At 45.5% G+C, this 115,343-nt stretch carries 93 protein-coding genes and 1 tRNA gene (1 of these 94 running past the window's edge); 32 read left to right on the top strand and 62 right to left on the bottom strand.

All coding sequences use genetic code 11. The features are described from left to right. The 3 genes from QUB68_RS00825 to QUB68_RS00815 form a co-directional block, all read right to left on the bottom strand. A protein-coding gene (locus QUB68_RS00825; RefSeq protein ID WP_332988477.1) for an NAD(P)/FAD-dependent oxidoreductase crosses the window boundary here: on the bottom strand, positions 1-1,049 show its 5' portion. The gene continues 658 nt to the left of window position 1, outside the view; the window shows 1,049 of its 1,707 coding nt (coding positions 1-1,049); the start codon lies at positions 1,047-1,049; the stop codon falls past the left edge of the window. A gap of 269 nt (positions 1,050-1,318) precedes the next feature. Beyond that, positions 1,319-1,567 carry a hypothetical protein gene (locus QUB68_RS00820; protein WP_332988475.1) on the bottom strand — a complete coding sequence of 83 codons (249 nt, stop codon included), beginning with the start codon at positions 1,565-1,567 and terminating at the stop codon, positions 1,319-1,321. An 84-nt stretch (positions 1,568-1,651) separates the two neighbouring features. Further along, positions 1,652-2,395 (bottom strand): hypothetical protein, encoded by a 744-nt coding sequence (locus QUB68_RS00815; RefSeq protein WP_332988473.1) that lies wholly within the window; start codon positions 2,393-2,395, stop codon positions 1,652-1,654. A gap of 674 nt (positions 2,396-3,069) precedes the next feature. Here QUB68_RS00815 and QUB68_RS00810 point away from each other — a divergent pair. Further along, a complete protein-coding gene (locus tag QUB68_RS00810) occupies positions 3,070-9,093 on the top strand; it encodes a trifunctional serine/threonine-protein kinase/ATP-binding protein/sensor histidine kinase (protein WP_332988471.1) in 6,024 nt (2,007 codons plus the stop codon). Between the two features lie 62 nt (positions 9,094-9,155). Here QUB68_RS00810 and QUB68_RS00805 read toward each other — a convergent pair whose 3' ends face one another. The 3 genes from QUB68_RS00805 to QUB68_RS00795 form a co-directional block, all read right to left on the bottom strand. Beyond that, on the bottom strand, positions 9,156-10,361 hold the full coding sequence (locus QUB68_RS00805; RefSeq protein WP_332988469.1) for a glycosyltransferase family 2 protein: 1,206 nt from the start codon (positions 10,359-10,361) through the stop codon (positions 9,156-9,158). 515 nt (positions 10,362-10,876) lie between these two features. Further along, positions 10,877-12,508: a polysaccharide biosynthesis protein gene (locus QUB68_RS00800; protein WP_332988467.1), complete on the bottom strand. Its 1,632-nt coding sequence runs from the start codon at positions 12,506-12,508 to the stop codon at positions 10,877-10,879. 682 nt (positions 12,509-13,190) lie between these two features. Beyond that, positions 13,191-14,471, bottom strand: a complete 1,281-nt coding sequence (locus QUB68_RS00795; RefSeq protein ID WP_332988465.1) for a type IV pilus twitching motility protein PilT — start codon at positions 14,469-14,471, stop codon at positions 13,191-13,193. A 147-nt stretch (positions 14,472-14,618) separates the two neighbouring features. On the opposite strand from QUB68_RS00795, the gene QUB68_RS00790 reads away from it, so the two are divergent. Further along, positions 14,619-15,788: a DUF58 domain-containing protein gene (locus QUB68_RS00790; RefSeq protein WP_332988464.1), complete on the top strand. Its 1,170-nt coding sequence runs from the start codon at positions 14,619-14,621 to the stop codon at positions 15,786-15,788. 373 nt (positions 15,789-16,161) lie between these two features. Here the strand turns inward: QUB68_RS00790 and minE are convergent, their stop codons facing one another. The 3 genes from minE to minC form a co-directional block, all read right to left on the bottom strand. Further along, the gene (gene minE / locus QUB68_RS00785; RefSeq protein WP_332988462.1) at positions 16,162-16,545 is read right to left on the bottom strand and encodes a cell division topological specificity factor MinE; all 384 of its coding nucleotides are present in this window, start codon (positions 16,543-16,545) and stop codon (positions 16,162-16,164) included. 115 nt (positions 16,546-16,660) lie between these two features. Beyond that, positions 16,661-17,467, bottom strand: a complete 807-nt coding sequence (gene minD / locus QUB68_RS00780; protein WP_332988460.1) for a septum site-determining protein MinD — start codon at positions 17,465-17,467, stop codon at positions 16,661-16,663. A gap of 409 nt (positions 17,468-17,876) precedes the next feature. Further along, complete coding sequence (minC, locus tag QUB68_RS00775) at positions 17,877-18,680, bottom strand: septum site-determining protein MinC (protein WP_332988458.1); 804 nt, start codon at positions 18,678-18,680, stop codon at positions 17,877-17,879. 408 nt (positions 18,681-19,088) lie between these two features. Here minC and QUB68_RS00770 point away from each other — a divergent pair, with 408 nt between their 5' ends. Continuing rightward, the gene (locus QUB68_RS00770; RefSeq protein WP_332988456.1) at positions 19,089-20,024 is read left to right on the top strand and encodes an ADP-ribosylglycohydrolase family protein; all 936 of its coding nucleotides are present in this window, start codon (positions 19,089-19,091) and stop codon (positions 20,022-20,024) included. Positions 20,025-20,196: 172 nt separating this feature from the next. Here the strand turns inward: QUB68_RS00770 and QUB68_RS00765 are convergent, their stop codons facing one another. The 3 genes from QUB68_RS00765 to QUB68_RS00755 all read right to left on the bottom strand — a co-directional run bounded on the left by QUB68_RS00765 (position 20,197) and on the right by QUB68_RS00755 (position 23,140). Continuing rightward, the gene (locus QUB68_RS00765) at positions 20,197-20,877 is read right to left on the bottom strand and encodes a response regulator transcription factor (RefSeq protein WP_332988454.1); all 681 of its coding nucleotides are present in this window, start codon (positions 20,875-20,877) and stop codon (positions 20,197-20,199) included. Continuing rightward, positions 20,874-22,328, bottom strand: a complete 1,455-nt coding sequence (locus tag QUB68_RS00760; protein WP_332988453.1) for a sensor histidine kinase — start codon at positions 22,326-22,328, stop codon at positions 20,874-20,876. The genes QUB68_RS00765 and QUB68_RS00760 overlap by 4 nt, the downstream gene beginning before the upstream one ends. A 200-nt stretch (positions 22,329-22,528) precedes the next feature. Continuing rightward, complete coding sequence (locus QUB68_RS00755; RefSeq protein WP_332988451.1) at positions 22,529-23,140, bottom strand: cupin; 612 nt, start codon at positions 23,138-23,140, stop codon at positions 22,529-22,531. Positions 23,141-23,433: 293 nt separating this feature from the next. Here QUB68_RS00755 and QUB68_RS00750 point away from each other — a divergent pair, with 293 nt between their 5' ends. The 4 genes from QUB68_RS00750 (at position 23,434) to QUB68_RS00735 (ending at position 29,391) form a co-directional block, all read left to right on the top strand. After that, positions 23,434-24,213 carry a YHS domain-containing (seleno)protein gene (locus tag QUB68_RS00750; RefSeq protein ID WP_332988450.1) on the top strand — a complete coding sequence of 260 codons (780 nt, stop codon included), beginning with the start codon at positions 23,434-23,436 and terminating at the stop codon, positions 24,211-24,213. Between the two features lie 136 nt (positions 24,214-24,349). After that, positions 24,350-26,623 (top strand): glycosyltransferase, encoded by a 2,274-nt coding sequence (locus QUB68_RS00745; protein WP_332988448.1) that lies wholly within the window; start codon positions 24,350-24,352, stop codon positions 26,621-26,623. A 32-nt stretch (positions 26,624-26,655) separates the two neighbouring features. Beyond that, on the top strand, positions 26,656-27,357 hold the full coding sequence (locus QUB68_RS00740) for a DUF4079 domain-containing protein (RefSeq protein WP_332988446.1): 702 nt from the start codon (positions 26,656-26,658) through the stop codon (positions 27,355-27,357). A 291-nt stretch (positions 27,358-27,648) separates the two neighbouring features. Beyond that, a complete protein-coding gene (locus tag QUB68_RS00735; protein WP_332988444.1) occupies positions 27,649-29,391 on the top strand; it encodes an NAD(P)H-quinone oxidoreductase subunit 4 in 1,743 nt (580 codons plus the stop codon). A gap of 232 nt (positions 29,392-29,623) precedes the next feature. Here the strand turns inward: QUB68_RS00735 and QUB68_RS00730 are convergent, their stop codons facing one another. From QUB68_RS00730 to QUB68_RS00715, 4 genes are all read right to left on the bottom strand, one after another. Next, positions 29,624-31,267, bottom strand: a complete 1,644-nt coding sequence (locus tag QUB68_RS00730; protein ID WP_332988443.1) for an NB-ARC domain-containing protein — start codon at positions 31,265-31,267, stop codon at positions 29,624-29,626. 195 nt (positions 31,268-31,462) lie between these two features. Then, a complete protein-coding gene (locus QUB68_RS00725; RefSeq protein ID WP_332988441.1) occupies positions 31,463-33,439 on the bottom strand; it encodes an ABC transporter ATP-binding protein/permease in 1,977 nt (658 codons plus the stop codon). Between the two features lie 434 nt (positions 33,440-33,873). After that, the gene (locus QUB68_RS00720; RefSeq protein ID WP_332988439.1) at positions 33,874-34,731 is read right to left on the bottom strand and encodes a DUF1361 domain-containing protein; all 858 of its coding nucleotides are present in this window, start codon (positions 34,729-34,731) and stop codon (positions 33,874-33,876) included. A gap of 114 nt (positions 34,732-34,845) precedes the next feature. After that, complete coding sequence (locus tag QUB68_RS00715) at positions 34,846-39,144, bottom strand: PAS domain S-box protein (RefSeq protein WP_332988437.1); 4,299 nt, start codon at positions 39,142-39,144, stop codon at positions 34,846-34,848. Between the two features lie 117 nt (positions 39,145-39,261). On the opposite strand from QUB68_RS00715, the gene QUB68_RS00710 reads away from it, so the two are divergent. Continuing rightward, positions 39,262-39,456, top strand: a complete 195-nt coding sequence (locus tag QUB68_RS00710; protein WP_332988435.1) for a hypothetical protein — start codon at positions 39,262-39,264, stop codon at positions 39,454-39,456. Between the two features lie 253 nt (positions 39,457-39,709). Here the strand turns inward: QUB68_RS00710 and QUB68_RS00705 are convergent, their stop codons facing one another. Continuing rightward, positions 39,710-41,161, bottom strand: a complete 1,452-nt coding sequence (locus QUB68_RS00705; RefSeq protein ID WP_332988433.1) for a hypothetical protein — start codon at positions 41,159-41,161, stop codon at positions 39,710-39,712. A gap of 634 nt (positions 41,162-41,795) precedes the next feature. Between QUB68_RS00705 and QUB68_RS00700 the strand changes: the two genes are divergently transcribed. Together QUB68_RS00700 and QUB68_RS00695 are read left to right on the top strand one after the other, a co-directional pair. Next, complete coding sequence (locus tag QUB68_RS00700; RefSeq protein ID WP_332988431.1) at positions 41,796-43,298, top strand: GUN4 domain-containing protein; 1,503 nt, start codon at positions 41,796-41,798, stop codon at positions 43,296-43,298. A 457-nt stretch (positions 43,299-43,755) separates the two neighbouring features. Then, positions 43,756-43,968 (top strand): hypothetical protein, encoded by a 213-nt coding sequence (locus tag QUB68_RS00695; RefSeq protein WP_332988429.1) that lies wholly within the window; start codon positions 43,756-43,758, stop codon positions 43,966-43,968. 124 nt (positions 43,969-44,092) lie between these two features. Here the strand turns inward: QUB68_RS00695 and QUB68_RS00690 are convergent, their stop codons facing one another. Further along, positions 44,093-44,620 (bottom strand): P-loop NTPase family protein, encoded by a 528-nt coding sequence (locus tag QUB68_RS00690; protein ID WP_332988428.1) that lies wholly within the window; start codon positions 44,618-44,620, stop codon positions 44,093-44,095. A gap of 356 nt (positions 44,621-44,976) precedes the next feature. Between QUB68_RS00690 and QUB68_RS00685 the strand changes: the two genes are divergently transcribed. Beyond that, the gene (locus QUB68_RS00685) at positions 44,977-45,537 is read left to right on the top strand and encodes an adenylate kinase family protein (RefSeq protein ID WP_332988427.1); all 561 of its coding nucleotides are present in this window, start codon (positions 44,977-44,979) and stop codon (positions 45,535-45,537) included. A gap of 127 nt (positions 45,538-45,664) precedes the next feature. Continuing rightward, complete coding sequence (gene rph, locus QUB68_RS00680) at positions 45,665-46,378, top strand: ribonuclease PH (RefSeq protein WP_332988426.1); 714 nt, start codon at positions 45,665-45,667, stop codon at positions 46,376-46,378. An 18-nt stretch (positions 46,379-46,396) separates the two neighbouring features. On the opposite strand, the gene QUB68_RS00675 is transcribed toward rph, so the two are convergent. Both QUB68_RS00675 and QUB68_RS00670 read right to left on the bottom strand, forming a co-directional pair. Then, entirely contained in the window at positions 46,397-46,651 is a 255-nt protein-coding gene (locus tag QUB68_RS00675) for a type II toxin-antitoxin system RelN family antitoxin (RefSeq protein WP_332988424.1), read from the bottom strand. 91 nt (positions 46,652-46,742) lie between these two features. Beyond that, a complete protein-coding gene (locus QUB68_RS00670) occupies positions 46,743-47,303 on the bottom strand; it encodes a Uma2 family endonuclease (RefSeq protein ID WP_332988422.1) in 561 nt (186 codons plus the stop codon). A 138-nt stretch (positions 47,304-47,441) separates the two neighbouring features. On the opposite strand from QUB68_RS00670, the gene QUB68_RS00665 reads away from it, so the two are divergent. Beyond that, positions 47,442-48,002, top strand: a complete 561-nt coding sequence (locus QUB68_RS00665) for a Uma2 family endonuclease (RefSeq protein ID WP_332988420.1) — start codon at positions 47,442-47,444, stop codon at positions 48,000-48,002. Positions 48,003-48,140: 138 nt separating this feature from the next. On the opposite strand, the gene QUB68_RS00660 is transcribed toward QUB68_RS00665, so the two are convergent. Both QUB68_RS00660 and QUB68_RS00655 read right to left on the bottom strand, forming a co-directional pair. Then, a complete protein-coding gene (locus QUB68_RS00660; RefSeq protein WP_332988418.1) occupies positions 48,141-53,654 on the bottom strand; it encodes an ATP-binding sensor histidine kinase in 5,514 nt (1,837 codons plus the stop codon). A gap of 485 nt (positions 53,655-54,139) precedes the next feature. Next, positions 54,140-54,601 (bottom strand): KTSC domain-containing protein, encoded by a 462-nt coding sequence (locus tag QUB68_RS00655; RefSeq protein WP_332988417.1) that lies wholly within the window; start codon positions 54,599-54,601, stop codon positions 54,140-54,142. A gap of 433 nt (positions 54,602-55,034) precedes the next feature. On the opposite strand from QUB68_RS00655, the gene bchB reads away from it, so the two are divergent. The 4 genes from bchB (at position 55,035) to QUB68_RS00635 (ending at position 57,643) form a co-directional block, all read left to right on the top strand. Further along, on the top strand, positions 55,035-56,558 hold the full coding sequence (gene bchB / locus QUB68_RS00650) for a ferredoxin:protochlorophyllide reductase (ATP-dependent) subunit B (protein ID WP_332988416.1): 1,524 nt from the start codon (positions 55,035-55,037) through the stop codon (positions 56,556-56,558). A 60-nt stretch (positions 56,559-56,618) separates the two neighbouring features. After that, complete coding sequence (locus tag QUB68_RS00645) at positions 56,619-56,957, top strand: hypothetical protein (protein ID WP_332988414.1); 339 nt, start codon at positions 56,619-56,621, stop codon at positions 56,955-56,957. Beyond that, the gene (locus QUB68_RS00640) at positions 56,942-57,421 is read left to right on the top strand and encodes a DUF2188 domain-containing protein (RefSeq protein ID WP_332988412.1); all 480 of its coding nucleotides are present in this window, start codon (positions 56,942-56,944) and stop codon (positions 57,419-57,421) included. Before QUB68_RS00645 ends, QUB68_RS00640 begins: the two co-directional genes overlap by 16 nt. An 84-nt stretch (positions 57,422-57,505) precedes the next feature. Further along, on the top strand, positions 57,506-57,643 hold the full coding sequence (locus tag QUB68_RS00635) for a hypothetical protein (protein ID WP_332988410.1): 138 nt from the start codon (positions 57,506-57,508) through the stop codon (positions 57,641-57,643). Between the two features lie 218 nt (positions 57,644-57,861). Here QUB68_RS00635 and QUB68_RS00630 read toward each other — a convergent pair whose 3' ends face one another. The 4 genes from QUB68_RS00630 to QUB68_RS00615 all read right to left on the bottom strand — a co-directional run bounded on the left by QUB68_RS00630 (position 57,862) and on the right by QUB68_RS00615 (position 59,509). Then, positions 57,862-58,245, bottom strand: coding sequence for a DUF5615 family PIN-like protein (locus QUB68_RS00630; RefSeq protein ID WP_332988408.1), 384 nt, complete (start codon positions 58,243-58,245; stop codon positions 57,862-57,864). Continuing rightward, positions 58,242-58,502, bottom strand: coding sequence for a DUF433 domain-containing protein (locus QUB68_RS00625; RefSeq protein WP_242723171.1), 261 nt, complete (start codon positions 58,500-58,502; stop codon positions 58,242-58,244). Before QUB68_RS00625 ends, QUB68_RS00630 begins: the two co-directional genes overlap by 4 nt. Further along, positions 58,499-58,801, bottom strand: a complete 303-nt coding sequence (locus tag QUB68_RS00620; protein ID WP_332988406.1) for a hypothetical protein — start codon at positions 58,799-58,801, stop codon at positions 58,499-58,501. The genes QUB68_RS00625 and QUB68_RS00620 overlap by 4 nt, the downstream gene beginning before the upstream one ends. 90 nt (positions 58,802-58,891) lie before the next feature. After that, positions 58,892-59,509, bottom strand: coding sequence for a Uma2 family endonuclease (locus QUB68_RS00615; RefSeq protein WP_332988404.1), 618 nt, complete (start codon positions 59,507-59,509; stop codon positions 58,892-58,894). 185 nt (positions 59,510-59,694) lie between these two features. Between QUB68_RS00615 and QUB68_RS00610 the strand changes: the two genes are divergently transcribed. Further along, positions 59,695-59,976, top strand: a complete 282-nt coding sequence (locus tag QUB68_RS00610) for a type II toxin-antitoxin system TacA family antitoxin (protein WP_332988403.1) — start codon at positions 59,695-59,697, stop codon at positions 59,974-59,976. 3 nt (positions 59,977-59,979) lie between these two features. Beyond that, positions 59,980-60,486, top strand: coding sequence for a GNAT family N-acetyltransferase (locus tag QUB68_RS00605; RefSeq protein ID WP_332988401.1), 507 nt, complete (start codon positions 59,980-59,982; stop codon positions 60,484-60,486). 375 nt (positions 60,487-60,861) lie between these two features. Here the strand turns inward: QUB68_RS00605 and QUB68_RS00600 are convergent, their stop codons facing one another. Continuing rightward, complete coding sequence (locus QUB68_RS00600) at positions 60,862-64,938, bottom strand: HEAT repeat domain-containing protein (protein ID WP_332988399.1); 4,077 nt, start codon at positions 64,936-64,938, stop codon at positions 60,862-60,864. A gap of 336 nt (positions 64,939-65,274) precedes the next feature. Between QUB68_RS00600 and QUB68_RS00595 the strand changes: the two genes are divergently transcribed. Next, positions 65,275-65,592: a hypothetical protein gene (locus QUB68_RS00595; RefSeq protein ID WP_332988397.1), complete on the top strand. Its 318-nt coding sequence runs from the start codon at positions 65,275-65,277 to the stop codon at positions 65,590-65,592. 16 nt (positions 65,593-65,608) lie between these two features. Here the strand turns inward: QUB68_RS00595 and QUB68_RS00590 are convergent, their stop codons facing one another. Further along, positions 65,609-65,866, bottom strand: a complete 258-nt coding sequence (locus tag QUB68_RS00590; RefSeq protein ID WP_332988395.1) for a hypothetical protein — start codon at positions 65,864-65,866, stop codon at positions 65,609-65,611. A 198-nt stretch (positions 65,867-66,064) separates the two neighbouring features. Between QUB68_RS00590 and QUB68_RS00585 the strand changes: the two genes are divergently transcribed. Next, positions 66,065-67,487, top strand: a protein-coding gene (locus tag QUB68_RS00585; RefSeq protein ID WP_332988393.1) for an IS5 family transposase whose coding sequence is annotated in 2 segments (ribosomal slippage) — positions 66,065-66,661 and positions 66,663-67,487 — 1,422 coding nt in all. Because the reading frame shifts where the segments join, the coding sequence is not laid out codon by codon here. A gap of 115 nt (positions 67,488-67,602) precedes the next feature. Here QUB68_RS00585 and QUB68_RS00580 read toward each other — a convergent pair. Beyond that, positions 67,603-67,980, bottom strand: coding sequence for a Mo-dependent nitrogenase C-terminal domain-containing protein (locus tag QUB68_RS00580; RefSeq protein WP_332988391.1), 378 nt, complete (start codon positions 67,978-67,980; stop codon positions 67,603-67,605). A 483-nt stretch (positions 67,981-68,463) separates the two neighbouring features. Between QUB68_RS00580 and QUB68_RS00575 the strand changes: the two genes are divergently transcribed. After that, on the top strand, positions 68,464-69,054 hold the full coding sequence (locus QUB68_RS00575) for a rhomboid family intramembrane serine protease (RefSeq protein ID WP_332988389.1): 591 nt from the start codon (positions 68,464-68,466) through the stop codon (positions 69,052-69,054). A gap of 129 nt (positions 69,055-69,183) precedes the next feature. Here the strand turns inward: QUB68_RS00575 and QUB68_RS00570 are convergent, their stop codons facing one another. Then, positions 69,184-72,036 (bottom strand): PAS domain S-box protein, encoded by a 2,853-nt coding sequence (locus QUB68_RS00570; protein WP_332988386.1) that lies wholly within the window; start codon positions 72,034-72,036, stop codon positions 69,184-69,186. 87 nt (positions 72,037-72,123) lie between these two features. On the opposite strand from QUB68_RS00570, the gene QUB68_RS00565 reads away from it, so the two are divergent. The 3 genes from QUB68_RS00565 to QUB68_RS00555 all read left to right on the top strand — a co-directional run bounded on the left by QUB68_RS00565 (position 72,124) and on the right by QUB68_RS00555 (position 73,270). After that, positions 72,124-72,294: a hypothetical protein gene (locus QUB68_RS00565; protein WP_332988384.1), complete on the top strand. Its 171-nt coding sequence runs from the start codon at positions 72,124-72,126 to the stop codon at positions 72,292-72,294. A 181-nt stretch (positions 72,295-72,475) separates the two neighbouring features. Next, complete coding sequence (locus tag QUB68_RS00560; RefSeq protein WP_332988382.1) at positions 72,476-72,859, top strand: hypothetical protein; 384 nt, start codon at positions 72,476-72,478, stop codon at positions 72,857-72,859. A gap of 222 nt (positions 72,860-73,081) precedes the next feature. Continuing rightward, positions 73,082-73,270, top strand: coding sequence for a DUF2949 domain-containing protein (locus QUB68_RS00555; RefSeq protein WP_332988380.1), 189 nt, complete (start codon positions 73,082-73,084; stop codon positions 73,268-73,270). Between the two features lie 187 nt (positions 73,271-73,457). Here the strand turns inward: QUB68_RS00555 and QUB68_RS00550 are convergent. The 7 genes from QUB68_RS00550 to QUB68_RS00520 all read right to left on the bottom strand — a co-directional run bounded on the left by QUB68_RS00550 (position 73,458) and on the right by QUB68_RS00520 (position 77,887). Continuing rightward, a tRNA-Met gene (locus tag QUB68_RS00550) sits at positions 73,458-73,534 on the bottom strand. 120 nt (positions 73,535-73,654) lie between these two features. Continuing rightward, positions 73,655-74,608, bottom strand: a complete 954-nt coding sequence (locus QUB68_RS00545) for an asparaginase (protein ID WP_332988379.1) — start codon at positions 74,606-74,608, stop codon at positions 73,655-73,657. Positions 74,609-74,795: 187 nt separating this feature from the next. After that, entirely contained in the window at positions 74,796-75,296 is a 501-nt protein-coding gene (locus tag QUB68_RS00540; RefSeq protein WP_332988376.1) for a CGLD27 family protein, read from the bottom strand. A 1-nt stretch (position 75,297) separates the two neighbouring features. Further along, complete coding sequence (gene rsfS / locus QUB68_RS00535; protein ID WP_332988375.1) at positions 75,298-75,723, bottom strand: ribosome silencing factor; 426 nt, start codon at positions 75,721-75,723, stop codon at positions 75,298-75,300. Positions 75,724-75,860: 137 nt separating this feature from the next. Next, complete coding sequence (gene yqeK, locus QUB68_RS00530) at positions 75,861-76,493, bottom strand: bis(5'-nucleosyl)-tetraphosphatase (symmetrical) YqeK (RefSeq protein WP_332988373.1); 633 nt, start codon at positions 76,491-76,493, stop codon at positions 75,861-75,863. A 106-nt stretch (positions 76,494-76,599) separates the two neighbouring features. Further along, the gene (locus QUB68_RS00525; RefSeq protein ID WP_332988371.1) at positions 76,600-76,761 is read right to left on the bottom strand and encodes a hypothetical protein; all 162 of its coding nucleotides are present in this window, start codon (positions 76,759-76,761) and stop codon (positions 76,600-76,602) included. 91 nt (positions 76,762-76,852) lie between these two features. Continuing rightward, complete coding sequence (locus QUB68_RS00520) at positions 76,853-77,887, bottom strand: serine/threonine-protein kinase (protein ID WP_332988369.1); 1,035 nt, start codon at positions 77,885-77,887, stop codon at positions 76,853-76,855. Between the two features lie 120 nt (positions 77,888-78,007). Between QUB68_RS00520 and QUB68_RS00515 the strand changes: the two genes are divergently transcribed. After that, the gene (locus QUB68_RS00515; protein WP_332988366.1) at positions 78,008-78,688 is read left to right on the top strand and encodes a COP23 domain-containing protein; all 681 of its coding nucleotides are present in this window, start codon (positions 78,008-78,010) and stop codon (positions 78,686-78,688) included. A gap of 455 nt (positions 78,689-79,143) precedes the next feature. Next, positions 79,144-80,166 (top strand): S1 family peptidase, encoded by a 1,023-nt coding sequence (locus QUB68_RS00510; protein WP_332989201.1) that lies wholly within the window; start codon positions 79,144-79,146, stop codon positions 80,164-80,166. A gap of 69 nt (positions 80,167-80,235) precedes the next feature. On the opposite strand, the gene QUB68_RS00505 is transcribed toward QUB68_RS00510, so the two are convergent. From QUB68_RS00505 to QUB68_RS00455, 11 genes are all read right to left on the bottom strand, one after another. Further along, positions 80,236-81,060, bottom strand: a complete 825-nt coding sequence (locus QUB68_RS00505) for a S1 family peptidase (RefSeq protein ID WP_332988364.1) — start codon at positions 81,058-81,060, stop codon at positions 80,236-80,238. 292 nt (positions 81,061-81,352) lie between these two features. Then, the gene (locus QUB68_RS00500) at positions 81,353-82,102 is read right to left on the bottom strand and encodes a Uma2 family endonuclease (RefSeq protein ID WP_332988362.1); all 750 of its coding nucleotides are present in this window, start codon (positions 82,100-82,102) and stop codon (positions 81,353-81,355) included. Between the two features lie 187 nt (positions 82,103-82,289). Next, a complete protein-coding gene (locus tag QUB68_RS00495) occupies positions 82,290-82,643 on the bottom strand; it encodes a XisI protein (RefSeq protein WP_332988360.1) in 354 nt (117 codons plus the stop codon). After that, entirely contained in the window at positions 82,631-83,047 is a 417-nt protein-coding gene (locus QUB68_RS00490; RefSeq protein WP_332988358.1) for a XisH family protein, read from the bottom strand. Before QUB68_RS00490 ends, QUB68_RS00495 begins: the two co-directional genes overlap by 13 nt. A gap of 38 nt (positions 83,048-83,085) precedes the next feature. Continuing rightward, positions 83,086-84,354 (bottom strand): WcaI family glycosyltransferase, encoded by a 1,269-nt coding sequence (locus tag QUB68_RS00485; protein WP_332988355.1) that lies wholly within the window; start codon positions 84,352-84,354, stop codon positions 83,086-83,088. Positions 84,355-84,520: 166 nt separating this feature from the next. Beyond that, the gene (locus QUB68_RS00480) at positions 84,521-84,958 is read right to left on the bottom strand and encodes an ATP-binding protein (protein ID WP_332988353.1); all 438 of its coding nucleotides are present in this window, start codon (positions 84,956-84,958) and stop codon (positions 84,521-84,523) included. A 666-nt stretch (positions 84,959-85,624) separates the two neighbouring features. Then, positions 85,625-86,623 (bottom strand): sugar transferase, encoded by a 999-nt coding sequence (locus QUB68_RS00475; RefSeq protein WP_332988351.1) that lies wholly within the window; start codon positions 86,621-86,623, stop codon positions 85,625-85,627. A gap of 356 nt (positions 86,624-86,979) precedes the next feature. Then, positions 86,980-87,648 carry a DUF3318 domain-containing protein gene (locus QUB68_RS00470; protein WP_332988349.1) on the bottom strand — a complete coding sequence of 223 codons (669 nt, stop codon included), beginning with the start codon at positions 87,646-87,648 and terminating at the stop codon, positions 86,980-86,982. A gap of 160 nt (positions 87,649-87,808) precedes the next feature. Beyond that, a complete protein-coding gene (locus QUB68_RS00465) occupies positions 87,809-89,449 on the bottom strand; it encodes a DUF2079 domain-containing protein (protein ID WP_332988347.1) in 1,641 nt (546 codons plus the stop codon). Continuing rightward, positions 89,446-90,252 (bottom strand): polysaccharide deacetylase family protein, encoded by an 807-nt coding sequence (locus QUB68_RS00460; protein WP_332988345.1) that lies wholly within the window; start codon positions 90,250-90,252, stop codon positions 89,446-89,448. The genes QUB68_RS00465 and QUB68_RS00460 overlap by 4 nt, the downstream gene beginning before the upstream one ends. Continuing rightward, a complete protein-coding gene (locus QUB68_RS00455; RefSeq protein WP_332988343.1) occupies positions 90,245-90,973 on the bottom strand; it encodes a glycosyltransferase in 729 nt (242 codons plus the stop codon). Before QUB68_RS00455 ends, QUB68_RS00460 begins: the two co-directional genes overlap by 8 nt. Positions 90,974-91,258: 285 nt before the next feature. Between QUB68_RS00455 and QUB68_RS00450 the strand changes: the two genes are divergently transcribed. Continuing rightward, positions 91,259-92,185, top strand: a complete 927-nt coding sequence (locus QUB68_RS00450; protein WP_332988341.1) for a polysaccharide deacetylase family protein — start codon at positions 91,259-91,261, stop codon at positions 92,183-92,185. A gap of 43 nt (positions 92,186-92,228) precedes the next feature. Continuing rightward, positions 92,229-93,707, top strand: coding sequence for a DUF5009 domain-containing protein (locus tag QUB68_RS00445; protein WP_332988339.1), 1,479 nt, complete (start codon positions 92,229-92,231; stop codon positions 93,705-93,707). A gap of 5 nt (positions 93,708-93,712) precedes the next feature. Here the strand turns inward: QUB68_RS00445 and QUB68_RS00440 are convergent, their stop codons facing one another. The 7 genes from QUB68_RS00440 to QUB68_RS00410 form a co-directional block, all read right to left on the bottom strand. Then, complete coding sequence (locus QUB68_RS00440; protein WP_332988337.1) at positions 93,713-94,342, bottom strand: retropepsin-like domain-containing protein; 630 nt, start codon at positions 94,340-94,342, stop codon at positions 93,713-93,715. A 56-nt stretch (positions 94,343-94,398) separates the two neighbouring features. Further along, the gene (locus QUB68_RS00435) at positions 94,399-95,457 is read right to left on the bottom strand and encodes a hypothetical protein (protein WP_332988335.1); all 1,059 of its coding nucleotides are present in this window, start codon (positions 95,455-95,457) and stop codon (positions 94,399-94,401) included. A 219-nt stretch (positions 95,458-95,676) separates the two neighbouring features. Further along, on the bottom strand, positions 95,677-96,225 hold the full coding sequence (locus QUB68_RS00430; protein ID WP_332988332.1) for a hypothetical protein: 549 nt from the start codon (positions 96,223-96,225) through the stop codon (positions 95,677-95,679). 16 nt (positions 96,226-96,241) lie between these two features. Continuing rightward, positions 96,242-97,441, bottom strand: a complete 1,200-nt coding sequence (locus QUB68_RS00425; RefSeq protein ID WP_332988330.1) for an XRE family transcriptional regulator — start codon at positions 97,439-97,441, stop codon at positions 96,242-96,244. 16 nt (positions 97,442-97,457) lie between these two features. Continuing rightward, positions 97,458-98,909, bottom strand: coding sequence for a 7-cyano-7-deazaguanine synthase (locus tag QUB68_RS00420; RefSeq protein WP_332988329.1), 1,452 nt, complete (start codon positions 98,907-98,909; stop codon positions 97,458-97,460). Next, the gene (locus QUB68_RS00415; protein WP_332988327.1) at positions 98,906-99,535 is read right to left on the bottom strand and encodes a hypothetical protein; all 630 of its coding nucleotides are present in this window, start codon (positions 99,533-99,535) and stop codon (positions 98,906-98,908) included. The genes QUB68_RS00420 and QUB68_RS00415 overlap by 4 nt, the downstream gene beginning before the upstream one ends. A 364-nt stretch (positions 99,536-99,899) precedes the next feature. Then, positions 99,900-101,309, bottom strand: coding sequence for a ferredoxin:protochlorophyllide reductase (ATP-dependent) subunit N (locus QUB68_RS00410; RefSeq protein ID WP_332988325.1), 1,410 nt, complete (start codon positions 101,307-101,309; stop codon positions 99,900-99,902). Positions 101,310-101,670: 361 nt separating this feature from the next. Here QUB68_RS00410 and QUB68_RS00405 point away from each other — a divergent pair, with 361 nt between their 5' ends. Continuing rightward, positions 101,671-101,799 (top strand): hypothetical protein, encoded by a 129-nt coding sequence (locus QUB68_RS00405; protein ID WP_332988323.1) that lies wholly within the window; start codon positions 101,671-101,673, stop codon positions 101,797-101,799. Here the strand turns inward: QUB68_RS00405 and QUB68_RS00400 are convergent. From QUB68_RS00400 to QUB68_RS00390, 3 genes are all read right to left on the bottom strand, one after another. Beyond that, the gene (locus QUB68_RS00400; protein ID WP_332988320.1) at positions 101,792-103,249 is read right to left on the bottom strand and encodes a DUF5331 domain-containing protein; all 1,458 of its coding nucleotides are present in this window, start codon (positions 103,247-103,249) and stop codon (positions 101,792-101,794) included. The two genes, QUB68_RS00405 and QUB68_RS00400, sit on opposite strands and share 8 nt — an antisense overlap. 34 nt (positions 103,250-103,283) lie before the next feature. Beyond that, positions 103,284-104,150, bottom strand: coding sequence for a ferredoxin:protochlorophyllide reductase (ATP-dependent) iron-sulfur ATP-binding protein (gene bchL, locus QUB68_RS00395; protein WP_332988317.1), 867 nt, complete (start codon positions 104,148-104,150; stop codon positions 103,284-103,286). Positions 104,151-105,112: 962 nt separating this feature from the next. Next, entirely contained in the window at positions 105,113-107,278 is a 2,166-nt protein-coding gene (locus QUB68_RS00390; protein ID WP_332988315.1) for a CBS domain-containing protein, read from the bottom strand. A gap of 150 nt (positions 107,279-107,428) precedes the next feature. On the opposite strand from QUB68_RS00390, the gene QUB68_RS00385 reads away from it, so the two are divergent. Beyond that, the gene (locus tag QUB68_RS00385) at positions 107,429-109,987 is read left to right on the top strand and encodes a PhoD-like phosphatase (RefSeq protein WP_332988313.1); all 2,559 of its coding nucleotides are present in this window, start codon (positions 107,429-107,431) and stop codon (positions 109,985-109,987) included. Positions 109,988-110,350: 363 nt separating this feature from the next. Here the strand turns inward: QUB68_RS00385 and QUB68_RS00380 are convergent, their stop codons facing one another. Then, positions 110,351-110,929: a transposase gene (locus QUB68_RS00380; RefSeq protein ID WP_332988312.1), complete on the bottom strand. Its 579-nt coding sequence runs from the start codon at positions 110,927-110,929 to the stop codon at positions 110,351-110,353. Positions 110,930-110,978: 49 nt separating this feature from the next. Here QUB68_RS00380 and QUB68_RS00375 point away from each other — a divergent pair, with 49 nt between their 5' ends. Next, the gene (locus QUB68_RS00375; protein ID WP_332988310.1) at positions 110,979-111,200 is read left to right on the top strand and encodes a hypothetical protein; all 222 of its coding nucleotides are present in this window, start codon (positions 110,979-110,981) and stop codon (positions 111,198-111,200) included. A 37-nt stretch (positions 111,201-111,237) separates the two neighbouring features. On the opposite strand, the gene QUB68_RS00370 is transcribed toward QUB68_RS00375, so the two are convergent. Genes QUB68_RS00370 through QUB68_RS00360 form a run of 3 tightly spaced genes read right to left on the bottom strand, consistent with a single transcriptional unit; the run spans position 111,238 to position 114,829 of the window. Then, positions 111,238-111,444, bottom strand: coding sequence for a hypothetical protein (locus tag QUB68_RS00370; protein WP_332988309.1), 207 nt, complete (start codon positions 111,442-111,444; stop codon positions 111,238-111,240). A gap of 12 nt (positions 111,445-111,456) precedes the next feature. Beyond that, positions 111,457-112,791 (bottom strand): beta-propeller domain-containing protein, encoded by a 1,335-nt coding sequence (locus QUB68_RS00365; protein ID WP_332988307.1) that lies wholly within the window; start codon positions 112,789-112,791, stop codon positions 111,457-111,459. Continuing rightward, positions 112,784-114,829 carry an ATP-binding protein gene (locus QUB68_RS00360; protein WP_332988305.1) on the bottom strand — a complete coding sequence of 682 codons (2,046 nt, stop codon included), beginning with the start codon at positions 114,827-114,829 and terminating at the stop codon, positions 112,784-112,786. The genes QUB68_RS00365 and QUB68_RS00360 overlap by 8 nt, the downstream gene beginning before the upstream one ends. Positions 114,830-115,343: the final 514 nt, after the last annotated feature.

Here is a 115,343-nt window from a genome sequence, read left to right as displayed (position 1 = left end):
GATTTAAGCCAATTACCATCGTATTTCTGCTGCTCTTCCTCTAATGCCAAAATCGTGTAAGCCAATTCACGGGCACCAGTATGAGCTAAAGTCATGCCCGCCGATAAAATCGGGTCAGCAAAACCAGCAGTTTCACCCACCAAAAACCAATTTTCTCCTACTGTTTTATCGACCAAAAATGACCAATCTTTGGTAGTTTCAATCTTTCCCGTGCTGGTAGCATTAGCGATTAACTTGTTGATGCGAGGTTCACTATTGAGCGCTTCGGTATAGATATCCTCTGGTCGCTTTTTCAGTGACTTATAATGTTCCGCAGGGCAAACGAAGCCGATACTGGTGCGAGTTGGGCCCAAGGGAATGAACCACAGCCACCCGTGACTCAAACTCAGTACCTGTATCCGGGTGCCGCCAACGCCGATTGTCTCTGCCCATTCAGCGTTTGTCCAGTAGTCCCAGATAGCGATATTTTGCAGCCGCGTCGGGCTGTGTGTCTCGACTCCTAATGCTCGCCGCAGCACGCCAATGTGGCCGGAGGCATCGATGTAGTAGCGGGCGGTTATTTGTTCTTGCGATCGCACGTGCAAAGCCGTAATCCGATCGCCCACCACATCTACCTTAACAACCGCAGTCTCTTCTCTGACTAAGCATCCCATTTCTTCGGCGTGGCGCAGCAAGATTTCATCATATTTTGCGCGATCGACTTGGAAAGCAGTTTGCCGTCTCTGTCCCTCAAATTTAGCAGGCCGCTGTTCATCTTTAAACAATTCCGGCTTAACGAAATTAAAATCCCAAGGCTGTAGATCATTTCCCCAGCGATAGATTCCACCAATTTTAATCGGGAAGTTGGCAGCTTCTACTTTATCCCAACATCCCATTTCCTCAAGCACATCACTAATTTGAGGCAATTGACTTTCCCCAACGTGATCGCGAGGGAATTTTTCTTTCTCTAGGATTAGCACGCTTAGATTGGGATTGTACTTCTTGAGCAGAGTACCAGCAGTGCTTCCAGCGGGGCCGCCGCCGACAATAACAACGTCGTAATGGCTCATAGGAAATAAAGGTAGTAGATGCTAATTTTGGACATTGACGAAACATCGGGCGATCGCGAAACACCCTATTTCTAGAAAATTGCGATCGCCGCTCTTTCCGTAGAAAGACTTGGAATGTACCTAACTAAAATCAAAGATGGATACTCAAAGATTAATCCCGAAGGTTCAATCAGAACATGAAGCGATGTCCGATGAAAAGAACTCTTTCGCGATCGACTAATTATTCAGCCTCGGGAATGAACGAGGCTGAACTTTATTTGCAGCAGATTTTATCCGACTGCTAGTTTCTCCTGTTCAGGTATTTGAGAAGTGTGGGAAATCTCCAAATTCTCAGTCCAAGTGTGAGCAATCTCTAAATTCTCAGTCCAAGTATGAGCAATATCCAGATTCTCAGTCCAAGTGTGAGCTATATCCAGATTCTCAGTCCAAGTGTGAGCTATATCCAGATTCTCAGTCCAAGTGTTAATAGTCGGTTCTGGCTCATTGATTACAGTTGAATTGCTGTTGAATTCTGACATAATGTCTATCCTTCTCAGTAATGAATTTGATCTGATTATAAGACTTGTCTGGCTATCAAAATTGAAAACTTTACATCTCGTAAGCTACGCAACTTTTAAAGGTTGCAAAATCTCACGGCTTTGGACAAAAGAATGCTCAAAGCTATGGGTTTTTGCATAAACCAGAAGAGCATCCGTCAGTTCCGTGAAAACTTCAAACAAGTGCTCAACCATCTTAAAAACCTCTTGACGAGTCTCCTCTGTCAGTTGTGTGTTTTTAATCAATTGATACACTTCAGGTGTCCATATAATATGAGCTATTTCCACTTCCAAATGAAACCTGCCAAAATAACGAAACTCTTTTTGGGTAATTGTTCGTAATTCTTGAGCAATAGGTGCCGCCGTTGAGAAGAATACATTACCCGTTGCTTCTATCACTTCCAGGATTGCCAACTTAGTGATAGGACTAGCTCCAAAAGCGTATCGAAAAATGTGATGTGTTACCCACCGCGAAGGTTTTGTTTCTTCATTCCAGAGAAAATTCAAAGCATCATTGAACTTGACCGCTTTGTTAATACCCAGTGTTTCCAAATCTTCCATAAACCACAACCAGTGATGATCGTCTTCATAAGTATGAGTGTTAACTATTACTTGAAGAGGATCGTTGGTGGGTTCTTCTCGGAAGACATATTTGTTAAATTCGCCAAAACTCATTGCGAAAGGAGCAATGCAGGGAGCGAAAGCTAGGCGTTGTCTTGGGTCTATACTTTGGTCTCGCATAAACTCAAATAGCCCAGATTCAGCAAATTCTTGCTTCTTCTTTTCAATCAATGCTAGGACTTTTTCCATTATGATGCACCTGATTATGGAAAAATGCTACCAAGTTCATCATTATGTAAGTGTGATTTCAATCACAAGGTCTTGTGTTCTCAATCATATCGAATCGTGTTCTCGATCGCCAAAACCAGTGCTTGAGAGCGTGCTGTTTGCCGAGCTGAACTATATGGAGACCCACAGAAAACTCAATTAGGACGCTTGACCCAAAAACCCCGGAACAGCCAACAATCCTCTGACTCGCTACCAAATAGCGCGATCGCCACCGGATTTTTGGTCTTTGAGGCGTAGATCCTGTCAATCAAGGTAGAAAATCTAGATTTAATGATGCTTCAGACCTAAAGTGTGAAACTTTGTTACAAAAATTTATACAGTAAATGTCAATGCGTCTGCCATGTGTGCGATCGACATCACCGACTTTGTTAGAATAATATGATGTTCAACGGGGTGAGGTGTCAGACGGTACATGATTGAGCCGGAGTTCAAACCAGATGTTCTGCTGTCCGCCCGTCCAGAGGATCTAAACCTTTATGCATCTCCCCCTCTTAAAAACAACCGAGTAATTACTTATATCGGAAAGTATAAAAATTTATAATGATTCCAGCGGTACTTACGTACAGCCCGATCGCGCCCTTGTCAAAATCAAGCGCAATTTTAGCCGCCTAACACTTAGTCACAGAATAAAAGCAATGAATGCACTTCCCGGTTACGAAATCACAGAAGTTCTTCAACTTGGTGTGAAGTCCATTATTTATCGTGGTGTCAGAGAGTCAGATAGAGCCTCCGTCATCATTAAAACACTCCGTACCGAATATCCAACAATAGAAGAAATTACCCGCTTGAGACATGAATACAAAATCAGCTCCAATCTCAAACTCGAAGGAATTATCAAACCCTATACTTTAGAAAAATATAAAAACAGTTTCGCTCTCATATTAGAAGATTGCGGCGGTCAATCTCTCCGACACCATCTAGCAGGTAACAATATCAAGAGTGCGGAGTTTTTGAGACTCGCTATTCAAATAGCTCAAACTCTCGGAGAAGTCCATCAAAATCAGATAATTCACAAAGATATCAAACCCTCAAATATTATCATTACCCCGGATTTTAAACAAGTAAAAATCACCGACTTTAGCATGGCGACGCGCCTATCTAGAGAGGTTCATCAAAATAGCAATACTACTCTACTAGAAGGCACTCTAGCCTATATATCACCCGAACAAACTGGCCGGATGAACCGCGACCTTGACTACCGAACTGACTTGTACTCTCTCGGCATCACGTTTTATGAAATGCTGATAGGAGAGTTGCCCTTTAATTCAACCGACCCCCTAGAATTAATTCACAGCCACATTGCGGTGACACCAGTTCCTCCCCATCAGCGAAACAACCAAGTCCCGCAGATGGTTTCAACCATTGTCATGAAACTATTAGCTAAGAACGCAGAAGACCGATATCAAAGTGCCTTTGGAGTAAAAGCCGACCTAGAAAATTGTCTGACTCAGCTTCAAACTACGGGCAAAATAGAAAAATTTATTCCAGGGACGCTTGACAAATCAGGTCAATTTTTGATTCCCCAAAAACTCTACGGCCGCACACAAGAAGTCGCTGATTTGATGGCATCATTCCAGCGAGTCAGCTTTGGGAAAACAGAGATGGTGTTGGTTAGCGGTTACTCAGGCATCGGTAAAACCTCAGTTGTCAGTGAAATTCACAAACCAATTGTCAAGCAGCGGGGTTATTTTATTGCTGGCAAGTTTGACCAATTTAAGCGGGATATTCCTTATGCTGCAATGACTCAAGCGTTTGAGTCATTAATGCAGCAATTATTAACAAAAAGCTCACCAGAGTTGGCAATTTGGAAAGAAAATCTCTTGTCGCGGCTAGGTCAAAACGGTGCAATTATTATTGATGTCGTTCCTTCTGTCGAACTAATCATTGGTTCGCAGCCTGCTGTTCCCCAATTGGGGCCGACTGAATCTCAAAATCGACTTTTTCGGGTGTTTAAAGAATTCCTGAATGTGTTTGCCCAAGCCGAACACCCCCTAGTTCTATTTCTGGATGATTTGCAGTGGGCTGATTTAGCTTCCTTAAAATTGATTCAGGAACTGGTAACAGACTTGGATACCAGATATTTTTTGCTGATAGGAGCCTATCGAGATAATGAAGTCAATTCGACTCATCCGTTGGTGCAAACTGTAGAAAAAATTCAACAGACGGGTGCAGCGGTGCATAACATTATCCTCCCATGTTTAGAGTTTAACAGCGTCATGCAGCTAGTGCGCGATACTTTGGGCAATGAAACCGAAAAATTAAACTCCCTGGCAGAGTTGATTTTTAGTAAGACGGGCGGAAATCCATTTTTTATAACTCAACTGCTGTCAACTATTCACTCAGAAAAGCTGCTAGCATTTAATTTCACTGTTGGTGCGTGGGAGTGGGACATCAGGGAAATTGAAACCGCTGGCATTGCAGATTACAGTGTCGTTGAATTAGTTGCTCGGAATCTTCAAAAACTGCCGGAGGAGACGCAGCAAGTCTTAAAATTAGCAGCTTGTATCGGCAACCGTTTTTGTTTAGAAAATTTGGCAATTGTCAGGGGAAAATCTGGTTCGGAAACGGCTGCTGATTTATGGGATGCGCTTCAAGCTGGTTTAATTCTGCCAATGAGCGATGCTTACAAAATTCCGTTGGTTGAGGAAAGCGACTCCGGGCGACAATCCGATGGGGATGAAGTTGCCAGTCGCGCTCAATCTCCAATATCTTACAGGTTTTTGCACGATCGCGTACAGCAAGCCACCTACTCTCTCATCCCCGACTCCCAGAAAAAACAAACCCACCTAAAAATCGGCTCCCTGCTGCTAAATTCAACCCCGCCATCGGAGATAGCAGAAAATATCTTTGATATTGTCAACCAACTCAATATCGGGGTGGAATTCATCACAAATCAGTCCCAGCGAGATGAACTAGCTAACTTTAATCTCATAGCTGGTAAGAAAGCTAAGAGTTCTGCCGCCTATGAAGCCGCACTCAAGTATTTTAATTCAGGTATAGGACTTTTGCCCGAACAAGCTTGGCAGAGTCACTACGATTTAATCATGGAACTCCATATCGAAGCGCTGGAATTGTCCTATATAAATACCGATTTTGAGCGAGCGTTCCAGCTATCAGAGGTAATTATATCTCGCGCTAAACATTTGCTAGAAAAAGTCAAAGTTTATGAACTAAAAGTGATTTTTCACTTTAATCAAAATCAAGCTCAAGATTCGATAGATATCGCTCTCGAAGCTTTGAATTTGCTGGGAATTTTCATCCCTAAAAAGCCACAAAAACTAAATATTATCCTAGATTTATTTCTCACAAAATTAGCTTTAAGAAACAAGCAGATTGAGGATTTATTGGAACTGCCACCAATGACTGACCCTAATAAAATTGCAGCTATACGGATTTTGACGAATATGACTCCGGCTGCTTTTGTAGTAGCACCTGATATGTACCCACTGATCGCGTTTAAAATGGTGATTCTTTCTCTTAAGTACGGTAATGCGCCGCTGTCTAGTTTCGCCTATGCAAATTATGGTGGGATTCACTGTGGAGTGTTAGGTGATATGAATGCTGGATACCGATACGGTCAACTAGCTCAGGCAGTGTTAGAGCGATCGCACGCCAACTTGCACAACTGTCAAATCTCACTAATCTTTAATGGTTTTATTCGCCACTGGTCCGAGCACGTCAGAGCAAGTCTTATAGGTTTAGTTGAGGGAATCCAGAGTGGACTAGAAACGGGAGATGTCAGCAATGCTTGTTATTGTGCTAGTTTTTACAGCAATTATATATTTTGGAGCGGCGAACCTCTGGACTCCGTGGCGAGCAAGCAGAGTCAATATATTCAAATGTTGGTGAAGTACAAGAATGAATTTATGATTTATCAATCCAGAGTTGGGGCGCAAGTGGTCTTAAATTTGCAATGTGAAACAGCTAATCCTTGCCTATTAGCTGGCGAAATATTTAATGAAGAAACTATGTTACCAGCTTTAATAGATAGTAAAAATAATCTGGTAATATTTGTAGTGTATTTGTATAAGTCATGGCTGCATTATTTGTTTAAAGACTATGCCAATGCTGCTAAAAATGCGATGACTGCCTCAAATTACTCTGACGCTGTGATGAACATGATGTATGTTCCAGTCCACAATTTTTACTATTCTCTAGCACTTTTAGCTTTATATCCCACAGCTTCAAAAAGCGAACAGAAACAATATCTCAAAAAAGTTGCTTCGCTTCAGAAAAAAATGAAGCATTGGGCTGTTAATTGCCCGGAAAATTATCAACACAAATATGACTTGGTAGAGGCCCAGAAAGCGCGAGTATTGGGAGAATATGAAAAAGCTGCTCAGTATTATGACCGAGCGGTGAAAGGAGCATCGGAGAATGAATACATCCACGAAGAAGCGCTAGCAAATGAACTAGCGGCAGAATTTTATTGGGCTAACGGTCGAAATAAAGTGGCTCAGACTTATCTGATAGATGCTTACTACGGCTATATTCACTGGGGAGCAACCGCCAAGGTTAAACATTTGGAGTCGGAGTATCCCCTGGTTTTTCCCGCTGCATCGGCTGCGAAATCGAGAGCGGATGAGATGATTGTTAGCACTAATTCTTCTAGCACGACAAGCAGCAGTCACAGCAGTTTATTAGATTTGACAACTGTTGTGAAAGCGTCTCAAGCGCTAGCTAGCGAAATTGTACTGGATAAGTTGTTAGAAAAGTTAATGAAAATCGCGATCGAGAATGCTGGGGCGCAAAAAGGTTTTCTCCTGATGCCCAAGGAAGGAAAATTGCTGATTCAAGCAGCGGCATCGGTGGAGTCTTCGGACGTTGCTGTTGAGCAATGCCCGAGAGTAGATCCGGCAGATGTTTTGCCAATAACGGTGATTAATTATGTTGAAAGAACGCGCTCGGAGGTGGTTTTAAGCGATGCCGCTAATCAAGGTCTATTTACACTTGACTATTATATTAAAAAGCATCAAGTGAAATCGGCGCTTTGTACTCCTATTCTGAATCAAAGCAAACTCGTAGGCATCCTTTATCTGGAAAATAATTTAACTAATGAAGCGTTTTCTCCAACTAGGTTGGAGGTTTTGAAAATCCTTTCTTCCCAAGCGGCTATTTCTCTAGAAAATGCGGTACTTGTTGCTAATTTGTCGGCTGCTAAGGAAGAGTTGGAGGATTATTCGCGGACGCTGGAGATGAGAGTTGAAGAGCGCACGCAGGAATTAAAGACTAAAGAAGCTAAGCTGCAAGAAGCTCAAAAACTGGCGCACCTCGGCAACTGGGAATTTGATTTGAAGATGGATCGACTCGCTTGGTCTGAGGAAGTATTCCGAATTTTTGGTCTTGACCCTGAACTACCAGAACCGACTTTTTTAGAACACAGGAAGCAAATTCATCCAGATGACCTACAGTTGTGGTTGGAGCGAGTAGAGAAGATTATTCAGTTAGGAAAACCTTGTGAGTTTGAATTGAGAATTTTGCGTTCTGATGGAGCGGTCAGATATATTTTTGTGAAGGCGCAAGCTATTTCTAATGCTGGTCATGTGATTAAGTTATTTGGGACTGTTCAGGAGATTACGGAGCGCAAGTTAGCGGAGGATGCTTTGCGACTGTCGGAGGGGCAATTGAGAGAGAAAGCGGCGCAGTTGGAGGTTACTTTGGGCGAATTGCGTTCTACGCAGACTCAATTGATTCAAACTGAAAAGATGTCTTCTTTGGGGCAGTTGGTGGCGGGGGTTGCACACGAAATTAATAATCCGATTAATTTCATCTACGGTAATGTCGTCCACACTAGCGAATATAGCTCGGATCTGCTGCGGTTGATCGAGCTTTACCAGCAGTCTTACCCTAATCCTACTCCTGAGATTGTGGCTGAAACTGAGGATATTGACCTCGGTTTTATTCAAGAAGATTTGCCCAAAATGCTGCAATCTATGCAGGTTGGGGTCGATCGCGTCCGCAATATTGTGTTGTCGCTGCGGAATTTCTCACGGCTTGATGAAGCGGACATGAAACCAGTTGACATTCACTCCGGGATTGATTCGACTCTGCTAATTTTGCAGCACAGGTTGAAAAAGGATGATGTCGGACATGGCATTGAGGTGGTTAAGGAGTACGGTGAACTGCCGAAGGTAAGTTGTTATGCTTCTGGGTTAAATCAGGTGTTTATGAATGTTTTGAGCAATGCGATCGATGCAGTGGAGTTAGGGGTTGGGATTGAGGAGAAAACGGCTCGACTGGAAAATCCTTTATCTCCAATCTTTGAGCGAAAGATTGTGATTCGGACTGAGGTGTGCGATCGCGATTTTGTGAAAATTTCTATTGCTAACAACGGCCCTGGTATGACTGAGGAAGTGCGAACTAGGGTATTTGACCCTTTCTTTACTACCAAAGCTGTGGGTAAAGGCACGGGTTTGGGATTGAGTATCAGTTATCAGATTGTAGTCGAGAAACACGGCGGGAAACTAATGTGCATTTCGGCACCGAATCAAGGGGCGGAGTTTGCGATCGAAATTCCGGTGCAGCCAAAGAATACCGGGCGAATGGAATTCGCGTCTATACAAACAAAACCCACTCCAAGCGGGTTGAAGATGAAAAGGGAGAATACCGGGCGAATGGAATTCGCGTCTATACAAACAAAACCCGCCGACGCGGGTTGAAGAGAATTTTGATCGCTCATAAAAACCGGGTTGATTGGGTTGCAAGTGCATCCAGAGATGTTTTAAACATCGCGTTCTGTACGAACCCATTTGGTTTGCCGCTTCAGGAGAAAACCCAGATACAAAGGGATTTTCCACAGGATGTAAAAAGGTACGGATAAAAGAGTTGCACCGGAAATGTCGGCACGCCCGAATTTTGCCCAAGCGCTGACTATTGAAACTAAAATTAGCAGTCCTTGTACTGCTAATAAGATGGCTGGAATCGCGGATGTTCCGATGATTGCTGCTAGTATGGAGGCTGCAAAAGCGGCTAGCCAAATAGCGACTAAAAGTGATAGGGGAGGGACGGATAAGTCGAGGGCGATCGCCATTAAGTCAAAACGTTGTTGCTCGACAGAAGCTGTCGCCAGCCTGGGAGTTTGAGTTAGCAATGTCTGTATGTGTCCGTGTTCCCATCTGGTTCTTTGAGTTTTAGCTACTTGCTGCTGCTGCGGCAAACACCCGGTGACTCTAGCTTCGGGGCAGAATACGGTTGGATGTCCGGCGATCGCCAAATCCAAACTCATTTGCATATCTTCAACGATATTGCTGCTGGCTAAGGGAATATCTCGAATGATTAACCAGGGAAAAGCCATGCCCGTACCTGTTAGCAATGATGGGAATCCTAACTGTTTTAATCCGCTGGGCCGCACTAAGTTTTTAACTAGAAATGCTAAGGCAGAAATGGAGTCTTTTGGGGTAGGATTAGGTGGCTGTTCCATTAAATATGTTGCTTGCACCGGTCTTTGTTCGGCGATCGCCACGCGGGCTAATTTCTCGATCGCGTCTGGCTGACAGATGCAGTCTGCGTCTACCATAATCACTACTTCTGGGGGGTCTGAGGCGATCGACTGCAAGCCAAAATCCAGTGCGTATCCCTTCCCCTTGCGTTCTGTGTCGTGGCGCTCGATCGCACTTGCACCGCAGTTGCGGGCGATTTCTGCCGTGGCGTCGGTGCAGTTGTCAGCAATCACTAACAGGCGGTCTTGAGGTGTTAGCTGCGGCAATATGGTGGAGATGGTGGCGCCAATTCCTGCTGCTTCGTTGTAGGCGGGAATTAACACTGCTATTTTGGGGCGGGGCTCTTGAGTTTCGGCTGTGGGGCGGAGGCTGGACAAGAAGGCTGCACTGCATTCTAGGAATAGAACTGCAACGGGAATTAGCAGGATCAGGGCGATCGTCAAGAGTACAACATCAACAAATAGGAACGCTAGCTGATTTATTTGCACAATTCTAGTACCTTAATTTAATTTAATTGGCTGCGGTCATTGAGTTTTTTCAATAATATTGCACCTTGATCAAGTCAGGGAGCAATGCTATCTTAGGAACGAAAATTTAATAACTTAAACACCTTCCACAGTCCTTTCTCTTATTAATCTGCGAGGTAAAAGGAGGCAGAGCCTCCGGATCTGCGTTATCAGGCAGAGCCTGGTAACAAGCAACAAGCAAATTGCTTAAGTTATTTAATTGCCATTCCTAAGCTATCCGATCGTGTCTGTTCAAATAACCGTTATCCGGTTCGTAGTGAGGAATAAAGTCTTCACTACAAACCAACTTGATTGCAGTCGTTCGCTCGAACATGATATCATATCATCTCGATTCTTACAATGTTAAGTAAATCACTTAATTAAATCTCAAACACGCCCAGACTTGAGAAACCCGGTATCTCAAAGAAACCGGGTTTCGGGGCGTTCTGCTTTCGATGGACGAAAGACAACGCAGCAATCTCTAAACTATTTTCAAGCTAGGCCGCATCGAGGACAGGAACAGGTTCAGGTTTTTTTTGGGTAAACTGTGCGGGCAGTGCAACTTCTCTGAGATATCTCGATATCGATCGCAAATATCCCACTTCTGCTTGCAGAGAATCCAGAGCAGACAGATTCTCAACTAAATCCTCAAATTCATCAGCAGTAATTCCAGCGCTGTGCAAGACTTCTTGATTGAGCCGCCCGTACATTCCTTGCAGGAGGAGTTCGATAATCTCGCTGTAGTTAGCTATTTCCGCTCCGTAACCTTCCAACTTCTTCGGATTGATTCCCCACTGCAAAATTTTCAACAAGTCTTGGGGGGAACTCCACGCAAAAGAGGAAGCAATCACTTCTTTTTCTGCTGCGACAAGAGCGTGCTTGATTTGTACTTCCGGGAAATCTGGATCGCCGATTAAGCTTTCCAGGTTCGACACTTGTTTCTCTAACACGCACAAAGAAAAAGGAGCTAATTCTACAGTCACCATGTCGCCAGCATCGTCAACAATTCTAAAGGGATCTTCCAGAACATTAATCAGGAGGTGAATGTCTGTAGGTTTGCTCCAGTCAAACTGTCCGAGGAAAAACGGTTCTTCGTATCCCGGTAAAAGTCCTTGAAAGTAAATCGGCAGATTTTTGCCTGACTCAAGAATTTTATAAAGTGCTACTTCCAAGGTTTCTGTCGGCCAACCGAGATTTCTCACGGCGACAAATTTTAGTTTTCCTGGAACGGACACAACCAGCGCGTTCAGCAATAAATGTACGGCTTCGACAAGATTTTGAGCGGTTACGTAGCGGTGGGGAGCGTGAACGTTGACAGTTTTACTTTGCTCTACTTTTTTGGACATTTGCTCGCAGAACAAGCTATTTTCCAACATATGAGTAAAGCGAACCATCCCGTAGGTGACATCTCCTTCTTGAGCTGCTTTGGAAAATTGCCATTCGGCAAATTTTTTCGAGGCTGCGTAAACTTCGGTTGTAAAATATCGAGATGTTTTGCCTGTGGAGGAGAAGATGCAGTGTTCCACGCCGTATTCTTCGGAGAGTTGGATGACGTGTTTGCATCCTAACAGGCTGGTTGTAACTGTTTCTCGGATTTGGATTTCAGCTAGTCCTGGTTGGCGTTGGGCTGCTAGGTGAAAAACGATGTCTGGTTTTTCTATTTCAAATATGTGTTTCAGCGCCTGGAAGTTGCGAATATCGGCGGCGTAGAAAGTTACTGCGCCTTCTCTGTTAAAGTGCGGGAGAGTTTCTTGGGGGTTTTGACATCGGGCTTTGTCTGCGGAAATGATGTTAGTTGCGCCTAATTCCAGGAGTTTTTCGATTAAGAAACTGCCGACACAGCCTTCGCCGCCGGTGATCAGGATGGTTTTTCCTTTGATTTTGCGACTGACTACGGGGGCGTAGAGGTGAATGGTACGATCGCGCACGTCGCTAAACGGTTCGCTTTCTAGTTGTCCGTCGGCTTGATAGGCTGCAATTAGCTGTGCGGTGAGAGTTTGTAATGTCGCTAGGATTTCGGGATCTTGCGGTTCGGGGGAACCTGGGGGAACTAGCTGCTGGATGCGATCGATTATTTCGGCTTTACTTCCAGTTTCAAACACTTCTGAGGGGTTAAATGCACTTTTCACTTTGTTGGCTCCTGTAAATTCTAGAAATATCGTTGCTTAGCGGCGAGTTTTTAAACAGATTTTCGAGGGACAGAATCTTTAAAAGTCTACTTGGTTTTAGGATTTTTTAGACTGAAAGCCACTTGATCGGAAAGATACGCCATCGACTCTCCTAGTAAATTACTTGTATTAAGCCTACTTGTAGTTTTATTAAGCGCTTGTTTAACCTGCTTACTTTGGCGATCGGCAAATCCGCAACTTTCTCAGTCAAAAATTTGTCACTACAACTATAAACTTAAGTTGCTAGCTGTTGGCAATACTCCGCACCGATCTTTATTATTTCTTTGCAATCGCCTGGCAGTTTTCACGCATTTTTAAAGTTAATGTAAAGTAGCGCTGACCTTAAAAAAACTTAACAATATACTTGACATTGATTGTCTTGCCTCGCATTACTTGGGTTAAATGTATTTATAGCTACTAATTTTATACTTTTTAAGTAAATATACGCATACAAATGCCCAGGCTTGCGGTCTGCCGAAAATATTGCTACTGATACCAGTTAAAAAAATAATCCAACTTTAGGTTAACTCCAAACCCATACACAATCAGTCATTTCCAATTTTTTTCTGTAAAACCTCAAATCTAAAATTGTATTGATTGATGGGGTAGTGCTGCGGTGCCTACCCCTGTATTTGTGCTGCTACTAGGCGCGAACCCTGCGTTCTTTTTTGCTGCCTTCAAAGTCGCGGGCCGACCCAACATCGTAGCCTCCCGTCCGCAAACGGCGGTCTAAATCGCTGGCTTCGGGAGAAGTTTTTGCAGCTTCTTCGATCGTCACTCTACCTTCAAGCACTAATTTGTAAAGATCCTGGTTGATAATTTGCATTCCCTCATAAGTATCAGTTTCCATCAAGCGGAAAGCTTCATCATCAGCACCTTTCATCAAGTAATCGTGCATGGCTGGCGTATTCACTAAAATATCGTGAACTGCGACGCGGCGGTTGTCAACAGTTGGTAGCAAAAGTTGGGCAACTACCGCTACTAAAGAATCGCAAATTTGCATCCGCATTGCCTGTTGTTCCTCGGGTGGGTAGAGGTTCAACAATCGGTTAATAGCATTGATGGCGCTACGAGTGTGGAGGGTTCCTAATACTAAGTGGCCTGTTTGAGCTGCTTGCAATGCTGTATTGATGGTAACGCGATCGCGCATTTCCCCGATCAGAATTACATCTGGGTCTTCCCGCAAAACAGCCCGCAAAGCCTGCTGAAACTCGTGGGTGTGCAAGCCGACTTCCCGCTGGCTAACTAAGCATTTTTTAGAAGGGTGAATGAATTCGATCGGGTCTTCAATTGTAACTACGTGCTTCTGTTCCATCTGGTTGAGATGGTCGATCATCGCGGCTACTGTTGTTGATTTTCCCGAACCGGTAGGCCCCGTAACCAGTATTAACCCCTGCGATCGCAGAATAATACTTTTGAGAACGTCGGGCAACCTTAAGGAGTCGATAGTCGGTATTTCTAAACTGATCAAACGCAATACTATGGCGCCGCCGCTGAGGGAATCAAAACAGTTTAGCCGACACCGCACGAAGCCTGGGTAAAAAATTGCTGAATCTAATTCTTTGGTAGTTGCAAACTGTGTTCGCTGTTCGGGGGTGAGAATTTCGGCTAAGTAATGTTCAAAAATTTCTGGCGTTACTTTGGGGTGGCTGGTTGCTACTTGCATCACGCCCCGAATCCGAAATCGAGGTACTTGGCCGACTCGGATGTGAATGTCGGAAGCCGAGGCGCTATGGGCATCTCTGACCATTTGTTCGATCGTACTGCTGGGAGTCTCAACAGGCCGCTGCTGCTTGGCTGCGGGGGGCGCAGAGGGCGCGGGTGCAGGAGGCGCGGGTGTTACGCCCAAGGGCGGCGGCGGCGGCGGTGTGCGGCGGGCTTGAGCCTCTGGTCGAACGGGTGTAGGGTTGTTTAATGGGTTCATTTTTTGGTCTCCAGTCAGTGTAGATTTATTGCGAAAAAATGCCCGATTTGTAATTTAATCGCTCGCTTGCTAATTAGGTGCTAAATGCTGAGAATATTTTACAATTAGGCTTGATGGGCGATCGAGTAATTAACAATTTCAACTCCAATGAACATCAGTCAAAAAATTGCCGACTGGCTCGAAAATCGCGCGATCGCCCCCGCCTATGCGGGTTGGCTGCTCTCGGGGATGACGGTGTTCTTTTTTGGGTCGGCAACTAATACCATGTCAGGGTGGCTGTACGCGCTCAGCGGTGGCACTTTGGCGCTGTTGGGAGTAGCGGCGGTTTTGCCTGCGAAGTCGCTCCGTGCCTTGGAAGTTCGCCGCCGCCCGATCGCACCGGTAAGTGCGGGCGATCGAATTACTGTAGAACTAGAAATCGAAAATCGCGCCCCCGAACCTAAAACTTTGTTGCAAGTGGTAGACCTGTTGCCGTTTGTCTTGGGATCGCCGATCGTCAGCGCGATCGAGGTTATAGAGCCGTCAAGTATATACAGGAATACATACTACTTGGAAGTCCGGCAGCGCGGCGTCTATCGCTGGCAAGAGGTGGACTTGAGGACGGCGGCGCCTTTAGGGTTGTTTTGGTGTCGGCGCAGCCGTCCGGCGAAAGCGGTGGCCGTTGTCTACCCGCAGGTTTTGCCGTTGAGCATTTGCCCTTTGATCGATCGCATCGGCCAAGAAGACAGCCCGCAATTGTACGATCGCAGCCGATCGCAAACTGCTACCGAAGGCCTCACGCGCAACCTGAGACCTTACCGCCACGGAGACCCGACCCGGCTGATTCACTGGCGCACCAGCGCCCGCTACGGAGAACTGCGGGTGAGAGAGTTAGAAGTTGCCGCCGGCGGTCAAGAAATCATTATTGCTCTCGACAGCGCTGCTTCGTGGCAACCAGAGGAATTTGAACGAGCGGTGACAGTAGCTGCGTCTCTTTACTTCTATGCTAGCAAGCGCCTGTTAAACGTCAAACTGTGGACGGCCCGAAGCGGACTTGTCTCGGGGAACCGGGTAGTTTTGGAAACTTTAGCGGCAGTGAATTATGGGGAAGATGCGATCGATAGTCGAGCGAAACTGCCGATAATTTGGCTGACTCAAAACTCTGCAAGTTTAAGCACTCTTACTCAAGGTAGTCGTTGGGTACTCTGGCCGATTGCCGCTGGGGAAACAGGCGAAAGATTGTTACTAAAACACGATTTACCTGGTTTGCAAATTCGCTCAGATAGACCTTTAGAACTTCAGTTACAAGATGCTCTGGAAAGAGCGATTAGTTATTAAGATTAAGTGGATGAGTTTTCCGGTATCATATCAAGTTCGGTAACAGCAGAATTGTGCCAGTGCTGTCCCCGAAGAGCGAGTTATCTCCTCTCGCTCTTCGGGGACAGCACTGCACTGGTAAATTAGACCTCTTGCAAAAGTCCTTTTAATTAAATTTTTGGACGTTGCTCTGAGCATCGTCCCAACTATTTTTGCAAGAGGTCTAATGATGATTCTGATGCAAACGGAAACGAGAGTACAAGCTTTTCCCAATTTAAATAACACATTTGGGGTGGACAATCTTAGCCAGCCCCACAAGATTTTAATTGTAGAGAGATAGTTTAATTTAAATGTCGATCGCACTCATTGTCTGAAATTAAAATGTCAATCCCGGTTAATCCGTAGTGTCGGGAAAAGTTTCGACTACATACTCCGGTACATACTCAGCAATTTTCTCAGGTCGATTCTCTGGCAATTTCTCGGGTAATTTATAGGGCAAATTCTCCGGTGGATGTTCGGCTCTGACTCGCCGGATCGGGAGATTTGCAATCAATGCTGTCGCCCGCTGATCGCTAGCGAGCGAAAACTCCGACTCAGTAGTATCGATTTCCACATAGCGAGACACCACCTCTAGAATTTCTCGGCGCATCGACTCAACCATTTCTGGGCTGAGCTCTGAGCGATCGTGGGCTAGAACCAGTTTGAGGCGACGTTTTACATCGTCGCGGCTGTTGTCAGGGGTGCGCGGAAAAAGTCGTTCGAGAAGTGTGTATAGCATGGGTATGGCTGTTTTGTCAAGGGTTGGGCATAGAAAAAATCACTGGGGAAAATTTCGGGTAGTTTTTGTGATGCAGTGGCTGCTGTTAAAGGCCGATCGCCAATATTGCAGCACATCACATAATTTTAGTATTTAAGAACTTGCGGAGGCGAGTGAAAAAGTTTTCTCGACGGGGATTGAGATCTAAAAATTCAACCTTTTCGCCTTCTAAGCGGCGGGCAATATTGTCGAAGGCAGTTCCAGCTAAAGAGGCCGTTTCCGACAAGACTAATGGTTCGCCTCGGTTGGTGGAAACGATGACGCGCTCGTCGTCGGGAACAACGCCTAACAGCGGAATGGCGAGGATTTCCCGCACGTCTTGCACCGACATCATATCATTTGCCAGCACCATTGCAGGTCTGATCCGGTTGACAATTAGCTGGATTTTCTTGACGTTGTTGGCTTCCAGCAGCCCGATGACTCGATCGGCATCACGAACAGCAGCGATTTCTGGAGTCGTGACAATGATACCTTCTTGCGCCGGGGCGATCGCATTTTGAAAACCCTGTTCAATTCCAGCCGGAGAGTCGATCAAAATATAGTCATATTTTGGTACCAACATCCCGACAAGCTGCTTCATTTGCTCGGCGCTGATGGCATCCTTCATGCGAGTTTGCGCCGCCGGTAACAGCACCAAACGCGGCTGGCGCTTGTCTTTCACCAAAGCTTGCTCTAACCGGCACTCTCCGGCGAGAACTTCTAATGCCGTGTAAACAATCCGGTTTTCTAAGCCCAGCAGCAAGTCTAAATTTCTAAGGCCGAAATCGGCATCAATTACGGCAACATTGCGCCCCCGCTTAGCTAAAGCCATGCCGAGATTAGCTGTGGATGTGGTTTTTCCCACTCCGCCTTTCCCTGATGTAACAACAATAATGCGAGCCATAAGCGATTTTAGATTTATTGGTCAGTAGTCAGTTGTCAGTTGTCAGTTGTCAGTTGTCAGTTGTCAGTTGTCATTAGTTATTGGTCATTAGTTATTGGGAATTAATCTTATTATTTGTCGTTCGTTGGCATTTATTTTTTGAGAATTTGGCAGCAATCTGTTATTCATTGAATCAACTCAACACTCAAAACTCATAACTCTCATTGTTCTACGAATTCTCTCTGAATTTGCACTGAATTTTTAAATTTTCCTTGACTAACTGATTTAGCCAAAACCTAAATTATCAAGCGCCGACTTAAAGAGAAATAGTATTACTAATGACTAATGACCAATGACTAATGACCAATGACCAATGACCAATGACTAATGACCAATGACCAATGACCAATGACCAATGACTACTGACCAATTACCCATTACCGCCGATTAACTGCGATTTGTCAAAATCAGAGGCTCTACCGATCCGAATCCCCTGAGGCGTCACATAGGCGACTTCCGGGAAAAACTGAGCCGGTGAGGTTTCTGGGCCTCTGGCAACGTACTTAGCAATCCTAATCACCATCGGTTCCATCTGCAAGGTCATAATCACGCTGTTGGTGTTGCCGCCGGCACCAGCGTGCACTACGCCCCGCAAACGGCCCCAAACTAGGATATCGCCTCCGGCGATGACTGAGCCACCGGGATTTACGTCTCCCAAAAGTACGATCGTCCCTGGATGACGAATTTCTACGCCCGATCGCACTGTCATCTGCAAATATAAAGGTTCCGCCAGCGATTGCGGTTTTTGGGCAGTGGATTTATTCAGGGAAGAAACCGGAGGCTGCTGTTCTACACAATAGCCGGCAGTAGCTGCGGCAACGGCGGTTTGGCGGCGGCTGGTGTGGACTCGTTTGAGTTGCAGTTCCACTTCGGAGAGGGCATCGGCGATTTCTTGCAGTTGGCGGATATCTAAAAGTCGATCGCTCCCCATCAATTGTACTTCTGCATTTGGCTGCCAAAAGCGTTCTCCAGCATTCAGCCTAACTTTTAGCTGTTGCCAAAGTTCAGTCCAAGTCGATGCCGTACCAGTTGCGGCTTCGTTGTTGGTTTCTGGGGGAAGTAGCAACAATAGCTGTCCATCTTCAGTCTTGAGTCGGACTTGCAGCTCTAAGCTGACTTCGGGTGTTGATTGAGGGGCGGGAGCAGCAGCGGCTGCGGAGGCATCGGGTGTCATGGGACGGTTCGATCTCGGGTAGGGACAGGTTAACATCAATATTAGCTTGAGTCGTCTTTTGCCTCAGCCTTTGAGGCGAAAACTCTGGTTTTTTTATTTTTAACCGCAAGTATGGCAATTCTATTTCATTTTTGAACAAGATTTTTTTAATTCACCGCAGAGGGCGCAGAGTACACATAGAAAGAGAATCAAGAGACGAATAAAGTAGGTGTAAAATGCGTATTTTACCGCTATAATTAGTACATCTAACCACGTTTGTCTGAGTTATCTAATAATTAATTTACCAGAAATAGTTGCTTTAAAGCCTCTCCCTGATCGGGATAAATTAAAATCAGACGATTCATTACTCCAATCCTGTTCCTTCCAGATAAATTGCTGTCAACTGTCAACTGTCAGCTAAAAATTACCATGCAGCAAATAGAACGTTATCGCGGCAGTCTCATCGGTTTAGCAGTTGGCGACGCTTTGGGAACAACTTTAGAGTTTTGTCGCCCCGGAACCTTTGAGCCGATTAAAGATATGGTTGGCGGCGGCCCTTTTCGCCTGCAACCGGGACAGTGGACTGATGATACTTCGATGGCACTTTGTTTAGCTGAAAGTTTGATTGAGAGAAAAGGTTTCGATCCAGTCCATCAGTTAGAAACTTATTTGCGGTGGTGGCGAGACGGACATTTGAGCAGTACGGGCAAGTGTTTTGATATTGGCAATACGGTGCAACAAGCACTTTGGCATTTTAAAGATACAAAAAAGCCTTACTGCGGTTCTACTGATTCTTGGGCTGCTGGAAATGGTTCGATTATGCGTTTGGCTCCCGTCCCTTTGTTTTATGCGAACAATCCTTTAGAAGTAATAGAAAAATCTGGACAAAGTTCTCGAACTACTCATGGTGCTGCTACTTGCGTCGATGCTTGCCGCTATTTTGGTACTTTAATTGCGGGGGCTGTGAATGGAGTTAGTAAAGAACTTTTGCTGTCGGAAAGATATTGTGCGATCGCCAAATATTGGGCCGCGCACCCCCTGGTAGCAGAAATTGATGAAATTGCGGCGGGTTCTTTTAAACGGCGACAACCTCCTGAAATTAAGGGTACTGGTTACGTGGTTAAGTCTTTGGAGGCGGCACTTTGGGCATTTTACAACAGTTCTTCTTTTGCCGAAGGGTGTTTGTTGGCTGTGAATTTGGGCGACGATGCGGATACAACTGGTGCGGTTTACGGACAGTTGGCGGGAGCTTTTTACGGCGAATCTGCTATACCGGAAAAATGGCGATCGCAATTAGCCGATTTTACTCTAATTGCATCTTTCGCCGAACAACTCTTGACTGTAGGCTTAAGCACGAGTGACTAGAAACCGAGTTTTTATGCAACACTAGCCGTAGCCGTAGGGTGCGTCGCGATCGAAAATCCCCGCATAAAAATCGACAATCTCACAGATCCGCACCTGACCAAATAATTATGTAAATAAGCATAGTTTTCTCTTTTGAAAAACACAAACTTTGTCGTTTTTTTTATAAACAATATTACTTGGGTTCTCGCAACACGTAGCCAACTCCTCGAACCGTATGCAACAAGCGTTTTGAGTTACTTGCTTCTAACTTAATCCGCAAAGCCCGAATATACACTTCAATAATATTTGACTCGCCCATAAAATCGTAGCCCCAGACTTTTTCTAAGATGCGATCGCGCGTAATGACTTGACGGGGATTCCGCAGCAAAAATTCCAACAAATCAAACTCTTTAGCAGTCAGTTCAATTAGTTGATTTCCTCGATAAACTTCACGAGTTAAACCGTTCAAAATTAAGTCTTCAAATTCTAATTGATCCGGGTCATTTGGTTGAGTTCGGCGCAGGCGTGCTTTCACCCTCGCCAGGAGCTCTTCCATACTGAAAGGCTTAGTTACATAATCATCCGCCCCAGCATTTAATCCCGTTACGCGATCGGGTACTTCATCCTTTGCGGTTAACATAATGATTGGTACTTGCACGCCAGTCGATCGCAACCTCAAACAAATATCCAATCCAGAGATGCCCGGAAGCATCCAATCTAAAATCAATAAATCCGGTTCAGCCGTGCGGGCGAGGGTTAATCCATCCAATCCATTGGGAGCGACAGTGACGTGATATCCTTCTAAAGTAAGTTCAGATTCGATGAACTTTGCTAGTTTAGGGTCATCTTCAACAAGGAGAATGCGATCGCTCATAGCTGCGGATTCCAGATAGGTAAGGTGATAGTAAAAATACTACCTTCTCCCGGTTTAGAGCGGATCGTGATACGTCCTTCCATACCTTCGATCAGGCTTTTGGCGATCGCCAATCCCAGCCCTGTACCGTCTCTAGAGCGAGTCATAGACTCATCCACCCGGTAAAACCGCTCAAAAATCCGGTTTTGATGGGGCAGAGAAATCCCAATTCCGCGATCGCGCACATGAATCATCACCTGCTGTTCCTTCTTTTCTAAGACTAACTCAACGGGTTGTTCTGGAGCCGAATACTTAATTGCATTATCGACTAAGTTAATTAACACTTGTTGTAAACGATCCTGATCCGCACAGGCGACAACATCCTCATAAGTAGACACCAAAATAACTTTCCGATTGCTAACTTTTTGACTCATTTCAGCCACCTCAGCTACCAGAGTATTCAGAATCACCGGATGCAAACGAAAGTGCAAATTGCCGCTATCAGCCCGTGCCAAATCAAGCAAATCTTCTAACATCCGAATCGTCCGTTCAGTTTCACCAACCGCTGTTTCCAGTGCTTGCTGCTGATAATCACTTAAATTAGTGCTGCGTCGCAGCAAACTTTGTAAATAACCAACTACCACCGTCAGGGGAGTGCGTAATTCATGGGAAACATTACCGACAAATTGGCGTTGTTGCTCCCAGGAACCGGATAATCTAAACAACATCTCATTAAAGGTTTGTGCAAGTCCTAAAATCTCATCAGGAGCCTGATGCAGTTGGAGTTTTGCTCCCTGCAAATTATCAGCCGACAAAGTGCTAGCTACCTTACTCATCTGTTCCAGAGGGCGTAGAGCGTGACGAATGCGACTGGCGATCGCCACCATCAACACTAAGATTACCACAATACAGACAACAATTAAACTCCGAATCCCATCATTTAATTGACGTTGCTCATCAGTGATATCTTGAGAGAAATATACCGTACCCAGCAATTCATTTTTAATCCGTAGAGTCGTGCTACAGATCACCAAATAGCGATCGTCCACCTGAACAAAAGTCGGCTCAGCAGGTACTTCCGTCAAAGAAATCATCTTCGTAATCTTAGAAGATTGCATATCCATATCAGGTGAATTTACCAAAAGCATCCCATCATTTCGCTTCACCCACACCATGATTCCTCCTGTAGAAGCTTTATGAACGCTTCGGGTTAAGCCAATTTCTAGTGAACCCATTTCACTATAAAGCTCAACCTGTTCGGGAAAACGCATTCCAATATATTCCAGCGTTTGTTTGTGGGCACCGACTAGATTTTGCGACCTTTGCCAGCCAGCCCAAAATGCCACACTGCTAAGTCCTAAAATCGACAGCACTAGCAATTCCATAGTCAGGCGAAACTGAAGCGAAGAAGTGGAAATTCGCTTACCACTGAGATGGTTGACGACTGCTCTAAATTGGGGAAATTGCTTCATTTTTTTAAGTATTAGTGATAGTAATTAAGTATGAAAATTAGACCAATTCCAACTAGAGCAATCAAAAGTAGCAAAGGTGGGATGGGCATCTTGCCCGTCCTCCAAAGGTGGGATGGGCATCTTGCCCGTCCTCCAAAGGTGGTTTATTTGGTATGAGTGAGTCCAGAAATGTAGATAAAAATATCCATCAGAATGCTCGCTTAAAAGTTTTCCGCAGTACCTTGAATCTGGTTAAACTCAAAGCGTCGAGCATAATCTGCTTCACCATAAAGATTAAAACTAATTGTTGGTTCATCTCCGAGGGCTTCCACATGATGAATCGCATCAGGCATCAAGCACAAAACGTCACCCGGTGCAAGCAAAATATCGCCCACTGTTTGAATTTTATCGGGAAACTTCGGAATTGGCGATCGCCTCCACAAAGTATTTTTCTCCTCTCCACCCAGTAGCGCCACCACTCCCCAACTCGCATGATTGTGAATGGGAGAAACTGTACCCGGAGCCCAAGCCACCAACTGCACCGTCAGAGGAAAAAATGGTTCATCATAAAGTGTTTGTACCGCCCAACCAGTCTCAGAGTCAGGCTCAAGCAGAGCCATTTCCAACCAGGAAGAACTATCTAACAACCTGCGAACAAGGGGACAAATTGCTTGGAGTCGTAAAGAATCATCACTAATTTGCTCTAATACATCTTCCAAGTCAGTTAAAAAGCGGTAAAGTCGGTAAGGATGAGTCAAATCTTCAATTTGATTGGTAGCCTCACAAACCTGGTACTGTCCATCATCCGTCACTAACAAGTCTTTTCCTGTCATAAATTTGACACTAAGGATCGGGGTTGATCTCCACTCTATAAGATATTCCTGCTAACTAGATGATGCGTTCCTAATTCCCAGATGAATTTTTGCTGAAGAAACCGACCGATCGGGCATTCAGAGTTTTATCTCCCATCCATCTCTTCCTCATCTAGCGCTCATATTCTTGAGTGTTAATGTAAATAACCTCAAATCTTGAGGACAACAAAAAGCCGCAGACTTGCCAGAGAGTAAGAACTCTCAAGCAAATATCTGGTCTGAAACTACTAACTATTCATCGGGAAATTAAACACATGAAAGTAAAATACATTACCACGATCGCCATTGCCACCATTCTAGGTTTGGTAACAGCTAATGTTAGCTACGCCAATCTCAAGGCTTCAACAAACTCAAACTCTACAACCGTTTCATCCAAGATTGCAGAAGCCAATCCTTGTGCTGGCAAAGCCAATCCTTGTGCTGGCAAAGCCAATCCTTGCGCTGGCAAAGCCAATCCTTGCGCTGGTAAAAATCCTTGCGCTGGTAAAAATCCTTGCGCTGGTAAAAACCCTTGCGCTGGTAAAAACCCTTGCGCTGGTAAAGCCAATCCTTGCGCTGGTAAAAATCCTTGTGCTGGTAAAGCCAATCCTTGCGCGGGTAAAGCCAATCCTTGTGCAGGAAAAAGCAGCACAACAACTGTTCATCCTAAGTATTATACCGAGAAAGGCGTAGCCCTCGATGGTCAGGATATTGTAGCCTATTTCACCCAAAGCAAATTAGTGATGGGAGTTAGCCAATTTAAACAGAATTGGGGTGGAACAACTTGGATATTTGCTAGTGCAGCAAACCGCGATTTGTTTGCTAAAAATCCTGAAAAGTATGCTCCTCAATACGGTGGATATTGCGCCCAAGCTGCGAGTGAAGGCAATCTTGTTGCCACCCAGCCTGATGCCTGGAAAATTGTTGATGGGAAGCTTTATCTCAACTACGACAAGAAGGTACAAGCACAGTGGATAGGTGATATTCCCGGTCACATTGCTTTAGCAAACAAGAATTGGCCAGCTATTCTGAATAACAAAGAACTGTTTCGTTAAATTCAAATAGAACTTAGGTCAGGGGGGACACCCCACAAGCAATTTGATCTCTGGTGGCACAGGCATCTTGCCTGTGGCTGCGAGAAGGGCCGGCGGGACACCCCACACCCATTCATAAATTATCCTCAACAAAAATATGACTTCATGGCTGAATTCTTTGGGCTGGCGTCGTCGAGAGAGTACCCGCAGCAACCGAATACCGATCGCCACCCTCGTCATGTTAGGTTCAGTTATCGTAACCGGTGGACTGGTTGCTGCTTGGTTTGCTGGTAACGGCACTCTAAATCATCTATTTGCCCAACTCCAAGCAATGCAGAATCATCCTCCCATGTGGCTGGAAGTGCCGATGGTAATGGGGGAGTCTTTGCTCACACCTACGATCGCTCTGCTGGCGATTTCTTGGCTGATTATGCGGGTTTCGCCCGTACCCCGAACCTGGTCGCGGGTGGTAGTTGTGGGAATTTTGTTGGTGTTGGTGACTCGTTATCTGCTGTGGCGATCGCTCACCACCTTAAATGTATCCGATCCCTTAGATGGAGTCTTTAGCATTGGGTTGTTTCTGCTAGAACTTTTCCTCTTGCTGACCAACATCCTTCAGTTATTTTTGATGTTGCTGGTCAAGGATCGCCGTTCCGAAGCGAATCGGTTGGCGATCGATGTCGTTGAGGGTAGATTCACGCCAGCGGTTGATGTTTTGATTCCCACTTACAATGAGCCTGCCTATATTCTCAAACGCACGGTAATTGGTTGTCAAGCCCTCGACTATGCCAACAAAAAAATCTATCTCCTCGATGATACGCGCCGTGAAGAAATCCGGCAACTTGCAGAAGAATTAGGGTGTGAATACCGCACTAGAGCTAATAATTACCATGCGAAAGCAGGAAATCTGAATCATGCCTTAACTTATACTCAAGGAGAGTTCATTGTTGTATTTGATGCTGACTTTATCCCTACCAAAAACTTTCTGATTCGCACCGTTGGTTTTTTCCAAGATCCCGGAGTTGCCTTGGTTCAAACGCCTCAAAGTTATTACAATGCCGATCCGATCGCCCGTAACTTAGGTTTGGATAACGTGATCGCGCCGGAAGAAGAGGTTTTCTACCGCCAAATTGAACCGCTCAAAGATGGTGCCGGCAGTGTAGTTTGTTCTGGAACCTCGTTTGTGGTGAGACGCAGCGCCTTAGAAAATGCCGGAGGATTTGTCACCGAATCCCTCAGTGAAGACTATTTCACAGGCATTAAACTCTCTGCTAAAGGCTATCGCTTAGTGTATCTCAATGAAAAACTTAGCGCTGGTTTGGCGGCCGAAAATATTTCTGCTTACGCCACTCAACGCCTACGCTGGGCGCGGGGAACTTTACAAGCTTTTTTTATTGATTCCAATCCCCTGACTATCCCCGGATTAAACCTCCTCCAGCGACTCGCGCATTTAGAAGGACTCCTGAATTGGTTTGGTAGCATTCCGCGTATCGGCTTTCTGTTGATGCCTTTAGCTTATTCGTTTTTGGGCGTGATTCCCATCCGAGCCACTGTTCCAGAAATGTTGTACTTCTTTCTGCCCTATTATTTAGTGCAGTTGACGGTTTTCTCCTGGTTGAATCATCGATCGCGATCGGCATTACTCTCTGATATTTATTCACTGGTACTAGCATTCCCGCTAGTTTTGACGGTCTTTCAGGTGATGCTTTCTCCCTTCTCCAAAGGATTTAATGTCACAGCCAAAGGTACTGTGAGCGATCGCTTTTCCTTCAACTGGAAGTTAGCGCTACCGTTGCTGCTATTATTTATTCCCAATGCCATCAGCCTGTGGCACGTTCTGGGCACCTGTTTGATTCAATTTCAGATGCACGCCTCAGAACCGGAAATCATCCACCAGCTCAAAGGGTTGGGGATTGGTTGGATTTGGAGCGCCTACAACCTTTTAATTATCAGCATTACGCTGTTAATATTGTTAGACGCTCCTAAATCCGATCGGTATGAATGGTTTGACTTGCGTCGATTGGTACGGCTAGTGATCGACGGACAAATTATGTGGGGCGTGACTACTTTCATTTCTGAAGTGGGGGTTCATTTAGAGATAACTCAAGCTGGATTCCCTTCACTTATTCCAGGAGAAACCTTCCCAGTTACGCTGAAAATTTTGGAAGAAAATTTGAGGCTACAAGGACAGATAACTCGCGTTGATTTTAGTCAGGAATTTCCCTCGGTACATATCCGCTTTGATGAATTGGCTTTGCCGCAACATCGATGTCTGGTGGAAATGTTGTTTTGTCGTCCGAATCAATGGAAACGCTCTTGCGCTCCTGGTGAGTTAAAGTCTCTGTTCCTGTTATTTGGGATTTTATTGAAGCCTCGGGTTTTGTTCGATCGCGATCGGGCGATTGATTTCGTGAAAATCTCAAAAGTTTAGTGCGATCGACTTTAAAAACAAAAAGGTGCTTTATGGAATTTAAAGATTTTATGGCTTTGCTGCATCCCGTTGTAGCTGTAGCGATCGTTTTTCCGATGCTGGGTATTGTGCTGAATATGGCTTGGCAAACCATGCAGCGCCGCCAGCAAATTGCATCTGGGGATAAGAGCAAAATTCCCCCTGTAGTCGGCTCAGAACACGTCAAAGCAGGTAAAATTCTGTCTGGATCTGTGGTAGGAGTGACGCTGTTGGGTCTAGGCTACGCGATTTTTGAGCATATTTTGAGCAAGGATGTTTGGAGCAAAAACTCATTTCAAGTCATTTTCATTGTGCTGATGTTTGTGGCCACTATTGCCTCTTTGGTCATGTTGTATCGATCGACACCGGCGTTATGGCGTGGCATATTTGCGACTTTGACTGGTGCTGGTTTGGTGATTCTTGGCGCTCAAGATGGCGTTTATCGTCGCACCGATGAATGGTATTGGTCTCACTACTACATTGGGATCACCGCTGCGCTACTGATGGTTTTCTCCCTTGCCATTATTCAAGACATTTACAAAGATCGATCGAATCGCTGGCGCACTGTCCATGTCATCTTGAACTCGATCGCTGTGCTGCTGTTTCTGGGACAGGGAATGACCGGAACCCGCGATTTATTAGAAATTCCTCTGAGTTGGCAGAAACCCTACATTTATAGCTGTGACTTCGCCAATAAGACTTGCCCCAAACCCTGAGTCACAGTGCCTGCCATAAAAACTCGTGCTACAGAACAATCATTAGGGGGAGTACGCGGAACAGGTGCGTCGCTCTCAGATCGCCATGCAAGGGATTAAAGAATGGCGACGCGCCCTACAGAGACTGTTCCATCATTTTCAGCAAGCTGCATAAATACGTACTAAGTATCTTGACATTTTGGGAAATCTATGAGTTATATTTTCTTGCCATTGATCTCAAAAAATATTTACAAATCTTAATTTTTCATTAAACTGGGTATTATAATCGTGGTAAGTTCCAACTAAGTATTTATGCTCAATATCTTGATAGCGGATCAATTTCCTTGGCTAACCGCAATTGTCATCCTACCCCTCATCGCTGCCCTCGCCATCCCTTTTTTGCCCGATACAGACGGCAAAACCGTGCGCTGGTATGCCCTAGGCGTAGGCATTACAGACTTTGTATTAATGTGCTGGGTGTTTTGGACACACTACGATCCAAGCATCTCTACTTTCCAAATTGTCGAGAAATATTCCTGGATACCTTCTTTAGGCCTCAACTGGTCTGTTTCCGTTGACGGGCTGTCAGTTCCGCTGGTGTTGTTGGCGGGATTGGTGACGACGCTATCTATTTTTGCTGCATGGGAGGTCGATCGCAAGCCGCGATTGTTCTACTTCCTGATGCTGGTGATGTACTCGGCACAAATCGGAGTATTTGTCGCCCAAGACATCATGCTGCTGTTCATTGTCTGGGAACTAGAACTAATTCCGGTGTACCTGCTAATCTCGATTTGGGGCGGACAAAACCGCCGCTACGCAGCTACCAAATTCTTGATTTACACCGCCGGCGCTTCTATCTTTATTCTCATCGCTGCCTTAGCAATGGGATTCTACGGCGGAGGAAACGTTACCTTCGACATGGTAGAACTGGGTTTGAAAGACTACCCGCTAGGTTTAGAACTCTGGCTGTATGCGGGATTGTTGATTGCCTTCGGCGTGAAACTCGCTATTTTCCCCTTTCACACATGGCTGCCTGACGCCCACGGCGAAGCATCTTCTCCGGTGTCGATGATTCTGGCTGGCGTATTGCTGAAAATGGGCGGATACGGACTGATTCGCCTGAATTTAGAACTTCTTCCCAAAGCACACGTTTACTTTGCACCGATTATGGCGGTGCTCGGCGTGGTTAACATTATCTACGGCGCGCTGAATTCCTTCGGCCAAACGAACATGAAGCGCCGCCTCGCGAATTCGTCGATTTCTCACATGGGATTCGTGTTGTTGGGTATTGCTTCCTTCACGGATTTGGGAATCAACGGGGCGCTGCTGCAAATGATTTCCCACGGTTTGATCGCCTCAGTCTTGTTTTTCCTGGCTGGCGTTACCTACGATCGCACGCATACAATGATCATGGACGAGATGGGCGAGATTGGGAAAGTCATGCCGAAAGTGTTTGCCTTGTTTACCGCAGGCGCGATGGCATCTTTGGCACTCCCGGGAATGAGCGGTTTTGCTAGCGAACTATCAGTGTTTGTGGGCGTCGCAACTAGCGATATGTACAGCACTTCTTTCCGCGCCGTGACAGTGTTCCTGGCGGCAGTGGGACTGATTTTGACGCCGATTTATTTGCTCTCGATGCTGCGACAGTTATTTTACAACTGCGGAACATTGGCTGCTTGCGACATCGAAGATCTAAATTTGCTGAATCAGAGAAATAATCTGGATGCAGCGGTTTGTTTCGGTAATAGTTGCATTTTGCCTGGTGATGCAGTGTTTATGGATGCTAAACCTCGGGAAGTGGCGATCGCATTTTGCTTCTTGATACCGATTGTCGGCATTGGTTTCTATCCCAACATGGCGATGCAAGTTTACGACGCGAAGACTGTGGCGGTAAACGCAATAGTCCGCGAATCTTACACCCAAATCGTTCAAAAAAATCCTCAGATTTATGCGAAGGGATTTTTGACGCCCAAGATTGCACAAGCTCAAACAGCGCCTGCTTTGGGCAAAATTACAGGCTCTGAATCTGCCTCGGTTTTGGGTATTGTCAAGTAATTTTATCCGATTCTGTTTTCGTTGAAAATTGGACGATCGCTTTTGTTAAAGGGCGATCGCTTTTTTGTTAAGGAAGAAGGCAGAAAAAATAAGCAATTAAGGATCGCTTGTGGGGTGGGCGTCTCGCCCGCCCCTTTTTGACGGGCGAGACGCCCATCCCACAAAAAAAATTAAAATTGCAGTTTATTTAATTCTCATTCCTAAGAATGTCCTCACCTTCTTGGCAATAACATTAGCGCTGAATTTCTGCAATAATCTGCGCTAGATTTTCCCTAGCATATCCCACCTCAAGCATCGATTTATCCTGTAAATCAGAGGCAACTTTCGTCAGGATATTTAGCGGTTCTTCCGAACCTGTTGTTTTCAGGAACAACAATTGCAGCCGATTTTTAACTACTTCTAAAATTGAGCGAGTTCTAGTTTCTTTACTTTCTTTATTTTCAGCTATAATCTGGCTAAAATTGTGAGTTTTTAGCAGTCGCATTCTTTCTATTCCTTGCGTCTTAACTGTCTCCAAAACCTCCGATCGCATCTGATCGACCAATCTGTCGCTCACATACTGCACAATCAAAGGCTGAAGCAGAAAAACCGTTTCCCCGCCCTCACTGATTTTGTCAATCAGCGAGCGACGGCTCAAAGAATCGAGATTTTTTAGCAAATCGGACAGCGACGAATTGACCAACATCTGCTCTCGCAAAGTCGTCAGGGAAATCGGACTTTGAGCAATAGCCATCCAGTAGGCAATCTCTTGTTCAGCACTTGACATTCGATCGAACTGCTGCGCGAGCAAATTGCTGATATGTTCTTCAATAAATAACGCCGTCGCTTCCAAAAACTTGCAAACATTCCCCTCGAAAAACTCGTGAATCGTTGTCGCCACAATCTTCAAAGCTAACAGATTGCCTCCGTACCGCGCTAACAAGATTTCCCATTCTCGATCGTGGGCGGACAAGCCTTTTTCTTGGAAAATCTCCCGGGCAATTTCCTCGGAAATAGCAGGTTTTAAAGACCGCACTTTTTCTCCAGCCAGCAAACTCAGTTCCGTAGGCTCTTCTGAACTAACTAGCACCAAACAGCTATTGTGATTCACCTCACAGAGCCGCACAATTAAATCTCGATATCCTTCGCAGCCTTCGCGGTAGTGTCCTGCTAGTTCTTCGGGTTTGAGAATTGCTTCCAAATCGTCTAAAATTAGCAGACAGCGCTGCTGGCGCAGATATTCGACTAAGCGCGAAATTTTGCCGTTAAGGTCGATCCTCTTCGAGGGCTCCGCTAACGGCATATCCGGCTTTTGTTGGTGAGAAAAAAGTGGAATTAAACTCGCTAGGAAGTCGGATGGTGTTGGTGCCGATCGCAGCGATCGCCAAATCACAAAATCAAACTCATTCTGTAGCTGTTTTCCCAACTGCACCGACAGAGTTGTTTTGCCGCTACCAGTCAAACCCAGCACCGATACGACGCGACAATTATCCGATACAATCCACTGCTTTAAAGTAGTTAATTCTTCAGTCCGCCCGTAAAAAACCGAGACATCGGGTGCTTGGCCCCAATCTTCTTGTCGGCGCCCGTTAGCCATTTTGAATACAGAACCTTTACCTCGACTAAAATCGCTCGATCCCTGCTCAGTGTGGTATGAAAACAGCAACTGATGTCTCAATTCCGACAACTTTCCAGGGCCGTTCCCCGCAATCTGAAACTTTTTGTAAACTTCGCCTAGTCTTTTGCGAACGGCGATGTCGCTAATGCCAAGCTTGGTTGCGATGTTAGCCGTAGATTGACCGTCGAGAGCCATAAACACAGTCTCTAACTCGGCATCTGTGACACCGCGCTGTTTGGCGATCGTTTGCACAAAGTTTTGAGGAATCGGAGTAGTCAAGGTAGGAATCTCGCCTGTACTAAAAATCTATCTTCTATTATATTATGTGAGTTCTCGCTGGCGAACAATTGAATCTGTAAAATAGGTTTGATCGTTCGGACTTCAGTCCTCTGAGTTTTTATGAGGACTGAAGTCCGAACGATCAAACCAGATATGGGTTATTTTACCAGACACGATCTCATCTTTAGCAGCCCTCTATAAACCAAACACGATCGCGCTTTCGCGGTATTCTTCGGCAGAAAGCAGCCGCCAACTCCCATCGCCCAAAAGTTCCAAAACCTGCTGGTGATATTTCAACAAACTCAAGCGGTGTCCGACACTCACAAATGTAGTTTTAGTGGCTTGCAACTGCTCGTATAAATGTTGCTCGTTCTTCAAATCCAAAGCACTTGTCGCCTCATCCAAAATAGCATATCGCGGTTCCGTCAGCAACAATCTCGCAAAAGCTAAACGCTGCTGTTCTCCCAGCGACAAAATCTCAGCCCAATCTAAATCCGCATCAAAACCGCCCAATCTGTCCGGCAAATCTGCTAAGTTTACTGATGCCAAAACCCGACGCAATTTAATCTCATCAACATCGCTGCTGGTGTTGGGATAGAGAAGTTGCGATCGCAAACTACCCAAAATCATATAAGGACGCTGCGGCAAAAACAGCATTTCTCCGAGTTCCGGCCGCGCCAAACGGCCGGTTCCAGAGTCCCACAAACCCGCAATTGCCCGCAGCAAAGAACTTTTCCCAGCACCGCTTTGACCGACAATTAACAGTCCTTCCCCCGGCGACACCGCCACCGACAAATCCCTAATCAAAGTCTTTTCATGCTGCGGAGTATCTAAAGTAACGTGTTCCAGCATCAACTCAGAATCAACTACGACATCTATCGCAGTTCCTGGTGCACGAGATACCGCTCTTTCTGCTTCCAAAGTATCTGTAAATACAGTCAAACGATTGATACTAGCTGCAAAAGAACTCAGCGGTTCAATACGACTGACAATCACAGAAAAAGCTCGTAAAACCTGACTGAAAGCGAAACCGGCTTGACTGATATCTCCAAACTGAATTGTACCGCTTTGGTCGGCAAAGTAAGCTGGAGCCAGAAACAAAGCCGGAATAATCACAACAGCATATCCGTATCCAGTTGTGAAATAATCCAAGTTTCGCTGCCAGCCAATTAGCAAATTAAAATTGCGGAATACTTCCACGAAGCGCTGCTTTATTTGCATCGATTCTCGCTCTTCCCCCCGATAAAAGGCAATAGATTCAGCATTGTCGCGAATGTGAACCAGTCCGTAGCGGAAATTAGCTTCTTTTTTAAGTTGCTCGAAATTCAGAGGCACTAATCTTTGACCAAAAATCAGAGTGGCGACCGTGCCCAAAATAGCATATACAATCAGGAAAATTGAAAGTTGTTTCGAGATAGACCACAGGATACCAGTGAAAGATATAATATCAACTATTGAACCCAGGATCACCAGCATAAATGTCAAACTTGTCTGGGTAAACGATTTGACATCTTCAGAAATTCTTTGGTCGGGATTGTCGATTTCCTTGTGTGAATTTATTTCGTAATAAGCCCGATTCTGAAAATATTTATCGAGGAACTTATTTGTCATCCATTCCCGCCAGTAGAGACCCAATTTATCTTGGGTGTAGCGGTAAATTACCACAATGGGAGTGCCGACTACAAAGACGCCCGCATAGACAAAAAGATACTTCCAATAATTGAGCTGGTCTTTTTTTGCTAGTGCTGTGTTGAAAAAGTTGCTGACGTAACTAATTATTACATTCAAGCCGCTGACAGACAGGGACAATAACAGCAATAGAGCCAATAATGCCCACGACTGCCAATGCGGTCTCAATTTGCCTTTGACTAATAAAAAAATGCTGAAAGGAATAATTAGCATCAAGGCAATAATGAGCATTGTCGGGGAATTAATAATTCCTTGCAACAAACTAACTAACCCAGCAGCAATATTATTGACAAAAGCTGGAAAAAGAGCTTGACCTAGCAAACAGACAGCGCTCACAGCCACAAACATCGCAGCGAACAGAAATATCAACAACAGCGCCACTAATCCCAGAAAAACCCTGCCTCCCCCAGGCTCTAAAGGATAAAAGTAAGGTTGGGCGATCGCAATAAATCTCTTCCATAACTGACGGTCAAATCGATTCATCTTTGCTGTTTACAAAACTACTTCGACTGTTCTAACATATCAAGTTTTATTCCCCATTGCCACAGTAGACAAGAGTGCAAAAGTCCTTTTAATCAAATTTTCGGACGCTGCTCAGAGCAACGTCCCACAAGAAAAAAAAAATGTGGGACGTTGCTCTGAGCAGCGTCCTAATTATTTTTGCAATTCAAGTCTAGTAATCTATTCGAGAGTTGAGCGAAGAAGTTGTTCTCATATCATGTCCAAAAAGAACGATCGCAATTAAATTGGTTGGTAGTGAGGACTTCAGTCCTCATGAAAATTAGAGGACTGAAGTCCGAACGATCAACCAGATATGGGTTATTTTACCGGACATGATATCACCCACAGAGGAATACTTGTTTTCCGATTTAAATTGTGGAGAGCCAAAAAGTTTGTACGTTAGTTGTGGAGCAAGTCTAAAATCTCAAATCTAGGGGATCGGAAGCAGTCGCGCTTTCGCCCGACAACTCCGACTGCGATTGGCTGCTGTAAAACCGCTGGCTAATCCCTAAAATTACTTGTTTCATTACCCAATACAAACAGGCAATTACCGCAAAAGTTGCAGCCATTACGACCACCGGACGCTTACCAATCAAATCGTTCATTACAGTGTTAACCAACTGATCGGGGTTAGTCAGAATGTCCCAAGTGTTGAAGCGGATAAATCGCCCTAAATAAATGCCGATCGCCGAAAGTGCGTGTATGGTTATCTCCGTTGCCAGGATAAATTTACTCCAACCCTGTTGCTTCAAATAGTAACCCAAATTCATCACCGACAGCACGTAAGCTCCAAACCCGAGCAGCATAAACGCCAGATACTGCGGGATCAAAGCCAGAGTCACAGTCCAAACCGAATTCCCCTCTTTAATCTGGCGGATCAGGTGAATGATATCAGTTAAAACGTAGGGTGCATTCGGCAAAAAAGCAATAAACCAGAAAAAACCGCCCCACCAGCGGAGAGAGCGAACTCCGCGCTGCCGCAGTACCCAGATGTCTAAAGCCATCAGTGCCAGTGTAATCGCGATCGCCCCCAAAACGTAAGTTTTGCCCACATCTTGCACTATGTGCTTCAGATAGGCAAAAACAGGGCGCGTACTGGACAAAAAAGTAGCGCCCAGGAGAAAGCCCGTACCCCACAGCAGCCAGCGCGATCGAGGTTTGCGGAACAGCCAAAAACTCAGGCCCAGGGGTACTAAACCTAAAAACAAATTCCAAGACATCCAGCGGACATTGTGTCCCATTGCTCCCAGCGCTTCCAGGATTAATCCCATCATGTCAGTTTTTATCCAGTTAAAGGTTGATGCAGCACCGCTTCCCTAGCAGCTTGGATCTATCTTAGGTTAACTTGTAGGGTGCGTCAGGTAGCGGCTGCTGGCTGATGCACGCTGCTACTGATAGTTTTTGCCGATCGGAATTTCGATCGCAAAAGTGGTTCCGCACCCGACTTGCGAAATACACCCAATCTTGCCCTTGTGCTTTTCTACCACAATCGAGTGCGCGATCGACATTCCCAAGCCGGTACCTTTACCCACAGCTTTTGTCGTAAAAAACGGGTTAAAAATGCGATCGACTATTTCCTGCGGAATTCCCGTACCGCTGTCGGAAATTTTCACCATCACAGTGCTGTGCGCGGTGACACCAGTCCAAATAGTAATCTGGCCAGGATTTGTCTTTGAGCCCGGAACCGATAACTTGTGATATCGTTCTTCAATAGCATCAATTCCATTAGCAATAATATTCATAAACACCTGATTCAGTTGGCTGGCATAGCACTCAACGGGCGGCAGTTTCCCGAACTCCTTAATCACTGCAATTTCCGGGCGGCTGTCGTGACTCTTCAAGCGGTGTTGCAAAATCAACAAAGTGCTGTCAATTCCCGCGTGAATATCGACTGGCTTCATTGCCGCTTCGTCCAGCCGCGAGAAATTTCTCAGGGACAACACAATTTGCCGGATGCGATCGGTTCCTACCTGCATCGAACCCACAATTTTGATTAAATCCTCAGCCATGAAATCCAAATCAATCTCTTCAATGCGATCGAGAATTTTTGGATTAGGTTCGGGATACTCATCTTCGTAAAGACTCACCAAATCTAGCAACTGTTTTGTATACTGCTTGAGATAATCAATATTAGCGTGAATAAAGTTAACGGGATTATTAACTTCGTGAGCAATCCCAGCAACCAACTGCCCCAAAGAAGACATTTTTTCAGTTTGAATAAGTTGAGTTTGAGTAGAGCGCAATGACCGCAGCGCCGACTCTAACTCTCGGGATTTTTCTCTTTCTCGCGCCTCGCTTTGTCGCAGAGCTTCATCTGCTTGTTTGCGAGTCGTAATATCCTGGGCAAATCCAATTATCACCTTGGGCTGACCCTCAGCATTCCTGCTAAAAATTGTATCCCGACTTTGCAGCCAAAACCATTGGCTGTCTGCCGCCAGCATCCTGTACTCAATTTCCCTAATTTCGCCATCTTCTCTTGCTGCAAAGCTCGCGTGATGTTCCACAACTTTTGACAAATCTTCGGGGTTCATTAACTGAGCTATCAGTGACGCACCCATGGCTGTAATGTCGTCGAAGCTATAGCCCAAAATCGTGCCAACAGAACAATTAGCATAGACATTTCGCTGTTCTTCCAAGTCGTAGAGATACAAAATACCGGGAGTAGCATCGGCAATTTTTTGAATAAACTGCTGGCTGTCTTGCAAAGCTAATTCAGCTTGTTTGCGATCCGTCACATCAATGCCAATGCCGTCCCAAAGAATATCGCCGTTTTCTTTAGCTTCAGGACGCGAAATTATCTGAAACCAGCGCATCTTGCCGGAAGGCAGCACCAGCCGTCCTTCCCAATGCCAAGGTTGCAAACTTTGCGCTGAAATAGCAACAGATTCGTTATAATTTTGACGGTCTTCGGGATGAATTAAATCTATTACCAAAGCCGCATTTTGCAAAACCGCTTCTGGTTCTAACTCCAGCATTTCTAGGCAAGCAGGACTCATGTAAGGGAAACTGAAAGAGCCATCTGCACGCAACAAACATTGATAAATCATTCCCGGCAAATTAGCCGAGAGGTTTTGGAATTTTGCCTCGCTTTCCCGCAGTGCTGACTCGGCTTCTTTGCGCTCCGTAATGTCAGTAATTGAACCAACAATGCGGACTGCTTTTCCAGATTCGTCCCACAAAGCTTGTCCCCGACTGAGTATCCATTTGTAGGCGCTGTTGTAGCACCACAAGCGGTATTCGATGATGTAATGCGGCGTTTTTTTGTTTAAATGGTCTTGGAGTTCTTGCATTACTGCGGCTGAATCTTCGGGATGGGTGGCGCGGCTCCATCGGTCAAAGCCTTGGAGATTTTGGACGTGTTTATATCCGGTAATTTCCAGAAATCGCTCGGACAGAAAGAGTTCCCCTGTTTGCAAATTCCAGTCCCAAATACCGTCATTATTGCCTTTGAGTGCTAGCTGCCACCGTTCTTCTGTTTGCTTCAATTGGGCAGTTCTTTGTTCGACTCTATTTTCTAGTTCTTGATTGAGCTGTTTGAGACTTTCTTCTGCTTGTTTGCGCTCGATCGCAATTCCTGCTAAATTCCTCACCGCTTCGATCAATTGCAGCTCGAAATCTTGGGGAGTGCGCGGTTGGGTGTAATACATTGCAAAAGTTCCCAAAACTTGACCTTGAGATGAGAGAATAGGAGTAGACAAGCAAGCTCTCAGCCCAACACTCAAGGCTAAATCTCGATAATTTTTCCACAAAGGATCGCTGGCAATATCTGTAACGAGCACCTGTTCGCCGCGATAGACAGCAGTGCCGCAGGAACCGACATTCGGGCCGATTGCTACGCCGTGAATAGCAGCATTGTAACTTTCTGGCAAACTCGGCGCGGCTCCGTGCAGCAGGTGTTGACCGTCTTTATCTAACAGCAAAATCGAACCCATGACATCTTTAGATTGCTGTTCGATCAGTTTAAGTAAAGTATTTAAAGTATCGCCCAGAGGAGCGCCGTTAGCAATAATTTCTAAAATTTGTTTTTGACCAGTCAACCAATTTTCTGCTTGCTTGCGCTGCGTAATGTCGCGGGCTATCCAAATGACAGTATTTTCCTGCATTGGCGAAATGTTAGCCACAAACCAAATATCTTTGTTGTCAATTGGCAGGCTGTATTCTAGTGAATGTGTCTGCTTTGTGCTGGCGGTGAGTTGAATTTGACTGAGAAAAAAATCTGCTAATTCTAGCGGCATGATTTCGTGCAGAGTTTTGCCTATAAGTGCCGCCGGCGGTTTGTACAAAAGTTCGGGATTTGTGGGCGCAATTTTCAGGTAGCGTCCCTCCGTATCAATTACGAAAATTACGTCGTTCATGGCCGCAAACAAAGCCCGCAATTCTGCTTCAGAAGCTTGCAGGGAGATTTCAGCTTTTTTACGTTGCGTAGCTGCCGCCACGGCATCGCTAATGTCTGTACCGACGCACAACAGCCCGATCGATCGTCCTTTGGCATCGAGCAAAGGTTGGTTTCTCCACGCTACCCAGACTTTTTCCCCATTGTGGCGAATGTTTTCATCTTCGTGTTTGAAGTATTTTTCCGGCTGTGCCAAACAGTCTCGCATCATGATGGTTAAGTCATTTTCCGACAAATTGGCCGGATCTACAATTATGCCGATCGCACTTTTGCCAATAATTTCCGCTTCTAAATACCCAAAAAAAGTTTCCGCAAACTCGTTAAAAAAAGTAATCCTGCCTTCACTGTCTAACTGCACAATAATGCTGTTAGCATTCTCAACCAATTGCCGATACTTAGCTTCGCTGGCTCGCAATTTCGCAGGGCCGTACACCCAGCTAAACGCCACCGCCCCGCTGAAAACAGCCAGCAAGCCACCACCAAAAAGCAACCATCCCCGCAGCGGTGAATTCTCGGGCCATTCTCCCACCGGAATTGCTGCCAACTGCCAGGAACCGTTGGGCAAAGTCACTTCCAGCAGCACCGGATTCTTCTGAAAAATCGCCTTGTCGCCAAAAAATACCTCCCCGATCGCTCCCTTCCCATCTTTGCCCCTCAGAGCGTATTGCAGCTTAGCTGAGGGGTCGTTGAGTCCCGCTTCCTGTAAGAGATCGTGTTGGTCGATCAGAACCCCTATCAAGCCCCAAAAAACCCCTGTTTCGGGTTCTGCGCCGGGGGGTGTGAGAAAAATGGGCGATCGACCGATGAACCCCACATTCCCCGCCAATAATTGCACGGGCCCAGCAAGCAAAGTTTTTCTGGTGTTGATGACATCTTCGACTATTTGCCGCTGTTTGGGTACCGTTGTCAAGTCAACCCCGATCGCCTTTTCATTTCCCAGCAGCGGGTAAATGTAAGCGATCGTCGTGCCTTTAACTAAACTGATGTTGCGAATGCCGGTTTGGTCTGCCACCAGAATTCTCGCCGTCGCTGCAAACTCGGCTTCGGTGATGTTTGGGTTGTGGGAAATGTCAGCCACCAAACCGCGCATCAAAAACAGCCGGGAATTCAAAGAGCCTTCCAGCTTAGAACGCACTGTGGTGAGCCGATCGAGCGTGCTAGCGCGGTTGTACTGCCAAAATCGCCCTTGTTCCGATCGCTCTAAAATACCAACTCCGGCCAATATGGCTAATGATGCCGAAATTGCTGCTAAATACGGTGAAATTAGAAGTTTGTTAATTTTAAAGTATTTCATTTGCCAGCAGTTCAGGTCTATTTTTAAGTCTTTAGATACATTTAGTTTAGTTCCCTTTCTCTAGGCAGATGCAAAATTTCCTGTTTACTGGAAATTTCGTAAGCCAGCCTGACTTTTTTGTATTATTTAACACCCGCTACCGAGAGTCGGCGCGATTTTTTGGTGCGATCGGCTATACTGCCCCTAAGTTTTATCAATCCTCAGCGACTAAAAGAATGCTATCAACAAGCAGCAGCGAACAAAGGACAACAGCGCCCAGAGCTGGATTTGAGTAGTTGTTCTGCCCCATTGCTGTTGCGGGCGATCGGTTGATTGCCGAAAAATATTATGCAAATTGCTGAGGCAATTGATGCCGCTAGCATTGGGGATAAATTTACAGTTCTGTGGATCTACTTTTTTGAGCTGTAGAAAACATACACCTGTCAGGAAAAGAGGCAGAGGGAGACAATTGCTTAATTACCAATTCCCAATTCACGCTTGAGTGTCAATCCCTCCACATCCATCAGTTAAATTCGTTACATCTGTTAAATAATCCGTTGCCGAACTTGCTGCAATATCCGTCACCTTAACGCGGGGCTATCCGTTGCAGTTCTTTCGCTTGTTCTAAAATTTTCTCGAAGTCTTCTTCGCTCAACCGCTGGATGTAGTTGATTTTGAACTCTTCTAGGAAGTCGCACAGCAGCAGTTGTATTTCTTGCCAGGTTTGCTGCTGTTGCAGTTCTGCTCCTAAAGCTTGCCCGAAATGTTGGACTAACTGGCTTGAGAGTTTAGTGCCTACGGGGTCTTCGCTGGCGATTTTAAAGGCTTCGTAGGCATCTTGGGGGCCGAGGGTGACTAATTTGGATAGTTCTGCAACTAATTGCTCTGCTAGCTGTGCGGGCAGGTTTCCCAGTCCGGGTACTTGCTTCCATCCTTGATAGAGAGGGGATTGTTTGAGAAATAATTCTATATTGTAGCGGAGCAAGGCTTCTAGGTCGGGCTGGAGTTGGGGCAGGACTTTGTAGACGGTGATTTGGACTAGGTGGGTGGCGATCGCTTCTATTTCATTGATATTGTTGATGTCTAGATAGCGCTGTTTGTGGGATTGAAATAGTTGACGAGCTAGTTCGCCTGTGGTAATTGATTGTTGCATCTGGTTGATGAGTTGAATTACTACTACTTCGGTCAATTCTTGGGCGAAGTTGGCGACGAAACCCCGGCTGATTTGGGTGCGTATCGGTTGGAGGTCGGGCATTTTGGCTTGGTGGATGCGAATTGTGACGGGTAATACTCGCAACAGGCGCCAGAATGGGAGGAACAGGAAGATGTCGTACCACCGCCAGAGCATGGCTGCTCGCCAACTGACGCTGCGGTGGCGGCGGCTGATCGAGTAGGTGCGGGCGAGAAATTCGATCGCGAATATCGCCATAAATGGCAGGTCGATTTGCCAAAAGTTGTCGGTAAATTCGCCGTTTTCTCCGATCGTGCGGTAATAGTTGATGGCGATTAACGGCTTGATTTTGGCGTCAAACCAGTTGATTTCTTGTTGCCAGCCTTGTTTGTTTAAATACTCAGGGCTCCAGAATGTTTTGAATGATTGTTTGGCGGATTGTTGCGGATTCGGGGTGCGATCGCGCAGCCGGTCTTTAATTTTTTCTAGGCTACCGCTTTTTGATGCTACTCGAAACGGATCTTCGTCGATCATGTTCGTGCTCAGATTGTTTATTTCCTGCAATTTTGCTGCTACTTGGGGAGAAGCCAAGCCTGTTTGTGCTACTTGATTTTTTAATTGTTCTAAGGTTTCTAGATATTTCTGGGTGTCTCGGTGGGGTGTAATTCCTTTAAATTGATCGTATACTTGGGTGATAACTGGTAGTTTGCGAAAGTAGAAATCTCGCCAGGGGATGTAACTGATATCGAACAATACTAGGCTGAGATTTCCTAGGGCGACCAGTGCCATAAACCGCTCGAACCAGGGAATTTTTGGTGATTGTTTGCGGGAGTTGGAAGTTTGAGAGGGCAGTAATTTTGGTGTCACTGGCAGTTCCTAATTAAGTACACGGATCGCAAGAAATGTAACTGGTAATAGCTGAAAAAAGGAAATAGCTTAAACTGGCTAATTGTCGCCAGCGCGATCGGATTGCGTTCGAGCAAGCTATTATTTATTTTAACGCGGGGAAAGTTGGAGAGTTTTGGATTGTCGATCGGGCCTGGTTGGGGAAAAATTTATACTAGAAAAATATTAAGGTCTATTCCCTAGGGGATAGCTTCGCCCCGCGTACTTGACAGCAGCCGCAGCTCCCGTTAGTCTGATTCTCTCTGGCAATAAAATTATATCTCAGGCGGAATCATAAGTTTATTTTCGGTGTTGTAGAGCTCACTGGTGGGTAATAAATTACTATTTTTGTTGAATCGGCTGGCTATTTGACCGCTAAATTAAATGTATTGCGTCGATCGCAGTTTCAGGCTAGATTTGGACTTCGAGTTTGAGGTCAAAGCCTGAAGAGGGTTATACTTGCTCAGGGGCAGTCTGGCGAGAGCGCCCCCGAGCGCTCCTGATAGCTGCCACCTCCGTCAGGTTCGAGATCTCGCCTCCACAAAAACCAACTTGCGATCGGACTCTTGAATAAAATGACACCCTGAGTATAATTTTGTTCGCATTTTTTTAATATATGACATACTGCCTTAATCTCGATTGCCCAAAAGACAAGCGTCAGAACCCACCAGGCACCAAGTATTGTCTTAACTGTGGTTCTAAGCTGCTTCTCAAAGACCTTTATGCAGCAACTGAGCCGCTGCGCGACGGAGGATTTGGCAGGACTTTTAGGGCTGTCAATCATGGAAAATTTGAGGAATTGTGCGTTATCAAACAGTTGTCGCCGCCGCAGGAGTTTCAGCGGAAACCCGCTCACTTTAAAAAGTATGTCCGACTGTTTGAACAAGAGGCTAGGCGGCTTTACGAACTGAAACACCCGCAAATTCCTCAGTTAATTTCTTATTTTGAGGAAGATGGGCGCTTGTATTTGGTGCAAGAGTTTATTGATGGCAATAATTTAAAGGATGAGTTGGAAAAGTACGGTGCTTATAGCGAAACAAAAACTAGGGAACTGCTGTTAGATCTGTTGCCGTTGCTGAATTTTGTTCACGAACGTAATGTGATTCACCGCGATATTAAGCCTGAGAATGTGATCCGCCGCAATCGCGATCGCAAGTTGGTATTAATAGATTTTGGGGTGTCCAAACAGGTAGTAGCTGAGGCTCCGACCAAAACAGGAACTAAGTTGGGAACTCCCGGCTATGCGGCTCTAGAACAGCGTCACGGTAGGGCTGTTCCGGCTAGCGACCTTTACAGTCTGGGGGTGACTTGCATTCGCTTGCTGACTTCTGTTATGCCTTATTTGGATATCTACGGGGACATTCACGATGACCTTTACGACCCGCTAGAAGGTCGCTGGCTTTGGAGGGAGGCTTTGCCGAAAGGCACAAAGATTAGCCAGGATTTAGGTGGGATTTTGGATAAGTTGATTCAGGAATATGTCAAAGACCGCTACAAGTCTTCTCTGGAAGTTTTGGAGTTTCTAAAACCTGCTGTTGTCATCTCACCAGCGCCAGAAAAGTTGCAGCAGCAGGCAACTGTTCTTAGTCCTTCTATGCCCACTCAACCAGTGAGTCAGGAGCCGCTAGTTTCTGTAAATTTAGAGTCGGAAAAAGGGATTGATTATTCTCATTTGGAAAGGCTGCTGGCTGCTAAAAATTGGCGGGGTGCTGATGAGGAAACTTCTGTGAAAATGCTGGAGGTGATGGAGCAAATTTCAAGGGGTTATTTGAGCGAGGAAGATATTAGGAAGTTTCCCACTAAAGATTTGCAAACTATCGACCAACTTTGGGTTAAGCACAGTCACCGTAGGTTCGGTTTTTCGGTGCAAAAGGGTTTGTGGGTAAAGTCGGGGGGAAAGCCTGGTGTTTATGATGCTACAGTTTGGGAGAAGTTTGGCGATCGAGTCGGCTGGCGAGTTAACGGTCAGTGGGTATACTATTCTGAACTAAATTTTACTTCTAAGGCTTTGCCTGGACATTTGCCGGGAGGGACTGTTTTTGGGTGGGAAGGTGGGGTTTTGTGCGGTGTTTTGGGTTTGGGTGGGATCTGGTTTCTGCTGTCGCGCCGAGATTTGTAGGAAGTTCGGCAACGGATTTTATAACGGATTTAGCGGATTTAACGGATTTAAGGGATGGATTTTGAGGTGCGAGGGAAGAAAGCCAGGAATGGAAGAAGGCGCTAAGGGGAAGAATTGGGAAATCATGGCAAAGCTGGTAATTATTTAAAGAGTTAACAAATTTTTAATTCATTTTTCAAGAAGCTGTCCTGCATGGGAATTACATATTTTAATCAATGGGGCAAAAGCATCAAATTCTCTCGCCGCCTTCGTTTCTTCCCTGGACTTACCTACAGGTGCTCGATCTAGGTAGCTACTGAGTACAGTTTGGCGATATGTTCTGTAGAAATTAGGTAGAAAAATAACAGAAAATCAGATCTAATCCCAAACCATTTTTTTTGTGATATGTTTTGAGAGAAGGGCAAGTTTACAAAGCTACAGACCAGTCCTGATCCGTAGAAAAGTATCAGGACGGGCTTTGGCTGCAATTTACCAAGGATATATATCTACTATGTTGCAAGAAAAACGTCTCAAGCCGTGGACTATAGTTCGATCGCTTCCGAATTTAGAAAAGGTGATTGTGGGTCAGTTTCGCAGTTGGTCTGATGCAGACGGTCACTTAAAAATTCTCAAACGGATGGTTCCGACTGACCGCTTGAGTGTTGTGTTCGATCCCGTAGTTCCAGCGTAATTTCGCTGCTAAATCGATCGGCGTGCGATCGCGTGAACTCAGCGGTCGCGACTTTTTTTTAGATAAAAATTTACATAAAAATTGCGATCGCCCGCGCGGACGATCGCAATTTTTATGATTGTCCTTAACTGCGTCGAATTTCCGTAACTTGGTCGGCAACATCCAAAATTGCTGTCGGCATAGAAGGCCCAGTCAAAATAATATCCAAATCGTGCGGTTTGCTCTCAATCAATGCCAGCACTTCTGCTTCGGGAATCAAGCCTAAATTCACCGCTAAACTCAACTCGTCGAGAATAACTAAGGCATAACTGCCGGAAAGCACCGCATTTTGAACGTACTCCCACAATTGTGCGATCGATCGCGTCTCCAGCTCATCTAAATCCGCCTTGTCAATGCAGCGGGGCAAATCGCACCGCACCCAATCTAAATTCTGCCCCAGCCGCACCGGATGCTGATGCCCTTGATTGATTCCCCCTTTGAGGAACTGTACCGCCAACACCGGAGCTCCCTGTCCAGCAATTCGGAGCGCCTGAGCCATGACACTGGTAAAAAAGCAGCGGTGCGGGCCTGTAAAAACTTGCACCAGCCCTTCAACTGTGTAGGGCAAGCTGTGGGTTAAATTAAGTTTAGGGGTTTGTAACTGAGCAATCATAGGGCAATATTTAATTAGTAAGTAAGTCTTGAGTGCGGCTCCGACCTTGGCGCGGATGAAGCCTGCTTAACAATATATAGTGTACTGGGCCGATCGCACATCCGATCGAACGCTAGATACACAAATTGTCAAAAGCTCGCGGCAGTGGCATTCGCAGTCGTTTGTTAAATTTTTGAACTAAATTAGCACTTACGCAGAAACCTGTTTTTTTTTACCAAAATACGGCGGGGAGTGCGACAGTTATGCAGTTAGAGGGTGAAAAACCCGGTTGATCAGAACCTTGCTGTGTCCAGGACTGTCAATAAAAGGTACAGATCGCGTAAAATTTGAATGTCGCGGCACTAGGAGCAGAGACTGTGAGATTAGTGATTCTGGGAGGGCCGGGAGCGGGAAAGGGAACGCAGGCAGAACAACTGTGCAACAATTTGAGCATTCCTTTACTGGCATTAGGGGATATTCTCCGCGCCCAAATCGCAGGTGAGACAGACTTGGGCAAGTTGGCGGTGTCTTATGTGGAATCCGGGGAGCTAGTTCCCGATGAAATTTTGATTAAATTTATCGGCCGTCGGCTGCTACTATGGGATGTCTTTAATGGCTGGCTGTTGGAGGGATATCCGCGAACGGCTTTTCAAGCTGAGGAATTGGATTTTTTATTAGAGGATTTGGCGCAGGAGCTAGATTGGGCAGTTTGGTTGAAAGTGCCTACTGAGGTATTGCTGAGGCGATCGCTCGATCGCGCGCGAGAGGACGACGAGCCAGCAATTTTACAGCGTCGGCTCGATTTGTTCGAGGAACGCACTATTCCTCTTTTAGATTATTACGAACGCCGCCACAAATTGTTAACTATCAACGGCGATCAATCCCCCGAACAAGTCCAGCAGGATCTTCTCAAACTTCTCGAAGCTAATAGTCATTAGTCATTAGTCATTAGTCATTAGTCATTAGGAAGATTAATTACCAATTACCAATCACCAATCACCAATTACCAATTACCAATTACCAATTACCAATTACCAATTACCAATTACCAATTACCTAAATATTATGTCTTTCCAGCGTCCTGACGGCAGAAAATCAAATCAACTTCGTCCGATTAGTTTCGATCGCGAATTCAACAAATTTGCTAGCGGTTCCGTGCTAGCCAAAAGTGGCGATACTCAGGTACTTTGCAGCGTTACAATCAAGCCGGGAGTGCCGAGATTTCTGGAGAATACCGGACAAGGCTGGCTGACGGCGGAGTACCGAATGTTACCCGGATCTACGCCGCAGCGACAAGAGCGGGAATTTATGAAATTATCGGGACGCACTCAAGAGATTCAGCGGTTGATCGGACGCAGTTTGCGATCGTGCTTGGATATGAAACTGTTGGGAGAACGCACGATACTTGTCGATGCGGATGTTTTGCAAGCAGACGCGGGAACTCGCACAACTTCAATTACTGGCGGGTTTGTGGCTGTGGCTGACGCTTTGAACAAGTTAGTACAAAAAGGTGAATTAGAGCGATCGCCCATTATTCGTCAAGTGGCGGCCGTGTCTGTCGGACTTTTGGAAGGCGAGCCGTTTTTAGATTTAAATTATCTGGAAGATGTGGCGGCTGAAATTGATTGTAATGTGGTAATGAATGGAGATTTGAACATCATAGAAATTCAGGGAACTGCGGAAGAAGGAAGTTTTAGTCGCCCTCAGTTAAATCAAATTTTGGATTTGGCAGAAACAGGCATTCAGCAATTGTTGGAGGCTCAGCGGCAAGCTCTTTAAGTCTGTACGAAAAGCATTTTATTCGACATCTATTCCTTCCCACATTTCCGAAATTGGTCGGGTTTTCCCTGCTTTTGCTTCTTGTAATGCTCTCCTGAGACTTGCTTTCACTTCGGCAATAGGAGTATCATCAGGATCGATTTCGACTTCCTCTGCTACTTCAGAAAAAAGTACAATCACTCGCACGCGGCTAGGCGGGAATTCTGCGATCGCGCGATCGAGAAATAATTGACCTTTCTCATCTATGGTTCCCAATACTTCAACAGCTTTCATCTGTTTCTCCTCAAGGTGTTTTTTGTCAATTAGATCATAATTCATGAGCGTCAAACAAACTTGATATTTGAGTGCGATCGCTTACCCAATCTCAACTAAAACTCAACCACCTAAAAATAGTTTCAACGGTCAATTCTAACTCGATGCCCTTGAGGATTGGCAACTGAGTTGCACCTGTGTACAATTCCACTTTCTGCCCTGGGAATATAGCTAAAACACTTTCTTCTTCAGGATCGAGCAACCACCCCAATTCAGTACCATTTCGGGAACAATGCAGTAATTTACTCAACACTTTTGTTTGGCTTTGTTCCGGGGACAGAATTTCAATCGACCAGTCTGGATGAATTTCAAAGCGGTTAGCAATTCTTCCAGATCGCAAAAAGGGAATTCTTTCCCATCGGAATACAGTCACATCAGGGACAATTCCTGCACCGCCAAAAGTGCAGCGTAACTCTGGAAATGCACAAGCAATTTTCTGTACTTTAGCTATCTGGTTGATGACAGTGCAGAGTTCACCCTGTAATGTGCTATGTTCACCTTGAGGCATAGATTTTTGAATGATTTGTCCATTGATAAATTCTGAGGCGGGCTTGGTTTCTGGAAGTTTCAGGAAATCTTCTAAGGTGGGCTTAGGTTTAATGAGTGTATTCATACCATTTTAGATTTTTAATTTTAAATTGGGATAGTATTATTGTAGGCGATCGCTTAATATTCTCAATACTTCAACAGTATCCAAAAAAACCAATCTTCCTGTTATCCTAGAAACATACTTCATTCCCCGATCGCACTTATGGTTGCCTTACCCGATCGCCAATTGATGAGCGCAGCAGAATACCTGACTTGGGAACCCACCCAAGAGGAACGCTACGAGTATTGGGATGGCGAAGTCGTCGCCATCAGCGGTGGAACCCGCAATCACAATCGAATTACCTTCAACTTCTTCAAGCTATTAGACGATCGGCTTAATCTGCCCTACGAAATTTACATCTTAGCCGTGAAACTACGGGTAGAACCAGGGCGAAAGTATTTTTATCCTGATGTTGTCGTAACTTGCGACGATCGCGATAACGATCCGCAATTGGTACAATTTCCTTGCTTGATTGTCGAAGTTTTGTCACCTTCAACAGAAGCCCTAGATCGCGGCACAAAATTTGCTAAATATCGCCAATTTTCAACGCTGCAAGAGTATGTTTTGGTGCAAGTTGAACAGCCCGGAGTAGAGATGTTTCGGCGCAATCAACAAGGGCTATGGGTGCTGTCAGAATATGGTTTGGGCGATGCTTTGCGACTTGAATCGGTAGATGTCGAAATTGCGATCGGCGATTTATACCGCCAAGTACAGTTTTCTTAGTCTCTTAAGCTGTTCTGCATTTAAAAATTGTGTATAAAATAATTAACCTCTTGTGGGATGGGCTTCTAGCCCGTCCCGTTTGTGTGGATTGTATGTGTAAAAACGAATTATATTCGCCTTATATTCGCCTTTCTTTCTTTACAAAACTTGCCGTGGGGCGATCGGTATTTCAATAATAAACTCACTTCCCTCTCCCGGTGCCGAAACACAAGTCAAATTTCCGCCGTGGGAACTAACAACAATCGAGTGAGAAATCGACAATCCCAAACCAGTTCCCGAACCCACCGGTTTAGTTGTAAAAAACGGATCGAATATTTTGTGCAGCACCTCAGTGTTCATCCCCGGGCCGCTGTCAGCAATTTTAATTATCGCTGAATTCCTGTCTGTCACCTCTGTAGAAATTGCAATAGCAGGCTGTTTTTGAGAGCTTTCCGGGCAATCTCTTGCCAATAGCAGCGCATCGATCGCATTTGTCAAAATATTCATAAATACCTGATTCAACTGCGACGCATAACAAGTAATTAACGGCAGCTTGCTGTAATTTTTAATCACCTCAATACCCAAACGCCCGCCCTCTTTCCTCAGGCGCGGTTGCAGCAGCATCACCGTACTGTCGATGCCTTCATGGATATCAACCGACTTCATTTGCGCTTCGTCGAGGCGCGAGAAATTCCGCAAGCTCAGCACAATATCCCGGATTCTTTCTGCTCCCACTTTCATGGAATCCAGCAATTTTTGCAAATCGCCGATCAAAAATTCCAGTTCAATTGTTTCAATTTCATCGATAATTTCATCGGCAGGTTCAGGATAGTGCTGCTGGTAAAGCTCAATCAATTTCAGCAAATCTTTAACGTATTCGCTAGCCGGATTGAGATTGCCGTAGATGAAACTTACAGGATTATTAATTTCGTGAGCCACCCCAGCAACCATTTGCCCCAAGCTCGACATTTTTTCCGTTTGGATTAATTGAGCTTGAGTTAGTTTTAGCTCGCGCAAAGTTTGCTCTAAACGTTCGTTCTTTTCATTCAACTCCTGCGTCCGCTCTTGCACTTTCTGCTCCACCGAATTGTAAAGCAGAGCATTATCCAAAGAAATAGCAACTTGGGAAGAAAGCAGCCTTAAAACTTCCAATCTGTGGGCATTAAACGCCCCGACAGTTAAGTTGTTTTCTAAATAAAGAATGCCGATTAGTTTGCCTTGATTGACTATGGGCGTACACAAAAGAGATTTGAGCTGGTGTCTTGCTACGTAAGGATCTGCCGTAAATCGCCCCTCAGCCGCCGCATTGCTCAACACCACATCCGAGCGAGTCCTTTCCACAAAATTAATCACCGTCACAGGTAAATCCTGACATTCTTCAACAGGCGTAAATTGCAGCACCGCTACATCTTCAGCAACTATTGACGCTTTCGCTGAAATCAACAGTTTTCCATCTCTCAGCAAGATTAAAAAACCGGATTGTGCGCCCGCATTTTCCAGCGATATCCTCATCAAAGAAGCCAGCAGCTTGTCTAGAACAATTTCGCTGGAAATCGCTAGGGACGCTTTCATTACAGTTGCTAAATCCAGCACTCTCGCATCGCTGCCAGTAGAAGTATGTATAGTTGTGGTAGTTTGATTGTTTTGGAAACTTCCGTTGAGCGGCGTCACTTCCCGCAACTGCGGATACTTCTGTTCTAAATCTTGAACTTTTCGGACTGCTCCCCAGCGCAAGTAGCACGAGTGAGCTTCGCGCAAGTGAATTTTGGCATATTGATATTTGCCTTTACTCAACCAAAACTTGGCTGCTAGTTCATTAGCCAGCGCTTCATTTTGGACAAACTCATTATCTTGAGCTAAATTTATAGAAAAATCGTACAACTCTACAGCTTCTGAATCTTTCTTGCAAATTCTGGCTATTTCTGCTTGTACTAAAAGGTACTTGTGCAGAAAATTTTCGGCACAGTTGTCTGCCCAAATTTTCATCTGTTTTTGATTGGCTTCTAACTTTTCCAAGTATTGCTTTTGCTTCTCTTCTGAAACATTTGGAAAAACAGCCGCTAAAACTAGAGAAAAGAAAAAGTTCCATTCGGTAGCGGGTATTGCTCCGGTAATAAAAGATAGCTGCTTTTCTACTTCCAAAGCTAGTTGCAGCGCTTCGTTGAAGTTGCCGTACCAGTACATTACCTGGCATTTGCGAATCTGATAAAGACAGAGCGAGTACAAATTTTGATGCTCTTGACAGTTTTGTACGTATTCAGCTTCGGTGATATCTTCGCTTTCAAATACAAACTTTTCAACAGTGAGTTGGCTCAAATTGCGTAGGATTAAGTCTACCCCTAATAATGTATCGGTTACGAGCTGATTTTTGGTTTTTTGGCTGAACTGCAAATACCTGCTCGTGTCGGCTAAAATTTGCGAAATTTCTTTACCTTGAAAAAAGTAATTAGCTATGCGGTTGGACAGAATATAACCCGCATATTCTAAATCTCCTGATTCTAAAGCTGCTTGATATCCTTCATTGCTGATCGCGTGTGCTTCTTTGATGTGATTAAACCAGTAATGAAAAATACTAACCAGTGACGAACAAGCTCTGCACTTCAAGCCGATATTTCCCGATTTTTCGCTCAAATTCAGCGACAGTATGGCAAATTGATAAGCTGCTTTGTAATCTCCCGAAACAGCGTTTAAGAACATACCGTAGCCCGCGTAGCAGAGAGATGCTTCGGGCACTAAACCGTAGGTGAGAGAAAGATTGACTCCTTTTAAAACGCTGACTTTCCACAAGTCGGGATTGTTGAGGTAAGCAGATGTTAACAAGTTTGTGATTAATTTGACAGCAACTTTTTTGTCGGGTACTGTCATTTCGGGAGCGTCAATCAGCGAAGCTATTTCTCTACCTGCTAAAAAGTTTGTGGCTGCTGCAAATTCTTCGGAGATGACTGTTTGCAGCCCGTCTAGCGGCAAGTCAATTCCCAACAAGTTCAAGGCTTGGATTCCGGCTTTGACGGCTTCTTCGTACTTCGCCCGCAGGGTGTACTGCACGATCAGCAGGTTGTAAATTTCTACTTTTTCTAAGGGCGATCGCGCTTTTTGCAAAGTTATGTTGATAAATTCTTCTGAATGCTCGAAATAACCGTTTAAATACTCAACATTTGCCCGCTCCATGTGCAGGGCAAAGGCTAAGTCGTAGTGGAAATCCCAAATATCAGCGCTCAAACCGTCCATGCCTGCGGTTAAATACTGCAAGGCAGCAACATAAGCAGTGGCATCTTTGGCTCTGCGGGCGGCGTCTAAATTCAGCGTTGCCAGTTCAATTAATTCTCGCTCGTCTCGAATTAGCGATCGCGCGACATTCAAGTGATCGACTAATTCAAAAATTCTGTCAGCGCGATACTCAGCCGGAGTGTTTTCCAGGATTTGCCGGCCGATTTTCAGGTGAACGTCTTTTTTTTGCGAGTCGTCGATCAGAGCGTAAGCTGCTTGTTGCACGCGATCGTGCAAAAATTTGTAATTCAGAATCAACAGCGGAAACATCACGTAATCTAATGACTTGCTTTCCAATTCCGAAGTAGGCAGAATCAGTCCCGACTTAATCGCCGGCAGCAACTGCGAAAAAGTTTCCGAGGCTTCTTTTTCATTAATTAAAGACAGAGTATTTAAGTCAAATTCGTTGCCCAAACAAGCCACCAAACGCAAAATTTGCTGCGTAGGACTCGGCAGTTTTCTCAACTTCTGCACCATCAAATCTACTACATTGTCAGTGATGGCGCACTGCTCGATTTGATTCATATCCCAATGCCAGCCGCCCTTGCTCCCCGACTGCGGCGGGTGAAAAACCAGCAAGTTTTCCTGATACAATGTTTGCAGGAATTGATTAACAAAAAAAGGATTGCCGTCTGTTTTGCTGACAACCAGTTCAGCTAAGGGTTTGACAGATTCGCGATCGCTGTGCAAAGTCTCCGCAATCAAATGAGTGATGTTGTCCACCCCCAGCGGCGACAAAGAAATCTCATTAATGATAGCTTCTTGATTTCGCAGCGTCTCCACAGTCATCATCAAAGGATGAGTGGGACTGACTTCATTATCCCGATAAGCGCCAATCAAAAACAGATATTGCGTAGCTTCATCTGTCATCATCAACTCGATCAATTTGAGAGTAGCAGAATCTGCCCACTGCAAATCGTCGAGAAAAATCACCAGCGGATGTTCTGGCTGGCAAAACACGCGAATGAAATTTTGAAAGACTAAATTAAAGCGGTTGAGAGATTCCGTCGGCCCCAATTCAGCCACAGGAGACTGAGCTCCGACAATCAGTTCAACTTCGGGAATTACATCAATAATAATTTGCCCGTTTTGACCGAAAGAATTACGGAGTTTTTCGCGCCAAACTGCTAATTCAGCTTCGCTTTCAGTTAAAAGTTGCCGCACCAATTCTGAAAAGGCGCTAACAACGGCAGAGTAAGGAATAGTCCGCTTGTACTGGTCGAATTTTCCCCAAATAAAATAGCCGCGCCTGCGGGTAATAGGTTTGTCTAAATTCTTCACCATTGCCGATTTGCCAATGCCGGAATAACCAGCAATCAGCATCATCTCGCTGCGGGATTTATGCTGTCCTCTCGTCAGCACTGACAGGGAACTTTCTTTTCTCGGTGTGAGTTCTTTCTTGATTACAGAAATTTGGGAATGTTCGAGGCGGTAGGAGCGATTGCTTGTGGCTGCTACCCGTTCAAATGCCGCTAAAAGAGTGTCAAATTCTCGCTGTCTGCCGTAAAGTTTTTGAGGGATTTGAAATTTGTCGGAAATATCTTGGCTGCCTAGAGCAAATTCGGAAATAAACCCAGATGTTTGCAACTGAAACAGACAGGATTCCAAATCTGCTTTCAGTCCCCAAGCACTTTGATAGCGATCCTCTGCGGCTTTTCCTAGTAATTTCATCACAATGTCGGAAATAGCTTGAGGAATTTCTGGTGCAATTTCACACAGAGGTACCGGCTGTTTGGCGATGTGACAGTGAACTAGCTCCATCGGATCGGTAGTGGTAAAAGGGAGCTGTCCTGCTAGCACTTCATAGAAGGTGACGCCGAGGGAATAAAAGTCCGTGCGGTAATCGATTACCCGGCTCATTCTCCCGGTTTGTTCCGGCGACATATAGGCTAAAGTGCCTTCTAAAAAATTGGGATTTTTATTGGGAACATTTTCCTGGCTTGATGCAGTTGAAATGCTAAAATCTATGAGTTTAACTTGTCCTGTAGCCGGATTAAAAACTATATTAGAGGGGTTAATATCTTTATGAATTACATTTTTGGCGTGAATTTCACCTAAAGTTTCAGCAACTTTGATGGCAGTAGTCAAAAATCCTAAAGTGGTGAATTTTTGAGAATTCATAAAGATTTTTAAAGATTCGCCTCCAAAATCTTCTAAAATCATTGCCAGACTATTTCTAACCTGCTGCAACTTGTATACTTTAACTACTCCATCCAGGAGGTTTAAGTTAGCAGTAATATCATATTCGCGCTTGTATCTATTCAGTTCTTCGGGAGTCGGATAGTCTTCTTTGATAATTTTGATAATAACAGGTTGGTTGTCTTGCTCGTTGCGACCGCGGTAAACAAGGGAAGTGCTGCTTTCATAAATGAGAGCGAGAACTGCAACGCCGGGAATTGCCATCATAGTTGGGTTCTCTCAAATTAGGTGTGCTTGGTCAATGTTATAGGACTTAATACGCGCGGCGGGCTATAAACCCGGTTTCTTTGTTGTTAGTCGTTGACAAACCGCAGATTTTTTCGTATGAACCGGGTTTGTTTTGGTAAATCCTATATTATCCTTCATTATCGCTCAAGACCTATCTTTTGGGATGTGTGGCAAGACATAGTGTATCCAGCCAAGAGCTGCTGCTGACTTCGGGCGCTGGGGCTTTCGTCACCTCAGCATTTAGGTAAAGAAAAGCACAAATACAGGATTTGTGCAAGGATTTGGTGACACGATCGATCGCACCACGGACAAAAAACAATCTCAGCTTTTAGAGACCGGGCGGTTGAAACCGCGTCTACACAAACTCTCACGCGCATTGCCAAGGGTTGAAGAACGGGCGTTTAAAATTAGGTTGTTTTCTTTACACCGCGCACCATCCGGACTTGGTGTTTGTAGACGCGGTTTCAACCGTACGTCCTATCTATTGGGTCATCTACGCGCTGGCTCGAATAATAACCTTTAATCTCAGAGTTAAAAAATCGGCCTGTAGAATCAGCATCTTGCAGAGATTCCCAAATTTCCGGTTCTACGTCGCTGTATTGATAGACAGACCCGCTGCTAAATTCTATTTGCAAAACTCGATCCTCTTCATTGTATCCGATCGCGCTAGCCATTTCCGAATCTACCGGCATCATCGCCATGGGTTCGCCGCAGGGAGCAATTTCTTGTGATTCAATGCCGGCACTGAGTTCGGTTGAATCTGTATTCGCGATGAAATCAACCATTTGCAGGCCGTGCATTGCAGCTTCGGGAGCCGCAATTTCGATAAATTCGAGGCATTCCCCGCGATCGATTAAAAGTCCTAACTGGCCGTTTGAGTGACCGACTGCCAATACGTTGCTCAAGTCAATTTTCGATAGTTTCATGGGATTTGTCAAGGATTAATTTCACATCAATATCTCCCCCAAAAAAGCCAGTTTTGCTGTGGAGGCAATATTGGATTAATTAATAGTATATTCTGAGTTGGCTAAAACGTCAACAAATGTAGGTTTGTGAAAATCCTGCCAGCAATCTAGGTGTAAGGTACATCGAGGACACCCTACATTGATAAATTTTGCTGCTTTCTTAACGAAACTTGACAATACATTAAGAATTATTGCCATAAAACAAAGGTAAATTTGTTTTAATTGCGAGTCAAATCCTAGCAGCAAAAGCGTTTGAGCATCTCCCAAATCTGTAAATCCTCAGAAAGTTACTATTTCTAAAGGATTCATCCGGTGAGAAGATTGGAAACAACCTTAAAATTTATCAGTAATTGCCCGATCGGGCAAATCTCAACCAGCACCAGGAAAAATACCTATGAAATTGGCTTATTGGATGTACGCAGGGCCGGCCCACATCGGCACTCTGCGCGTTGCGACTTCCTTCAAAAACGTCCATGCAATCATGCACGCACCGATTGGAGACGACTACTTCAACGTCATGCGCTCCATGCTGGAGAGGGAACGGGATTTCACCCCAGTAACTACCAGCGTCGTTGACAGACACGTACTGGCGCGGGGTTCGCAGGAACGGGTGGTGGATAATATCACCCGCAAAGACAGAGAAGAACACCCTGATTTAATCGTCTTGACTCCGACTTGCACCTCCAGCATTCTACAAGAAGACTTGGAAAACTTCGTGGAGCGAGCTCAATTGGATGCGAAAGGCGATGTATTGCTAGCCGATGTCAACCATTACCGGGTAAATGAACTGCAAGCTGCCGATCGCACTTTAGATCAAATCGTCCAATTTTACATCAACAAAGCCCGCAAAAAAGGCGATTTAGAAACAAAAAGCGAAAAACCATCTGTCAACATCATCGGTATGTCTACGCTGGGTTTCCACAACCAGCATGATTGTACTGAGTTGAAGCGTTTGATGGCAGATTTGGGAATTGAAGTCAACGAAGTTATTCCCGAAGGTGCTTCGGTTCATAACTTGAAAAGACTGCCGCGCGCTTGGTTTAACTTGGTTCCTTATCGGGAATTAGGGATGATGACGGCGAGCTATTTGGAGCAAGAATTTGGCACTCCTTGCGTGGATATTACGCCGATGGGTGTGGTGGAAACTGCGCGCTGTATTCGCAAGATTCAGCAAGTTTTGAATGCTCAAGGTGCGGATGTTAATTATGAAGAGTTTATTGACCAACAAACGCGGTTTGTGTCTCAGGCTGCTTGGTTCTCAAGGTCGATCGACTGCCAAAACTTAACTGGCAAAAAAGCGGTCGTATTTGGCGATAATACGCACGCTGCGGCGATGACGAAGATTTTGGCTCGCGAGATGGGAATCCACGTTGTGTGGGCTGGAACCTACTGCAAACACGATGCTGATTGGTTCCGGGAACAGGTGAGCGAGTATTGTGATGAGGTGATTATAACTGAGGATCACGGGCAAATCGGGGATGCGATCGCCAAAGCCGAACCTTCGGCGATTTTCGGCACGCAGATGGAACGCCATGTGGGTAAAAGGCTTGATATTCCGTGTGGTGTGATTGCTGCGCCGATTCATATTCAGAATTTCCCGATCGGCTACAAGCCATTTTTGGGTTATGAAGGCACGAATCAGTGCGTAGATTTGGTCTACAATTCCTTTACTTTGGGAATGGAAGACCACTTGCTGGAAATCTTCGGCGGCCACGATACTAAGGAAGTAATTACCAAGGGTATTTCGGCTGATTCTGATATGAATTGGACGAAAGACGGACAAGCTGAGTTGAATAAAATCCCTGGTTTTGTGCGGGGTAAGGTGAAGCGAAATACTGAGAAGTTTGCTCGCGAGCGCGGTATTGCTTTAATTAATGCCGAGGTGCTGTACGCGGCCAAGGAATCTGTCGGCGCGTAGTTAGTTTGGTGAGGGCGTCTGTTGTGGATGCCCTTGCTTATTTAGCAAATTTAAGATAAAATGACACAGGATAGTAATCTACTTTGGACTGGTTATTCATTCAATAATGTTCCAATACGCCTCACTAGAGAGCGGTGGCAGCATATCTTGAAAGAACACCCTGAAATGCAATCTCAGTATGGGCGGGTTTTAGAAACTTTAGAGAACCCCGATCTGATTCAAGTAGATGACGTTACAGGCGGCTTACTTGCCCTGCGCTTCTATCCCTTGATTCCCGAAAGTAGGAGATTTGTGATAGTGGTGTATCTCGAAATAAATAATTATGATGGATTTATCACAACAGCTTACCTCAGAAGACAGCCATCATCAAATAAGCGAATAATATGGACACAACAGTAAAAATTCTCGAAGATTCCACAACTATTACAGGTTTCTACGATCAGGAAGCGGATGTTCTCTATCTCTCGCTGGGAGAACCGCGAGAGGCTGTAGCTGTGGATATTAGCGATGGAGTTATCGCCCGTTACAATGAGGATAGTGAAACAATTGTCGGTATTACTTTAATTGGGTTGCGGCAGCGGGTATTGAAGGAATTAAATCAAAAACTGCACGTAGTACCTCATGCAAATGGGTGGGCGGTGAGTGAGGAAAATGTAGAGTCAAGTGAGAAAGTGTTTGCTACTCAGGAAGCAGCGTTTAAATATGCAGTGGGTTCTGCAAAAGCTCGATGGCTTGAGGTAGTAATTTATGGTGAAAATGGGGAAGTTGAGGAAGTGATTAATCCCGCGATAGATGCGCTGTTACAGCGTAGAAATCTGGGCGAGTCTGAGTCGGGGAAACGTGAATGTTTGGAAAGTGTTTAGATGCAGGGAGTTAAAAGTGCGATCGCCAGTCAGAAAAATCGCTATAATATCAGATGAGCCAATCTTGCTCCCATGAGAAAAATCATGTCAACCCCTACCCAAGTCCCCCAAACAACCACCATTGAGATCACAATCAATCAGGAACAAAAAGAATTAATCTGCCTCGCCTGCGAAAAGGTCGGCAGAGCCTCCGAATCTGCGTTACCAGGCTCTTCCTGGTAACGAGTATAATCATTTAGGATTGCTATAGAGTTTATCGCATTGACCGAGATATTATCGCAGCCTTACCTTTACTTGGAAACCCATTAATTGCATATTTCGCAGAAATGTTGGAAAAGGCAGTGCTACCTAAACAGCGTCGGTCAAAAGGTTTAGCTGTACGGATGTATCCAATAAAAAGTTTATTTTTGAATAAATTTCTCCATTATTTCTGCCCGCCTTTAGTCAGATTCATCTTCCGATATTGCTTGATATTCCAAAAGCTGTTCCCCTCGGATAATCCACAATTTACCTGCAACTTCTGCGGCATCCAATCCGCGAATTAATATTTCTACTGCCGCTTGCAAATCTTGCGGTTTCGATTGAGAAGGCAGACGCAGTAACACAATCCCAGAATAATCAGAAGGATTGTAGCGGAGGCGATTGCCAAACCCCCTATCCAAAGTCACCAAACATCTATCTTCCCTCCGACATATATCAATTAATAATTCATCCGGTGTGGAACTCAAATTTTGTTCCCGTACAGTCGCAACATCATGGCCAGCCAAACGTAACATCGAAACAACGCGGATGCTGCCCAAATTTTCATCAAGTTTTAACTTCACTTTAAAACTACCTTTTTTTCCCCCAGAGGAATTTCGACATAATAATCTCTTGCCAACTCAGCCCCATAAGCAATGCAAGCCAAAACATCTTCTCGTTCAATTCCCGGATATTCCTCAAGCAATTCTTCCAAAGTCATGCCGCTAGCGAGAAAGTCAAGAATCAGAGAAACCCAGATGCGATGGCCGCGAATACAGGGTTTGCCAAAGCAGATATTCGAGTCGATTGAGATGCGAGACAGTAAATTATTTTGAGTCATGTCTTTTCAATTAGATATTTTCCATCTTCTGGCAGATCGTAAATAATTGTATCCCAATTAATGACTTCTTCAGTTTTTATTGATGATGCTTTGACGACTAAGACTCCACCAACATAATGAACCTCGCACTCTTCATCCATATTTGCTGGTTGACTGTTGCCAGTTTCATCGGGTGGCGAAGTTACTTCCTGCTTTCTCCGCTGCCATAACAGGAAATCCGCAAAGTTGAGAAGTTCTTGCAGTTCGATTTCAGAGAAGTTTTTCAGTTTTTCAACAATTTTTTCTGTGAGAGGTATCACGGCTATTTTTTCCTTGCTTAACACAACCGCTAGATTCAGTTTAACACGAACCAGGAGCGTGAAGCGTAGCTATCCCGTAGGGAATCGCCCTCACACCCCACTTTGATTATTTTCTTTCTCAACTTCCTCAAAATTGACTTTCTTATAAATAGCCGATAGAGGAACTTCTAGCTGAAACGAATTAAACACTAATGCGGTATCTTCCTCGTCATACTCGGAATACAACCATCTTTTATTCTCAGTTTTAGAATACTGCTCAACCTTAATTTTTGTTTGGTCAATCAGAATGTATTCTCGCAAAGTAGGAATAGATTTGTAAAATGCAAATTTGTCACCTCGATCGTAATTTCTAGTAGACTTTGATAAAACTTCCACAATCACTTGAGGATTAGTAATCATGTCTGTGCGATTGTTGTGATACTCAGGTTTTCCCAAAATTACCATTACGTCGGGATAAGTGTAAAGTCGCACTTTTGGAACCCACAGACGCACGTCACCGATGAAGACATCATACTCTTGTTCTGGAAGAGCCAAATTTAAAGCAATGTAAACGTTTCCTGCGAGCCGATTGTGATTGGTAGATCCGCCTGTCATCGGAATAATTTCCCCGTCGAGATATTCGCTTTTGTCTTCGGCTGTTTCTTCAAGTGCTAAATATTGCTCTTCTGTGAAGTAATGTTGCTCGGTTGTTGGCAAAGTGGTTGTCATTAAGCTATTCTCCCACTAGGATTTTGAACAAATACTTTTCTTGAGTACGCGCGGCGAAGCTATCCCGTAGGGAATCGCCCTTTTAGATAGTAACCCAGATTTCCAGTAATCGGTACGCAGAGCCGATCGCCCGCGAGGACAATTGCTACAATAAAATTAGTCGATCGCTCTTTGGTAACAAAACGATGTCAACACCAACCGATACCGAAACAAAAATAGAGTTCACCCTCAGCCAAGCAGATAAAGAAATTCTCGAAAAAGCCGCCACTGCGAAGTGCTTGAGCCTAAACGAATATTTGCTAGACATAGCACTGAAAGCAGCCAAAGAAACTCCTGAAGTAGAGCAGATTGTGTTGAGCGAGCGCGACTGGGAAATCTTCGCATCTGCGATCGAAAACCCACCGGAGCCCAACGAAGCACTAAAAGCAGCCATTAAAGAGCATCAAGAAAAGTATGGAAAGTGGTAAACAATGGAATTATTTTTTTGCTCCATTGAGGATAACCGAATCAAGCGAGAAGCTTTCGACTGCGGTGTACCAGAGTTAAATGAGTACATTAAAAAATATGCCAAACAAAATGACAAAAGAGGCATCTCTAAAACTTTTGTGGCAATTCCTGAAGTTGGCAGCCCAGATGTAGCAGGCTATTATTCTGTCAGTATGGCTGAAATTCAACGCGAGTCTCTACCCGAAAATTATCGGAGAGGATTGCCACGCTATCCAGTACCAGGGATGCGTATTGGCAAACTTGCTGTAGATAGATCCATGCAAGGGAGAGGAGTAGGAGGAGAACTACTGATGGAGTCTTTTCGCAAAGCAGTTCGATTCTCGTCAGAAGTGGGAATATTTGCGGTGACAGTCGATGCTAAAAATCAGCAAGCAAAACAGTTTTATTTGAAATACGGTTTCATACCGTTAGAGGATGATGAACTTTCACTTTTTATCCCGATCGCCACTATCATCAAAGTCCTTGAATAAGCTACAATTACTTTATAAAAATTATCTGTCATTTGCATAACCTCCGCCGGACACGGCAATGCCGTTTCCCTACAAATTATATCCTCTAATTTATGTAGCAATACTTATTATAAATGGTATAATACCAATTTAAAAAAACCTTGCTACAAAAAAAATAGAGGTTTTTACCTGTAGGGACACGGCACTGCCGTATCCGGTAATTTATGCTCATGACAGATAATTTATCTACGATTAATAACCGTAGCAACAATTTGTCAAAATGGTATAACTTGGGAGCATTTCATTTTTGTAAAAAGCATTTTTTTATACGCTCGCGAGCTATACAAGACTCGCTAGCGGGGACAGCACTACGAAAGCAAAACTGAGATGCTCCGATTAACTTTCCCATACAACTTGGCAAATCCACCGCACAATCGCTCCAATCAAATCCGATTGACTGGGTGAAAAAGCTTTCAGCGAATCCGCCTTATTCTCGCTAACAATAGCAATATTGCCGTCAAACTTGCTTAAATCATTGACAAATATCTCGCTAAATCCTGTCGCCTCTTCCCCCCGCGAGTTGTAGAATACTAAGATGAAAGATTTTTCGCTTTCCATCAGCCGCAAATCCCAATAAGTTTGTAAATCTGCCATTGTTTTCGTGGCATCCTCACTTTTTGGACAGCCTTGTTTCAGCATTTCGGTGTAAATCTTGGTGGCGGGGTTGTCGGGGTTGATGAAGTTTTTGCTGTCGATGCACAGGAGTTGGATTTGATTGGATAATTCGGCTTGATTATTGATTTCTCTGGCAATGTCTTGGGGGAAAGTTTGCCAGTTGAGGGTTGATGTGGTTGAGGTGAAACCGACTGCGGTTGTATCGGGAACTTCGGGATGGGGTGTGGTGGGTGGATGGTGCCATGCGTCATAGAAGGTGGGGTAAGGGAGATTTTGGGCACAGTGCCAGATGACTGTGTAGGACTTGTGGCCTCTGCGAAGGTAATTTTTATAAGTCTTATCCGATAGGCAATGCTTTAAGGCAGTGACAACCCCTGTCATTTGCTGAGTTTCTGTCAAAGTTCTGATTAAGATTGTTACTGCCTCCCGTCGAATAAATTGCTCCCTAGATGGGCGATTTAAATCAGTTAAAGCAGGGAACACATCTGGGTTGCCTTTGTCTATTTCCCCTGAGCTTTCTGGCGCTCGCATTCTGAAAGATGGATCACGACCGGTGCATATTAACTGAGTTAAAGTGGCGATCGCATCTGGGTTGTTTTTGTCTATTTCCCCTAAGCTATATGCTGCTGCTCCCCGGAGAGATTCATTTTCCGATGTGCGGATTAACTCAGTTAAAGCGGCGGTCGCATCTGGATTGCCTTTGTCTATTTCCCCTAATCTTTGTGCTGATCGCAGCCGGATAGATTCATCATCAGAGGTGCGGATTAACTCAGTTAAAGCGTCGATTGCATCTGGGTTGCCTTCCCCTATTTTCCCTAAAATATATGCTGCTAGCGATCGGATAGATTCCTCCCCAGAGGTGCGAATTAACTCAGTTAAATAGGCGATACTATATGGGTTATTTTTGCCTATTTCTCCTAAAGTTTCTAATGCTGGCCACCGAATATCTTCATCCTCAGAGGTACGGATTAACTCAGTTAAAGCGGCGATCGCATCTGGGTTGCTTTTTCCTATTTTTGCTAAGCTATACGCAGCTTGCAGCCGGACAGATTCATCCCCAGACGTGCAGATTAACTCAGTTAAAGCGGCGATCGCATCTGGGTTGTCTTTTGCTATTTCCCCTAATATTTCTGCTGATTGCCCCCGGATATCTTCTTCACTAGAAGTGCGGATTAACCCAATTAAACAGGCGATCGCATCTACGTTTTTTTTGTCTATTTCCCCTAATATTTCTGCTGCTTGCAGCCGGACAGATTCATCACCAGAGGTGCGGATTAACTCACTTAAATAGGCGATCGTATTTAGGTTGCTTTTGTCAATTTTCCCTAAGCTATATGCTGCTTCCCGCAGGAGGTATTTATGTTCAGAGGTGCGGATTAACTGAGTTAAACAGGCGATAGCATCCCCGATAGCATCTTGGTTGCCTTTGTCTGTTTTTCCTAAGATATATGCTGATTGCCACTTAATAAATTCATCCCCAGATGTGCGGATTAACTGAGTTAAAGCGGCGATCGCATCTGGGTTGCCTTTGTCTATTTCCTCTAAGCTATACGCAGCTTGCAGCCGGACAGATTCATCCCCAGATGTGCGGATGAAATCAGTTAAAGCGGGGATCGCATCTGGGTTGTCTTTGTCTATTTTCGCTAATATATATGCTGCTTGCCACCGGACAGATTCATCCCCAGGTGTGCGGATTAAATCAGTTAAAGCGGTGATTCCATCTGAGTTGTCTTTGCCTATTTTCCATAATTGTTCTAATGCTTCCCGCCGGGTAGATTCATCATCAGAGGTGCGAATTAACTCAGTTAAAGCTGCGATCGCTTTTGTACGAGGGATCTCTGGTAATACTATTTTTGCTCCTTGTGAAATTTGAGATGGCAATCGCTCAGATTCCTGTTTTTTAATATTGAAATATTTTAATGCAAACTTAACAATTGTCGTAACGATCGCATCAGCCAAAGAACAATCCTTAAACTCATCAATTAAGACACCAGCTAGAAAATAAGCTCGAAACCGATAAAAATATTGGCATCCATCATCAAACTCCACCAACGCCTTAATAAACGCTTCCTTCTCCCCCCTATCCACATCCTTTCGCCCCATCCACAGCAACATCACCTCTTTCCACTGCCGCTCAAAAATCCGATAAATCCCCTGCTGCGGATTCTGCGGCACATGATTCAAGAAAAAGTGCCAATCCTCAATCTCACACGCTGCAAAATATTCCTGAAAAGAAGGATGATAGAAAGCATAAACAGATTTAAGCGGGTTTTTGGCATCAACTCCGACTCGATTCAGCCAACCTAAGTCAATTGCTTTTTCAAATAACTCTGGATGCGGTTTCGCCAGATGTTGGCTCACAAACAAATCGGGCAATATCGATTTATATCCAGCTTCAATTGCTTTCAGTGCAAACCTTCCCAAGGCAGTATTTAAGTCTCTTCTCTGTGCTGCTGTTGTCGGGAAAGCTTGTTTTTTGAAATCATAAAGCGCTGTGACAAATACTTCATAAAGTTCGGCTTTAGTATCCGGTAATTTTTGCTGTCCGAATTCCCAAGTTAAACACAGCAGGAATAACCGCAGGGGATTGCGTGCTAAATCTTTGATTCGCTCTTTTCCCGGTTCGTCTAAGGCGGCGCGGAGATCCCCCCCCAACCCCCCCTTAAGAAGGGGGGGAGTAAGAGAAGTAACAGAATTTTGCTCGTTTTCAATAGTGTAAACTTCTCCGGCTCCCCCCTTTTTAAGGGGGGCTGGGGGGGATCGGAACCATTGATCGATAAACAATTTCACCTGATCGCAATTATCGCCGTCTCCATAGCTAAAATCGAGCATTCTATAAGTATCAAAATCAGACAGGGCATTCCCCGTAGCCTCCCAAATATTCAGGCGACAACTGATTACTATTCGTACCTTATCAAATACCCGTTCTCTCAACTGTGGCGATAGAGTTCCCAGGGAATCGGCTATTCCCATTTCATCCGCGCCGTCCAACAGCAACCAGATTTTTCCTTCACTCAGTAATTCCTGAAATTCTTTCACCCATTCCGCAGGTGCAGCATCCAATTTTCCCGCCGCTATTCGCAGCCAATCTTCGATTAAATATTGGCACAAAGGTTTTTTCACCTCTGCTAAGGATATCCATACGGGCAAATATTCAGTTTCCGCCAATATGCGATCGCAAATTTTCAACAATTGAGTAGTTTTTCCCGCACCCGGTTCGCCGATGACTGCAAGGCGTTTGCCTTTGCTTTTAGGGCTATCGCTGTTTGTGAGGACTTTTTCGCAAAATTCGTCGTAACTGAGGGGAATGAGTTTTTCGGCTTCCTGATAAGCTTGGGAACCTGCTTGAGGGGAAAAATCATCGCGGCGCTGGGGTTTTTGCTGGCGTTCGATTAATCCCAAGGGGACGTGAATCTCGTTGAGGTCGATTTTTCGCCCTAAGTCGTTAGCAAAAAAAGTGTTGGCCGCTTGTCGCTTGGCTTGGGCTGCGGCGCGGCAGGTTTCGCGCCAGTCAATTTGGGTTGCTGGCGGTGAGGGTGGGCTCCATTCGTGGCGATCGACTATTTCGTTTATATCTAAATTTAAAGCTTGGCAAATTGCGTAAGCATTACCTTTATCAATTCCTTCACCATTGAAAAACCGCCCAACTGTCTTGTGACTTTGGATATCAGCCTTTTCGGCAATACTGGGAAATGTCCAAGGTTTGCCATTATCGTCTTTTCCAGTATTTTTGGCGTTTTTGAGTTTGGCAATTCCGTCTGGAGTCGCCGGAATTCCTCGATCGCGCGTTTCGCCCATAGGTATCAGACTGATGTGATTTCAAATATTATAGCGGTTTTCACTGGGGTGGAATACACATCAGTCCTTGACGCATTAAGACCAAAGAAACCGGGTTTTTTACCTAATCTATGGACTACGACGAAGGATTTTCGTAAAAAACCCGGTTTCTGGCCACCCGCGCTTAAGTCCTAACAGATATTCGGTAGGGACACAGCATTGCTGTGTCCTTACTGTGTCTTGGTTACGAGATGTGCGATCGGGACAGAAAGGGGAACTTAATATCTGTCCCTGATTGGCCTGGTACTACCGCAGCTATTCGGTTATTTATGAATTAACCCATTGAGAAAACCCGCCATGACTACACAACAATTCAAAATCATCTTGGCTCAAAATCCGCAAATTCAATTATGGATTTTGCTGGCTTTCATCGAAGACGCAGAACTAGAAAGCCTGGAATCGACTAAAAAATCACTCTCCCAGGAGTTCAAAGATATTGTAAAAAATCACAAATTTACCTGCGTTTCGGGACAATTGACCGAGTTTGGCCTCGTCAATTTAATCTCGTGGTTAGATCCAGTTTCAGGATTTTGGATTGGTATTGTTTGCTTGGTTTGGCATATTTTCCAGGATATTAGGGAAGAAGAGGAAGACAGCGATAGTCACTCCAAATAGGTTCGTAGTCAGGACTTTAGTCCTCCGTTGGATCGTCTGAGCAAATTTTAGGTCGATCGCGGGCGGGAACTCTTAGCACCGCCCCGGTTTCTGAATAATACAAATTTAAAAAAGTCTTGCTACAATCCTCAATGTTATACCAATTATTAAAATCGAACCGTAGGGACACGGCAATGCCGTGTCCTAATCCCCGCGCCGGACACGGCATTGCCGTGTCCCTACTGTATTGCTTCCGAAAGGGCGATCGCACTTCCGAACCCAGATTCGCCCGCACAAAACAACAAAAAACCCTCCCCAACAAGGAGAAGGGAGGGCGAAAAGAGAGTTAGAAATTTAAATTTTTGCCTAATTAGGGCTTGCTGAAAAAAGCTGAAACCCTTACATCAAGAGACTTTAGCTCTTTGTAGTCGTTGTCATGTGCAAGCTCTTGAGCTAAAATGACTCAAAACCCTGGCACACCATCACTTTCGTAATGTACCGAAAAGTTGACCCAACCCCAAACCCACCGTCCAACTTTGACCTGCCTTTTGAGGGGCAATTGGCAGATGATAATCGCTGGGTAATCATGGCAAAACTAATTCCGTGGTCAGAATTTGAAGCAGAATATGCTCTAAATTTTTCCGTAGATATGGGAGCTCCAGCGAAATCTTTTCGGATGGCATTGGGAGCATTAATCATTAAAGAAAGGTTAGGAACCAGCGATCGCGAAACAATAGAACAAATCAGAGAAAACCCATACCTACAATACTTTATAGGCATGACAACCTATAGTAGTCAAGCACCATTCGACTCATCTATGTTCGTTCATTTTCGGCAGAGAATAGGTGTGAACCTAGTCAATAAAATCAACGAAAAAATGGTCAAAGAGCAGACCGAAGTACCAGGCGAAGTAGTCGAAAAAAAGTCATCACAAATAAATGAGCCTAAAAATCAAGGAAAATTAATATTAGATGCAACTTGCGCGCCAGCAGATATTAAATATCCGACAGACTTAGGACTATTAAATCAAGCTAGGGAACATACCGAAAAAATCATAGATGCTCTACACACTCAAATTCAGTCACCCGTAAAAAAAAAAACCAAAAACCTATCGAAACACAGCTAGAAAAGAATACTTAAAAATAGCAAAAAACCGGAAACCATCAAGAAAAGTACGAAGAAAAGGAATTAAAAAACAACTTCAATATATCAAAAGAAATTTGGCTCACATCGATGAAATGGGTCAGCTACAGTTGCTGAGTAAATCTGATTATAAAAAGCTGCTAGTAGCCACAGAAGTATACCGTCAACAGTTATCGATGTATGAAAAGAAAGAACAGAGTATTCAGGACAGAATAGTAAGCTTAACACAACCACATATCCGCCCCATCGTCAGAGGAAAAGCCGGGAAATCCGTTGAATTTGGGGCAAAACTGTCAGCGAGTTGTCGTAATGGCTACGTGTTTTTAGACCGAATTAGTTGGGATAATTTTAACGAGTCTGTAGACTTAAAAAGACAAGTAGAAGAATTTAAACGGTTCACGGGATTCTATCCCGAATCAATTCATGTAGATCGGATTTATCGAACGAGAGACAATAGAGCTTGGTGCAAAGAAAGAGGGATTAGAATGAGTGGCCCCCCTCTAGGAAGACCCCCCACAAATATCAGCAAATCAACGAAGAAACAGGCTCAGTTAGACGAGAGAATTCGCAACTCGATTGAAGGAAAATTTGGAGAAGCTAAAAGAAGATTCAGCCTTGGTAGAGTGATGGCTAAACTTTCTAATACTTCTCAAACAACCATCGCCATAACTTTTCTGGTGATGAATCTTTCTGCCCTGCTGCGGCAGGCTTTTTGGCTTTTTTGTGTCTATTTCAGAACAAACAGCTTTGTTCAGGTTTTCTGCCTTTACTGATTAGCAAAAATCGTATTTACCCAAGAAAGCTTGAATAAAACTTATCTCATCAAGGCGAGCGCGAATTCACTCCTCTTTCTAAATGCTGTTTTCTGACTTTTTCAGCAAGCCCTAATTAACAATAGGGAGTCACATCCACGCCGCACTCGTCAGCCAAATAACACAAAGCACGAAAGCGCAGCCCAACCACTTGCTCGTAAAGCGGATTTAACTTGCACAGCGGCGGAATGTGAAATAAAGTGCGATCGCCAATTTTGACTTCCCGCTCAAACGGACACTGGCTGGGAATAAATTTGCACAGAAACCGAGCTAACTTTTGACTTTTAATTGCAGTATTGTCAAGCCACTGTTTCAGCGGATGCAACAGGTCAAAACGCGATTTTTGACCGTAAGGTTGAGAATTTGTAGCGACACTAACAGGGGTTTCTTCTTTGCCATGCCATACCCAAATTGGCAGAATTCGATGGGGTACTGTATGCTCAAATACGTTCATTTTGCTCTGTTCCTCTTTTACAACGAGGTGCCAAGAACTCTCTGTAGAGCTTGTGCGAGATTTTGTCTACAATCAGTACCTACAGCAGCTCGTTTTGCTTTACCGGATTAAACTTCTTGAATTAATGACTCGATCCTAGAAAAGTAGTTCCTGAGTTTTTTTGAGAGACGGTGTGCGATCGCAAAACTGTCCTCATTGCAAGATCGATGATATATCGATCGGGTAAAAACTCTGCCTTTTTCCTTCAGTTGACTCTCCTTTTGTAGTTCCTCTACGATCATGGCGCATTGAGGTGAATTATTCCATACGTGAAAATGCGGAACTTTCAATCAAAGTTATAATAGTTTCAAATAAGCTCTGCCGCAAAAAACCTTGAAACCCAGCGCCAAGTGTCGCTTTTCGCGTGAAGCGTAGCTATCCCGTAGGGAATCGCCCAGAAACTCCTACAATTACAAATAATCGGCATTACCGCCCTCACCACCCATGAGCAACCCAGAAACCAAATCTATCACCCGCGAATTGCAAAGCCACGCAGCCATTCTCGGCGGCTTCGTCTCCCTCCTGTGGGCGATCGAGATTCTCGACGTATTCGTGTTTAGAGGTGCACTGAATTCCTACGGAATCCGCCCCCGCAGCATCGACGGACTTGAAGGCATCCTGTTGATGCCTTTTCTGCACGGCAGTTTTGCTCACTTAGCCGCCAATACCCTTCCTTTTCTGACATTTGGTTGGTTAATCATGCTGCGAGAAGTTAGCGACTTTTTTATAGTGAGTGCGGTTACTGTACTCATCAGCGGATTGGGAGTTTGGCTGACAGGCGCGCCCAATTCCGTGCACATCGGTGCCAGCGGATTAATCTTTGGTTACTTCGGCTTTTTGCTGTTGCGGGGCTATTTTGAACGCAGCTTTACGTCTATCATGATATCTTTAATTGTCGGTTTCTTCTACGGCAGTTTAATTTGGGGAGTTTTGCCCTCGCAGCCGGGAGTTTCCTGGCAAGCACATTTCTTTGGCTTTGTCGGCGGCGTATTAGCAGCTCAACTTTTGGGGCGGCCGAAACGGCAAATTAACTAAAATAAGACTTATGCTGCATGGTATAGTCACCTTGGTTTCTTGCCCAAAACTAATCGGAAAGTGTAGGTTTTTTGTCAAGAAACCCCGTTGATTTGGTAACAATTGCGTCCCTGAAAGTAAGACTAAAGACTAACTGCTTACTAATAATTCAACTTGCGCTGGCAAGTACACTGTAAAAACCGCACCGCCACCTAATTGGCTTTGAACTTGCATATCGCCGCCCATCATCAAGCAAAAGTGACGGCTAATAGTCAATCCCAAACCCGTGCCGCCGTATTTGCGCGTAGTTGAGGCGTCGCCCTGCATAAAAGCTTGAAATAAATGCTGCATTTGTTCGGGGGTAATCCCAATGCCCGTATCAGCTACGCGGAAAATTATTAAATCGGAATTTTCTGCTATTTCTTGAGTTGTTAAGCTGTCATGTTTAACTCTTTCAATGCAGAGGGTAATAGTGCCGTGTTCGGTAAATTTTGCTGCATTGCTCAGCAAATTGAGCAAGATTTGACGAGTTTTGGTAATGTCAGCATACATCATTCCCAAGTCGCTAGCACAATTAACTTCAAATTTATTAGAATTTTTCTCTACCAAGGGTGCGACAGTAGAAACTACCTCGTCAATTAAATTAACAGGGTTGAAAGTTTCTAAATAAAGTTCCATCCGCCCCGCTTCAATCTTAGAAATATCGAGAATGTCGCTAATTAAAGACAGTAAGTGCTTCCCAGCAGTTTGAATTTTGTGCAAGTCGGGGATAAAATCTTCGCAGCCTAAATCCTCGGCGTCTTCTTTGAGCATATCGCTGTAACCGATAATGGCGTTGAGGGGAGTCCGCAATTCGTGGCTCATATTGGCTAAAAAGGCGCTTTTAGCTTGGCTGGCTGCTTGAGCGGTTTGAGCGACTTGTTGGAATTCTTCTGCTAATTTGCGCTGGGTAATGTCTTCAGCAATGCCGACGATGCGGTAAATTTCTCCGGTTTCGTTGCGGACTGGAAAAGCCCGATCGCGCACCCAGCAAACTGAACCGTCAGATCGCACTACCCGATACTCCTCATCATAATCGCCCCGCACCTGTTTCTCAAAAGCAACCTTGACGCGATCGACATCCTCCGGGTGAATAGCATCCCAAAAAGCCTCCGGTTTTGACAGCAAACTCTGATAGCTCAAATTCCATATTTTCTCGCAAGCAGGGCTCACATAAATTATGTGCTGTTGATTGGGTTCTCTAATCCAAAATACCTCATGAATATTTTCCGCCAACTGGCGAAACCGCTCCTCGCTGGCCCGCAACTGCTCCACAGCACTGTGAAACTCGGTTACATCCTGAATCAGCGATGCCACCCCGATGATCGTGCCGTCAGCATCAATCAAAGTGGTATTATACCACTCGCAAAGAATGATTTTGCCGTCCTTTCTGATATTCTCGTTAATGCTACTAACTCCTCCTTGATTAGTGAGCAAAGTTATAGATAGTTGCCTGACATACTCCTTAGCACTGTCAGGAACTATTAGATCGACTCCGTGGCGTCCCATTGCTTCCAAGCGGTTGTATCCAAAAATTCTTTCTGCTGACAAATTCCAGTCGGCAACTTCAAAATTTAGATTCCATTCTATCGCCCCCAAAGGAGTTTGATAGAGATGGAGAGCGAGTTTTTGCTGAGATTTTTTCAGAGAGCCAATTAATTTATTTTTATCAGCAATCGCAGCTTCCACCCGCTCTTCGAGAGTAGTAAAAGACTCTTCCAATTGACCGGCCATCGTATTAAAAGAGCGAGCCAAGACACCCACCTCATCCTCCCGCTCTACAGACGCCATCAAGCGGGGATCTACCGCCATCGAGTCCCATTCTCCCCGCGACAAAGCCTCCGCAGCCTTGCTCAGACGCTGAATCGGCATCACAATCCACCTCGAAGTCACGCTCCCTAGAGCCGTCGCCACCACCAAAGCACCGAAGCACAGCAAAATTGTGTAGCGAGTGTTATCGTTAATCCTTTCCATAAAATCGGCTTCCGGAACCGCCACCACAATCAACCAATCAAGGCCTCTGCTGTCTGAGAAGGGCGTCACCTGTAGAAATTGCCGTTCTCCGTCGATCGCAAAATCTAGCTGGTAAGTGCTGTTAATCTTGCTCAAATCCCCGAAGCGTTGTTTCAAATAGCGGGCAGTCGATCGAATCAAAACATTGTTGCTGCTGCGAGCCGCAATCCGTTTCGGAACGCCGTTGCTAACAATAAACGGTGGTTCTGGAGTTGAATTTGCCACCAATTGCCCAGACCTTTCCACAATAAAAGTCTGCCCTGATTTACCAATTTTGAGACTTTCCAAAAATTGATTGATCTTGGAAAGTGTCAAGTCAGAACCCAGGATTCCAATCAGTTTGTTATCCTTGTCGTAAACTGGTTGAGCAGCCGTAATCGCTAGTTTGGGAGTGTCAAAATAAGTATAAATTTGAGTCCATATCGGCTTGCGGGCCCGCACCGGAGCTATATACCAAGGTCGGGTGCGGGGGTCGTAGTTAGGAGTAGTTTTTAATAGCTTGGTTGATTCGCCGAACTTGGACGGCGTGTAGCTGTGCAAATTATAGCCAGTAGATTTATTAGAAATCCGAACTTGCAAATTGCCATCGTCAAGACTTTCAACTCCAGTAAAAGTTTTTTGTTCGGAGCCGAATTGAATGTAGCTAATTTTATCAAAAGTTTTGATTTGTTTGGAGAAGTAGCGGCGCAAACTGGCTTCATCCTGCACGTTCAAAATGCCGAGACGGATGGCATCGAGATTGAGCTGATTGATTTGGTGCGGCGTTTCGATGAAACTATGAATGTGTTGCTGGATGCGCGATGTGACTTCGGCCCGCAGTTGTGCGGCAACATCGTTAACAGCTATGCGCCCGTTGCGCAGCGACAGCCACCCTGTCAGCCCTACCGCAGCGAAAGTCTGGAGGGCAAAAGGCACGACAAGGACGACGCGAATTGGCACTTTGCCCGACATTTTTAAAATCTTGTCGGTCAGATATCTGATTGGCATGGTGAAGCAGAAATATTACGAGCCCACAACATTTTGGTAAAGTACAACCTGATGAGCGCAGATTTTGAAGTTGAGATGGTTTTAGTAGGCAATCTGCTGTTAAGAACTTATAATCTGCCGCTGGTAATTGAATTTTTAACGACTGCCACCGCCATCTTAGCGCGATCGGTCACTTTGGGAACACGGGCGATCGACCTTTTACAGCATCATTTCGAGTTCTGACTCTTTTGGGCTGATACTATTTGAGATTTGAGATTTGAGAATGGGTAGTTCGCGATCGCAATTTACAAGTTTTCGCCGGAACTTTAATTGATATCTCCACAACCAGCTACTTTTGATAGAGCGCAAGTTACATCTGGCTGGGTACAATAAGCATAGTGGGATGCAACTAGCGGAGGCATGGATGATGAACGCAGTTATTGCTACTCTTGGCACTGCTCTCGGACTGAGTTCAATTTTTATCGGTTTTACCCCGGCGGTTCTCGCGCAACAAAGACTGCAACCAGCGCCCCAAAATTCGGAAACGACTTTATCTGGGGATTCCCTCAGGAGTGTGGAGGACAGAACCGTAGACTCGGATTACCAAAACTTGATTGGTGAAGGAGAAACAGCGGCTAATGCTGCTATTCGGGAGCGCAGCTTGGGCGATACATTTCGCCTGAAAGTCGGCCCGGAATTGGAATTTATCACTACTCCTTCCGACGCCCAGCGCCAAGGAAATCCCTTACCTATCAGGCCCAGCGACAGCGGCACAGGAGCGGGAGTTCAGCTTCAGCTAGGACTTTAGCCATTTTAAATCAATTGATTGGAATCAAGCGACCCAATTTTTGAGGAGCGGAGATCTTGTGATTGCGATCGCCTTTTTCTATGAGTTAGATCACAAATTTTGTGCCGTTTCCATCACAGCCGATGCCGTATTCTGAATCTAAGATTAGAGCAATTAAACTTCCGATTCATCCCGATTAGCTACAGATCTTTACAGAAACGCATAAAACTGGCGGTGAAGGTGATGGGAAAGGCTCAACTGATCGATTATTTGCGGGGGGAGTTGGCGATCTCGAATTCGGCGATCGCCGTTGCTCTGAGACACGGTGAACAAGATGCCAGCCAACTGCCGATGGTTCTGTGGCAGTACGGGTTAGTTACGCTAGAACAGTTAAACCTGATTTTTGATTGGCTGCAAGCTCAATCGGCTTAACAATTGAAAATTCAGAGTTTAAAAATATGGATATCGGATTGCCGATTTTTGAGAAATAAAGCTTGCACAAACGGTAGTCGAAAAGTATAGGGTTGAGTGTTGAGGTTGATGTTCTGTTTTATCGATCCAGACGCCATAAAATAAACCCCAGCAACTTTTAGGTTGTTGGGGCTTATCTGATTTAATTTGGTGGCGGGAAGTGGATTTGAACCACTGACCTTCGGGTTATGAGCCCGACGAGCTACCAGGCTGCTCTATCCCGCGTCGCTTTGTTTGTCTCTATTTAATATAACCATATCTTTCTGAAAATTGCAACCCCTAAATCAAAAAAACTTTTGAGATTGTGGGAGGGGTTGCTGAAATCAGCTCAGAGTCTCGATCGCACTAAAGCATCGAAACTTCGCCGACTACCTCCAAGCGCTTAAATTCGCTGAGAGTTAGGTAAGTGTCCGAGAGAGTTTCGGCGATCGTCGGAGTAATCCACCCCAACTGCTTGAGCAAGTGAATCGCCACAGCAAATTGAGCGCGCTTTCCCCCATCGGTGATCTTAATTGCCAAGCCCATGCCTTCGCCAACCCGGCCAATGCACTGCACCCCTTCGGCGCCGGACTTGCTCACCAATTCCCCTTGAGTCAAGCGCATCAGTTCCGTGTCAAATTTGCCCTCACCGGCAACCATCATCGGGTGATGAGTCATAGCGCGGACAATCCGCTCCATATCCACATTGTCACCGGAGGCTAATTTAGCGTACAAAGACGCCATTTGTCCCAACTGCAACAGATAGGTAGGAGCGCCGCAGTCGTCGCGAGCGCCGATAAACTCTTCAGCGGGCATTGCTAGCAAGTCAGCCACTTTGCCCAAAATAAGCTGCTGGACGGGATGTTTGCGGCGCAAATAAGTTTCCAGAGGCCAGTGCAGTTGCTGGCAGACAGCCAGCATTCCGGCGTGTTTGCCGGAACAGTTGTATTGCAGGGCGCTCTTTTTGCCTTCAGGAATGGGGCATTGAAGTTTGGATGGGTCAATGTCACAGCGCCACAGGACGTTAAACACCTGCCGCGATTGCTCGATCGTACCTTGATGAGAACTGCAAATAATCGCTAAATCTCGATCGGTCAATTCGTAGCGTTCTAAGGTGCCGCTCGCCGTCACAGCCAAAGCTTGAAACGGTTTGAGAGAAGAACGCACAAATGTCGCCGTTTCCGAGTTACCGGCAACGGACAGAACGCGGCCGCGTTTGTCACAGACAGCGGCCTGGGCGCGGTGCCTAGATTCAACAATACCTTCGCGCAGCAGTGTGACTTCCAGTTCGGGAGCTTGGGTTCGTTTTCCCCTTGTCATATCAATTTTAGATTTTAGATTTTAGATTTTAGACTGGGGCCCGTGAAAGTTTTGAGTTGCCAGTTGTAATTTGTGAGTTGCGGGTTGCTTGGTTAATCTTTTGGCGATCGTTTCTCACTCAAAACTTGCGGGGCGGACACTCTTGGCACCCCCCCACAACTCAAAACTCTCTTGTTACCATTTTCGATTACAAACAGCTCCAAATTATTCCCCCGGCAACCAGCAATACTGTCAAACCATAAAATGTCTGCCGCAGACGCCTGAGAATTGGTTCTAGTTCGTAGTTGACTATCAACTTGTCTTGAGCTAAAACTTCGGGAGTTTTAGGCCAAGCTTGACAATCGTACCAGCCAGACTCTTCGTAGACGACGGTGGGATTTGAAAGGCGCGATCGCACGTAGAACCAACCCAAGTAAAGTCGCAGCAAAGCTAATCCTAGAATAAAACCGGCACCGGCAGCACCGCACAGGGCAAACTGAACTGGATACTTGAGTGGAGCAAAGCTAGAAGCAGCTATCGGGGCGGATACCAAGCAACTCCAACCCAAAACCCAAGCCAGTTTTGCCAGATATGCGGGCCAATCGAGAGTTACCCAGCTAAAAAACCAGGATTCTGTAAGTTCTTGGTATTCATTAACCGGTCGCTGTTCTTGGGGAACAGGACAAATAGAAACAGAAGCGTTTTTCACATTAGCGTTCCTCTGCGGGAGAAAAGTCAAGGCGATCGGCGTGTCCCCAGAACGCTTCTAAATTGTAGAATTCGCGCTCTTGAGGTTTAAAAACGTGGACGATCGCGTCGCCGTAGTCCATGACGACCCAACTAGCGTCTGATAGCCCTTGTGTACGCAGCGGCAAGCGTCCCCATTCCTCTTCTATTTGGTCTGCGATCGCTTGGGAGATGGCTCGTACTTGCACGTTGGAAAATCCGGTGACGATCGCAAAGTAGTCTGCCAGATAGCATACTTCTGACACTTGGAGCAATACAATATCAACTGCTTTGCGGTCATCGGCTGCTTGCGCAGCGGTGAGGATCAAACCGCGCGCTTCGTCTGGGGAGGTGGCGTCGGTTACTGTAGACTGAGTTCTGGAATATTCGAGTTGGGTTATATCTGACATTAAGTGTTTAAGTTCCTAGTTGATACGGTAAGGGAGAATGGGTGCATTTTCGCGATCGATTGTTGGCAGATTGAGACGGGAAATAGGAGTTAGGTTCAAGCCAAAAGTAAGTACAGGATTGCTGATAAATTTTACTGTTAACTTGTGATTTGTTCGATCGACTTCCCTGTCGAATTTCCTGTTTCCGGCGATCGAGCCATAAGCAGCGCCCAATTGCGCGTAAGTACGGTGCGCGGGTGAATGTAGCAGCGAGTTTCCAGCAAATATTTGAGAGAATAATCGCTAGTTTGCCACACGGCTGCATAAAGATTTTGCCAGCTTGTCTCGCGCAGTGCTGCTAGTTCGGCTGTGTTGCCGCGGCTCGGCTCTATAGTATCTGCTATAAATACGGTACAACTGAGCTGGCTCATGTTTGGTCTGCCGAGGGTATGATTGGCGATGGCGTCCAAGATTTCTCGATCGACCACCCCGAATTCGTCTCTAGCGACGATCGCGCTGGCGTCTGCGTGTAGCAGGTGCGGGTTTGCCTCCAACACTGAGTCTAACTCTAAACCTTCCTTCTGAGCCATTTGCAGCAGCAGTTGAGGTTTGAAGTATTTTGCCAAATCGTGCAACAGTCCGGCCGATCGGGCTTTTGCTTCATCGAGGCCGTAATGGCGGGCTAAGTCTCCTGCTGTTTGTTCGACTCCGAGGATGTGTGTGATGCGGGCGGCAGGAACGCGGTGTGAGAGCCAAGCTAGGACGTTTTCGCGCGTAGGTGCAAGTGTCAAATATTAACTCCCAAATTGTATGATCTACTATTTTAGCGTTTTGTTTTAATGAATTGCGGTGTCGGGTAGCAGCGGTGTGGTGAGTGGGGGCCCTGTGTAGTCGCAGCTACCACCGATAATTTGTGGTTTTTGTAGCTTCTTTCTGTTCTGAATTTACTTGCCAGAAAAATGTTTGTTTCTCAAAATTATAAACTGTGGGTATAGCAGTAACAGAGGCAAGTAATAAGCCAATAATTGTCAATGTTAGCTCAACTTTTTTATAACTCATAGGATTTCCTTAATTCCGCAATTGTTGATTGTTAAGAATACTGTTGATCTGACCGCAGCTTTGTCACTAATTTAGCAGTTTTTGTGAGCAATTACCACTTCCATTTTTCAGTTGGTTCAGGAGAAACAGTCGGCTGTGGTGAGGGAGAAAATCGGTTAGCAGCAACAGCCATGATAGTTATCGTTACCAATCCTAAACTGATTACACTCATTCCTAGTTTCGCTGGCAAGGGTAACTTGGATAAAAAATTGAGTAAATTGAATTTTGGGGTACTGGAAACCACCGTATTTGAGAGGGAAGCAGAAATAATTCCTTTGATATCTTGTAAACTTGCCTCGGCTGACGAATAACGATCCTGATAACGATATCGGATCATTTTATCTAACACTGTTGCTAAATTTGAGTTGATTGATACTCTATTTCTCCAAATTACTTCGAGGGTGTTTGGGTCTTTTGGTAACTGCTCAGGAGATACCCCAGTTAAAGCTTGAATACCTACCATTCCCACTGCATAAATATCGCTGGCTAATTTAGGATGCCCGTTCATTTGTTCCGAAGGCATATAGCCATCTGTGCCGATGGGAATTGTTGGATTTGTTGAAGCTTGGGTATTTTGTAGCTGACTACCAATTTCCTTAACCGCTCCAAAGTCGATCAGGACAATTTTACCATCTGACTGTCGCCGCATTAAATTGGAAGGTTTGATATCGCGGTGAATAACTCCTTTGTGGTGGACAAAACTCAGCACTTCTAAAATGTCGTGTAAGAGGTGCAGCACCTCATGTTCACTCAGGCACTTTCCGGGGGTGATTTCTTGTCTGAGATCGTGACCTACAATCAATTCTTGGACGAGATAGAAATCTCCATTTTCCTCGAAATGGCTGAAAAGTTGGGGAATGCGATCGTTCATTCCTAATGCGTACAGCACTTTTGACTCAGTTTCAAACAGCCGCCGAGCCGTTTGCAGCACAAAAGGGTCATCAGAGTCAGGATTTAGGAGCTTTAGCACTTGCTGGGGGTGGTCGGGCAGATGAATGTCTTCGGTGAGATAGGTCTCTCCAAACCCTCCTTTCCCCAATGAATTAATAACCCGGTAGTGTCCGCCGAAAATTTGTCCTATAATCATAGTGCAATCATGAGATTGGTTTTATTTTGACATAAGACTCAGCAAAATGCTCAGCAAGATAGTGTGAGCATTACCAGAAAAATCTGCATGGAAATTTATTTTTCGGAAACAGGTAAATATATGATTACAAAACCTATGACCAGACAAGGGAAGTGGCAAATTTCGCAAAGATGGGGGCTCGCTCTTTTGCTTTTAGGGATGGCAGGGTGTGCGACATCAACAGCTTCTAGCCCTGACACCCAGCCTGCTGTAGCCACAGGCAACAGTCCGGCAGCTTCTCCAGTAGCGACATCGCCCAGTGTACCAGCTTTCGGGCCGACAAGTTCTAAGCCGACAATCCCTACAACTTTCAAGTGTGTTCAGCACACAACTGGTTGGGCCACTATTGCCCAAAGAGGAAATAGTGTTTCCCAATCTCCTCTACTAACTTGGAATAGCGCAGAATTCGGCCCTGAGTGGACGGCAGAGCAACGCTGCCAAACTGTGTCGGAAAGATTGACAGACGCAGCGGCGAAGAATGGGGGAAGATTGGGCGGCTTGGATTTGACTACTGGAAAGGTAGACAATGGTTATACAGTTGTGTGTGTAGTCGGGGCCGGGCAAAAAAGTTGCGATCGCCAAAATATGTTGTTTACCTTGAATAAGCAGAACACGCAAGCCCCCAGTCAGATACTTGTAAAAATCACTAATTTTGCTAGCGGTGCTGCGTCTAACAGTCCAGTGGCAGAAAATGGCAGTCCTCAGTTTATTCCTTTGGAAACATTAGTCAATCGCGTCTTGGAAAAGGAAAGCGGTTTTTAACTCTAGGTGAGTAATTGGAATTGACAATCACTGCGGGCAATGGTTGCGGTTTCAGGCGATTGTTGACAAAAATCGCCTAAACTGTTGAAAAATTTAGCTTTGATCCGAGGCCAGATCCCCCTAAATCCCCCTTAAGAAGGGGGACTTTGATCAGATTATTGTCCCCCCATTCGTAGGGGCAATCCCCCCGTGGTTGCCCGCTAGGGGGGATCTGGCCTTAATCGCCAGACAGAAGACTGCCACTACATTCGTAGCTCAAGTTGACATCAATAGGTAGTACGATGCTGATGGCAATTAGCTCACCATACCATAGCAACCAGCCGAGTGAAAATAGCAAGCTAAGGAAGCAGTTTTAGATTAGCTTTATTGGCGGAGCGATTGAGAAGAATAGGGATTAATCCAGAGCAATTGCAGTTTTGTAGTTGTGATTTATGCAAGGATAAAAGTTGTTGATTATGATGCGTAGATTTTTCGCAATTTTGATAATATCGGTTCTTGCAGTGGTGATACCTAATATCGCTTTCGCCCTTTCTCCACAGCAGGTAAATCAAATAGCAACGCAAGTTACTGTTTTAATTGATGGCTACCAGTCAGGATCTGGGGTGATTTTCAAGCGAATTGGTAATGTTTATTCTGTACTCACAGCGAAGCACGTTGTCAACGCAGAGGATGTGATTTATTTGGTAATTACACCTGATGGAGAGCGACACCAGACAGAATCTACTAATGTTCAACCTATTAATGGGGTAGATTTGGCGGTGGCGCAGTTTACCAGCGATAAAATTTATCAGGTAGCGCAGTTGGGTAATTCTGATCAAGCTACGAATGGTAGCACTGTTTATGTCGCTGGCGCACCAGAACCAAATGAGACTATTCCGCAACGTACTGTGATAGTAACTCCTGGTAGTATTGTTGGGGTACAAAAGCCTCAAGATGGCTATGCTTTGATTTATACGAATCCTACACGCCGGGGAATGAGTGGTGGGCCGGTGCTGAATGAAGCAGGGGAAGTAATTGGCATTCACGGACAGGGAGATCAGCAAGATGGGAGTAAGTCAGGTCTAAATTTGGCGATTCCTATTAAGACGTTTTTAACATCGCAAGCTCCTCCAACTGTATCACCTGTTGTGCCTAGTCCGCAGACAGCGATCGCTCCCTCTCCTTCCCCGAAAAAACAGCTAACTGAAGAGCAAAAGAGAAAGGCAAAGGCTGCTCAGCTAAAAAAGGAAGCAATTGCGATGGTTCAGCAATATAATGTGCAACAAGCTCAACCAGATAATATATTCACCCAGATGTGGTCTTTTGCTCGTGGGTGGGTGAAGAATATTGGTATGTGGGTATCTATGCTATGGTGTCTTGTGATGATCGTTGATTATGACGATATATTTCAAGAAAATGATTTTTGGGTCCATTGGTCTACGGTATTTTTATATTGTCTTCCAGGTTTTTTTGTTTTTTGGTGGTCCTGGATTATCTGATTAAACTATTGATTAATCCCAGGATAAACTATCACTCAAACTTTTGACAAAAAACAAAAATTAGGACAGCTAAAATGCAAATTGATAGAGATGAGAAAATAGTAAATTTACCAAACTTTGCTCTTGAAACCTCTCAATCGGAATCCCCCAACTCAACCCCTCCATCTCCCTAAAAACCCCCTCCGAAGGCACACTTCCATCCACAAACATAAACACATCAATACCCGCCAAAGGATATTTCAACCGCCCATTAACCCCCACCAACCTCCCCCGACTATCCAACACCGGCCCGCCACTCATCCCCTCAGCAATGTCATTCGTATATCCCAACTGATATCCCTCCAAAAACGACATTTCCGGCAACATTCCCACCCTACCAGCCGTCAACCGAAACGCCTTTAACCCCCAACTCCGAGTATCCTCAATCGCCTGAGCATTCAACCAATGCCAATTCGGAAACCCCGCCGCAAAAACCCCATCCCCGACAGATAGTTTATGGGAATTTCCCATCTCCACCACTCGATAAGATTCTGGACTATAAAACTGCACCAAAGCTAAATCTAACTTACCAAACCGAGACAAACCCAACTTAGCCTGATGGGTTTTTCCATCCGCCGTCAATATGCTATAATTGTGATGATTGTCTGCAACTACATGATGATTAGTTAATACAGTATAAACTTGCCCTGCCCGCTGAATAATTACCCCAGAACCTGCTCCCGAATCTGATATAATTCTTACTGTCACCTGACTAGCAATTTCGGTTACTTGCGGGTTAATTTCCTGAGAAATCGCAGCCAATGGAATGCTGACAGGCTCAAGCTTTTCTCGCGCTAAACCCAAAGATATGCCTGTTATTAACAGTGAAATTGCTAGGATTTGCCGCCGATTCACAAGTATTACGCGCTGATTTGGATAAGAAAGTCGGAGGGTGGGCACGCACGATTTACCGCCCCTACCATTGGTGTCAACTTAAGCTTGAAACCGTTATAAATCTCGCTTTTATCGGAGGCCAGATCCCCCTAAATCCCCCTTAAGAAGGGGGACTTTGAGAAGAATCTTGTCCCCCCCTTCTTAAGGGGGAGTAGGGGGCAAGCTAAGGGGGGATCTGGCCTTAATCGCTAAACAGTAGACTGGTACTACATTTGACGTTAAGTTGACACCAATGGAATCGGCCATATTCCCCTCACAACTCCGGTTCAATTCCAGCCGATCGCAATTGAGCCCGCAATTGCTCTAATTCTTGTTCAGCGCGATCGGCCCTTTCAGATCCCGCCAACAGCAAATTACCTTCACTATCCCACCAGCGCAACCAAGGCAATTCCATATTTTGATACCTTCCCTGCCAAATTCCCAATTCAACACCCAACGGTGCGATCGGATAATGACCGCGTTCATTTGCAGCAACCAATCGATAGCTATTTTCCATCAGAGCATAAACTTCAACACTCGCCTTACTCACTTCATAAATAGCATAAAATCCCGCATGAATCACATTTTCATAAATCCAGAATTTACCAGGCTTAGTTTCCTGTTTACCAGTTCGCAATAAAGGTGTTATGTCCCGTTCTTCGGCACCATTCCCCGATACAAACTCTAACACAATTAATGGTGAAATCAATTCTTGCCACAACACATAAGAACGGCGCGATTGACCGTCAAGCGTTGGCGGGACATTGGGCACATAAAACCAGTCCGGTGCTTCCGCGCCCCGTTCTAGCGGCTCAGTTAATCGCCAATAAATGCCGCTATCTTGACCGATACAGTAGTTACCATCTCGATGAATTCTTTCGAGGACGGGAGTAATGGAATCCGTTAACAGAATGCTTTGGGGATGTTCTTGAAAATTCTTCACAAAAGTACCGTCGGATTCTGGTAGCTGAGTGTGGTCTGGCCAGCCTGTAGGGTTGTTTTCTACATCAAGGGTAAATTTCATAGTATTATTTTAATCCCAGAGATTGTCTGAAACGAGCCTTTAATTTCAATTATAAGATAGGACGTACGGTTGAAACCGCATCTACACAAACGAAGTCCGCCGACGCGGACTCAAGAAAATAAGGTATTTCAACCGCCGTATATTCTAGGATTTGGTAGGAAATGATTCTCTAAATTTTTGTCTATCATCAAACAGTGGCAAATTCTGTCAAAGCTCTCTTGCTAGGATGATGAAACCCCAAAACAATATCGCCATGAGAAATTCCTGCTGCTAGTAAATCGTCAACTATGCACAAATTTGTCCAATCTTCTTCCACCCAAATTTTGTCATTTTTAATGCGAAGATACATGGTAATATGGCAGAGTCGTTTTTTGCCATCCCAGCCAGAGCGAAACCATAAATATTGATCTCGTTCTTCATCAAATGCCAGACGAGCTGCTGTCTCTACTTCATCTGACCCGATCGCCCCTTTGACTGTCATCTCATAATATCCAGTCAATATCTTTTTAATTGTCTTGCGATAAACTTCTAATTTATCCATTCCAGAATTTCCTCCTTTTCCATTTCAACAACTATTAAAAGAAGCTGATTTTCCTTGGTAATTACTTGTATCGACTTCCGTTGAAAAAAGTTTGTGTAGACGACATCATCTATTGCCAAATAGAGCGTGTATTCTGGAGCAGTGAGTTGAATGAGATTTCGGTAGACAATGTATTGGCCGAGTGCGCTGTGAAAATCATACATTAGCGATCGCCCAATAAAGCTCTTAATTTCAACAACGATCTTTTGTCCCTCTCGTTCTGCCGCGATCGGCTTTTCGGCAGCTAGATCGGCATATAACTCAGCATCCTCATATTTGATGAAATAAGGGTCAGCCGTAATAATCCAACCATCTTTGAGTAAGGCATTTTTAACTTCATTGTGGTAGGTATCTTTTGCTGGCATAGTAAATATTTTCGGTGGTTACTAACCTAATTATCTGATTACTTTGGCAAAGGTGCCAAGATTTTCTCAGCATGACTCGCCGCCACCGCCGCAAATAAAGCCTCATAATGATTCAAAGCTTCCTCAAATCCGTAATTCTCCACAGCATACTTTCTACCTTGCTCGCCCAACGCATTCACCCGATCGCGATTCCCGAACAAATCCTCAACAGCATCAGCCAAAGCTTGCGGATCTTCCGGCGCTACCACCACCCCGCCACCGCTTTGCTGCACTGCTTTGTGGGCTGTACCAGTTTCAGGAACCGACGCCAAAATTGCCCGGCCGCTGGCGAGAAGCACTTGAATTTTTGAAGGCATATTAAAGTTAGTAACGCGCCGCTTTTGTACGACTAAACTAACATCGGCAGCAGCTAACATTTCGGGCAATTTTTCTCGCGGTTCAAAAGGCAGTAACATTACATTAGTAGCTTTGTAAGTTTCGCAATCTTGTTGCAAGCGCGCGAGTGCTGTTGATTCTCCGACAATCACAAAAGCAATTTCCGGTATGTGTTTCAAACGAGCCGCTGCTTTGACAACTGTTTGCAAACCCTGAGTCAGGGCAATATTCCCAGCGTAAAGAATCACAAATTTGTCATTGAGTTTGTGGGTTTCACGAAAGGGGTTATTTTCTTTCGGTAAAGGGCCGATGAAATTTACATCAACCCAATTGGGAAGGCAAACTATTTTTTCCGGGGGTACTCCCTGAGAATGCAATTTGCTGATAAAACCGCTGTCGATGACGCTGACTTGGCTGGCTGTGCTGTACGCTAATTTTTCTAGGGCGTCAGCAATCTTAATTAGCAGTCCGTTTTTTTTCACCAAGCCGACGCGCACGGCTGCTTCTGAGACTATATCCTGGACGTTGAGGACGATCGGGATATCGCGAATCCAGCCGTAAAAGGCGACTGGGACGCAAATCGGTAAAGGGGGCATTGTCGAGAAAATCACGTCGGGACGCCAGCCTCTGAAGGCTTGGACGGCGCTGGAGACGACAAAACTGCCGTCTAGCAAAAGTCGGTCTAGGAGGCTGGGATGCGGGCCGTTGACACGCAGGTAGCTGCGCTGAATTGTGACGCCTTTGTGTTCTTCGGTGAGGTAAAATTTGCCCCGATATTGCGGATAAATCCGGCGCTGGGGATAGTTGGGCATTCCTGTGACGACTCGGACTTGGTGGCCGCGCTTGACTAGGCCTTGCGCTAGTTCTGTCATCAGGGGGGCTATGCCGATCGGCTCTGGATAGTAGTTATAGCAATAAATTAGAATACGCATAATATTTAGTGTGAAGCAAATTGTCCTGCCGCGACTAACTCCAGCCTACGCTCCCCCAATTGCAGAGGATGTGCTTGGGTTTCCGGGAGCATCTCAGGGGCCGGCGCTTTTGCCGAACCGTCCTTGCCAAAGAAGCCGCCCGGGAGCGGGCGGGCACTCTTAGCCCTCAGGTAAGGTTTTTGCGCATGATCAGGCAGTTGCAGCCATCGTCGGTACGGATGTAGCGAAGCTCGTCTGTGAGCTTGTACATAAACACCAGTCCCCTTTCTCCTTCTCTGTCCAAGGGATCGCGCTGCTCTTGCATGATCGAGTGCAGCTTTGCTTCCAGGTTGAAGGGTTGACCCCTGTCCCAAATCCTAATTTCTAAGTAATCGGCAAACACTTTTACCTCAATGTCGATCGGCGTCGCGGGGGGCAAGTTCTGGTGAGCGTGGCGGACAGCGTTTGTAAAGCCTTCGTTGATGATCAGCCGGCACTGCCACCAGAAATCTCCTGGAAGCAGTGGCAAAACGATATTCTCCAACCATTCCAAAACGGATGTTAAAGCCTTGAGGTCTGTTTCAACCTGAAGGTGCGACTCTGCCTTTGGTTGCTTGTCTTTCATCTTTCTTTCCCCTGGTCTGCCCCCACCACCGCTGTACTCAGCGCAGGTTCGAGAGGAAAAGGAGGGCAAGGTCTTGGCAACATATTAGTTAAGTCAAGCTTGAGTTGAAGAAGCTCATTTTGCCTCAAGGTGAGCATTCCTTTCGCACCATTTACTCGCACAGTACATGAGAGACTTCCGATACTGTTGTAACCCGCCTCGGTAGGGCGTTTAAATAGGGAAAATTCCCCACTCACTCGATTTGAAATTTGCGATTTACTCCACAGATGAATCTGGGAGCTTGAACAAGAGTCTAAAATTAGGGGCTGATCACGACAGCAGTTGGAAAGTCAGTATCCGTTTTTGGGCGGGGTGAGCTTGCGAGGTGTTAATTCGATCTGCGATCGTGTTAGCAGTAGGTACTTTTCTAAACACTCGTGAGTTCTTGTCGTCCTCGAAAACGCTGCTGGCGTCATTCGAGTACGACCTCGAACTCGCAAATTGCTAATTCATGCTCTGTTGAGAGAGCTGGCAACTAGCTGCGCATTTTCTGTGTGAATTTTAACACTTAATGCTAACGCAGGTATCGCGATCGATCGCCTGCTTGACTTGCGTATCTGTTTTTTGTTGCCGCCGCCCGCCACCGGTCAGCAACGCCAAAGTTCCGCGGTGAGTTGTTGACCGCCGTTACATAGCCCCACTATTTTTGTTAAACAGCACAGTTACGGTTTTAACAATTAGTTTCACGTCATATATCAGGCTCCACTCTTGTTGGTATTTTAAATCTAAACGGATGACATCTTCAAAATCGCGGACTTTAGAGCGACCGTTGACTTGCCATTCACCCGTCATCCCAGGTTTGACATCGAAACGCTGCCACTGAGGTACTTCATAGCGGTCAACTTCGTCTGGAGTCGGGGGTCTGGTGCCGACTAGACTCATTTCGCCTTTGAGTACGTTCCAAAATTGTGGTAGTTCATCAAGACTGGTTTTTCTCAAGATGCGCCCGACTTTGGTAATCCGGGGGTCATTGTCATTTTTGAAAAAAGCGCCGGAGGCTTGGTTTTTGATTTGGGATTTCATGGCTTCGGCGTTGGTACACATCGAGCGAAACTTCCAAATCCGAAATCTTTTACCCATCCAGCCGCAGCGGGTTTGACCGAAAAATATCGGGCCCGGATCGTTAATTGTGATAGCTGCGACTATCGGTATGAACAATATTCCTGTAATTATCAAACCAACGATTGCCCCAACGATGTCGATGAGTCGTTTTACCCACGATTGCACCGAGGGGTGCGTCATCGGTAGTAGATTGTCCGAGGGGTCTGTCTCTGTGGGAGTTGAGGTTGCAGAAGGCTGCTCGATCGTCAGCACTTGATCTAGGCTGGTGAGAGCAAATACTGCCATCACCTGCGGCTTGAGGCTCCGCAGCACCAAGTCGCTACCGCGCTGTTTAGCAAATTTTAGATTGCTGACTAAAGCACCGATCCCGCTACTGTCGATGAATGTCGTCTGACTGAAGTCTAGGACAATTTTGCTGGGAAGGGTGCTTCCAGAGAAAAGTTGCTGGCAGGTGGTCTTGAAGTTTACGGCTTCAAGTACGCTCAAGCGCACGGGTATGTGAACTGAGGGAATCTCGTCCAAGTACGTAACCCGAAAATCTGCCTCTGGGGTTTGGCTGACCATGAAGTCCTAGTTTCAAATTTCAAGCTGATGTCTTTAGCCTATTCTGTCCTAGCCGCTCCACCTTTATCAAATATTGTTATTATCAACAGGCCAGCTTTATACAAACTTTATAAAAATGCCTGAACAATCTGACACCGATCGCCCCGAGCTTACAGGCTAGGGTTAACTTGAGTCTACCAGGAGGGAAAGGGGGAGAGCGAGGGGGAGAGGATTTGACCATTTTTGATGGTCATCGAAATATACAACAATTTAAAGGCACAACAACTTATTACCCCAGTCAACAGTTAACAGTTAACAGGAAAGTCAACAGTTAACCGTTAACTTGAAAACCCAGCACCCAGCGCCGGGGGATGAGGTTAAGAATTGTAGACGTTTTCTGACTGGGAGGTTTCGCGGGTGATGGGTTTGACTTGGGCTTTGGCTTTGGCTGCGTTGCGTTTGAGGGCCTGGAGACGAGCTTCGTATTTAGCCCGCTGCTGTTTTTTGGAAGTTTGCTCGATTAAGGTTTTTAAGGCGCTGCCCAGGCTTTTGTAGGCGTTTGGGAGAGTGTAGCCGAAGCGGGTGGCAAGGGCGAGGGCTTTTTCGTCGGCGTCTACTGCTTCTTTTAAACTTTTGTCTCCGTTGTTTTTTTGGTAAAGTCTCCAGCCGGAGACGCCGCACAGGGATAGGGCCAATACCAGTAGCAAGCCGTCTTGCACCCAAAGTTCGCCGACGGCGCCGCCTAAACCAATGGCAAGGGCTGCCATTTCCCAACCGTCTCTGGGGATGGTGTCGTTTTGGATTCGGGCGACTTCGTGCCAAAATAGGAGGTTGCGCTGATCCATTGCTAGCTGTTCCCAGCGGATCAGGTCTATCTGTATTTCTACCTGGTCTTTGCCTATTTCTTCGCTGCGGATCAGGGTGGGATTAACTTCTATTGTTTTTTCTACTGTTACCCAACTTTGGAGTTCTGGGGGCAGTATGTTTTTCAAGCGCCGGATCTCACTCATCTCGGCTCTTGCTGTAGAGGTTGCATAGGATGTCATAGCTCCGGCCTATTGATTTTCTAAAGGTTAATATTGTGTCTATTTCTGGAGTATAGCAAACCTTGAATCCAAATATAGTCGAGCTACGGCGGTCGATCGACCAATACTGGCAATTTTACTTAATTTTAGTCGAGGAGGGCGATCGATCGTTTGCTTTGGACTATTTGCTCGACGGTTTCATCAACGGTTCGATTTCTTGCCGCAATTTCGACCAAGCCGCCAAAACGAAAGGCTTAGAAGTTATACCTTTTTGAACTAAAACCACTCCGTCCAATACTTCAGCAATTCCGTAAGCACCAATTCGCAGAGCTTCGTCTGTAAAACGCACGGCCCCCCGAACTCTACCTCTATCAATCGGCCCTTTTAAATTATGCTGCTGCAACTGCCACACATCTAACAGCGCATAATCGACCTCCACTACTTTTCCCTGTTCATCTTTCATCTGCATCACTTCTAAACGGATCAGGTTTCGGCGGCCCGAAAGGTGAGAAACTATATAACCGGTGGTGGAAACGCTAGCATCTTGGGGAATCAAGCTAAACACTTTTTTGATATTAGCTGCGTGTCCGAGTTGAGCGGGCAAAGTTTGATAAACCCAAGGTTGGAAAGAATAAGGAGAAATAAAATACAAAGCTCGATGCGGATTAGAAGTGTATGTAAGTAATATTGACAAACCAATACACCCAATCCAGAAGCGGTGGAACCTCGGTTTAAATTTATCTTGATGCTGCGACCACCACAGAATTGTACCGTAAAACAAGCCCGGAATTACAGCAAAGGTGTAGCGAGTGTTGATAGAAGTAGCAGCTTGATTAAAAACTTGCAGCAGCAGCACCATTAAAGGAAAAACAGTCATTAACCAGGCGCTAGGAGTGATAACAGGTACAAATGCTAGCGGCAACCAATGACCTAAAAGATATAAAATGCGCCTGCTGGCATCTTTAAAAAACACTTCAACAATTATCTGAGGTTGGCTGATAATCGCCCACAGCAGCTCTAGTGTTGACGGATTCTCTGTTTTGACAAATTTCCTAAAGTAATTAGCTAAGTACAGGCGAGAACTGTCAGTCGAAAACATCGGCATAATTGTATTAGTTACGAACACCACGTAGCTAAAGCTGAGAGCGCACAAAGCTAGACCTGCGCGCGGGTAGCGACGGCTGACAATTAAATACGCTCCGATGCCAAACAAGCTAATTCCAGCATCTTCACGAGTGCCTAAGGTTAAAACAGCAAAAACCCAAAATAGCGGCCACCGTTGCTTTTCCAAAGCTAGGAGCAAGCTAAATATAAATAGTGGAATTTGGCAGTGTTCGTAAAAATTTCCCAGCGTCGGGCCGATGACACCGTTTGCTCCGTAATAGCTGGCTACTATCATTACTGACAGTGGAACAGATAAATAATGTCTTGCTAAGAAATACAGCACTATTCCGGCGGCGGCGATTAAAGCTACTTGCAAAACTATCAGGGTAACTGGAGATGGAAATAAGGCATAAATCGGCATCCAAATCAAAAAATCTATGACGAAGTGTTGCCCTAAATGGATGTAAGATGGGTATGACAGTTGTCTGTCCATCAGCGAGGCGCTGGAGGCGGCTGAGGACATTGAACTTTGAAAGAATCTGCCGTGTATGCTGTTCCAAAATACTTGGTTAAATAAGCCGTGATCATAGGTAGATAAGAAGCTTTCGTAGCGGATGATGCTAAAAAATAAAACTATTATAAAAAAGATGGTGGCTAGGATTGTAACTTGACGCAATCCTGTTTGATTGTTCCAGGAGTCGAGAGGTTTGAATTTCATGGCTTTGGCTGAAGCAGATATTTTTTCTCAGGTTGACGGAAGTTGTGCTTAAATTCGGAAATAGAAATAAATTTGCCTTGGGTTTTCAGCTTAGTAAGGTATTTTTCAAGTTTGTCAACCATTTTACTGCCTGAGTTTTTTTTGACGTAACCTGGTAATTTAAAGTGGGAAATATCTGTGAATTCCCAGGGGTGAAAGTAGATGTTCAGATAGGAGTCTGTTTCTAGGGTTAGCTTTGTCGCTAATTGTATCACTGACAGGGGGAAGTTTTTAAAGCTCAACCAAAATAAGGGAAATCTGATTAGAGGAGTAACTGAAATGGGAAGGTTGAGCAGTTTATTTGTATAGTATGCAGTTCTGGGTTTAGATAGGTTGTTGTATCTGCCGGGAATGTAGGTTGGATTCATTGACGAGTTGTATTCGTAGCCTGCTTTTTCTATTTCTATATCGTCAACTGGCTGAAGTCTTGCCATCCTGAATCCGGTGACTTGAGTATTGGTTATTTCTTCTAAGGTTTGCTTAGATTTTTGTAAATCTGCTAGGCAAAACTGAGAGTGGTAAAAGCCGTGGGAGGCAATTTCGTGGTGTTTTGAGATTTCTCTGATTGTATCTCGGTTGTGGAGCGCAAAGTTAGCTGTGACAAAAAATGTGGCTGTAATCTCTAATCTGTCGAGAAGTGCCATAATCTGTGACAATCCTCGGCTAGAAATTTCAAATTTAATCTCGTCTGTTAGAGGTTGACCGTATTCTTCGGGTATGTCAAATTCTTCTATATCAAAGCTTAACAAGATTGATTTATTCATAGTAGCCTGCGCGGTCGTTGTATCTAATTTTAAACAAGCAGGTTAGCATTTTTAGGGAATCTTTAAGGATATTTACTTGAGAAATTTTGTAGAGGTGTTGCTGGGAAACTCTGGCGGGAATTTCGCCAATTGTATATCCTTTCTTTTTGGCTAAAAATAGCAGTTCTGCATCAAATGAAAAGCCAGTAAGTGTTTGTCTTTTAAATATTTCTTGGGCGGGTATTTTTTTGAAGCCTTTAAGTCCGGCTTGCATATCTTTATATTTGAGATTGAGGATGGCTCGGGAAATTAAGTTAAAAATTTTGCCGGATATTTTTCTCAGTAAGGTAAGATTTCGGAAGTTTTCTTGATCGAGGTTTCTACAACCAATTACGACATCAAATTTTTCTAGTTTTTCTACTAAGGGTTCGAGGTGTTCCAAGGAGTAAGCTAAGTCGCCATCCATGAAGCAAATGCAGTCTGCGTCTACATCTTCGCATCCTTTTTTAACGGCATAGCCTTTGCCTTTACGGTTGCTATAGGAAATTAGTTTGATGTGATGTGCGGGGAAAGCTTTGAGTTTGTTTTCGAGAATTTCCAGTGTATTGTCGGTCGAGCCGTCATTAACAATGATAAAATTGTAAGCGTGATTTTTTTGAGAAAATTCTAAAATTCTGTCAAAGGTTTGCTCTATGCAATTTGCTTCGTTGTAAACAGGCAGAATTACTGCTATCTTCATCATGGTTGTGGGATCGGGCTTTCGCAGAAATATGCTATCACTTCGGGGGGGAAATCACAAGTAAAGGACATCACACGGAAAATTAGTCTCAAAAAATAAGTATTGTCAAGTTTGGGCCTGGGTTGCGGGAAAAGTGCGATCGACATAAATTGTATCATGCTAGACTTGACCTAGCTCATCTTTAAGGCAGATACGGGCGATCGACAACCTAGAGGCTTCCAGCACCTGCACCAGAAAAACCCTCATACTGCCGCCTGAACTATATACCTCACGAAGTTGTAATTGTCAATGGTAAATTATTTAGTCAACAAATGGCCGGAGTATTTTAAACCCGGTATGACGCCGCGAAAAAAACGTATTATTAGATTTTTACTAGCATTCCTCCTAACTTTCATCACGTATCAAGCAATCTTAGAAATTATTACAGTAGAAATTCCGATTTTCGGCTTTCACGATATTGTTGACCTTCGCAATCCCCAGGAAATACCGCCGCAGCGGCGAGACTTTCCCGGCGACTACAGCCAGCAAAATTTGGAACCTTTTTTAGAGCATTTAGTCAGCCATAACTATTGGTTTTTGTCAACCCAAGAGCTTTACGAGTATTTCATCGCCAATCCACAAAAGCCGGTGCCGAGTGAATATCGCGATCGCAAAAAAGTTATGATTGCCTTTGACGATGGAAACAAAAGCATTTATACGCACTTACTGCCGATTTTAGAAAGACTCGAAAATAAATACGGCAAAAAAACTCAAGTAGTTGTATTTATCAACTCCGGCTTCTTGGGCCGCCAAGATTCACTCATAAAAAAGGTAACTTGTCAAGACTTAAGAGACGGAATGCAAAAAGGATTTTATGATATTCAATCCCACGGACTGAACCACGAAAATCTCACAAAAATTTCTCTGACAGCATTAGACAGAGAATTATCTCAAGACCAAATTAGACTGAGGAAATGCACCCAAGATTTAGACCCAAATCAAATAGTTGCGTCTCACATAGCCTACCCATTTGGCGCTGTAAACAAAGAAGTTGAAAAATCTGTTGCTAAATACTACAAATCCGGCTACTTGTACGACAGTTTAAAATTAAAATTGCGGTTTTTTCCACCCAATAAATACCGGATTTCGAGGTTAACAGTCAATACCAAACACTCCGCAAAAAGACTCAGCAGCTTAGCTTCAGGAAGCTGGCTGCACAAATTAATACGCAAGTAAATTTTTGCAAATATATAGTATTTAAAACAAATCGGTAGGTACATTGGAATACACAACATCAGAGTCACAAGACACGGTAAAAAACGAAAACCTTTTTGCAGTTGCTGCGGTTTCCCAACGCGCCAACGCGCTGGATGCGCTGCGCGGACTAGCAGTGTTAGCGATGGTTTTATCAGGTACAATAGCCCGCAAAACCTTACCAGCCTGGATGTATCACGCTCAATTACCACCACCAGACCACGTTTTTAATAACAAACTGCCGGGATTAACCTGGGTTGATTTAGTTTTCCCCTTCTTTTTGTTTGCAATGGGCGCCGCCATACCGCTAGCTTTGTCGCGCCGCATCGCCAAGGGATGGGATACAAAAAAAATAATTTTCTCTATTTTGCAAAGAGGCTTTTTCTTAGCATCATTTGCGATATTTCTCCAACACATTCGCCCAACTACAATTAACCCCGACGAACCCAGCCCGCAAAAGTGGTGGCTGGCTTTGTGCGGATTTTTCATATTATTCTTGATGTACGTTCGCTGGCCCCAAAAGTGGTCGGCGTGGCTGCGCGGAGGGTTAACCCTTGCTGCTTGGAGTGCCGGGATTGGCTTCATATCTCACATCAAATATCCCGACGGTAGGGGAATTTCTTTTAACCGCAGCGATATTATCTTAATGGTACTGGCAAATGTAGCCGTTTTCGGCTCGATAATTTGGCTGTTTACTCGTTCAAATGTGTGGTTGCGAGTGGGATTTTTGGGCTTGCTGTTGGCGGCGCGGCTGTCTTCCCATGATGCTGGTTGGATTAAGTCTGTTTGGCTGTACTCTCCTGCACCTTGGCTGTTTCAATTTGATTATTTAAAGTATTTGTTCGTGGTGATTCCTGGTACGATTGTCGGGGATTTGCTCGGTCGGTGGATAGAGTATTCTTCGCCGGAAGAGGCAAATTATGCTCGCTGGAAGAGTTGGCGCTATTTCAGCATTATGGTTTTGATGTTTGCTGTCAATTTAGTCTTGTTAGTTGGACTGCAAGCTAGATGGATGTGGCAAACTGGATTAGTGGCGGTGGGGCTATGTTTGTGGGGCTTGGTTTTGTTGAGAAAGCCTGGGAATGTCACGGAAAATTTATTGAATCGCCTTTATAGATGGGGGTTTTATTGGCTCGTTTTGGGTTTGCTGTTTGAGCCTTATGAAGGGGGAATTAAGAAAGATTCAGCGACGATGAGTTACTTTTTTGTAACGGCGGGAATGGCGATTTTTCTGTTGATTGGGTTGACGATAATTATCGATGTGTTTCAGAAGAGATGGTTTTTGCAGTTATTTATTGATAACGGGGTCAATCCGATGATTGGCTATGCGGGATTTGCTAACATTATTTGGCCGATTCTGGTTTTAAATAAATGGGAACCGGTGATTATTGAGATGACTTCAACCGACCCGTTGATGGGGTTTTTGAGGGGTTTTGGATATACGGCGATTTTGGCGTTAATTGTGGTGTTGTTTACCAGGTTGAAACTATTTTTGAGGACGTGAGATAATTAAAGGGCGAGAGCATCTTCACGTTTGGTAAATATAATTTCCTCATCGGCTTGCCGAAATTCAATATTAAACTTATCAAACACAACTTCTCGCCCTAAGAGCATGACATCTGCTGTATTATTTTGTATCCAAGCAGTAGGAACCATCAAATTTTGTCCGTCAATTGTCATTTCAATCTGTCGCAAAACATACTCAACGGTTCCCCCAATTGTTTGACCTATTGATATGTGTTCTCCATCCGCTAAGGCATATCCCAAATCTTGACCTGCTTTCAGTGAAATTATACTAAAATCTGCTCCTGAATCTACGACCATAGTAGCATTGATTGCTAAGTCTTTATGCTTGAGATTTACTTGATAGGTAGGCGACCACTCATGGGTGCTTACCGTGCGGAAATAAATCGGTAAAATCACAATAGAGGCTGTAAAACCAGGAACTAAGTAAATTGAAAAAATCTCTCCTGATGCTTCTGCTAAATCTAAAACTTCGCGCAAGTTTTCACTATTCGCGATTGTACCGTTAGCATTGTAAGCAACATATTGATGGGCATACTGTTGCAATTGCTGGCGATTCCGATTTAGCCATTGCAGCATTTCCCGGATTTCGTTTTTAGCAGGAGTTTTGTTCATAGATGATGCTGTTATTTGCTAGAGAGATTTGCTGGCAAACCCTAGGGAGTTACCGCTTATGAAAGTGACTTGAGAATGCCACTTTCTAACTGATAAATTGCTGCCATGATTCCGGTTTCAGGATGTGTGAGTAGGGATTTTTTCACATCTTTCAAGTAACTTACAATGTGTTCTCGCAAAATTGGTCTTTCTACTTTGACTGTGTGATTGTAATCCCACAAATCCCAGATGATAATGCCGATGCCGACAATCGGGTCGATTAAACCTACTCCCAACTGACTAGCAACTGTACCGCCTGTTTTTGTTGCTACTTTCGCGGCGGCTTTGCTAGCAACTTTTGCCGTAACTTTGCTGCCGACTTTGACTGCTACTCCCAATATTAATGGTTTAGCAATTAAGTAACCGCTGCCGCCCACTAATGCTTTTAATGATAAATTTGAGATGTTTCCTTTGTCGCTAATTGTGGTGGCAATATCGTTGAGATATTTGTCCCATTGTACTTGAGGTATGTTATAATTGTTTTGAACTACTTTTACGTTATTGCTCACTTCGGCTATGTACAAGTTAGCCGTATCTTGAGTAATTAATTGGAATTTCAATTGAGCGTTTTTGGGGAGCAGGACGCGGTTAGCAAATTCTCTTTGGAAGTCTTCGGTTAATTTTTCGGAAACAGCACGAGATGCTGCTGTCATGTCAAATCGGTTGAGTACGGCTGATTTGACGAAGTTGAAAGGTACTGTAAATTCCATCTTTTTTTGATTGAAGTAATCGAAGTACCAATCGAGAAAGCTATTGTCTACTCGTGCAATTACTTCGGTTTCCCATTTGTCCAATTCTTTTGATGCGAAAGTCTCGGCTGTTGTATGGGCTGTTTGGATGGCGTTTTTAACGTCTTGGTTGACTTTGCTGAAATCGTGGGGCGGCGAGACTACAACTGCTGTGGTTGCAGTATTTGTTAGTGACTTGGAAATAATAAAATTACCTGCAAGTGGAATAATAACCACGAGAATGACGATCGTCCAAATCATCGGTGTCACGGTTTTGATAAACTTAGTGATGACTCTGAGACGTTCTGTTTTCTCTGAATAGCTGATTTTCTGGTTGTCTCGATTCATGGCGATTCTGTAAGTGATGAGAGGCTAGTTTTGATTATAGGCGGCGTTTTGTGCGATCGTGTTACAGATGTCTGGGCTCTTATTCTGGAAGGGTTGGGGGGAAAGCGCGATCGACCTTTTTATCTGCGTTAATCAGGGGTCAACAAAAAAACTCTCTCGCCTTCACATTAATTTTTTAATATTTGCCCTTCAACTACTGCTCAGCTTTAACTTTCAGCGTCACTTCATCGCCGTTTCCCACCAACTTCGCAAAGGGTCGCTTTTAGGTGCCATATATCGCGCTTTAACTCGAATTAAATTGAGTACATAGCGTAGTGTTGGCGAATCAACACCTGCTTCCTCTGACCAATGCTTAACTATCTCTAGGGTTGATAAAACCTGAATCTGTGGTGTCTCTTTCCGAAAAAACGATATCGCCCGTTTATCATCCGTCGCAATTGCCCATTCTCGGTTAACCGCGATCGCACCGGTCGCTGACTCGCCGTCACCTAAAATAGCGGCGTAATTCACAAACGATTCAGCCTCCTCTTCTGACTCAAAATCCACGGTTATAAGTAAACTTTGTGCGATCGCTGCCTCGAATTGAGTTGCACCATCATTTTCCTCACTCTCAAGACGCTGGAGCGTTTTTAACTCTTGTTCTCGAACAACTTGGGTGACTGCAACCTGAACAGGAATAGACTTCAGAATTGCCAGTAATTGACCCGAAGCACAAAAGTTGAGAACGCAACAGGCATCAAGAATCAGGTGGGAGTGAACAATTTGCATAATTTGACTTCTCCCATTACTCCGGCATATTGATCAGGTCAAAATCAGAGGCTTCCTCCATCATTCCGCTTGAATGTTCCCGCAATGCTGCTGCGATGCGACGGGCGTCCAGGCGATCGACATTCAGGAAATCCGAAAAGCGCCCCTCAGTGATCAGTCCTTGATCCAAGGCCTCAATCGCCAGATGCTGATAGTGGAGAGGGATCGTATCACTGCGCTGTGGGATGTCCTCTAAGCCAAGATCCTTTTGTACCTTTCTGACTTTCAACCCGCGATCGCGCAATCGATCCCAAGTTCCAGCCCGCACAAGTTCCATTTCTTCTAACCGATAAGCAAGCGCTTCTATGGACACACCGTAGTAATGCGCTAGTGTGAATAGATGAGTCGGAGTGAACTTGCCATGCGTGCGGCACATATCGTTGAATCGCTTGAACAAGCCGCTAGTCGGCATCAGGAAATATTTTGGGAAAGTGTCGGCGAGTCGTTCGCTTTCTGGAACTCGCTGATACTGACCTTCAAATTCCAACACGGCTTTTCGACGATGTGCGAGAAAGTGAAGGTATTCGTGAGCCAGTGACCAACGCCGCCGCTCCTCTGGATGATTAGCATTGATTGCGATGCAACCGCCAAGGCGTTCATCGTAGCTGTAAACCCCTGAGTATTTTGCTGGCATCTCTAGATAGAAGATGCGGAGTCCCACATCCTGCTCTAAGATGTCCCGCAGACGTAAAATAGGGCCATCTCCCAGCCCAAGCCGCTGGCGCTCTGCAACTGCGATGCTCTCGGCAGTAGCCTTGAGTGGCATATTCGTTACTTGATACTCAGGAGGATAGTTCTGGGGAAGCGGTGCGGACATCATCTCTTCAAGCTCTAAATAATTCCGACACAACTCCTCCAGACGCATGATTGCTGGTTCAATGTGTAACTCTTCCCCTTCACTGCGCTGATAGGCTGCCCGAAACTGCATCTCAAAAGGTTGGATTACCGGACGAGATCGAACAAAGTCGCTGACGGAGCGCCCATAGGCGCGGGCGAGTTTAATCAGTTCGGTTGCCTTAAGGCGGCGTTCTCCTTTCTCGATCGCAACTATAGTGGTACGTGCAACATCAATGATGTTAGCCGCATCAGACTGAGTCATACCGCATTTTTTACGTGCCTGTTGAAGGAGTTCCCCAAGCGTTCGCAGATCGATGTTGTCAAGGATGTTGCTAGTCATACATTTTTCCTCAACTTTACTGAGCTTTGACTGCGTGTCTGTTCAATACCTGTTGTTTGCCATGTTGATTCAATCGATCGACCGCAATTTCGGATTTGACTGTATCCCATTCAGAAACATAGTTTCGATAAAGCTGAATCAGGTGGCTCCGCATATCAGCGGGCAGTAGGCTTTCTGAGATAGCGCCGCGATCGACGATATCATCAAGCACTGGAAATTCTCGGGTTAAAGCTTCCCACTGAATACCCATTTCATCTGATACATCAAGCAAATTTCGGAGGGTGTTAACCTGCACAAGCATATGATCGAGATGCAAACTGGACTCCTTTGGCGGGCGGTTTCCGTGAAGCACTACATAGCGCGTTCGATCTTTTATATAGGTAGCAGCAAGCGCTTGTCGTCTTAAAAGACAAGAGGAACAGTAACCACACTGAATCGGCTGCTGGCGATGTGGGCTGTCGCATGACATAGTTAGCGGCGGCAAGTCGTTTCTCCCGTCTTCAGCCAATGCTTTGCACATTTTGGCTTTAGTCCAGAAGAGAAATGGATTTTTTACGCGGAACTCTTCTCCCAAAAGTTCTGAGACGACATCGCTCACCATAAGTAAAGTCAGTGGGTGAACAGAGCGAGAGTGATCCAGTCCTACAGCAGATGCGCGGTAAGGAAGGTTGATCGCCCCAATCCCATTCTCATACACGCAGAGAACCCGCCGATTCATTAGGTAGGCACACGCGGCACCAAGCAGAGTGAATACAACACCTCGCGCACGCGAACGTTTGTTCTTGTGTTGCACATCGCTATCGTGGAAGCGGATCGGGACGCGGAAAAGATGACAACGACCCGAGAAGATGGACTCAACCTTTTTTGCTACTCGTCCCTGGCGGGCATAGACACTATTGTTACTGCCACTTCCAAACAGCACGAACGGCTTTTCTGGATATATCCGAAGACGAGTGTACAGACCCGCAAGGGCATCAAGTCCACCACTCCAAAGCGCCACTTCACAGCCTTGAGGTATTATTGGCAAAACTAATTGCTGCTTAACAAAACGTTCCGGTGTGACCCTTCTTTGGAAGTCGAAAACCCATTCGCTCCCAGTCGCCCATCCAAGAAGGTGTTCCAGCTTTGTCCGGAACGGTTCGGCGTTCAGTAATTCCGGATGACGTACTGGAAGCACCACTTGAAGACGACGTGGCTTTCCGCTCAAATTTTGGGGCGCAAGGCGGTCTGAAGCATGGATTGCAACGGCGAGGTCAACGAGGTCGGCAATGATGGCTGGAAACTCTGCCTGAACCCGATACCCGAATGCCTCATCATCCACATTGATGCCAACATTTACCTCTTTACCCTGAGAGCGATCTATGAAGCGCACAGATCCATTACTGTTCGATACAGGTTCAAACTGCAAGGTGTAATTGCTGCAATCACTATCGTCAAGGCTCTGCTCAATCGAAGGTTTGTAGTTCATAGCAGATCCTCATCAAGGTCTATCTCTTTCACCTTCTCGGGTGGAGACCGTCGCAGGTTTTTCACATCCTCATTCGCAGTAGCCTTCTTCGCCCATTTACTGATATCGGCTAACATATCTGGACGGATGGCCTCAACACGCTCTGTAACGGTCGCGTTATCAACATCAGCATGGTGATTGGGTGTCAGCGGAATGCGTTGCTCAAATTTTGCCTTGTACACTTCTTGGAATAACCGCTCTACAACAGCTTCCGGCAAATTGCTAGTTTCTGCTTTATGGTTGTAGCGACATTCATGGAGGATTCCCTTTCCAGCACGACGGAGTAGTTCTTGGACATGATGCTTAACTTTCGCTTGTCCTACCTGTCGATCGATCTCCGTGCTTAAAGCAGCCCAATTCACAGAGCTATGCTGGCTAACATTTTTCATCATCTGTCTCAACATCTCTCCCATTTGCTTGGCGTATTTGACCGCCACAATACCGTAATTTGTCTTGATGTCCCGTATCAGAGCATCCTTCACAACCCAAGCATATTCACTGCTGTTGGCTTTTCCTTCACAAAGCCACTTATACGGCTTCTGGTAAAGCCCGGAAAGCTGACTATGAACGATATCTCCGTCGGGCATGATCGAACCTCCAAGGCTCGGAGTTGGGTTCTATCATGCTAGCCAATCTTTCTGCCAATGTCAACCATTAAGCTAGAAAAATAACAGAAAATGTCAGGATAGAGATTTGCAAGATTGGGTATAGCCCATACTCGGAGATGAGGAGGAGCGTCAGTGGCAATTCGATCGCACACCTAATCCCCCCTCCTCGCAGCAACAGACGGGCGATCGCACTATTTAACGGACGAGTCCCGCAAATTGGCTTGACTCAAAAAAAGACCTATGGCTGTTGTAGTAACAGTTGTTCATTAAATGTCCAGTAATTTTATACTAAAAAAACCCGGTTTCTTGGAGAAACCGGGTTTTTAATCAAGGCTAAAAGCGATTAAACCTTAGCCTCATTCTTCACCAAATTACCCCAACCCAAATCCTTCAGCGAATTATTCCGGCGCAACGGACGAGTCACCAACTCCAAAATATCCCGCGCATTACCAAAGCCGTGAATCTGAGCGAAAGTAAACTCAACAGACCACTTAGTATTAATCCCGCGCGCTTCCAAAGGATTAGCGTGAGCCATACCAGTAATCACCAAGTCAATATTCTGCGCGTAAATCCGCTGAAGCTGATTGTAATTGTCTGGTTTTTCGACAATCCGAGGTGTGGGAACACCCATCTCGTGACAAGTTTTTTCTAACAGCGCTAACTCGGCTGCTTGATAGCGCTTGTCCATGTAAGGAATGCCGATTTCTGGGCAAGTCATGCCGCAGCGAATCAAGAAACGTGCTAAAGAAATCTCTAGCAAGTTGTCGCCCATAAAGAAGACTGATTTGCCACGAATGATTTGCAGGTAATCTTCTAAACCAGCCCAGATTTGCGCTTCTCTTTCGTCTAAACCTTTTGGTTCAATGCCCAAAACAGAGCAAATCTTTTCAATCCAAGCGCGAGTTCCGTCTGGCCCGATCGGGAATGGAGCACCAATTAGCTTACACTTACGACGGCGCATCAACGTAGAAGCCGTACGGGACAAGAACGGATTCATGCCAGATACATAATAGCCTTCTTCCAAAACTGGCAATTCAGTGTAGCGTTTGGAAGGAAGCCAACCGGAAACTTTGATGCCTTGCTTCTTCAATTCTAAGGTTAGCTGGGTGACAACTGGGTCGGGCAATGAACCGAAAAGTACCAGCGGCGTGTGCTTGACATATTCGGATTCATCTGCTGCAACTTCCTCTTTTTTCTTACCGAAATTCAGCAGTTGAGAGATGGCATTGCGTTCTTGTTTCTGAGATTCCATCACGGGCGCTTTCTCAGGACATTTAGCGGCCATTGCTGCTAAAACGGTGTCTTCCCCTTGGGTGAAAGCGTAATCTAGGCCGTTAGCGCGGGCTGTGACGATGGGAATGCCGATTTCTGCTTCGAGTTTCGGTGCTAACCCTTCCAAGTCCATTTTGATGATTTCGGTGGTGCAGGTGCCTATCCAGACGATTACACTGGGATTACGATCGCGCTTAATCTGCAAGCACAGCCGCTTCAACTCGTCATAATCGTTTAATTGAGCGGAAATATCGCCCTCTTCCAGCTCAGCCATCGCATAGCGCGGTTCGGCAAAAATCATCACGCCCATAGCGTTTTGTAAGAAGTAGCCGCAAGTCTTGGTACCGATGACTAGGAAAAAGCTATCTTCAATTTTTTGATAAAGCCAAGCTACGCAGCTAATCGGACAAAATGTGTGATAATTGCCTGTTTCGCATTCAAAGTTTAAAGCTTCTGGTTCGGTAGTAGTAATAGCAGTCATATCTCAAATGTTCTCCTTTTAAATTGTTTTTTGGATCGAATTGGACTTGTGCGCGATCGAGCAAATATCTGTTTTTGGCGATCGCGACGCAGCAAACAATAATAGAAATACCTAGTGCAGACCCTAATTACTCTGAAAAATAGATGCAGCCCACTCAATATTTCTGCAACCGCCGCCAAAATTTGAGATAAAAAATTCTGCGCGAGGGTGAATAATCCCTCACAGCAGGGATTTAGTGTTTTTCAACTTGCTAAGGTAAAAGCCTTGTGGCAGTTGTGAGTTTGAGTTAATTAAAAATTAACAACTCGCAACTCACAACTCATACCATTTTCGCTTTTCGATTGGCGATTTTCGATTAGGAATGACTGATGAAGCTCGCGGTTTAGAACACGAGCCTACAGTTGGATTCTTGGGGAAAAAGGGTATCACCAATAGATGGGGAAACTTGAAGACTAAGAGAGATTTGGGCGATCGCCACAACCTCACTTAAAATCCGACAAAAAGCCCGAAATTTCTTCATCCTCATCCTCAGAGTCCAAATCGCCCAGACCTAGAGCATCTAAATCATCTTCATCAGGATCTCCGGTAGTTGCTTCCCCAAGATCGTCAAGTCCGAGATCGTCAAGATCATCGTCATCAGATACAGAGAAATCGTCAAGACCATCTTCGTCCAAGTCGCCCAGATCCAGATCTAGGTCATCAGAGGTCTTGGCCCCAAACGGATCGGGTATTTCTTCGGCGACAAAATCTGCATCTTCTTCCCCAAACGGGTCGGATATCCCCGATTCGAGATCCCCAGAAGTCAAAGTCCCAAATTCTGAGGCTTCGTCTTCCTCGTCATCGCCGAGGTCGAGACCGCCCAAAGCCGAGGCTTCTTCTTCCTCGTCATCGTCGCCCATATCGAAGTCAGATAAGGCGTCTTCGTCATCGTCGCCCATATCGAAGTCAGATACGGCGTCTTCGTCATCGTCGCCCATATCGAAGTCAGATACGGCGTCTTCGTCATCGTCGCCCAGACTCAGATTGTCCAAAGCCGAGGCTTCGTCTTCCTCATCATCGTCCAGGTCAAAGTCGGAGACTGCTTCTTCCTCGTCATCGTCCAGGTCAAAGTCGGAGACTGCTTCTTCCTCATCATCGTCCAGGTCAAAGTCGGAGACTGCTTCTTCCTCGTCATCGTCCAGGTCAAAGTCGGAGACTGCTTCTTCCTCATCATCGTCTAGGTCAAAGTCGGAGACTGCTTCTTCTTCGTCATCGTCTAGGTCAAAGTCGGAGACTGCTTCTTCTTCGTCATCGTCTAGGTCAAAGTCGGAGACTGCTTCTTCGTCGGGTCTGAGTGCTGATGCAGCAGCCGCCAGACCGGCGACTCCGGCGACTCCGGCGACTACTCCGGCTGCTGCTAGGGCCGCACCGCCTAATTTATTAGATTTGGCCGTTTCGGGTGCAGCAGTTGCAGTTTGAGCTGCGGGTGCAGCAGTTGCAGTTTGAGCTGCTGCGGGTGCAGTAGTTGCAGTTTGAGCTGCGGGTGCAGCAGTTGCAGTTTGAGCTGCGGGTGCAGCAGTTGCAGTTTGAGCTGCGGGTGCAGCAGTTGCAGTTTGAGCTGCTGCGGGTGGTGTGAGAGTTGGAGATTGGCCAGCAGTCTGTGGCAGGGTAGCTGAGGGCATACCCAGCGCGATGTCCGGGTCAAAATTTAGCCCCAACACTTCGATCAGGCTATCTGCATCCGGCTTGAGTCTTGAGAAGGGCAGCATTAATTGCTGGAGTTCCGGCTCCAGGGCAGCCGCAATTCCCAGGATGAGGTAAGAAACAGGCCTTTTCCCGCCGTCGGGTGTGGCGACCGTGTTGTCAGCCGTCATGTGCAGGAGCAGCCAAGCTCGATTCACCTGGTAGTAGTCCAACCACTTCTGTTTGAGAGCAACTGAAAAAGTATCAAAAAAAGCCATAACCTCTTTATCCTCATCCTGATCGCTAGACCTATTAAACCATCATCAGGTCTAGCTCATCTTCCTCCTTCTTGACCACTGGTTGAACAGGATTTAGATAAAAATCTGACAGTAAGGAGAATAATTCGCGATCGGGTGTGTCGTTGGGCACTACTCCTTCGGGCATTGCCAAGATTTGGTCGGCGATGTTGAGGTAGTAATCGCAGACGTAGTTGAGGGAGGGATCGCTCTCGGCCATTTCAAACAAAGTCTTGCCTTTGACGCGAGAAACGCGGATGTCTTCAATCAGCGGCAGCACTTCCAGCACCGGCATGGGTACGGTTTCGATGTACTTGTCGATCAAGTCGCGCTTGGAGGTGCGGTTGCCAATTAAACCGGCGAGGCGCAACGGGTGAGTGCGGGCTTTTTCGCGGACTGAGGCGGCGATGCGGTTGGCTGCGAATAAGGCGTCGAACCCGTTGTCGGTGACGATCATGCAGTAGTCGGCGTAGTTCAATGGGGCTGCAAAACCGCCGCACACTACGTCGCCGAGCACGTCGAACAGGATGATGTCGTATTCCTCGAAGGCATTGAGTTCTTTGAGCAGTTTCACGGTTTCGCCGACTACGTAGCCGCCGCAACCAGCTCCTGCGGGGGGGCCGCCTGCTTCTACGCAGTCAACGCCGCCGTAGCCTTTGTAGATGACATCTTCGGGCCAAACGTCTTCGTAGTGATAGTCCTTTTCCTGAAGGGTGTCAATAATTGTGGGGATCAAGAAGCCCGTGAGGGTAAATGTGCTGTCATGCTTTGGATCGCAACCGATTTGCAAAACTTTTTTGCCGCGCTTGGCTAGGGCAACGGAGATGTTGCAGCTTGTTGTCGATTTGCCAATTCCACCTTTTCCGTAAACTGCGAGTTTCACTGTTTGTTCTCCTATAGGTTTCTATCAAAACTATCGGGGCTGGGGTTTGACGCTTTGATGTTGCGATCGCCCAAATCCGACCAACTGCGCCCAACTGCACTTAACTGCAATGCCCTTACTGTCAAGTTACGAGCAGGCCTGCGTCACCTCTTTGAAAGCATTATTAGCTAACTTGCGAGGAAAAGAAAGGGGGCATCAAAATGAAAATGCTAGTAATTGTGTTTATTTTGCCTCTTTGGGAATCTTAGCTGCTTTTTTGATTTACGAATCTATTTTTAGATTTTTTTTAGATTTTAAATAGATTTTAGAATATTTTTTTAATATAAAGAGGTACAAAAATAAAACAAAAATTAACTTATCAAACAATCTCGGCTTTTGGCTTTGGGGCCTTGATGCAGGCATTTGATGGCTTGTGCGGGTAACTCGAAGGGGTACAAAGGCGCTGGTGGATGAGGTAAAGGCGAGAGTGAGTTGGATTAATTGGGGCTGGGGAGGGCAAAGTGATCTTAGCTTTCGGCTGTTGGGGGTGATTTTGGTAGGGTTTTGAGTTTTGTGTAAAAAATTGTGAATTTTTAGGAATTGGTGGACAGTTGACAATGGGCAGTGGGCAGTGGGCAGTGGGCAGTGGGCAGTGGGCAGTTGACAGTAAGTAAGCAGTGGACAGTTGACAATGGGCAGCGAAAAGTTGACAGTTTTCTGTTGTTTGTTTTCTGTTGTCTGTTTACGGATTACACATCGGTGGCTAGAAACACGGTTTCTGCGAGTTTTGCGTTGGGTAACGAGAAATATACTAAGAAACCTGGTTTCTGAGGGCGCAAGTGCGATCGCGAAATACAGTTTTCATTTGTTAGTGGTCAGTTTTCAGTTTTTTTTGATTAATTAATGCCCACTGCCCACTGCCAACTGCCCACTGCCCACTGCCAACTGCCCACTGCCCACTGCCCACTGCCCACTGCCCACTGTCAACTGTCAACTGCCAACTGACTTCTGACGATCGGAATTTCGATCGCAAACTCAGTGCCCAGTCCAACTTCCGAAACGCAGTCGAGCCGCCCCCCGTGCTTTTCCACAACTAAGTGGTAAGAAATCGACAGTCCCAACCCCGTACCCTTACCGACTGGTTTGGTGGTAAAAAACGGGTCAAATAGTTGGCGGCGAATCTCATCCGGTATGCCCCCGCCGTTGTCGGAAATGCGGATTGCTACAAAATCCCCAACAACTTCAGTGCGAATTGTAATAGCCGGAAGAGTCAATGGAGAACTAGGAATTGACGGCGGGGAATTTTTGCCATTTCTCCTAGCCCATTCCCCGTTGTGGATTTCTTCATCCAAAGCATCAATCGCATTGCCGAGAATATTCATAAACACCTGATTTAGCTGGCCGCCACAGCACTGGATTTGGGGTAGCTTGCCGTATTCTTTAATAATGTGAATAGCTGGATGTCCGCCTTGAGCTTTGAGCCGATGCTGCAAAATTAGCAAAGTGCTGTCGAGTCCTTCGTGAATGTCAACGAGCTTGATGTTAGATTGATCCGATCGCGAAAAATTACGCATCGACAAAACTATTTGGCGAATGCGCTCGGTGCCCGATTGCATCGAAGACAACATCTTAGATAAGTCTTCCACCAAAAAATCGATTTCCATCTCTGCTGCTGCTTCCTGAATTTCCGAGGCTGGTTCGGGATAGTGCTTTTGGTAAAGGTCTAAGAGTTGAATCAATTCTTTGATGTAATGACTGGTGTGGGAAAGATTGCCGTAGATAAAATTAACCGGATTGTTAATTTCGTGAGCGATACCGGCAATCATTTGTCCCAAGGAAGACATTTTTTCGGTTTGGACTAATTGACTTTGAGTTTGCTGCAACTTTCGCACAGTTTCCTCTAATTGCTGCGCTTGATTTTTCAAACAAGTTTGCTTTTTTCGCAGCACTTCTTCGACTCGCTGGCGCTTGATAATATCTCGTCTCAATAATTCATTTGATTCTAAAAGTTGGGCGGTGCGCTCTTCTACTTGTTTTTTTAAGTCGTCGTGAGCTTGGCGCAGGGCTTCTTGGGCGCGCTGCCGCTCTAAAATTTCTTGTTGCAAAAGTTCGTTGGTTTTCTGCAATTGGGCGGCTCTATCGTCTACTGCTTGCTGCAAAAGCTCGATCGTCCCGTACATTTCCGATTGGTTAAAAACTTGCGGCAAACTTGTGAGAGAGACAACGCCCAAAAGTTCTCCGTGACTGCCAACTACTACCAAACGGCGGACTCCGTGCCGCTGCATGGACTGGTGGGCGCGGAAGAGAGAATCGGTGGGAGATATGCAAAATAAAGGCGCACTCATCGCCTCAGCCGCCGAGATTTGGCAGAGGTTTAATTCCAGGGCGTGAAACTGCACAATGTCGCGCTCGGTGACAATGCCGATCGGCATTGGGTAATTTTCTCGCTTGTCGATCCGCTGTGGATGCTGAATTTGGTCTTCGACAATCACCACGCAACGGGATTGATGTTTGACCATGAGTTGGGCTAAATCGAGGGCTGAGGCAGTCTTGGGCGCCGAAATGACTTCTTTTGTCATTACATCGGCAGCACAGCGCAAATTGGTCAGCAAGTTGACCGGTTGCAGGGCTTCGTGAATGGCTTCGCGGGTGATAATGCCGATCAGTCGCGACTCCTCATCGACTACGGGCAAATGCCGGATCTGGTGCTGGCGCAAGGTGAAGATGGCTGTGAAAATATCTTGAGACTCGGATTGTGTGAGGGTAATGGGCGATCGAGTCATTACGTCAGCAATTGTCAGTCCGATCGCACAATTGGCAAGGGTAGTTAGCTTGACGATATCTCGTTCTGTAAAAATGCCGATCGGGCGCGAGTCTTCCACGACTAAGACGCAACTGCGCTTGGCGGGGGTGGGAACACCCTTTTGTTTTTCGCCGCAAAGCTGACAGGAGACGCGCATCGGGTTCATGAGAGCTAAGACTTTGGCGATCGGGGTTTCTGGAGCCACTGTCAGCGGGTGGCGATCGATCGATCGATCTAAAGGTGACAAGTAGATTGGTGGGCTGTTGGCTTCTACAGGGGGTTCTGATGTTTTAATTGCTAGCTGCGGAACTGAATCTAAGAAATGTTGTAAATTTTCTTGTAGCATGGTTGATTATTAATTTTACTTAATGAATTGTTACAATTTGGCGGACATGGATGGGCAGACTTAGCATTAATTAAGTGAGTGACAGATGTTCGATCGCCTAAAATCTGATTGCTAGAAAACCCCTGATTTAATTTTTATTTTTTAATGCCTATGTCTTGGACGCCCTTAAGTCATCGAATTCATCACTTGCCGCTGATCCTTGCGGGCCCGATTTTGCGCCGGACTGAAACTGGGGAAGTGACAGTTTGGCTGGCTCTGAAAGCAGCGCGGGAAGTCGAACTCAAGGTTTATTCGACTAAGGGCGGCATCGGCGAAATTGTCGATGTGCCGTTGCTGCAAGGTGCAAAATCTACTGTGCAGCTTGGCAAATATCTGCACGTAGTGGCGGTGACGGCTAAACCAATTAACAGCAATGTCTTGACATATGGACAAATTTATGCTTATGACATTGAGTTTGATCGGGATCGCGAGTCGTCGTCGGTGGGAGTCCCAGAAAATGAGAAGGAAAATCTCCTTTCTTGTCTGTGGCCGACTTCCCCTGATTTATCGGTTTTGGGCCCGGAGGCGATCGGTTATTTCGCTCACGGGTTGCCGACTTTTGCCCTGCCACCGAGGGATTTAAACTATTTGCGTATAGTCCATGGTTCTTGTCGCAAGCCCCACGGAGGTGGCAGAGATGCGCTGCCAATTTTGGATAATGCGATCGAACAATTTGCAGGAATGGCAAATTTCCGGCCCCACCAACTGTTTTTAACAGGTGACCAAATTTACGGCGACGACGTTGCTGATGCGATGCTGTGGGCTTTGACTGACGCTGGCGATACGCTGTTGGGCTGGGAAGAGAATCTGCCCCTGATGAATGATGCCCAAATTAAAAAGAATTTGTGTACCAGTATACCTAGAAATTTGGAAAAAGAAAATGTAGTTGGCGCAAAAAGGGAAATTTTTAGAGAGGCGCCAATTCAGAAAGCGTCTAATGCTGAGTCTGGGTACAAAAAACCAATTGAGTTACAGCCGGGGACTCGCAGCGATATTGCCAGAGATTTTGGTGGCTTTACGGCGATGTTGGTAAATAAACCCGACAAGTCTAAAAGTCACTTGTTTGGTTTGGGGGAATATTGCGCGATGTATTTGTTAGTTTGGTCTCCTGTGCTTTGGTGCGCGAGTTTTCCGAAGGGTAAGGATATTTGTCAAGAGTCTAAGGAGGTGAAAATCTGGGACAAAGAAGTTGTTGAACTTGATGGTTTTGTTCGCAATTTGTGGAGGGTGAGGCGGGCGCTGGCAAATATTCCTACTTATATGATTTGTGACGATCATGATGTTAGCGATGATTGGTATTTGAATCGGGAGTGGTGTTATCGGGTGCTGGGTAAGTCGCTGGGCCGCCGGGTGGTGCAGAATGCTTTGCTGGCTTATGCTGTGTTTCAAGGTTGGGGAAATATGCCCGCACAGTTCGAGGATGGAAGAGTAGGAGATAAGTTATTAAAGGCTACTGAAAAGTGGTCGGATTCGGCGGGGACTGATGTTGCTGTTTGGGAGGAGGCGGCTTCGTATTTGGGGATTCCTGCGGTTGATATTGAGACTGGTTTGCCGAAGTTTAAGTTAGATGATGATGTTTTGATTTTGGATCGGGATGGCGAGGGTGTAGGTGAGGTTTTGAGTTGGCATTTTACTGTGAGAAGTTTTAAGCATGAGGTGATTGTGCTGGATACGCGGACTTGGCGGGGCTATCCGGTGGAAAGTGCGATCGATCCACCGATGCTTTTGACTCACAAGGGTTTTGAGGAGCAAATTCAGCAGCCTTTGCGGGAGACTGATTTGCTGAATAAAACTGGGGAATTTGCGATCGAGGCGACGCTGGTTGTGGTGCCGACTAATTTGGTGGGTTTGTGGATTATTGATGCGGTGCAAAGGCGGGATGTGGAACAGGGGAAGGTTTTTAATAGTGATGCGGGGGATGCTTGGAATTTTCATGAGTTGGCTTTTGTGAAGCTGTTGTCGGAGTTTTTTCGGCAGCGCGATCGGGTGATTGTTTTGACGGGGGATATTCACTATGCTGCGGCGGTGCGGCTGAGTTATTGGTCGGATTGTCATTTTGGCGATTGTCGCCCTGAGATTGAGTGTTTGCCACCTGGATCTAAGTTGAATCGCCAATCGTCTGTGTTGGCGCAGTTGACTGCTAGTGCTTTTATTAATGAGGAGTGGAAAACTCATGTTGTTCATACTAAGATTAAGTCGCTGTTTCCTGAGCGATCGCATGAATGTTTGGGATGGAATGAGCCGCTGGAGTTGGTAACTATTCCGAAATTTGGCAGGAAGAAAGCTTTGGCTGCTCCTGTGAGGGATAGGCAATCTTTGCCTGATTGGGGTTATCGAGTTGATTGGGTGAAACGGCAAAAAGCTCGGCTGTTTTTGCAGCATGAAAATGGTGAGCCGTCAAGCAGGTCGCATAAAAATAAACAATTGCCGCTGCTGCATAGGTTATGGAATTTGATATCGCTGTTGTGGCGCAATCGCTGGCTGCAAGAGGGTGATGAGATTGTGGGATATAGCAATATTGCGATCGTCAGTTTTCAGTGGCCTGCTGAGGGTGATGGTGAGAAAGCGGTGATACAAAATGTTTATTGGCGGCCTCTTTGGGAGCCGGATAGTGTGGTTTACAGTCAATATTTTGTGCCGCTGGGATTGGATGAGTCTAAGGTTGATTGATGTGGTGTTTTGCCTTTAAATTTAATTGTTTGGGCGATGTGACTGCAGAGGAGAGGAGGACACGGCAGTGCCGTTTCCCTACCCCAAAATAATCGATCGCGCGATCGCACATCACCATCGGCGACACGGCAGAAGAGGAGACGGCTTGGCCTTTGTCCCTACCCCAAAATAATCGATCGCACAATCATCTTTAACCACCGCCTGATTTGTAGGGAAACGGCACTGCCGTGTCCGAATTTCGGGGAACGGGTAAAATTAACCGGGGTGAATTTGTCAATCGCACAATCATATTTAACCACCGCCCAATTTGTAGGGAAACGGCACTGCCGTGTCCGAATTTATGAATTTTTGCTCCGAATTTCTTTAAAAACGCGAATCTAACAAACTAGGGTGATTTTTATGATATTCTAATTTATCAGGATTTTCGCTCCAACGTTGAGGATTGTTGGTGATGTATTGCTTTTTGCAATTCAAAGTTTCTTCATCGCGGATAATTGATTCATAAAAACCATCTTGCCAGACAGGAACTTCTGTTGTTTCGCAGAACCTATGAATGAATCTGGTAACAGCACCTTTATAGGAACGGATTGCGGTAGGAATTGAACCGCGAACGGGTTGACCAAATTGTTCGCGGGTAGAGACAGGCCTTGGCTGTGTGTTTACGGGGGTATTGTCAACGATCGCCAAAAGTCCATGCACATGATCGGGCATAATCACAAATGTATCTAAGTCAAACCGGGGAAAATGATTGGGAATGTCTAGCCAACAAGTGTGGGCAAGATGACCTAAAAGATTTAATTGCATTTTACCGTCAATTACTTCGCCGAATATACATTGTCGTTCATTGGTGCAAATGGTAATGTAATAAACGCCCGGTTGAGTATAATCGTATCCTTTAAGACGCACAGTACGGCGGTGGTGTTTTTGGGGGTCGTAAGGCATGATATTAAAATAGAATAGTCTCTCTTTCATTAATCATTGTATCGATAACATGGCAGAAGAGGAGACGGCTTGGCCTTTGTCCCTACCCCCAAAATGTCGCCCGATCGCCCGATCGCACAAAACCACCACCCACATCCGTAGGGACACGACACTGCCGTCTCCGAATTTCTTCACAAAAAATCAAACACCACCACCCACATCCGTAGGGACACGGCACTGCCGTCTCCGAATTTCTTCACGAAAAATCAAACATCACCACCCACATCCGTAGGGACACGGCACTGCCGTCTCCGAATTTCTGCCGTGTCCTAATTTCGGGTAACGGGTAAAATTAACCGCACTGAATCATGAATTTGCCTGATCGCCCGATCGCCCGATCGCCCGATCGCACATTTTCCCCAAAATCGCCCATTCCCCGAAAGATCGATCGCCCGATCGCACAATCGGATGTAACCACCGACAACACCGCAAAGTCGGACACCGCACCGTACCGTTTCCCTACCCCAAAAATTCATCGCCCATTGCTCTCAAACATCGCCCAAATCCCCCCTTCCCTCCAAACGCAGGAAATGCACCCAGCCCAACGCATCGCCCGCTACGACTGTCACTCCATCAGATGCAATAGCACAGCAATTGAACAAATCCTCTCCGCTGAAACTAGCAACCTCCTCACCGCTGTCGATGTCCCAGACTCTCAGGGTTTTATCCGATGAAGCGGAAATTGCGGTTCTGCCATTCGGTGCGATCGCCACTGCGGTTACCTCCTCAGTATGACCGATGAGAGTTCTAATTTCTGTGCCACTCTCGACGTTCCAGACTTTTAGGGTTTTATCGGATGAACCAGAAACCGCTGTTTTTCTGTCTGGTGCGATCGCGACCGCTTTTACATAGCCAGTATGACCTGTGAGAGTTATGAGTTCGTTGCCACTAAGCAAATCCCAGACTTTTAGCCTTCTATCCTTTGAAGCCGAAATTGCTGTGAGGCTGTTCGGTGCGATCGCGACTCCTGTTACATAGTCAGTATGACCTGTGAAGGTTGTAAGAAAGGTGCCGCTGTCGATGTCCCAGACTTTTAGGGTTTTATCCATTGAAGCCAAAAGCGCTCTTTTTCCGTCTGGTGCGATCGCCACTGCTCTTACCCAGAAAGTATGACTCGTGAGAGTTTTCAGTTCTGAGCCTGTCTCGATGTCCCAGATTTTCAGGGTTTGATCCTCTGAAGCGGAAATCGCGGTTTTTCCGTCCGGTGCGATCGCCACTGCATTTACCGACTTACTATGACCCGTGAGAGTTTTCAGTTCCTGGCCTGTCTCGGTGTCCCAGATTTTCAGGGTTTCATCCCTTGAAGCGGAAATCGCGGTTTTACCGTCTGGTGCGATCGCCACTGCACTTACCACGCTACTATGACCGACAAGCGTCCGCAGCGCACCCTCATTTGCCCTTTCCAGATTAGGCTTCAAAGGCCACAGGCAGGGACTTTTTCTCGAATGCTTAGCTTGTTCCACTATTTCCTGAATCTCAGGTATTTCAAAATCCACCAACCGACTCCACAAATGCACTGCCAATTGCGTTTTATCCTTTTCCAAAATATGCGCCGACTTGCGAATTGCCCCTTGAATCAATCTCAGAGTTTCACCTTGCTCCCCCGACAGCAACACATCAGAAATTATCGCTAAATCGTAATCCTCAATTAGCGCTTGTACCCCCAACGCCTCCAACTTCGCCTCAATGAAATCGAAATCCGTCAACAACTGATGCAGCCTTTCCCCTTGAACAGTATCTGCCAAATGCCCCGGCAGAGTTTCCAAAGCATAAAGCCGCTTTTGCCGCGACATTTTCCCCAACTTTTGTTTAAACTTACTCATCGCCGTACAAATCCTCCCACAAATTATCAGAAATCGCCGTTTCGATATCCCGCAGCGACACCCCAGCTTTCTGCACCACATCTATGCGGTGGAGAAACTTTTGGAAACTCGCGTGATAAATACTGTAATCAGGAGAAGTATCGCTGCTGCGCCGCAAAAACTGCTCCCAATCATCCAGAACTTCCTGCACGTCTAAGGCATCTTCCTCAGCAAAATCCGCCACAATATCGCAGGAAACAGGCTTGCGAACTTTAGTCAACAAATAAATAACCTTCAACTTGCGGCGGCGCAATTCTTTATCCTTAACCGCCATTTCCATCCGCCCCCAATACTTCAGATAATATCCTTCCAACTCCCTCGGCAAATCTTTCAAACTGACATCGCTGTACTTGTCTCTCTCGATATCATTCAGCACATAGCGGAGGTACATAAAATTATTTTGGCTTTTCTCTGCCACAACTGCCACAAACTGTTCCCGGCTCAAATTTTGACGATTAATCCAATCCTGAATTGACAAACTATGGCTGGTGCGTTTTTCAATATAAGCCTTGACATCTTCCAGACTTTCGGCATTATATTGCATCAAATCGAAAACCTGATGATTTGGCAAAGGCAGAGTTTTCGGCTGTTTCGAGACAATAAAATAAACATTATCGGGCAAAGCATCCGGCAAATAGAGGACATTGCTACCTTTTCCCTGATCCGTCAAATCAACTTCATCCAGCGCATCCACCACAAAAATCAACTTTTGCCCGCCCAATTTAGCGCTAACTTCCCCCAACAACCGACTTAAAAAATTGCCATCTGTCGTCGCATTCTCCGGCAATCTTGGATAATCCAGTTTGAAAACTTGAATTAACTGAGTGCAGACATTTTGCAGAAATTGCTTTGGCTTGACAGTGCCTTGAGATTGCGAGTTAAAATGAACAATACAGTGGCGCTTCAGCAGCAACACAAACATCGCCATAATTGAACTTTTGCCGACTCCCGGTTCGGCTTCTAAAACAAAATAGCCTTTCGGATTGTCCAGCAAGAAGCGGATCATTGCGTCAAACACAAATTTCCGGCCGGTAAAGTCTTGAACTTTCTCATTAATAATCGTCTCGCACTCGTAGGGAAGCGGCAATCGGGGCGCGGAAGTATCAACTAATCTTTGCAGCAAATCCTGGATTTGCCCTAAATCGGATCGGATGCCAATTTCTATTGATGCCAATTTCGCCATCACTTGACAAATCTGCTGCTGAGTTGCCACAGCCTCCAATTTGTCGAGGATTTCGCGATTTTGCAGCCCCAAATCTTTGAGCTCGGCCAAAGCAACTTGATGCAGATTCAACACCATCGCCGCAAACTTCTGCCCACCAGTCTCGGCATCCTGTTTCAGCACTTCCCGAAACGCTTGCGGGAAAGTTGCGTGCAGTTTCTGCGCCACAAACTGTACAATTTCACCATCGAAGGATTTACATTCACTCGCCGCGAATCTGTTGACAAAAATCCCCCAATCTTCCGCAGTCAATCCCGTAACTTCATCAAAGTTATCAGCAGAAAATATCTTAGTAAGTTGGTCTTCCGAAATCTTTAAAACACTTGACAAATCTGTAATTTGTGTGTTAATATTGAGCCAATATGTAATACTTTCCTCGGCTAATTGGTTGAGTTCTGTTTCAGGCGAAGGCAGATGCTTAGATTTGGCAAGTTCTTTTAATTCAGTCGATCGCGCCACCGACTTGAGAATATAGCCGATCGCCTCACCCGCCGCCCTAGTCAAATCGTGATTGTCCAGGATATGCTTATTCTTAGCCAAGCGATCGACCATTTTGTTGCCGATATCCGCAGACACCATATCTCCAGCCAAACTAGCAGCAATCGTCGATAATGCAGAAACACCCACAACTGCGATCGGGCCACCAATCATCCCGGCTGCGGCCTCAGCCAAAGGCCCCGATCCACTCAGGACATTAGCAATAACCTGCCCGACAGTCATCACCGCGCCGCATCCAACCAACCTAGTTTTAAATATTGCTAAATCTATCTGTGGCATAAATTAAATATTTTTCTGACTTTGCCGTAGTTTAGCGCGGTGACAGAATTGCCACAAGGTCGATCGCACTCACGAAATAAATCCCGTAGGGAAACGGCACTGCCGTGTCCTTTTCCTTACTGCCGTGTCCTTTTCCTTAAATCCCCCGTAGGGAAACGGCACTGCCGTGTCCTGATTTCGGGTAACGGGTGAAATCAACCGAATTTGATGGTGAAATTGTCGTAGCGCGATCGACTCCAACCACCACCGGATTAATGATTGTAGGGAAACGGCACTGCCGTGTCCTGATTTCGGGTAACGGGTGAAATCAACCGAATTTGATGGTGAAATTGTTGTAGCGTAGCGGGGCGTAAGCCATCGTGCGATCGAATTCAACCATCGGCAACACGGCAAAAGAGGAGACGGCAATGCCGTTTCCCTACCCCAAAATCTCCGGCGCGCGATCGACTCCAACCACCACCGGATTAATGATTGTAGGGAAACGGCACTGCCGTGTCCTGATTTCGGGTAACGG

The sequence above is a fragment of the Microcoleus sp. A006_D1 genome (assembly GCF_036702805.1).
In the GTDB taxonomy this organism is placed as follows: Bacteria; Cyanobacteriota; Cyanobacteriia; order Cyanobacteriales; family Microcoleaceae; genus Microcoleus.
Note: the sequence above shows the minus strand (reverse complement) of the source record. Positions and strands in the feature narration are given on the sequence as shown.

Excerpts from the sequence above, each read along its gene's own strand:
- QUB68_RS00725 (WP_332988441.1), bottom strand. The coding sequence starts at position 33,439 with ATGAATCGATTTGACCGTCAGTTATGGAAGAGATTTATTGCGATCGCC.
- QUB68_RS00360 (WP_332988305.1), bottom strand. The coding sequence starts at position 114,829 with ATGCCACAGATAGATTTAGCAATATTTAAAACTAGGTTGGTTGGATGC.
- QUB68_RS00545 (WP_332988379.1), bottom strand. The coding sequence starts at position 74,608 with ATGACAAGGGGAAAACGAACCCAAGCTCCCGAACTGGAAGTCACACTG.
- QUB68_RS00440 (WP_332988337.1), bottom strand. The coding sequence starts at position 94,342 with ATGAACAAAACTCCTGCTAAAAACGAAATCCGGGAAATGCTGCAATGG.
- QUB68_RS00755 (WP_332988451.1), bottom strand. The coding sequence starts at position 23,140 with ATGACAGGAAAAGACTTGTTAGTGACGGATGATGGACAGTACCAGGTT.
- rsfS (WP_332988375.1), bottom strand. The coding sequence starts at position 75,723 with ATGTCAGATATAACCCAACTCGAATATTCCAGAACTCAGTCTACAGTA.
- QUB68_RS00420 (WP_332988329.1), bottom strand. The coding sequence starts at position 98,909 with ATGAACTACAAACCTTCGATTGAGCAGAGCCTTGACGATAGTGATTGC.
- QUB68_RS00580 (WP_332988391.1), bottom strand. The coding sequence starts at position 67,980 with ATGAACGTATTTGAGCATACAGTACCCCATCGAATTCTGCCAATTTGG.
- QUB68_RS00670 (WP_332988422.1), bottom strand. The coding sequence starts at position 47,303 with ATGAATACACTCATTAAACCTAAGCCCACCTTAGAAGATTTCCTGAAA.
- QUB68_RS00660 (WP_332988418.1), bottom strand. The coding sequence starts at position 53,654 with ATGATGGCAATTCCCGGCGTTGCAGTTCTCGCTCTCATTTATGAAAGC.
- QUB68_RS00410 (WP_332988325.1), bottom strand. The coding sequence starts at position 101,309 with ATGACTGCTATTACTACTACCGAACCAGAAGCTTTAAACTTTGAATGC.
- QUB68_RS00415 (WP_332988327.1), bottom strand. The coding sequence starts at position 99,535 with ATGCCCGACGGAGATATCGTTCATAGTCAGCTTTCCGGGCTTTACCAG.
- QUB68_RS00385 (WP_332988313.1), top strand. The coding sequence starts at position 107,429 with ATGTCTTGGACGCCCTTAAGTCATCGAATTCATCACTTGCCGCTGATC.
- QUB68_RS00480 (WP_332988353.1), bottom strand. The coding sequence starts at position 84,958 with ATGAAAGACAAGCAACCAAAGGCAGAGTCGCACCTTCAGGTTGAAACA.
- rph (WP_332988426.1), top strand. The coding sequence starts at position 45,665 with ATGTCTTTCCAGCGTCCTGACGGCAGAAAATCAAATCAACTTCGTCCG.
- QUB68_RS00455 (WP_332988343.1), bottom strand. The coding sequence starts at position 90,973 with ATGATGAAGATAGCAGTAATTCTGCCTGTTTACAACGAAGCAAATTGC.
- QUB68_RS00565 (WP_332988384.1), top strand. The coding sequence starts at position 72,124 with ATGAGCGCAGATTTTGAAGTTGAGATGGTTTTAGTAGGCAATCTGCTG.
- QUB68_RS00745 (WP_332988448.1), top strand. The coding sequence starts at position 24,350 with ATGACTTCATGGCTGAATTCTTTGGGCTGGCGTCGTCGAGAGAGTACC.
- minC (WP_332988458.1), bottom strand. The coding sequence starts at position 18,680 with ATGACACCCGATGCCTCCGCAGCCGCTGCTGCTCCCGCCCCTCAATCA.
- QUB68_RS00635 (WP_332988410.1), top strand. The coding sequence starts at position 57,506 with ATGTCAACCCCTACCCAAGTCCCCCAAACAACCACCATTGAGATCACA.
- QUB68_RS00515 (WP_332988366.1), top strand. The coding sequence starts at position 78,008 with ATGATTACAAAACCTATGACCAGACAAGGGAAGTGGCAAATTTCGCAA.
- QUB68_RS00370 (WP_332988309.1), bottom strand. The coding sequence starts at position 111,444 with ATGAATTTTTGGGGTAGGGAAACGGTACGGTGCGGTGTCCGACTTTGC.
- QUB68_RS00795 (WP_332988465.1), bottom strand. The coding sequence starts at position 14,471 with ATGAACCCATTAAACAACCCTACACCCGTTCGACCAGAGGCTCAAGCC.
- QUB68_RS00425 (WP_332988330.1), bottom strand. The coding sequence starts at position 97,441 with ATGACTAGCAACATCCTTGACAACATCGATCTGCGAACGCTTGGGGAA.
- QUB68_RS00790 (WP_332988464.1), top strand. The coding sequence starts at position 14,619 with ATGAACATCAGTCAAAAAATTGCCGACTGGCTCGAAAATCGCGCGATC.
- QUB68_RS00450 (WP_332988341.1), top strand. The coding sequence starts at position 91,259 with ATGGTAAATTATTTAGTCAACAAATGGCCGGAGTATTTTAAACCCGGT.
- QUB68_RS00700 (WP_332988431.1), top strand. The coding sequence starts at position 41,796 with ATGACATACTGCCTTAATCTCGATTGCCCAAAAGACAAGCGTCAGAAC.
- minE (WP_332988462.1), bottom strand. The coding sequence starts at position 16,545 with ATGCTATACACACTTCTCGAACGACTTTTTCCGCGCACCCCTGACAAC.
- bchB (WP_332988416.1), top strand. The coding sequence starts at position 55,035 with ATGAAATTGGCTTATTGGATGTACGCAGGGCCGGCCCACATCGGCACT.
- QUB68_RS00390 (WP_332988315.1), bottom strand. The coding sequence starts at position 107,278 with ATGCTACAAGAAAATTTACAACATTTCTTAGATTCAGTTCCGCAGCTA.
- QUB68_RS00495 (WP_332988360.1), bottom strand. The coding sequence starts at position 82,643 with ATGGATAAATTAGAAGTTTATCGCAAGACAATTAAAAAGATATTGACT.
- QUB68_RS00575 (WP_332988389.1), top strand. The coding sequence starts at position 68,464 with ATGAGCAACCCAGAAACCAAATCTATCACCCGCGAATTGCAAAGCCAC.
- QUB68_RS00520 (WP_332988369.1), bottom strand. The coding sequence starts at position 77,887 with ATGATTATAGGACAAATTTTCGGCGGACACTACCGGGTTATTAATTCA.
- QUB68_RS00625 (WP_242723171.1), bottom strand. The coding sequence starts at position 58,502 with ATGACTCAAAATAATTTACTGTCTCGCATCTCAATCGACTCGAATATC.
- QUB68_RS00645 (WP_332988414.1), top strand. The coding sequence starts at position 56,619 with ATGACACAGGATAGTAATCTACTTTGGACTGGTTATTCATTCAATAAT.
- QUB68_RS00605 (WP_332988401.1), top strand. The coding sequence starts at position 59,980 with ATGGAATTATTTTTTTGCTCCATTGAGGATAACCGAATCAAGCGAGAA.
- QUB68_RS00675 (WP_332988424.1), bottom strand. The coding sequence starts at position 46,651 with ATGAAAGCTGTTGAAGTATTGGGAACCATAGATGAGAAAGGTCAATTA.
- QUB68_RS00365 (WP_332988307.1), bottom strand. The coding sequence starts at position 112,791 with ATGAGTAAGTTTAAACAAAAGTTGGGGAAAATGTCGCGGCAAAAGCGG.
- QUB68_RS00525 (WP_332988371.1), bottom strand. The coding sequence starts at position 76,761 with ATGAGTTATAAAAAAGTTGAGCTAACATTGACAATTATTGGCTTATTA.
- QUB68_RS00690 (WP_332988428.1), bottom strand. The coding sequence starts at position 44,620 with ATGATTGCTCAGTTACAAACCCCTAAACTTAATTTAACCCACAGCTTG.
- QUB68_RS00470 (WP_332988349.1), bottom strand. The coding sequence starts at position 87,648 with ATGACATCCTATGCAACCTCTACAGCAAGAGCCGAGATGAGTGAGATC.
- QUB68_RS00765 (WP_332988454.1), bottom strand. The coding sequence starts at position 20,877 with ATGAGCGATCGCATTCTCCTTGTTGAAGATGACCCTAAACTAGCAAAG.
- QUB68_RS00810 (WP_332988471.1), top strand. The coding sequence starts at position 3,070 with ATGAATGCACTTCCCGGTTACGAAATCACAGAAGTTCTTCAACTTGGT.
- QUB68_RS00735 (WP_332988444.1), top strand. The coding sequence starts at position 27,649 with ATGCTCAATATCTTGATAGCGGATCAATTTCCTTGGCTAACCGCAATT.
- QUB68_RS00375 (WP_332988310.1), top strand. The coding sequence starts at position 110,979 with ATGGCAGAAGAGGAGACGGCTTGGCCTTTGTCCCTACCCCCAAAATGT.
- QUB68_RS00715 (WP_332988437.1), bottom strand. The coding sequence starts at position 39,144 with ATGAAATACTTTAAAATTAACAAACTTCTAATTTCACCGTATTTAGCA.
- QUB68_RS00600 (WP_332988399.1), bottom strand. The coding sequence starts at position 64,938 with ATGGGCGAAACGCGCGATCGAGGAATTCCGGCGACTCCAGACGGAATT.
- QUB68_RS00485 (WP_332988355.1), bottom strand. The coding sequence starts at position 84,354 with ATGCGTATTCTAATTTATTGCTATAACTACTATCCAGAGCCGATCGGC.
- QUB68_RS00595 (WP_332988397.1), top strand. The coding sequence starts at position 65,275 with ATGACTACACAACAATTCAAAATCATCTTGGCTCAAAATCCGCAAATT.
- QUB68_RS00740 (WP_332988446.1), top strand. The coding sequence starts at position 26,656 with ATGGAATTTAAAGATTTTATGGCTTTGCTGCATCCCGTTGTAGCTGTA.
- QUB68_RS00490 (WP_332988358.1), bottom strand. The coding sequence starts at position 83,047 with ATGCCAGCAAAAGATACCTACCACAATGAAGTTAAAAATGCCTTACTC.
- QUB68_RS00655 (WP_332988417.1), bottom strand. The coding sequence starts at position 54,601 with ATGAAACTATCGAAAATTGACTTGAGCAACGTATTGGCAGTCGGTCAC.
- QUB68_RS00465 (WP_332988347.1), bottom strand. The coding sequence starts at position 89,449 with ATGAAATTCAAACCTCTCGACTCCTGGAACAATCAAACAGGATTGCGT.
- QUB68_RS00475 (WP_332988351.1), bottom strand. The coding sequence starts at position 86,623 with ATGGTCAGCCAAACCCCAGAGGCAGATTTTCGGGTTACGTACTTGGAC.
- QUB68_RS00555 (WP_332988380.1), top strand. The coding sequence starts at position 73,082 with ATGGGAAAGGCTCAACTGATCGATTATTTGCGGGGGGAGTTGGCGATC.
- QUB68_RS00750 (WP_332988450.1), top strand. The coding sequence starts at position 23,434 with ATGAAAGTAAAATACATTACCACGATCGCCATTGCCACCATTCTAGGT.
- QUB68_RS00435 (WP_332988335.1), bottom strand. The coding sequence starts at position 95,457 with ATGAATCGAGACAACCAGAAAATCAGCTATTCAGAGAAAACAGAACGT.
- QUB68_RS00560 (WP_332988382.1), top strand. The coding sequence starts at position 72,476 with ATGATGAACGCAGTTATTGCTACTCTTGGCACTGCTCTCGGACTGAGT.
- QUB68_RS00820 (WP_332988475.1), bottom strand. The coding sequence starts at position 1,567 with ATGTCAGAATTCAACAGCAATTCAACTGTAATCAATGAGCCAGAACCG.
- QUB68_RS00610 (WP_332988403.1), top strand. The coding sequence starts at position 59,695 with ATGTCAACACCAACCGATACCGAAACAAAAATAGAGTTCACCCTCAGC.
- QUB68_RS00460 (WP_332988345.1), bottom strand. The coding sequence starts at position 90,252 with ATGAATAAATCAATCTTGTTAAGCTTTGATATAGAAGAATTTGACATA.
- QUB68_RS00815 (WP_332988473.1), bottom strand. The coding sequence starts at position 2,395 with ATGGAAAAAGTCCTAGCATTGATTGAAAAGAAGAAGCAAGAATTTGCT.
- QUB68_RS00720 (WP_332988439.1), bottom strand. The coding sequence starts at position 34,731 with ATGATGGGATTAATCCTGGAAGCGCTGGGAGCAATGGGACACAATGTC.
- minD (WP_332988460.1), bottom strand. The coding sequence starts at position 17,467 with ATGGCTCGCATTATTGTTGTTACATCAGGGAAAGGCGGAGTGGGAAAA.
- QUB68_RS00570 (WP_332988386.1), bottom strand. The coding sequence starts at position 72,036 with ATGTCGGGCAAAGTGCCAATTCGCGTCGTCCTTGTCGTGCCTTTTGCC.
- QUB68_RS00665 (WP_332988420.1), top strand. The coding sequence starts at position 47,442 with ATGGTTGCCTTACCCGATCGCCAATTGATGAGCGCAGCAGAATACCTG.
- QUB68_RS00510 (WP_332989201.1), top strand. The coding sequence starts at position 79,144 with ATGATGCGTAGATTTTTCGCAATTTTGATAATATCGGTTCTTGCAGTG.
- QUB68_RS00430 (WP_332988332.1), bottom strand. The coding sequence starts at position 96,225 with ATGCAAATTGTTCACTCCCACCTGATTCTTGATGCCTGTTGCGTTCTC.
- QUB68_RS00500 (WP_332988362.1), bottom strand. The coding sequence starts at position 82,102 with ATGAAATTTACCCTTGATGTAGAAAACAACCCTACAGGCTGGCCAGAC.
- QUB68_RS00640 (WP_332988412.1), top strand. The coding sequence starts at position 56,942 with ATGGACACAACAGTAAAAATTCTCGAAGATTCCACAACTATTACAGGT.
- QUB68_RS00380 (WP_332988312.1), bottom strand. The coding sequence starts at position 110,929 with ATGCCTTACGACCCCCAAAAACACCACCGCCGTACTGTGCGTCTTAAA.
- QUB68_RS00405 (WP_332988323.1), top strand. The coding sequence starts at position 101,671 with ATGACTGATGAAGCTCGCGGTTTAGAACACGAGCCTACAGTTGGATTC.
- QUB68_RS00760 (WP_332988453.1), bottom strand. The coding sequence starts at position 22,328 with ATGAAGCAATTTCCCCAATTTAGAGCAGTCGTCAACCATCTCAGTGGT.
- QUB68_RS00400 (WP_332988320.1), bottom strand. The coding sequence starts at position 103,249 with ATGGCTTTTTTTGATACTTTTTCAGTTGCTCTCAAACAGAAGTGGTTG.
- QUB68_RS00770 (WP_332988456.1), top strand. The coding sequence starts at position 19,089 with ATGCAGCAAATAGAACGTTATCGCGGCAGTCTCATCGGTTTAGCAGTT.
- QUB68_RS00615 (WP_332988404.1), bottom strand. The coding sequence starts at position 59,509 with ATGACAACCACTTTGCCAACAACCGAGCAACATTACTTCACAGAAGAG.